The 115,343-nt window shown below is 61.4% G+C and carries 98 protein-coding genes (2 of these 98 running past the window's edge); 61 read left to right on the top strand and 37 right to left on the bottom strand.

Annotated features, from left to right (window positions below):
• The 18 genes from nuoF to dnaE form a co-directional block, all read left to right on the top strand.
• Positions 1 to 323, top strand: partial view of an NADH-quinone oxidoreductase subunit NuoF gene (gene nuoF / locus AUL36_RS10780; protein ID WP_058598265.1) — the 3' portion only. It extends 985 nt beyond the left edge of the window; 323 of the gene's 1,308 nt are visible here — the last part of the coding sequence; the start codon falls outside the window, past its left edge; it ends in the stop codon at positions 321 to 323.
• 69 nt (positions 324 to 392) lie between these two features.
• Positions 393 to 2,468 carry an NADH-quinone oxidoreductase subunit NuoG gene (gene nuoG, locus AUL36_RS10775; protein ID WP_062220386.1) on the top strand — a complete coding sequence of 692 codons (2,076 nt, stop codon included), beginning with the start codon at positions 393 to 395 and terminating at the stop codon, positions 2,466 to 2,468.
• A gap of 14 nt (positions 2,469 to 2,482) precedes the next feature.
• Positions 2,483 to 3,529 carry an NADH-quinone oxidoreductase subunit NuoH gene (gene nuoH / locus AUL36_RS10770; RefSeq protein ID WP_058633524.1) on the top strand — a complete coding sequence of 349 codons (1,047 nt, stop codon included), beginning with the start codon at positions 2,483 to 2,485 and terminating at the stop codon, positions 3,527 to 3,529.
• Between the two features lie 109 nt (positions 3,530 to 3,638).
• The gene (gene nuoI, locus AUL36_RS10765) at positions 3,639 to 4,130 is read left to right on the top strand and encodes an NADH-quinone oxidoreductase subunit NuoI (protein ID WP_058598268.1); all 492 of its coding nucleotides are present in this window, start codon (positions 3,639 to 3,641) and stop codon (positions 4,128 to 4,130) included.
• A gap of 109 nt (positions 4,131 to 4,239) precedes the next feature.
• Entirely contained in the window at positions 4,240 to 4,854 is a 615-nt protein-coding gene (locus tag AUL36_RS10760; RefSeq protein WP_058598269.1) for an NADH-quinone oxidoreductase subunit J, read from the top strand.
• A 23-nt stretch (positions 4,855 to 4,877) separates the two neighbouring features.
• Complete coding sequence (gene nuoK / locus AUL36_RS10755; protein ID WP_058598270.1) at positions 4,878 to 5,186, top strand: NADH-quinone oxidoreductase subunit NuoK; 309 nt, start codon at positions 4,878 to 4,880, stop codon at positions 5,184 to 5,186.
• Positions 5,187 to 5,194: 8 nt separating this feature from the next.
• Positions 5,195 to 7,171 carry an NADH-quinone oxidoreductase subunit L gene (gene nuoL, locus AUL36_RS10750; protein WP_062220385.1) on the top strand — a complete coding sequence of 659 codons (1,977 nt, stop codon included), beginning with the start codon at positions 5,195 to 5,197 and terminating at the stop codon, positions 7,169 to 7,171.
• Positions 7,171 to 8,679, top strand: a complete 1,509-nt coding sequence (locus tag AUL36_RS10745; RefSeq protein ID WP_062220383.1) for an NADH-quinone oxidoreductase subunit M — start codon at positions 7,171 to 7,173, stop codon at positions 8,677 to 8,679. Before nuoL ends, AUL36_RS10745 begins: the two co-directional genes overlap by 1 nt.
• Positions 8,680 to 8,700: 21 nt before the next feature.
• Positions 8,701 to 10,149, top strand: a complete 1,449-nt coding sequence (gene nuoN / locus AUL36_RS10740) for an NADH-quinone oxidoreductase subunit NuoN (RefSeq protein WP_062220381.1) — start codon at positions 8,701 to 8,703, stop codon at positions 10,147 to 10,149.
• Between the two features lie 3 nt (positions 10,150 to 10,152).
• A complete protein-coding gene (locus AUL36_RS10735) occupies positions 10,153 to 10,929 on the top strand; it encodes a biotin--[acetyl-CoA-carboxylase] ligase (protein WP_062220379.1) in 777 nt (258 codons plus the stop codon).
• A 117-nt stretch (positions 10,930 to 11,046) separates the two neighbouring features.
• Entirely contained in the window at positions 11,047 to 12,657 is a 1,611-nt protein-coding gene (locus tag AUL36_RS10730; protein WP_244497101.1) for a ribonuclease J, read from the top strand.
• A 37-nt stretch (positions 12,658 to 12,694) separates the two neighbouring features.
• The gene (locus AUL36_RS10725) at positions 12,695 to 12,961 is read left to right on the top strand and encodes a DUF1467 family protein (RefSeq protein ID WP_058598276.1); all 267 of its coding nucleotides are present in this window, start codon (positions 12,695 to 12,697) and stop codon (positions 12,959 to 12,961) included.
• Between the two features lie 445 nt (positions 12,962 to 13,406).
• Positions 13,407 to 14,729, top strand: a complete 1,323-nt coding sequence (gene proS / locus AUL36_RS10720) for a proline--tRNA ligase (protein WP_062220375.1) — start codon at positions 13,407 to 13,409, stop codon at positions 14,727 to 14,729.
• A gap of 55 nt (positions 14,730 to 14,784) precedes the next feature.
• Complete coding sequence (locus AUL36_RS10715; RefSeq protein WP_244493520.1) at positions 14,785 to 16,044, top strand: lipoprotein-releasing ABC transporter permease subunit; 1,260 nt, start codon at positions 14,785 to 14,787, stop codon at positions 16,042 to 16,044.
• A complete protein-coding gene (locus AUL36_RS10710; protein WP_058598279.1) occupies positions 16,041 to 16,730 on the top strand; it encodes an ABC transporter ATP-binding protein in 690 nt (229 codons plus the stop codon). The genes AUL36_RS10715 and AUL36_RS10710 overlap by 4 nt, the downstream gene beginning before the upstream one ends.
• Before the next feature lie 140 nt (positions 16,731 to 16,870).
• Positions 16,871 to 17,551 (top strand): gluconate 2-dehydrogenase subunit 3 family protein, encoded by a 681-nt coding sequence (locus tag AUL36_RS10705; protein ID WP_306302830.1) that lies wholly within the window; start codon positions 16,871 to 16,873, stop codon positions 17,549 to 17,551.
• Positions 17,548 to 19,101, top strand: a complete 1,554-nt coding sequence (locus tag AUL36_RS10700; RefSeq protein WP_062220371.1) for a GMC family oxidoreductase — start codon at positions 17,548 to 17,550, stop codon at positions 19,099 to 19,101. Before AUL36_RS10705 ends, AUL36_RS10700 begins: the two co-directional genes overlap by 4 nt.
• Positions 19,102 to 19,516: 415 nt before the next feature.
• Positions 19,517 to 22,987: a DNA polymerase III subunit alpha gene (gene dnaE, locus AUL36_RS10695; protein WP_062220427.1), complete on the top strand. Its 3,471-nt coding sequence runs from the start codon at positions 19,517 to 19,519 to the stop codon at positions 22,985 to 22,987.
• Positions 22,988 to 23,044: 57 nt separating this feature from the next.
• Here dnaE and AUL36_RS10690 read toward each other — a convergent pair whose 3' ends face one another.
• Together AUL36_RS10690 and AUL36_RS10685 are read right to left on the bottom strand one after the other, a co-directional pair.
• Positions 23,045 to 23,689: a hypothetical protein gene (locus AUL36_RS10690; protein ID WP_062220369.1), complete on the bottom strand. Its 645-nt coding sequence runs from the start codon at positions 23,687 to 23,689 to the stop codon at positions 23,045 to 23,047.
• On the bottom strand, positions 23,689 to 24,000 hold the full coding sequence (locus AUL36_RS10685) for a DUF3572 domain-containing protein (RefSeq protein ID WP_058598283.1): 312 nt from the start codon (positions 23,998 to 24,000) through the stop codon (positions 23,689 to 23,691). The genes AUL36_RS10690 and AUL36_RS10685 overlap by 1 nt, the downstream gene beginning before the upstream one ends.
• 118 nt (positions 24,001 to 24,118) lie before the next feature.
• On the opposite strand from AUL36_RS10685, the gene AUL36_RS10680 reads away from it, so the two are divergent.
• Together AUL36_RS10680 and AUL36_RS10675 are read left to right on the top strand one after the other, a co-directional pair.
• On the top strand, positions 24,119 to 24,490 hold the full coding sequence (locus tag AUL36_RS10680) for a response regulator (protein ID WP_058598284.1): 372 nt from the start codon (positions 24,119 to 24,121) through the stop codon (positions 24,488 to 24,490).
• 3 nt (positions 24,491 to 24,493) lie between these two features.
• Complete coding sequence (locus AUL36_RS10675) at positions 24,494 to 25,858, top strand: PleD family two-component system response regulator (RefSeq protein WP_062220367.1); 1,365 nt, start codon at positions 24,494 to 24,496, stop codon at positions 25,856 to 25,858.
• Between the two features lie 382 nt (positions 25,859 to 26,240).
• Here the strand turns inward: AUL36_RS10675 and rpmG are convergent, their stop codons facing one another.
• The 8 genes from rpmG to AUL36_RS10635 form a co-directional block, all read right to left on the bottom strand.
• Positions 26,241 to 26,408 carry a 50S ribosomal protein L33 gene (gene rpmG, locus AUL36_RS10670; RefSeq protein ID WP_019995293.1) on the bottom strand — a complete coding sequence of 56 codons (168 nt, stop codon included), beginning with the start codon at positions 26,406 to 26,408 and terminating at the stop codon, positions 26,241 to 26,243.
• Positions 26,409 to 26,619: 211 nt separating this feature from the next.
• Positions 26,620 to 27,063, bottom strand: a complete 444-nt coding sequence (locus tag AUL36_RS10665) for a DUF983 domain-containing protein (RefSeq protein WP_058598286.1) — start codon at positions 27,061 to 27,063, stop codon at positions 26,620 to 26,622.
• Positions 27,060 to 29,339 carry a ribonuclease R gene (gene rnr / locus AUL36_RS10660; protein ID WP_062220365.1) on the bottom strand — a complete coding sequence of 760 codons (2,280 nt, stop codon included), beginning with the start codon at positions 29,337 to 29,339 and terminating at the stop codon, positions 27,060 to 27,062. The genes AUL36_RS10665 and rnr overlap by 4 nt, the downstream gene beginning before the upstream one ends.
• Positions 29,340 to 29,347: 8 nt before the next feature.
• Entirely contained in the window at positions 29,348 to 32,083 is a 2,736-nt protein-coding gene (topA, locus tag AUL36_RS10655; RefSeq protein ID WP_062220363.1) for a type I DNA topoisomerase, read from the bottom strand.
• Positions 32,084 to 32,210: 127 nt separating this feature from the next.
• Complete coding sequence (dprA, locus tag AUL36_RS10650; protein WP_062220356.1) at positions 32,211 to 33,332, bottom strand: DNA-processing protein DprA; 1,122 nt, start codon at positions 33,330 to 33,332, stop codon at positions 32,211 to 32,213.
• Positions 33,332 to 33,937 carry a glycerol-3-phosphate 1-O-acyltransferase PlsY gene (plsY, locus tag AUL36_RS10645; RefSeq protein WP_062220354.1) on the bottom strand — a complete coding sequence of 202 codons (606 nt, stop codon included), beginning with the start codon at positions 33,935 to 33,937 and terminating at the stop codon, positions 33,332 to 33,334. Before plsY ends, dprA begins: the two co-directional genes overlap by 1 nt.
• Positions 33,938 to 33,945: 8 nt before the next feature.
• Entirely contained in the window at positions 33,946 to 35,262 is a 1,317-nt protein-coding gene (locus AUL36_RS10640; RefSeq protein WP_062220352.1) for a dihydroorotase, read from the bottom strand.
• Entirely contained in the window at positions 35,259 to 36,212 is a 954-nt protein-coding gene (locus tag AUL36_RS10635) for an aspartate carbamoyltransferase catalytic subunit (RefSeq protein WP_062220350.1), read from the bottom strand. Before AUL36_RS10635 ends, AUL36_RS10640 begins: the two co-directional genes overlap by 4 nt.
• 154 nt (positions 36,213 to 36,366) lie before the next feature.
• On the opposite strand from AUL36_RS10635, the gene AUL36_RS10630 reads away from it, so the two are divergent.
• Both AUL36_RS10630 and AUL36_RS10625 read left to right on the top strand, forming a co-directional pair.
• Complete coding sequence (locus tag AUL36_RS10630; protein WP_062220348.1) at positions 36,367 to 36,885, top strand: hypothetical protein; 519 nt, start codon at positions 36,367 to 36,369, stop codon at positions 36,883 to 36,885.
• Complete coding sequence (locus AUL36_RS10625) at positions 36,885 to 37,217, top strand: DUF6105 family protein (RefSeq protein ID WP_062220346.1); 333 nt, start codon at positions 36,885 to 36,887, stop codon at positions 37,215 to 37,217. The genes AUL36_RS10630 and AUL36_RS10625 overlap by 1 nt, the downstream gene beginning before the upstream one ends.
• Here the strand turns inward: AUL36_RS10625 and ruvX are convergent.
• A complete protein-coding gene (gene ruvX / locus AUL36_RS10620) occupies positions 37,154 to 37,648 on the bottom strand; it encodes a Holliday junction resolvase RuvX (RefSeq protein WP_062220344.1) in 495 nt (164 codons plus the stop codon). The genes AUL36_RS10625 and ruvX overlap by 64 nt on opposite strands.
• A gap of 97 nt (positions 37,649 to 37,745) precedes the next feature.
• On the opposite strand from ruvX, the gene AUL36_RS10615 reads away from it, so the two are divergent.
• The 7 genes from AUL36_RS10615 to AUL36_RS10585 all read left to right on the top strand — a co-directional run bounded on the left by AUL36_RS10615 (position 37,746) and on the right by AUL36_RS10585 (position 43,265).
• Positions 37,746 to 38,447, top strand: a complete 702-nt coding sequence (locus AUL36_RS10615) for a metal-dependent hydrolase (RefSeq protein WP_062220342.1) — start codon at positions 37,746 to 37,748, stop codon at positions 38,445 to 38,447.
• Positions 38,448 to 38,545: 98 nt separating this feature from the next.
• The gene (gene gatC, locus AUL36_RS10610; protein WP_058598297.1) at positions 38,546 to 38,833 is read left to right on the top strand and encodes an Asp-tRNA(Asn)/Glu-tRNA(Gln) amidotransferase subunit GatC; all 288 of its coding nucleotides are present in this window, start codon (positions 38,546 to 38,548) and stop codon (positions 38,831 to 38,833) included.
• Between the two features lie 2 nt (positions 38,834 to 38,835).
• Entirely contained in the window at positions 38,836 to 39,315 is a 480-nt protein-coding gene (locus AUL36_RS10605) for a GNAT family N-acetyltransferase (RefSeq protein WP_062220340.1), read from the top strand.
• Positions 39,316 to 39,342: 27 nt separating this feature from the next.
• Positions 39,343 to 40,824, top strand: a complete 1,482-nt coding sequence (gatA, locus tag AUL36_RS10600; RefSeq protein WP_062220338.1) for an Asp-tRNA(Asn)/Glu-tRNA(Gln) amidotransferase subunit GatA — start codon at positions 39,343 to 39,345, stop codon at positions 40,822 to 40,824.
• 55 nt (positions 40,825 to 40,879) lie between these two features.
• On the top strand, positions 40,880 to 42,379 hold the full coding sequence (gatB, locus tag AUL36_RS10595) for an Asp-tRNA(Asn)/Glu-tRNA(Gln) amidotransferase subunit GatB (protein ID WP_062220336.1): 1,500 nt from the start codon (positions 40,880 to 40,882) through the stop codon (positions 42,377 to 42,379).
• A gap of 77 nt (positions 42,380 to 42,456) precedes the next feature.
• Positions 42,457 to 42,837 (top strand): NADH:ubiquinone oxidoreductase subunit NDUFA12, encoded by a 381-nt coding sequence (locus AUL36_RS10590; protein WP_244493523.1) that lies wholly within the window; start codon positions 42,457 to 42,459, stop codon positions 42,835 to 42,837.
• Positions 42,838 to 42,854: 17 nt separating this feature from the next.
• The gene (locus tag AUL36_RS10585) at positions 42,855 to 43,265 is read left to right on the top strand and encodes a DUF2155 domain-containing protein (RefSeq protein WP_062220424.1); all 411 of its coding nucleotides are present in this window, start codon (positions 42,855 to 42,857) and stop codon (positions 43,263 to 43,265) included.
• Here the strand turns inward: AUL36_RS10585 and aat are convergent.
• The 5 genes from aat to AUL36_RS10560 all read right to left on the bottom strand — a co-directional run bounded on the left by aat (position 43,205) and on the right by AUL36_RS10560 (position 48,173).
• Positions 43,205 to 43,876 carry a leucyl/phenylalanyl-tRNA--protein transferase gene (gene aat / locus AUL36_RS10580; protein WP_062220334.1) on the bottom strand — a complete coding sequence of 224 codons (672 nt, stop codon included), beginning with the start codon at positions 43,874 to 43,876 and terminating at the stop codon, positions 43,205 to 43,207. The two genes, AUL36_RS10585 and aat, sit on opposite strands and share 61 nt — an antisense overlap.
• Before the next feature lie 7 nt (positions 43,877 to 43,883).
• Positions 43,884 to 45,236 carry an acetyl-CoA carboxylase biotin carboxylase subunit gene (accC, locus tag AUL36_RS10575; protein WP_058598302.1) on the bottom strand — a complete coding sequence of 451 codons (1,353 nt, stop codon included), beginning with the start codon at positions 45,234 to 45,236 and terminating at the stop codon, positions 43,884 to 43,886.
• A gap of 52 nt (positions 45,237 to 45,288) precedes the next feature.
• Positions 45,289 to 45,768, bottom strand: a complete 480-nt coding sequence (gene accB, locus AUL36_RS10570; RefSeq protein ID WP_062220332.1) for an acetyl-CoA carboxylase biotin carboxyl carrier protein — start codon at positions 45,766 to 45,768, stop codon at positions 45,289 to 45,291.
• Between the two features lie 237 nt (positions 45,769 to 46,005).
• Entirely contained in the window at positions 46,006 to 46,830 is an 825-nt protein-coding gene (locus AUL36_RS10565; RefSeq protein WP_244497100.1) for a DsbA family protein, read from the bottom strand.
• Positions 46,782 to 48,173, bottom strand: coding sequence for a M48 family metalloprotease (locus AUL36_RS10560; protein ID WP_192843817.1), 1,392 nt, complete (start codon positions 48,171 to 48,173; stop codon positions 46,782 to 46,784). The genes AUL36_RS10565 and AUL36_RS10560 overlap by 49 nt, the downstream gene beginning before the upstream one ends.
• Before the next feature lie 102 nt (positions 48,174 to 48,275).
• On the opposite strand from AUL36_RS10560, the gene AUL36_RS10555 reads away from it, so the two are divergent.
• Entirely contained in the window at positions 48,276 to 49,445 is a 1,170-nt protein-coding gene (locus AUL36_RS10555; RefSeq protein WP_062220327.1) for a pyridoxal phosphate-dependent aminotransferase, read from the top strand.
• Positions 49,446 to 49,504: 59 nt separating this feature from the next.
• Here AUL36_RS10555 and AUL36_RS10550 read toward each other — a convergent pair whose 3' ends face one another.
• Positions 49,505 to 52,360, bottom strand: a complete 2,856-nt coding sequence (locus tag AUL36_RS10550) for an Rne/Rng family ribonuclease (RefSeq protein WP_062220325.1) — start codon at positions 52,358 to 52,360, stop codon at positions 49,505 to 49,507.
• Positions 52,361 to 52,908: 548 nt separating this feature from the next.
• Here AUL36_RS10550 and AUL36_RS10545 point away from each other — a divergent pair.
• The 3 genes from AUL36_RS10545 to prfB all read left to right on the top strand — a co-directional run bounded on the left by AUL36_RS10545 (position 52,909) and on the right by prfB (position 57,562).
• Positions 52,909 to 54,090 carry an N-acetylmuramoyl-L-alanine amidase gene (locus tag AUL36_RS10545; RefSeq protein WP_062220323.1) on the top strand — a complete coding sequence of 394 codons (1,182 nt, stop codon included), beginning with the start codon at positions 52,909 to 52,911 and terminating at the stop codon, positions 54,088 to 54,090.
• A gap of 183 nt (positions 54,091 to 54,273) precedes the next feature.
• The gene (locus AUL36_RS10540) at positions 54,274 to 56,343 is read left to right on the top strand and encodes a penicillin-binding protein 1A (RefSeq protein WP_062220322.1); all 2,070 of its coding nucleotides are present in this window, start codon (positions 54,274 to 54,276) and stop codon (positions 56,341 to 56,343) included.
• Positions 56,344 to 56,433: 90 nt separating this feature from the next.
• A protein-coding gene (gene prfB, locus AUL36_RS10535; RefSeq protein WP_156418331.1) for a peptide chain release factor 2 occupies positions 56,434 to 57,562 on the top strand; the annotation gives its coding sequence in 2 pieces (ribosomal slippage) (positions 56,434 to 56,502 and positions 56,504 to 57,562; 1,128 coding nt in all).
• A gap of 92 nt (positions 57,563 to 57,654) precedes the next feature.
• On the opposite strand, the gene AUL36_RS10530 is transcribed toward prfB, so the two are convergent.
• From AUL36_RS10530 to AUL36_RS10520, 3 genes are all read right to left on the bottom strand, one after another.
• The gene (locus AUL36_RS10530) at positions 57,655 to 58,914 is read right to left on the bottom strand and encodes a M23 family metallopeptidase (RefSeq protein WP_062220318.1); all 1,260 of its coding nucleotides are present in this window, start codon (positions 58,912 to 58,914) and stop codon (positions 57,655 to 57,657) included.
• A gap of 88 nt (positions 58,915 to 59,002) precedes the next feature.
• Positions 59,003 to 59,821, bottom strand: coding sequence for a ferritin-like domain-containing protein (locus tag AUL36_RS10525; RefSeq protein WP_062220316.1), 819 nt, complete (start codon positions 59,819 to 59,821; stop codon positions 59,003 to 59,005).
• A complete protein-coding gene (locus AUL36_RS10520) occupies positions 59,818 to 60,300 on the bottom strand; it encodes a peroxiredoxin (RefSeq protein WP_062220422.1) in 483 nt (160 codons plus the stop codon). Before AUL36_RS10520 ends, AUL36_RS10525 begins: the two co-directional genes overlap by 4 nt.
• A 246-nt stretch (positions 60,301 to 60,546) precedes the next feature.
• On the opposite strand from AUL36_RS10520, the gene AUL36_RS10515 reads away from it, so the two are divergent.
• The gene (locus AUL36_RS10515; protein WP_062220314.1) at positions 60,547 to 63,906 is read left to right on the top strand and encodes a hypothetical protein; all 3,360 of its coding nucleotides are present in this window, start codon (positions 60,547 to 60,549) and stop codon (positions 63,904 to 63,906) included.
• Between the two features lie 55 nt (positions 63,907 to 63,961).
• On the opposite strand, the gene tyrS is transcribed toward AUL36_RS10515, so the two are convergent.
• Positions 63,962 to 65,212 (bottom strand): tyrosine--tRNA ligase, encoded by a 1,251-nt coding sequence (tyrS, locus tag AUL36_RS10510; RefSeq protein WP_062220311.1) that lies wholly within the window; start codon positions 65,210 to 65,212, stop codon positions 63,962 to 63,964.
• A gap of 52 nt (positions 65,213 to 65,264) precedes the next feature.
• A complete protein-coding gene (locus AUL36_RS10505; RefSeq protein ID WP_058598315.1) occupies positions 65,265 to 65,939 on the bottom strand; it encodes an alpha/beta hydrolase in 675 nt (224 codons plus the stop codon).
• 195 nt (positions 65,940 to 66,134) lie between these two features.
• Here AUL36_RS10505 and AUL36_RS10500 point away from each other — a divergent pair, with 195 nt between their 5' ends.
• The 7 genes from AUL36_RS10500 (at position 66,135) to sufA (ending at position 73,253) form a co-directional block, all read left to right on the top strand.
• Entirely contained in the window at positions 66,135 to 67,307 is a 1,173-nt protein-coding gene (locus AUL36_RS10500; protein ID WP_062220309.1) for a cysteine desulfurase family protein, read from the top strand.
• Positions 67,308 to 67,448: 141 nt separating this feature from the next.
• Complete coding sequence (gene sufB / locus AUL36_RS10495; protein WP_058635952.1) at positions 67,449 to 68,987, top strand: Fe-S cluster assembly protein SufB; 1,539 nt, start codon at positions 67,449 to 67,451, stop codon at positions 68,985 to 68,987.
• 75 nt (positions 68,988 to 69,062) lie between these two features.
• On the top strand, positions 69,063 to 69,818 hold the full coding sequence (gene sufC, locus AUL36_RS10490) for a Fe-S cluster assembly ATPase SufC (protein ID WP_062220307.1): 756 nt from the start codon (positions 69,063 to 69,065) through the stop codon (positions 69,816 to 69,818).
• Positions 69,818 to 71,065 carry a Fe-S cluster assembly protein SufD gene (gene sufD, locus AUL36_RS10485; RefSeq protein WP_062220306.1) on the top strand — a complete coding sequence of 416 codons (1,248 nt, stop codon included), beginning with the start codon at positions 69,818 to 69,820 and terminating at the stop codon, positions 71,063 to 71,065. The genes sufC and sufD overlap by 1 nt, the downstream gene beginning before the upstream one ends.
• 57 nt (positions 71,066 to 71,122) lie before the next feature.
• A complete protein-coding gene (locus AUL36_RS10480) occupies positions 71,123 to 72,376 on the top strand; it encodes a cysteine desulfurase (RefSeq protein ID WP_062220304.1) in 1,254 nt (417 codons plus the stop codon).
• An 11-nt stretch (positions 72,377 to 72,387) separates the two neighbouring features.
• The gene (locus AUL36_RS10475) at positions 72,388 to 72,813 is read left to right on the top strand and encodes an SUF system Fe-S cluster assembly protein (protein ID WP_082655763.1); all 426 of its coding nucleotides are present in this window, start codon (positions 72,388 to 72,390) and stop codon (positions 72,811 to 72,813) included.
• 68 nt (positions 72,814 to 72,881) lie between these two features.
• The gene (gene sufA / locus AUL36_RS10470; protein WP_062220302.1) at positions 72,882 to 73,253 is read left to right on the top strand and encodes a Fe-S cluster assembly scaffold SufA; all 372 of its coding nucleotides are present in this window, start codon (positions 72,882 to 72,884) and stop codon (positions 73,251 to 73,253) included.
• An 84-nt stretch (positions 73,254 to 73,337) separates the two neighbouring features.
• Here sufA and AUL36_RS10465 read toward each other — a convergent pair whose 3' ends face one another.
• A complete protein-coding gene (locus AUL36_RS10465) occupies positions 73,338 to 74,924 on the bottom strand; it encodes a DEAD/DEAH box helicase (protein WP_156418334.1) in 1,587 nt (528 codons plus the stop codon).
• On the opposite strand from AUL36_RS10465, the gene AUL36_RS24980 reads away from it, so the two are divergent.
• Positions 74,890 to 75,156, top strand: a complete 267-nt coding sequence (locus AUL36_RS24980) for an LAGLIDADG family homing endonuclease (protein ID WP_374700759.1) — start codon at positions 74,890 to 74,892, stop codon at positions 75,154 to 75,156. The two genes, AUL36_RS10465 and AUL36_RS24980, sit on opposite strands and share 35 nt — an antisense overlap.
• Here AUL36_RS24980 and AUL36_RS24450 read toward each other — a convergent pair.
• Together AUL36_RS24450 and parE are read right to left on the bottom strand one after the other, a co-directional pair.
• On the bottom strand, positions 75,110 to 75,652 hold the full coding sequence (locus AUL36_RS24450; RefSeq protein WP_210168851.1) for a hypothetical protein: 543 nt from the start codon (positions 75,650 to 75,652) through the stop codon (positions 75,110 to 75,112). The genes AUL36_RS24980 and AUL36_RS24450 overlap by 47 nt on opposite strands.
• Before the next feature lie 56 nt (positions 75,653 to 75,708).
• The gene (gene parE / locus AUL36_RS10455; protein WP_062220298.1) at positions 75,709 to 77,751 is read right to left on the bottom strand and encodes a DNA topoisomerase IV subunit B; all 2,043 of its coding nucleotides are present in this window, start codon (positions 77,749 to 77,751) and stop codon (positions 75,709 to 75,711) included.
• A 350-nt stretch (positions 77,752 to 78,101) separates the two neighbouring features.
• Here parE and AUL36_RS10450 point away from each other — a divergent pair, with 350 nt between their 5' ends.
• Complete coding sequence (locus tag AUL36_RS10450; protein WP_156418330.1) at positions 78,102 to 78,842, top strand: hypothetical protein; 741 nt, start codon at positions 78,102 to 78,104, stop codon at positions 78,840 to 78,842.
• Between the two features lie 142 nt (positions 78,843 to 78,984).
• Here AUL36_RS10450 and glnA read toward each other — a convergent pair whose 3' ends face one another.
• A complete protein-coding gene (glnA, locus tag AUL36_RS10445) occupies positions 78,985 to 80,394 on the bottom strand; it encodes a type I glutamate--ammonia ligase (RefSeq protein WP_058598326.1) in 1,410 nt (469 codons plus the stop codon).
• 55 nt (positions 80,395 to 80,449) lie between these two features.
• Complete coding sequence (locus tag AUL36_RS10440) at positions 80,450 to 80,788, bottom strand: P-II family nitrogen regulator (protein ID WP_058598327.1); 339 nt, start codon at positions 80,786 to 80,788, stop codon at positions 80,450 to 80,452.
• A 221-nt stretch (positions 80,789 to 81,009) separates the two neighbouring features.
• Here AUL36_RS10440 and AUL36_RS10435 point away from each other — a divergent pair, with 221 nt between their 5' ends.
• Positions 81,010 to 82,512, top strand: coding sequence for an NAD(P)H-hydrate dehydratase (locus AUL36_RS10435; protein WP_082655758.1), 1,503 nt, complete (start codon positions 81,010 to 81,012; stop codon positions 82,510 to 82,512).
• A gap of 1 nt (position 82,513) precedes the next feature.
• On the opposite strand, the gene uvrA is transcribed toward AUL36_RS10435, so the two are convergent.
• Complete coding sequence (uvrA, locus tag AUL36_RS10430; protein WP_062220294.1) at positions 82,514 to 85,390, bottom strand: excinuclease ABC subunit UvrA; 2,877 nt, start codon at positions 85,388 to 85,390, stop codon at positions 82,514 to 82,516.
• Positions 85,391 to 85,713: 323 nt separating this feature from the next.
• Between uvrA and ssb the strand changes: the two genes are divergently transcribed.
• Entirely contained in the window at positions 85,714 to 86,274 is a 561-nt protein-coding gene (ssb, locus tag AUL36_RS10425; protein ID WP_062220292.1) for a single-stranded DNA-binding protein, read from the top strand.
• A 58-nt stretch (positions 86,275 to 86,332) separates the two neighbouring features.
• On the opposite strand, the gene AUL36_RS10420 is transcribed toward ssb, so the two are convergent.
• On the bottom strand, positions 86,333 to 86,971 hold the full coding sequence (locus tag AUL36_RS10420) for a MarC family protein (RefSeq protein ID WP_062220290.1): 639 nt from the start codon (positions 86,969 to 86,971) through the stop codon (positions 86,333 to 86,335).
• A 319-nt stretch (positions 86,972 to 87,290) separates the two neighbouring features.
• On the opposite strand from AUL36_RS10420, the gene gyrA reads away from it, so the two are divergent.
• From gyrA to mazG, 14 genes are all read left to right on the top strand, one after another.
• Positions 87,291 to 90,056, top strand: a complete 2,766-nt coding sequence (gyrA, locus tag AUL36_RS10415; protein ID WP_062220288.1) for a DNA gyrase subunit A — start codon at positions 87,291 to 87,293, stop codon at positions 90,054 to 90,056.
• Between the two features lie 358 nt (positions 90,057 to 90,414).
• Positions 90,415 to 90,909, top strand: a complete 495-nt coding sequence (gene coaD / locus AUL36_RS10410) for a pantetheine-phosphate adenylyltransferase (RefSeq protein ID WP_062220286.1) — start codon at positions 90,415 to 90,417, stop codon at positions 90,907 to 90,909.
• A 19-nt stretch (positions 90,910 to 90,928) separates the two neighbouring features.
• Positions 90,929 to 91,471 carry a peptidylprolyl isomerase gene (locus AUL36_RS10405; RefSeq protein ID WP_058598333.1) on the top strand — a complete coding sequence of 181 codons (543 nt, stop codon included), beginning with the start codon at positions 90,929 to 90,931 and terminating at the stop codon, positions 91,469 to 91,471.
• Between the two features lie 100 nt (positions 91,472 to 91,571).
• On the top strand, positions 91,572 to 92,042 hold the full coding sequence (locus AUL36_RS10400) for a peptidylprolyl isomerase (protein ID WP_062220283.1): 471 nt from the start codon (positions 91,572 to 91,574) through the stop codon (positions 92,040 to 92,042).
• A gap of 12 nt (positions 92,043 to 92,054) precedes the next feature.
• A complete protein-coding gene (queA, locus tag AUL36_RS10395; RefSeq protein ID WP_062220281.1) occupies positions 92,055 to 93,137 on the top strand; it encodes a tRNA preQ1(34) S-adenosylmethionine ribosyltransferase-isomerase QueA in 1,083 nt (360 codons plus the stop codon).
• Positions 93,134 to 94,273: a tRNA guanosine(34) transglycosylase Tgt gene (gene tgt / locus AUL36_RS10390; RefSeq protein WP_062220279.1), complete on the top strand. Its 1,140-nt coding sequence runs from the start codon at positions 93,134 to 93,136 to the stop codon at positions 94,271 to 94,273. The genes queA and tgt overlap by 4 nt, the downstream gene beginning before the upstream one ends.
• A gap of 217 nt (positions 94,274 to 94,490) precedes the next feature.
• Positions 94,491 to 95,696 (top strand): septal ring lytic transglycosylase RlpA family protein, encoded by a 1,206-nt coding sequence (locus tag AUL36_RS24860; protein WP_082655762.1) that lies wholly within the window; start codon positions 94,491 to 94,493, stop codon positions 95,694 to 95,696.
• A gap of 43 nt (positions 95,697 to 95,739) precedes the next feature.
• Entirely contained in the window at positions 95,740 to 96,972 is a 1,233-nt protein-coding gene (locus AUL36_RS10380) for a D-alanyl-D-alanine carboxypeptidase family protein (RefSeq protein ID WP_244497099.1), read from the top strand.
• Complete coding sequence (gene tmk, locus AUL36_RS10375) at positions 96,972 to 97,664, top strand: dTMP kinase (RefSeq protein WP_156418333.1); 693 nt, start codon at positions 96,972 to 96,974, stop codon at positions 97,662 to 97,664. Before AUL36_RS10380 ends, tmk begins: the two co-directional genes overlap by 1 nt.
• Positions 97,664 to 98,713 (top strand): DNA polymerase III subunit delta', encoded by a 1,050-nt coding sequence (locus AUL36_RS10370; protein ID WP_062220270.1) that lies wholly within the window; start codon positions 97,664 to 97,666, stop codon positions 98,711 to 98,713. The genes tmk and AUL36_RS10370 overlap by 1 nt, the downstream gene beginning before the upstream one ends.
• Before the next feature lie 87 nt (positions 98,714 to 98,800).
• Positions 98,801 to 100,348 (top strand): methionine--tRNA ligase, encoded by a 1,548-nt coding sequence (gene metG, locus AUL36_RS10365; RefSeq protein WP_062220268.1) that lies wholly within the window; start codon positions 98,801 to 98,803, stop codon positions 100,346 to 100,348.
• The gene (locus tag AUL36_RS10360) at positions 100,348 to 101,145 is read left to right on the top strand and encodes a TatD family hydrolase (protein WP_062220266.1); all 798 of its coding nucleotides are present in this window, start codon (positions 100,348 to 100,350) and stop codon (positions 101,143 to 101,145) included. The genes metG and AUL36_RS10360 overlap by 1 nt, the downstream gene beginning before the upstream one ends.
• 8 nt (positions 101,146 to 101,153) lie before the next feature.
• The gene (locus AUL36_RS10355; RefSeq protein WP_062220264.1) at positions 101,154 to 101,963 is read left to right on the top strand and encodes an MBL fold metallo-hydrolase; all 810 of its coding nucleotides are present in this window, start codon (positions 101,154 to 101,156) and stop codon (positions 101,961 to 101,963) included.
• A gap of 171 nt (positions 101,964 to 102,134) precedes the next feature.
• Positions 102,135 to 102,998 carry a nucleoside triphosphate pyrophosphohydrolase gene (gene mazG, locus AUL36_RS10350; RefSeq protein WP_062220262.1) on the top strand — a complete coding sequence of 288 codons (864 nt, stop codon included), beginning with the start codon at positions 102,135 to 102,137 and terminating at the stop codon, positions 102,996 to 102,998.
• Between the two features lie 75 nt (positions 102,999 to 103,073).
• Here the strand turns inward: mazG and hflX are convergent, their stop codons facing one another.
• The 8 genes from hflX to AUL36_RS10310 form a co-directional block, all read right to left on the bottom strand.
• Positions 103,074 to 104,399: a GTPase HflX gene (hflX, locus tag AUL36_RS10345; protein ID WP_062220418.1), complete on the bottom strand. Its 1,326-nt coding sequence runs from the start codon at positions 104,397 to 104,399 to the stop codon at positions 103,074 to 103,076.
• A gap of 54 nt (positions 104,400 to 104,453) precedes the next feature.
• Positions 104,454 to 104,702: an RNA chaperone Hfq gene (hfq, locus tag AUL36_RS10340; protein ID WP_058598344.1), complete on the bottom strand. Its 249-nt coding sequence runs from the start codon at positions 104,700 to 104,702 to the stop codon at positions 104,454 to 104,456.
• A gap of 178 nt (positions 104,703 to 104,880) precedes the next feature.
• Positions 104,881 to 106,257: a Trk system potassium transporter TrkA gene (gene trkA, locus AUL36_RS10335; RefSeq protein WP_062220260.1), complete on the bottom strand. Its 1,377-nt coding sequence runs from the start codon at positions 106,255 to 106,257 to the stop codon at positions 104,881 to 104,883.
• A 19-nt stretch (positions 106,258 to 106,276) separates the two neighbouring features.
• Positions 106,277 to 107,638 (bottom strand): nitrogen assimilation response regulator NtrX, encoded by a 1,362-nt coding sequence (gene ntrX / locus AUL36_RS10330; RefSeq protein WP_058598346.1) that lies wholly within the window; start codon positions 107,636 to 107,638, stop codon positions 106,277 to 106,279.
• The gene (locus AUL36_RS10325; RefSeq protein WP_062220258.1) at positions 107,638 to 109,890 is read right to left on the bottom strand and encodes a sensor histidine kinase NtrY-like; all 2,253 of its coding nucleotides are present in this window, start codon (positions 109,888 to 109,890) and stop codon (positions 107,638 to 107,640) included. Before AUL36_RS10325 ends, ntrX begins: the two co-directional genes overlap by 1 nt.
• Positions 109,891 to 109,963: 73 nt before the next feature.
• Positions 109,964 to 111,412 carry a nitrogen regulation protein NR(I) gene (ntrC, locus tag AUL36_RS10320; RefSeq protein WP_058598348.1) on the bottom strand — a complete coding sequence of 483 codons (1,449 nt, stop codon included), beginning with the start codon at positions 111,410 to 111,412 and terminating at the stop codon, positions 109,964 to 109,966.
• Complete coding sequence (locus tag AUL36_RS10315; RefSeq protein WP_062220256.1) at positions 111,412 to 112,557, bottom strand: two-component system sensor histidine kinase NtrB; 1,146 nt, start codon at positions 112,555 to 112,557, stop codon at positions 111,412 to 111,414. Before AUL36_RS10315 ends, ntrC begins: the two co-directional genes overlap by 1 nt.
• Positions 112,558 to 112,559: 2 nt before the next feature.
• Positions 112,560 to 113,627, bottom strand: a complete 1,068-nt coding sequence (locus AUL36_RS10310) for a tRNA dihydrouridine synthase (protein ID WP_082655757.1) — start codon at positions 113,625 to 113,627, stop codon at positions 112,560 to 112,562.
• 151 nt (positions 113,628 to 113,778) lie between these two features.
• Between AUL36_RS10310 and AUL36_RS10305 the strand changes: the two genes are divergently transcribed.
• Both AUL36_RS10305 and AUL36_RS10300 read left to right on the top strand, forming a co-directional pair.
• Positions 113,779 to 114,981: a bifunctional 2-C-methyl-D-erythritol 4-phosphate cytidylyltransferase/2-C-methyl-D-erythritol 2,4-cyclodiphosphate synthase gene (locus AUL36_RS10305; RefSeq protein ID WP_062220254.1), complete on the top strand. Its 1,203-nt coding sequence runs from the start codon at positions 113,779 to 113,781 to the stop codon at positions 114,979 to 114,981.
• A protein-coding gene (locus tag AUL36_RS10300) for a CinA family protein (RefSeq protein WP_062220252.1) crosses the window boundary here: on the top strand, positions 114,978 to 115,343 show its 5' portion. 147 nt of this gene lie beyond the right edge of the window; the window shows 366 of its 513 coding nt (coding positions 1-366); the start codon lies at positions 114,978 to 114,980; its stop codon lies off the right edge, out of view. The genes AUL36_RS10305 and AUL36_RS10300 overlap by 4 nt, the downstream gene beginning before the upstream one ends.

The raw sequence follows: 115,343 nt of genomic DNA, 5'->3' as shown, positions 1-115,343 counted from the left end.
TTGTCCGCGCGATCGCTCGTCTTGCTTACTTCTACAAGCACGAGAGCTGCGGTCAGTGCACGCCCTGCCGCGAAGGTACGGGCTGGATGTGGCGCGTTATGGAGCGCATGGTGGTCGGCAACGCCCATAAGCGCGAAATCGATATGCTTCTCGACGTCACCAAGCAGGTCGAAGGTCATACGATTTGTGCGCTTGGCGATGCCGCGGCATGGCCGATTCAGGGGCTCGTTCGGCATTTCCGCCCTGAAATCGAGCGGCGGATCGACGAGTTTTCACGCAACGCCGATAAGGATCGGCCCGCAGTCCTGCAGGCTGCGGAATAATCGATCGACGCGAAGCGGGGCAGGGCGCCGGCAGAGCTGGGAACGGCCGCCGGAACTGAGAAAAGTCAGATGGCAAAGATCAAAGTCGACGGAAACGAGATCGAAGTCCCGGATCACTACACGCTGCTCCAGGCAGCGGAGGAGGCTGGCGCTGAGGTTCCCCGCTTCTGCTTCCACGAGCGACTGTCGGTCGCCGGCAATTGTCGGATGTGCCTCGTTGAGGTGAAGGGCGGCCCGCCGAAGCCGGCGGCGTCTTGCGCCATGGGCGTTCGTGATCTTCGTCCCGGACCTAATGGCGAGGCGCCCGAAATCTTCACCAACACGCCGATGGTGAAAAAGGCGCGTGAAGGGGTGATGGAGTTCCTCCTCATCAACCATCCGCTCGACTGCCCCATCTGCGATCAGGGCGGCGAATGCGATCTGCAAGACCAGGCCATGGCCTTCGGTGTGGATTCGTCCCGCTACACCGAAAACAAGCGCGCCGTCGAAGACAAATATATCGGCCCCCTCGTCAAGACGATTATGACGCGCTGCATCCACTGCACGCGCTGCGTTCGCTTCACGACGGAAGTGGCGGGCATCTCGGAGTTGGGCTTGATCGGGCGCGGTGAAGACGCCGAGATCACGACCTATCTCGAGCAGGCGATGACGTCCGAACTTCAGGGCAACGTGATCGATCTCTGCCCTGTCGGTGCGCTGACCTCTCGTCCCTACGCGTTCCAGGCCCGTCCTTGGGAACTGACCAAGACGGAAACCGTAGACGTCATGGACGCCGTCGGCTCGGCCATCCGCGTAGACACGCGGGGACGCGAAGTGATGCGTATTCTGCCGCGTACCAATGAGCTTGTGAACGAAGAATGGATCTCGGATAAGACACGCTTCGTTTGGGACGGTCTACGTACGCAGCGGCTTGATCGCCCCTACATTCGCAAGAATGGTCGTCTACAGCCGGCGAGCTGGTCGGAGGCATTCGACACGATCAAGGCTCGCTTGGCATCTGTCGACGGTTCCCGCATTGGGGCGATTGCCGGTGATCTGGCCAATGTCGAAGAGATGTGGGCGCTGAAGCGTCTGATGGGTCTCCTCGGATCGAACAATCTCGATTGCCGCCAGGATGGGTCCAAGATCGATCCGGCGGACGGGCGTTCTTCCTACCTCTTCAACACGACGATCGCGGGCATCGAAAACGCGGACGCGCTCCTGATCATTGGAGCCAATCCGCGGTTCGAAGCGCCTGTTCTGAACGCCCGCATCCGAAAGCGCTGGCGGCGCGGTGGTTTCCCGGTCGGCGTGATCGGCGAGCCGGTCGACTTACGCTATGCCGTAACGCATCTCGGGGCCGGCCCTCAGACGCTGGGCGAAATCGAGACCGTCAATCGGGACTTCTACGAGGCGCTCCGCAAGGCCGAGCGTCCCATGATCATACTGGGGCAGGGACCGCTTGCTGGGGCGAATGGCGCGGACGTTCTGAACTCGGTAGCGGCGCTGGCTCGCGAGATCGGAGCGGTAACCGAGGGCTGGAACGGCTTCAACATCCTCCACACCGCAGCCTCGCGCGTCGGTGGTTTGGACATCGGTTTCGTTCCGCGGGAGGGCGGCCTCGATGCCTCACGCATCGCTTCGGGCGGCGTCGAGGTCGTATTCAATCTTGGCGCGGACGAGATCGAAATCGCTCCTGGCGCTTTCGTGGTCTATATCGGAACGCATGGCGATCATGGCGCACACCGCGCGGACGTGATTCTACCGGGCGCGGCCTACACCGAGAAGGCCGGGACCTACGTCAATACGGAAGGCCGCGTGCAGTCTGGGAGCCGCGCTTCGTTCCCCCCGGGAGATGCCAAGGAAGATTGGGCCATCCTACGCGCCCTTTCGGCCGTGCTGAACAAGACGTTGCCGTTCGACTCGCTGGGTCAACTCCGTGCAGACCTTTTCGCTCAGGTTCCCCACCTGTCGATCGAAGAACTGTCGAACGTCGATGCGGCCGCCATTACGACACTGGCAGATCGGGCAGGGCCGCTCAGCGGAGACATTTTCCGTTCTCGGATTGGTGACTTCTATCTGACAAACCCCATCGCCCGAGCCTCGAAGGTGATGGCGGAGTGCTCTCGCCTCGCTCGCGGCGAGCAGCTTCAAGCGGCCGAGTAAGGAAGACGAGACACATGGACATCTTCACGTCCTATATCTGGCCGGCGCTGGTGATCCTGGGGCAGAGCCTTCTCTTCCTCGTGGTCCTACTGGTTCTGATCGCGTACATTCTGCTGGCTGACCGGAAGATTTGGGCGGCTGTCCAGATGCGGCGCGGCCCGAATGTGGTTGGGCCGTTCGGTCTGTTTCAATCCTTTGCCGACCTGCTCAAATTCGTTCTAAAGGAGCCGGTCATCCCGGCTTCGTCCGATAAGGTCGTCTTCCTCGTCGCCCCGCTTGTGGCGGTCACCTTGGCTCTCGCGACATTCGCCGTTGTTCCCGTTGCCGACGGTTGGGTCATCGCGAACATCAATCTCGGCATCCTTTACATCTTCGCCATCTCCTCGCTTGAGGTGTACGGCGTGATCATGGGCGGATGGGCTTCGAATTCGAAATACGCATTCCTCGGCGCACTCCGCTCGGCGGCGCAGATGGTTTCGTACGAAGTCTCGATCGGTTTCGTGATCGTCACGGTCTTGCTCTGCGTTGGTTCGCTGAACCTCACAGACATCGTGATCTCCCAGAACGATGGCTTGGGGACGATGTTGGGATTGCCGTCCAGCTTCCTGGACTGGCACTGGCTGTCGCTTTTCCCGATGTTCGTGATCTTTTTCATCTCGGCTCTGGCTGAAACCAACAGACCGCCGTTCGACCTTCCCGAGGCGGAGTCCGAACTCGTGGCCGGCTTCATGGTCGAGTATGGTTCGACCCCTTACATGATGTTCATGCTCGGCGAGTATGCTGCCATCACCCTGATGTGCTCGCTCATGACGATCCTGTTCCTTGGAGGATGGCTGCCGCCATTGGCCTTCGCGCCTTTCACTTGGGTTCCGGGCGTCATTTGGTTCCTGATCAAGGTCACATTCTGCTTCTTCCTGTTCGCGATGGTGAAGGCTTTCGTTCCCCGCTACCGCTACGATCAGTTGATGCGACTGGGCTGGAAGGTCTTCCTTCCGATCTCGCTGGCAATGGTGGTGATCGTCGCCTTCGTTCTTCAGTTGACCGGTTGGGCTCAGGCCTGATCTTGCGCGGGCGGCGTCGTAGCCGCCTCTCCATCATGCGCAAGGCCCGCACGGCGCAGGGGTGAGGGCCGGCCCCATTTCTCTCCGAATCCCGGAGGCAAGGTTTAAGATGAGCGCTCTGACGCAGACTATCCGATCGCTGTTCCTGCTGGAGTTCCTGGCGGCTTTCCGTCTTTCGATGCGCTATTTTTTCGCGCCGAAATCGACCGTCAACTATCCTTTCGAGAAGGGGCCTGTAAGTCCGCGCTTCCGCGGCGAGCATGCGCTGCGTCGGTATCCGAACGGGCAGGAACGCTGCATTGCCTGCAAACTCTGCGAGGCGATCTGCCCTGCGCAGGCCATCACAATCGAAGCCGGACCGCGCCGAAACGACGGAACACGTCGAACGGTTCGATATGACATCGATATGGTGAAGTGCATCTACTGCGGCTTCTGCCAGGAAGCCTGCCCCGTCGACGCGATCGTTGAAGGTCCGAATTTCGAGTTTTCGACCGAGACACGTGAAGAGCTCTACTACGACAAGGAAAAGCTGCTCGCGAACGGCGATCGCTGGGAACGCGAGATCGCTCGCAATATCGCTCTCGATGCGCCGTACCGTTAATCGTTAGAGGTTGTCGCCTGCGACATCCGGGGATCCAACCGAGGCGGCGAGGGACGTTTACGATCCTCGTGCGCCGTTGAACCGCACCTTTTTGGGGGAGCCCGCCACGATGGGCCTACAGTCGTTTTTCTTCTACCTCTTCGCCATTGTCAGCGTCGGTTCGGCGCTCATGGTCGTTGTTTCCCGAAATCCGGTTCACTCGGTCCTGTTTCTCATTCTCACCTTCGTGGCGTCCGCTGGTCTGTTCCTTCTGACCGGGGCGGAGTTTCTCGCGCTGATCCTGATTGTCGTTTATGTCGGCGCCGTCGCGATCCTCTTCCTGTTTGTCGTGATGATGCTGGACCTGGACTTCGGGCGAATGAAGCAGGGCGCGCTGAAATACGCGCCGATTGGTGCGATCATCGGGCTTGTTCTACTGGCGCAGTTGATCATCGCCGTCTCGGGCGGTTACTTCCAGCCCACGCCGAGCGCCGGAACGGTGCTTCCGACGCCTCCGCTCGAGACCATGTCGAACATCGAAGCCATCGGGCAGGTGCTCTACACGCGCTACGTCTTCTTCTTCCAGATGGCCGGTCTGGTTCTGTTTGTGGCCATGGTCGGTGCGATCGTCCTGACGCTGCGCCATAAGCCTGGCCTGAAGCGCCAATCCATCCCTCAGCAGGTCGCTCGCAATCCGGCGACGTCCATCGAGGTCGTCAAGGTCGAAACCGGTCGCGGTATCTGAGCGGGCTCCAAGGAATAGACATCATGGCCGTTGGTCTAGGACATTACCTTACGGTTGCCGCCATCCTTTTTGTGATCGGCGTCTTCGGCATCTTCATGAACCGGAAGAATATCATCACGATCCTCATGTCGGTCGAGCTGATCCTCCTTTCTGTGAATCTTAACCTCGTCGCGTTCTCAGGTTTCCTGAACGACCTCGCAGGCCAGATTTTCGCTTTGTTCATTCTGACCGTCGCAGCTGCTGAAGCGGCGATCGGTCTTGCAATTCTGGTCGTCTTCTTCCGCAACCGCGGCTCCATCGCGGTCGAAGACGTCAATACGATGAAAGGCTGAAGGCGAGGATGTATACCCTCATCGTTCTACTCCCGCTAATCGGCTTTCTGGTCGCGGGCCTCGCCGGCCCGACGATCGGGCATAAGGCGTCCGAGTACGCCACGACCGGCCTGCTTGTTCTGGCCGCAATCCTCTCCTGGATTGCGTTCATCTCGTTCGGATTCGGAAACGGCGAAACACTGCATGTCAACGTCCTGCACTGGATGCAGGCCGGTGCTCTGGATGTGTCTTGGGCTTTGCGCATCGATCGTCTGACTTTGGTCATGTTGGTCGTCGTGAACACGGTCTCGTCGCTCGTGCATATCTACTCGATCGGGTACATGCATCACGATGAATCCCGCTCGCGCTTCTTCGCCTATCTGTCGCTCTTTACCTTCGCCATGTTGACGCTGGTCACGGCCGACAACCTGGTTCAGATGTTCTTCGGATGGGAAGGGGTGGGTCTCGCTTCGTACTTGCTGATCGGCTTCTGGTACAAGAAGCCGTCCGCGAATGCCGCCGCTATGAAGGCGTTCGTCGTCAACCGCGTTGGCGATTTCGGCTTCCTGCTCGGCATTTTCGGTCTGTTCGTCGTGTTCGGCTCGGTCAGCTTCGAGACCATCTTCGCCGGCGCGCGACAGCTGGGCGAGAGTCTGGCCGGGGAGGCGGCAGGTAACGGAGAGGCCGTGCTGCACTTCGCCGGTTATTCGCTCAGTGCCGCCGGTGCGATGACCGCCATTTGTTTGCTTCTCTTCATGGGCGCTATGGGTAAGTCCGCCCAGATCGGCCTGCACACCTGGTTGCCCGATGCTATGGAAGGCCCGACCCCGGTCTCGGCTCTGATCCATGCGGCCACGATGGTGACGGCGGGCGTCTTCATGCTGGCACGTATGTCACCCGTTTTCGAACTCAGCCACTCCGCGCTGACCTTCGTTACGTTCATCGGCGCGACGACGGCCTTTTTCGCGGCGACGATCGGTCTTGTTCAGAACGACATCAAGCGCGTCATCGCCTATTCGACCTGTTCGCAGCTCGGCTACATGTTCGTAGCACTGGGTGTCGGCGCTTATGGCGCGGCCGTCTTTCATCTCTTTACCCACGCGTTCTTCAAGGCGCTCCTGTTCCTCGGTGCCGGTTCGGTGATCCATGCCGTGTCGGACGAGCAGGATATGCGCCGTATGGGTGGCCTGCGTCGTCACATTCCCATGACATACTGGATGATGATCGTCGGAACGCTCGCGCTGACGGGCTTCCCGTTCACGGCTGGCTACTATTCGAAGGACGCGATCATCGAGAGCGCGTTCGTGGGTGAGAACGCTTTCGCCATGTACGGTTACATCATGACCGTCATCGCGGCGCTGCTGACGAGCTTCTATTCCTGGCGTCTCATCTTCATGACGTTCCACGGCAAGCCTCGCGCATCGCATGAGGTCATGCACCATATCCATGAGTCGCCCCCGGTCATGCTCGTGCCGCTCTATGTCCTGGCGGCTGGGGCGCTGCTGGCGGGTATCGTTTTCTACCCGTTCTTCCTTGGGGAAGGATACGAAAGCTTCTGGCATACGGCGATCTTCACGGGACCAGAGAACCACGTGCTTCACGAAGCACACCACGTCTCCGCTCTGGTGGCCTACTCGCCGACCATCGCCATGGTGATCGGGTTCGTGCTGGCCTACATCATGTATATCCGCTCTCCGGAGAAGGCGGCGCAGCTCGCGGCCCGCAATCCGGGGCTCTACAAGTTCCTGCTCAACAAGTGGTATTTCGACGAGCTCTACGACTTCATCTTCGTTCAGAATGCAAAGCGCCTTGGGCGGTTCCTATGGAAGACCGGTGATACGAAGGTCATCGACGGTCTTGGCCCGAATGCCATTTCGGCCCGCGTCCTCGATGTGACCAGCCGCGTCGTCCAGATGCAGACGGGTTATCTTTATCACTACGCCTTCGCCATGTTGATCGGCGTCGCGGCGCTCGTCACCTTCATGATGTTCCGGGGAACCATCTGATGTCCGGTTGGCCGATCTTATCGACCGTCACGTTTCTCCCACTCGTCGGCGTTCTGATCATCCTCTTCACGCGCGACGACAGCGAGCTCGCGCGCCGAAACATCCGCAACGTCGCCCTCCTGGTGACGATCTTCAATTTCCTTCTCTCGCTTCTCATCTGGGTCGGCTTCGACAAGAGCAATGCCGGCTTCCAGATGGTGGAGCGCGTCGAGTGGCTGGAAGGCGGCATCTCCTATCATATGGGCGTGGACGGTATTTCCATGCTCTTCGTCATCCTGACGACCTTCCTGCTGCCGATCTGCATCCTGGCCAGCCGGGATTCCATCACCGTCCGGGTGAAGGAATATATGATGGCCTTTTTGGTACTGGAGACGCTGGTGATCGGCGTGTTCTGCGCGCTGGATATCGTTCTCTTCTACCTCTTCTTCGAAGGCTCCCTGATCCCGATGTTCCTCATCATCGGCGTCTGGGGGGGCAAGCGTCGCGTCTACGCGTCCTACAAGTTCTTCCTCTATACGTTCCTCGGCTCGGTCTTCATGCTCGTTGCCATCATGGCGATGTATTGGACGAGCGGTACGACCTCCATCCCTGAACTTCTCGCCTATCAATTCCCAGCCGGGATGCAGAACTGGCTCTGGTTCGCCTTCTTCGCGTCCTTCGCTGTCAAGATGCCGATGTGGCCTGTTCACACTTGGCTCCCCGACGCTCACGTCGAGGCGCCGACGGCGGGTTCGGTGATCCTGGCCGGCATCCTTCTGAAACTCGGCGGCTACGGATTCCTGCGCTTCTCGCTGCCGATGTTCCCGCTGGCGTCGGCGGAATTCGCTCCGCTCGTCTACACACTCTCCGTCGTCGCCATCATCTACACCTCGCTGGTGGCGCTCATGCAGGACGACATCAAGAAGCTGATTGCTTACTCATCCGTCGCTCACATGGGCTTCGTCACCATGGGCATCTTCGCCGCGAACGAACAGGGTGTGCAGGGCGCGATCTTCCAGATGCTATCGCACGGACTGATTTCCGGCGCTTTGTTCCTTTGCGTCGGCGTGGTTTACGACCGGATGCATACCCGCGAGATCTCGGCCTATGGTGGTCTGGTCAACCGGATGCCAGCCTATGCCGCGATGATGCTGCTCTTCACCATGGGCAATGTCGGTCTTCCGGGCACCAGCGGCTTCGTGGGCGAGTTCCTGACCTTGATGGGCGTGTTTCGCGTCAACTCCTGGGTCTCGATCTTCGCCGCGACGGGCGTCATCTTGTCCGCAGCCTATGCTTTGTGGCTCTACCGTCGCGTGATCCTCGGCAGCCTCGATAAGGAGAACCTGAAGGCGATCCTCGATCTGACGCCGCGAGAAAAGGTCCTGCTCTATCCGCTAGCTGTTCTGACGGTCTTCTTCGGCGTCTATCCGATGCCCGTCTTCAATGTGACCTCGGCGTCCGTCGAGCATCTCCTGGGCGGCTATACCGCTGCGCTGCAAGCTGCGGCCAGCGTCGCCTCCCTGCACTAACCGACCGGGGCTACACAAATCATGTTCTCCCAATTCGTGGCGCAAAGCCTCCCTATCGTCGGTCCTGAACTGATCCTGTCGGTCGGGGCGATGCTCCTTCTGATGATCGGCACGTTTCAAGGGGAGCGCAGCGGCGGTTTCGTCATGTCGCTGGCCGTCGGTCTGCTCGTCTTCGCGGCTGGCTGGCTCTGTTTCGTCACGCCGAACGGCGTGGCGTTCGGCGGGTCCATTATCCTCGATCCGTTCGCTCGCTTCATGAAGGTGCTGGTGCTGATCGCATCAGCTGCCGCTCTTCTCATGTCGAACGCCTTCGCAAAGCGGGAGCGCTTCGATAAGTTCGAGTTTCCCGTCCTGATCGTGCTTTGCACGGTCGGTATGCTGGTTATGGTCTCGGCCGGAGATCTGATCGCACTTTATATGGGCTTGGAGCTCCAGTCTCTGGCCATCTATGTCATTGCGGCGATTGCCCGTGACCACATCAAGTCGACGGAAGCCGGGCTGAAGTACTTCGTTCTCGGCGCGCTTTCGTCGGGCATGCTCCTGTACGGTGCCTCGCTCGTTTATGGCTTCACGGGGCAGATCGGCTTCCACGAAATCGCGATCGCCGTCGCGTCTCAAGAAACTCGCTCGACCGGTTTGCTGATTGGTCTGGTCTTCGTTCTGGCAGGCCTGGCATTCAAGATTTCGGCCGTGCCGTTCCATATGTGGACACCCGACGTGTACGAGGGCGCACCCACGCCGGTCACGGCTCTTCTGGCCGGCGCGCCGAAGGTCGCGGCAGTGGCCTTGCTGACCCGCCTCACGGTTCAAGGCTTCGGCCCGATGACGGCGGATTGGCAGCAGGTCATTATCTTCATTTCGATTGCTTCGATGCTGTTGGGCTCTTTCGCGGCGATCGGCCAGCGCAACATCAAGCGTCTGATGGCCTATTCCTCCATCGGCCACATGGGGTACGTTCTTGTCGGCCTTGCCGCAGGCAATGAGGCGGGCGTGCGCGGCGTTCTGATCTATATGGCGACTTATGTTGCTATGACGCTCGGTACGTTCGCTGTGATCCTGTCGATGCGTCGCCGCGACGAAATGATCGAAGACGTGTACGAGCTCGCCGGCTTGTCCCGCAGCAATCCGATCCTGGCTCTAGCCCTGACGACGCTGATGCTGTCGCTGGCAGGTCTGCCTCCGCTTCTCGGCTTCTGGGGCAAGTACTACGTCTTCGTCGCCGCTGTCGGCGCGGGACTGGTGCCCTTGGCAGTGATCGGCGTCGTCGCGTCGACGGTCGGCCTGTTCTACTACCTTCGCGTCGTGAAGGTCATGTGGTTCGACGAGCCTGTCGGTGGTTTCGAACCCATGGGTACCGAACTGAAGATCGTTCTGGGCGCCGCAACTCTGTTTGTCTTTCCGGCCTACATTTTCGTGGCAGGGCCAATGTTCGCTGCCGCCGCCAACGCGGCACGCGGCTTCTTTCTCTGATCGATGCGCCGAACCGGACCTTCGACGCGTCGCCATCTTGCTCTCGGGCAGGTCACTTCGACCAATACGATAGCCCTGGAGGCGGCGCGTTCAGGTGATCCGGGATCGCTTTGGATCACGGCTGAAAGTCAGTCGGCGGGACGAGGGCGGCGTGGCCGCCCTTGGTCGTCTCAGCAGGGCAATCTCTACGCGAGTCTCCTGTTGGTGGACCCCGCGCCCGTGCATGCGATGGGTCAAATTCCTCTCGTCATTGCGGTCGGTTTGCGGGATGGGCTGCTTAAACTGCCCGGTGCCGATCCCGCTGCGATCCGGATCAAATGGCCCAACGATCTTCTCATAGGTGGTGCCAAATGCGTTGGCATCCTGGTCGAGAGCGAGCGGACGCCTGACGGGCGTCAAGCCGTCGTCATTGGATTTGGCGTGAACGTCGCGTCCGCGCCCGAGGGTGGGCCGTATGCTGTGACGACGCTTTCCAAAGCCGGTATCGTCGCTGGCGTGCGTGATGTGTTCCTGTCCGTTGCTGCCGGAATCGAGGGCGCTCTGGACTTATGGCGCCAAGGCGCCCATTTTTCTGATATTCGCCTCCATTGGCTGTCGGGTGCGGCGGGGATCGGTGGTCCCTGTCGCGTCAATCTTCCCAATGAGACAATCGAAGGGCGTTTCGCCGATTTGGATTCCTCGGGTCGTCTGGTGCTGGATTTGCCGGACGGGACTCGACGCGAGGTGTCGGCTGGAGACGTCTTCTTACTGCCGCGCGACGATGCAGCGGCGGTGCTGTGAGTTTGCAGGTAACCCCTGCCTTTATGAAAGTCGGCGCCGCCTTGCGGCTTGTAGGAAAGTGATAGTGCATTGAACGAACTGGTATTCGTGCCGCTGGGCGGCATCGGCGAGATCGGTATGAATCTCGCCCTGTATGGCTATGGTCCCGCCGATAATCGCGAATGGATCGCGATCGATTGTGGCGTTTCCTTCGCCGGCCCTGAGATGCCGGGCGTCGATTTGATTCTGCCGGATACGACATTCCTGGAGTCCGAGCGCCACTCCCTAAAGGCGCTCATCATTACCCATGCGCACGAGGACCATTACGGGGCCGTTCTCGATCTCTGGCCACGTTTGAAGGCGCCGGTTTATGCAACGCCCTTCACGGCAGCGCTTCTCGCCGCAAAGCGTGAGGGCGAGCCGGGCGCACCCAAAGTTCCGGTCACCATTTTCAAGGCGGGGGATCGGTTCGATGTCGGTCCGTTCTCGATCGAAGCGATCAACGTGACGCATTCGATCCCCGAGCCCGTGGCCCTCGCGATCCGAACGCCGTTGGGTACGGTTCTGCATACGGGCGACTGGAAAATCGATCCGACACCCGGTTTGGGTCAGCCGACCGACGAGGCACGTCTGCGCGAAATCGGCGACGAGGGCGTGCTCGCGCTTGTCTGCGACTCGACCAATGCAATGCGCGAAGGCGAGTCGCCGAGCGAGAAGCAGGTCTCGGCGTCCTTGTCCGAGATCATTCAGGCGGCCAAGGGCCGCGTGGCTGTCACAACCTTCTCGTCCAACGTCGGCCGCATTCGCTCGATCGCGCAAGCGGCGGAAATCGCCGGTCGTCAGGTTCTGCTGATGGGCCGGTCCATGAAGCGCGTCGCCGATGTCGCGTCGGAACTTGGCTATCTCGAGTCGCTGGCACCCTTCGTGGGCGAGCAGGATTTCGGCTACATCCCGCGGGAAAAGGCTGTCATCGTTCTGACCGGTAGTCAGGGCGAGCCGAGGGCCGCTTTGTCGAAGCTCGCAAAGGACGAGCATCCCGCCGTCGCGCTGTCTCGTGACGACACGGTGATCTTTTCGTCGCGCAGCATTCCTGGGAACGAGAAGGCGATCAACGACATCAAGAACGCGTTGATCGAACGCGGGATCGTCGTGATCGAGGATCACGACAAGCTGGTTCACGTGTCGGGCCACCCGAGGCGTTCCGAGCTGCGCCGCATGTATGAATGGACGCGTCCGAAGATCGCCGTTCCCGCCCATGGCGAGCCAGCGCATCTCGTGGCACATGCCCAGCTCGCGAAGGATCTCGGCGTGCCCGATGTGGTTTCGCTGCGGAACGGGAAGATGGTGCGTCTTGCACCGGGGCCGGCCACCATTATCGATGAAGTGCCCGTCGGTCGGTTCTACAAGGACGGCTTCCTGATCGGCGGCACGAAGGAAATGGGCATCGACGAGCGCCGACGTCTGGCGTTCGCGGGACACGTTTCCGTTCTGGTCGAACTCAGCGCGAAGCTGGAACTGGACGTCGATCCCGAAATCGTTGCCATGGGCCTTCCCGAGCGCGATGAGAACGGCGACGAAATGGTCGAAATCCTGCTCGACGCCGCCGCTGGTGCGGTTGAGAGTATCCCTCGGGGCCGCCGCAAGGATGTCGAGCTCGTGCGCGAGGCCGTTCGTCGTGCTGTTCGCAGCGAGGCGCACGATGCATGGGGCAAGAAGCCGTCGGTGACGGTGTTCGTCGTCAAGGGCTGAGATTTTAAGCCCTAGAATACGTTGAGGAAGATATCAGATGAGCATCGTCACCTATGTTGCGATCTATTTCGTGATCTGGTGGACGGTGCTCTTCATCGTTCTGCCGATCGGCATGCGATCGCAAATCGACGATGGCGATATCGTTCTAGGCACGGCCCACAGCGCGCCGAGCCGGTTCAAGGTTGGGCAAGCGGCGCTCCGCACGACGCTTCTCGCCTTCGCGGTCTTCGCAGTCTTTTACCTCGTCACGGAGGTCTGGGGATACAGCATCGACATGATCCCCCATATCGTGCCGGGGACATAGGCGCGCTCTGACGGCTGGGCAATCAAAGCTGCCTGGCGGGAAAGCGCAGGCAAAAAAAATGCGAGGCCAAGCCCCGCATTTTAGATCACAAACCTGGACCTTGCATCGACCCTTGGGCCGAGGCTGCGCTTTAGCGCGCCGAAGGTCACGTCCTCCCAAACGCGGTCTGCGGAAGTATGCGTCGTTCGACGCTTTTTGATGGACCGAACTTAGACTCAAAATCGCGCTGCTGTCGAGTGCGAATGGCAGAAATGTGACGATTTCTTTCTCATCGCGCCTAGGACTTGAGCATGGCATGCCTCGAGCAAGCTTCGTGCTCGCCGGATACGATGCGATCCGGTTTGATGGACGGCCTGTCCTAGCTTCGCTTTGCATTCGGTGTTCGAGCCGTTAAGAAGCCGGGGTAGGGTATCCCGCCTCCTTTCTCGCCGAGCTTCGAGTTCTCATGCGTCTGTCTCGCTACTTTCTGCCGATCCTCAAGGAAACCCCGAAGGAAGCGGAGATCGTCTCGCACCGCCTCATGCTGCGCGCCGGAATGATCCGCCAGCAGGCGGCCGGGCTTTATTCCTGGCTGCCGCTCGGTAAGCGTGTTCTGGACAAGGTCTCACGTGTCATTCGCGAAGAGCAGGACCGCTCTGGCGCGATAGAGATGCTGATGCCGACGATTCAGTCGGCCGATCTCTGGCGCGAGAGCGGGCGGTACGACGATTACGGCAGGGAGATGCTGCGAATCGAGGACCGCCACGAGCGGGAGCTTTTGTTCGGTCCGACGAACGAAGAGATGATCACCGACATTTTCCGCTCCTATGTCCGCTCCTACAAGGACCTGCCGCTCAACCTCTACCATATTCAGTGGAAGTTCCGCGACGAGGTGCGTCCGCGCTTCGGCGTCATGCGCTCACGCGAATTTCTGATGAAGGACGCTTATTCGTTCGACATCGATTACGAGTCCTCGAAGACGGCCTATGACCGGATGTTCGTAGCCTATCTGCGCACCTTCGAGCGCATGGGTTTGAAGGCCATCCCCATGCGCGCCGATACAGGCCCGATCGGCGGCAAGCTCAGCCACGAATTTATTATCCTGGCCTCAACGGGCGAGAGCGAAGTGTTCTGCCATCGGGATTATCTCGATATGGCCGCGCCTGGTGAAGGCGTCGATTTCACCGATGCCGCTGCTCTCGCCGACATCGTGAACACTTGGACCACGCCGTACGCGGCGACTGAAGAGATGCACGACGAAGCCGCTTGGAACGCGGTTCCCGAGGGCGAGAGGGTCGCAGCCCGAGGCATCGAAGTCGGGCACATCTTCCATTTCGGTACGAAATATTCCGAGCCGATGAAAGCCTATGTCACTGGGCCTGATGGGAAGGACGTGCCCGTTTTCATGGGTTCCTACGGTATCGGCCCGAGCCGGTTGATCGCGGCCATCATCGAAGCGTCTCACGACGAGAACGGTATCATCTGGCCGAAGGGCGTTGCGCCCTTCGATGTCGGTCTCATCAATATGAAGCCGGGCGACGCCGAATGCGATGCGGTCTGCGAGCGTCTTTATGCCGAGCTGCAGGCAGCGGGGCAGGACGTCCTTTACGACGACCAGGACACGCGAGCGGGCGCGAAATTCGCAACGATGGACCTGATAGGCCTGCCAGTGCAGATCATTGTCGGGCCGCGCGGTGCCAAAGCCGGCGAGGTCGAATTGAAGCTGCGCGCCGGTGGCGAGCGCGAGACGCTGCCCGTTGGCGACGTCCTGCGTCGTCTCTCGGCTTGACCATCGGCACCCGATGACGGTCGGTCCCGCAGCCGGCATCGCTCCGGAGCCCTTCATGAAGACCAAGCCTTTCTCGCGCTTCGAATGGATGATCGCGGGCCGGTATCTCCGGTCACGTCGGCGAGACGCGGGTGTCTCCGTTATCGCCGGCTTCTCCTTCGTGGGCATCATGCTGGGCGTGGCGGCGCTGATCATCGTCATGTCGGTGATGAATGGATTTCGAGGGGAGTTGCTGACGCGCATTCTGGGCGTCAACGGGCATGTCATCATGCAGCCCATGGATCAGCCGCTGACCGACTATGACGAGGTGGCCAAGCGCATCGCAGCTGTGCCCGGCGTCGCCTTCACCATGCCCTTGGTGCAAGGACAGGTTCTGGCAACGGGCACAAACAATGCCAGCACCGGCGCTCTGGTGAAAGGCGTTCGAGGCGCCGATCTTCTGCGGCTGAAGCCCATCGCGTCGAATATCAAACTCGGGACAATCGAGAATTTCGACACCAGCCAAGGCGTCGCGATCGGAAGCCGTCTGGCGGACTCGCTCGGGCTGCGCCTCGGCGACTCCATCACGCTCGTTTCGCCTGAGGGTGACGTGACGCCGCTGGGTGTCACGCCACGCGTCAAAGCCTATCCGATCGTCGCGATCTTCGAGATTGGTCTGTCGGAGTATGATGCCGCTTATGTCTATATGCCGCTCAACGAAGCGCAGCTCTTCTTCAATTCGGAAAACCAAGCGCAGTCGATCGAGATTTTCGTGAACGACCCCGACAAGGTGTCGGCCATGCAGGCGCAGATCGAGCAGGCGGCCGGACGGCCGAATTACACCATCACATGGCAGCGTCAGAACGAGAGCTTCTTTTCGGCTCTGGAGGTCGAGCGCAATGTCATGTTCATCATCCTGACCCTGATCGTTCTGGTCGCCGCGCTGAACATCATCTCCGGTCTCTTCATGCTGGTGAAGGACAAAGGCCGGGACATCGCGATCATGCGAACCATGGGGGCGACGCGTGGATCAATCATGCGCGTGTTCCTGATCACGGGCGCCTCGATCGGGATTTCGGGAACGCTGGCGGGCTTCGTTCTGGGTACGGTTTTCTGCCTGAATATCGAAAATCTCCGTCAGTTCTTTTCGTGGGTCTCGGGCACGACCTTGTTCAATCCCGAATTCTACTTCCTCAGCCGGCTGCCGGCGGAGATCGACGCCCGTGAGGTCGCGACCGTCGTGCTCATGGCGGTCGGTTTGTCCTTTCTCGCGACGATCTTCCCCTCGTGGCAGGCATCGAAGCTCGATCCCGTCGAGGCATTGCGTTACGAATGATGGATCAGGCTTCTCTACGACTGGAGCGCGTCGAACGCCATTTCGCGCAAGGGGACGCTCGTCTCACGATCCTGGATCAGGCGGACCTCGCGATCATGCCGGGCGAGATGGTGGCGCTTGTCGCACCGTCGGGCTCGGGTAAGTCCACACTTCTGCACATTGCCGGCTTGCTGGAGCGGCCAGACGCTGGGGACGTGGTCGTCAACGGGCAATCCTGCGGCGCGCTCGACGACGCCGGGCGCACGACTATGCGGCGCTCCGCCATCGGGTTCGTCTATCAGTTCCACCATCTCCTGCCGGAATTCTCGGCCCTGGAGAACGTCATGCTGCCCCAGATGATCGGCGGTCTTCGCCGGGATCTGGCGGCGGATCGGGCACGGGAACTGCTCGATTATATGCGGCTAGGCCATCGCACCAAACATCGCCCATCCGAACTCTCGGGCGGCGAGCAGCAGCGTGTCGCGATCGCCCGAGCGGTCGCCAACAATCCCTTTGTGCTTCTGGCGGACGAGCCGACCGGTAATCTCGATCCGACCACGTCGAACTATGTGTTCGACGCCATGACCGCGCTGGTACGCCAGTCCGGCGTGGCAGCGCTGATCGCGACACACAATCACGATTTGGCTCGTCGAATGGACCGCGCCGTGACGCTGTCCGAAGGGAAGATTCGGGATCATCGTCTCTGAGACAACAGGATCGTCGCCCAGCGAGGGGCGGCGGCTCCTGCATCATGCGGCAACTTGCCGAGCGATCCGATGCAGCGTTTTCGCATCCACGTAGTTAGACGGCCACATTCGAACCGTTACAGCTGCGATAGGACCTGCCGTTGTCTCATGCGTCCCCAATCAAGACCTCGTCTCGATCTTTCCCTCTTTGTACGGATCTCGTCCCACCTGATCGCGTCAGCGATGCGCTGAAAGCCGAGCTGGCGCGGCGCGCTCTTCCCGACGATTCTGCGACAGCGCCTCGGTCGTTCGACCAACGACAGTTGGACACCTTGCGAGCGATGGTTTCTCGTATTCTTCCGGATGCGGAAGCCTACGGCATCGACCTCGCGCTGCGCCTCGACGCGATGATGGCAGATCAAGAGGGAAACGGCTGGCGCTACGAAGCTCTTCCGACCGATCCAGACGCCTATCGCGCCGGCCTCGACACGTTGAACGCCTTGGCCGAGGCAAAGACCGGGCAGGGGTTCGATCTTCTGCCGGAAGCAGCGAGAGACGAATTGCTGGAAACGATCGGCCAGGGCAATGCCGTCTCCCCGGTGCCGGCAGGATGCTTCGATGCCGAGCAGATGAAGCTCTGGTTCGAAGAAGTCCGATCTGATGCGGTTCGTCATTATGTCGCGCATCCCGCCATCATGGCGCGGATTGGCTATTCCGGCTTTGCGAATGGCGGCGGCACCGGATCGGCGTTCCAAGGCTTCGAGAACGTCGGCCTCGACGAACGCGAGGCTTGGGAGCCTGAGCGGGTCTCATCGTTCGACCAATCGGAGCGCGCACGATGAAGCTCGACCGAATGGCACGTTATGGGCTGAACGAGATTGTGGACGCTGTGGTCATCGGGACGGGTGCCGGTGGATCGCCCCTTCTGGCGCGGTTGGCCGCAGCGGGCCTGCGCGTCGTGGCGCTGGAAGCCGGATCGAACCGAGACCCCAGAGAATACGCGGCGGACGAGGCGATGTCGTCCGATCTCTATTGGATGGATGAGCGCGTCAGCGGTGGCTCAATGCCGGAAGCGTTTGGTGCCAACAATAGCGGTGTCGGTGTCGGCGGCTCGATGCTGCATTGGGGCGCCTTCGTGCCGCGCGCCGACGCGCGCGATCTGCGCTTGGCGAGCGAAACCGGGAAGGGCCGGGATTGGCCTTTGTCACTCCACGAGCTCACTCCCTACTATGCGGAAGTTGAGTCCTTTGTCGGCGTGTCGGGTCCGGCATCTTACCCGTGGGACTCGTCCCGTCGCTATGCGCTGCCGCCCGTTCTGCGGAACGCACCTGCGCAGGTTATGGCGAGAGGATGCGAGGCCGTTGGGGCGAAGGCGAGCGATGGTCCCGTCGCAGTCGTGTCACGTCGTTTCGAGCAACCGGATGCACCCGTGCGTGAGCCTTGCGTGAACTGCGGCTATTGCCATCAGGGCTGTCGCAATGGTGCCAAGACGTCGATGGACGTCACCTATCTTCCCCTTGCCGTCGCGCGCGGTGCGGAGATCCGGCCGGAGAGCTTCGCCGATCATTTCGAGTTCGACAGCCAAGGGCGGATCGCGGCGGTCGTCTATTGGCAGGCCGGCGCCATGATGCGTCAAAAATGCGCGCAGGTGTTTCTGTGCGCGGGGGCGATCGAGACGCCGCGCCTTCTCCTGCGGCAGGGGATCGCCAATTCGAGCGGTCAGGTGGGGCGCAATTACACGGCGCATGTCGCAACGCAGGTCTGGGGAACGTTCCCACACGAGATGCGGATGAACAAGGGCTACCCGTCCTCGTTGATCACCGAAGACATGCTGCGACCGGAAGGCGCCGATTTCGCCGGTGGCTATCTCGTTCAAAGCCTGGGCGTGGTGCTCCAGACATGGGCGGACCAGGTGGCTCGCGGGCGAGGTCTCTGGGGGCAGAAGCTCACCGACTATCTCGACCGCTACAACCACGTCGCCGGCATCGGCATCAATGGCGAATGCCTTCCGAGCGACGAGAACGTGATGACCCTATCGGACGAGCTGGATGGAAGAGGTATGCCCAAGCCGCTGATCCGCTTCGGGTACGGCGAGAATGAAAAGGCGCTCCGCGCCCACGCCGTCCGATTCATGACATCGGTCTGGGAAGCCGCTGGGGCGAGCGACGTCTGGGTGCTCGATCGCACCGCCCATACGATCGGAACCTGCCGGATGGGCGTTGATGCGGGAGATAGCGTGGTCGATCCCTACGGCCGCAGCTTCGATGTGCCCAATCTTTGGATTGCCGACAATTCGGTCTTCCCCTCGGCGCTCGCAGCAAATCCGGCGCTGACCATCATGGCGCTGAGCCTTCGGACGGCGGACCGCTTTCTCGGGCGTTTGAACGGCTGAAGAGCGTCCATCCCAACCGCAAGCCTTCAAAGCCCCGCCCTAAATGCGGGGCTTTGTCATTTCAGCAACCATAATCGGCCTGTTCCTATTTTGTTCTTGCGCATCGCAAGGGAATGGAACAAATTGGGAACAGAGATCAACGGAGGTTGTCATGCTGGTTCTCAGAGAAATCGCTTCGCTCACGGCCGTAGCCGCTTTCATCGCGAGCTTTGCCTTGATCCTTCATCTGATCTGATCCCACGCTTGCGGGAATGGTGAACAAGTCCGGATCGGGTCTGGACTTCGGCTCATGAATTGGAACACTGACGAATTCCTGGCTGCGGACTTCGGAACCGAATCGATCCTCGATCCGGATTGCGAGCTTCGGCCTGACGGGTCTCTCAACGAGGTCCCTGCGGAAATCGGGAATATCGTCATGGCCGAAGAGAAAGCGTGCGCAGCGACGCCCCTGCGTTTCATTCATCTTCGGGTACACAGTGCCTTTTCTCTGCTCGAAGGCGCGCTGCGCGTCGACCAGATCGTCAAATTCGCCAAGAGCGATGGAGCGCCGGCAATCGGGATTGCCGATACAGGCAATCTTTTCGGGGCGCTTGAGTTTTCGGAAAAAGCGGCGAAATCCGGCATCCAGCCGATCATCGGGTGTCAGATCGAGGTCGATTTCCGCGACGTCGAGGGCAATCCGCGCGATCGCTCCGGCTTCGGATCGACGGGGTCGATCGTTCTCATCGCGGCGACGGAGCGTGGCTACGAGAACGTCGTGGAGCTCGTGTCCCGCTCCTACCTGGAACATGATGGAAACACGCGTCCGCACGTTCTGGCGGAATGGTTGGCCGAGCATTCGGAAGGCGTGATCGCGCTGACCGGTGGTCCGCTCGGACCGATCGGAGCCGCCATCGCGTCGGGCCAAAGCGCCGTGGCGCGTGCTCGTCTGGAAATGCTGGCCTCCGCCTTTGGCGATCGGCTCTATGTCGAATTGCAGCGCCATGAGGGCCGTGCCCGGCGTACGGAGCCCGAAACCTGCGCGCTGGCCTACGAACTGAATCTCCCGCTTGTCGCGACCAACGAGCCGTTCTTCTTCTGCAATGAAGATTTCGATGCGCATGACGCGTTGATTGCCGTCGCTTCGAACCGGCTCGTCAGCCACGAGGATCGCCGGCGCCTGACGCGGGATCACTGCCTGAAATCACAGGAGCAGATGGCGTTGCTCTTCGCCGATCTGCCCGAGGCGATCGAGAACACGATCGAGATCGCGCGGCGCTGTTCGTATCGCGTGCGCACCCGCAAGCCCATCTTGCCCCGTTTCGCTGGCGCCGATGCCGATGCGAGCGAGGCCGAGCTTGCCGAAGCGGCGGAGCTGCGCGCCCAAGCCGAAGCCGGGCTCGAGGCGCGATTGGCAGCGCACGGTCCCGCACCGGGCCAGACCGTCGAGACCTATCGCGAGCGGCTTGAGTTCGAACTCTCGGTCATCGAGCGGATGAAGTTCCCCGGCTACTTCCTGATCGTGTCGGACTTCATCAAATGGGCGAAGGCGCAGGGCATCCCGGTCGGACCCGGCCGTGGTTCGGGCGCGGGTTCGCTCGTCGCCTATTCGCTGACCATCACCGATCTCGATCCTCTCCGTTTCGCGCTTCTGTTCGAGCGCTTCCTCAATCCCGACCGCGTCTCGATGCCCGATTTCGACATCGATTTCTGCCAGGATCGGCGCGAGGAGGTCATCCGCTACGTCCAGCAAAAATATGGGCGTGAGCAGGTGGCCCAGATCATCACCTTCGGTTCCATGCAGGCGCGCGCCGTGCTGCGCGACGTCGGGCGTGTTTTGGAGATGAGCTACGGCCACGTGGACAAGCTCTGCAAGCTCGTGCCTCAAAACCCGGCCAATCCGGTGACGCTCGCGCAGGCTCTGGAGGACGAACCGCGCCTTCAGGAAGAGCGGCGCAAGGAGGAGGTGGTGGACCGCCTTCTCAGCATCGCGCTGAAACTCGAAGGTCTCTACCGCCACGCCTCGACCCACGCCGCCGGTATCGTGATCGGCGACCGGCCCCTGTCGAAGCTCGTGCCAATGTATCGAGATCCCAGATCCGATATGCCGGTCACCCAGTTCAACATGAAATGGGTGGAGCAGGCCGGGCTCGTGAAGTTCGACTTCCTCGGCCTGAAGACGCTGACGACGCTGAAGACCGCTGTCGACCTGATCGCCCGGCGCGGTGAAAGGATCGATCTCGGCGCTGTTCCTCTGGAGGACAAGCCGACCTACGAACTCCTGACGCGCGGCGAGACGGTCGGCGTGTTCCAGGTGGAATCGGTCGGTATGCGCAAGGCGCTGATCGGCATGAAACCCGATCGGTTCGAGGATATCGTCGCCCTCGTCGCGCTCTATCGCCCCGGCCCGATGGAGAATATCCCGGTCTACAACGCCCGCAAGCACAAGGAGGAAGAGGTCGAGATCATCCACCCGAAGATCGAACCGATCCTTCGGGAAACGCAGGGCGTCATCATCTACCAGGAACAGGTGATGCAGATCGCGCAGGTTCTGTCCGGCTATACGCTGGGAGAGGCCGATCTGCTGCGCCGCGCCATGGGCAAGAAGATCCGCGCTGAAATGGATATTCAGCGCGTGCGCTTCGTGGATGGCTGCGTGAAGAACGGCATTCCCAAGGCGCAGGCCAATACGATCTTCGATCTTCTGGCGAAGTTCGCCGACTATGGCTTCAACAAGAGCCATGCGGCGGCCTATGCGCTGGTCTCCTATCATACGGCCTATCTGAAGGCGAACTACCCGGTCGAGTTCCTCGCCGCGTCGATGACGCTCGATATGGGCAATACGGACAAGCTCAACGACTTCCGACTCGACGCCAAGCGTCTGGGCATTCCCGTCGTGCCGCCTTCGGTGCAGCTTTCGCACCGGCCTTTCGAGGTGCGGGACGGGAGGATCATCTACGCGCTGGCGGCTATCAAGGGCGTCGGCGAGCAGGCGGTGGATCACATCGTCGAAAAGCGCGAGGAAGGCGGGACCTTCAAAAGCCTCGAGGATTTCTGCGCGCGGATCGATCCCAAGATCGTCAATAAGCGCACGCTCGAACATCTGATCGCGGCGGGCGCCCTGGACTGTTTCGGCATCGACCGTGCTCGCCTGTGCGGCAATCTCGAAAAGCTCTCCGCCTATGCCGCGCTGGCGCAGGCGGGGCGCACGTCCGGCCAGCACGACATGTTCGGCGGTGGTGGGGAACCCGAACCCCTGCGGCTGGACGAGGTGTCGGGATGGAGCACGGCTGAAAAGCTCCTGCGGGAGTTCCAGTCGATCGGCTTCTATCTCTCGGCTCACCCGCTGGACGAATACAAGGACGCCATGAAGCGCCTGAAGGTCCAGACCTACGCGGAAGTCGTCGCTGGCGTCCGCAAGGGGCAGACGGCAGGTCGCCTGGCCGGAACGGTGACATCGAGGCAGGAGCGCAAGACGCGCACCGGCGGCAAGATCGGCATCGTCCAACTCTCCGACCCGACCGGGCAATATGAGATCGTGCTCTTCACAGAAACGCTCATCACCTTCCGCGACAAGCTGGAGCCGGGCGCTTCGGTGATCGTCACGGTCTCGGCAGAAGATCGGCCGGAGGGCATCTCGCTGCGCGCGTCCGGCGTTCAGTCGCTGGAAGCCGAGGCGGAGAAGATGCAAAAAGCGCTGCGCATCTTCATGCGCGACGCCAAGCCGTTTTCGCTGTTTCAGAGTCAATTGCGCCAAGGCGGAGACAGCGACATCTCGCTGATCCTGATGCGTGACGATGGCGAGCGCGAGGTGGAGATCACCTTGCCAGGCAAGTTCCGCGTTTCGCCGCAGATGGCGAGTGTGATCAAGGCGGCGCCCGGCGTCCTCGACGTCGAGCTCGCGTAAGGCGTGAGCGCCGTTCCGAACCGTGACCAACGTGGTACTGGATCGGCCGGATAGAATTCAGCCTGCCAGAAGCTGCTGGATCAGCCCTGCGGCTTCTGACCAGTTGTCGGCTCTCACGGTTCCCTTCGGCATCGATGGCAGGTGAGCGCGGAACTCACGGTTCGCCATAAGATGGACGAGATGAATATCCGGGGCGCTGCGCCGGGCTCCCTCCAGGTTGGGCGGGAGATCATCCACAAACACGATCGGCCCCTTCCAGCGCTGGCGCATTTCGGCGAGAAGGCCACCTTTGGATCGCTCGGTGGCGATCATCGGATCGGTCAGCCCATGCTGGTCGAGGAGGGTACGGCGCTGCGCGTAATAGTGCGGCGTCATCGCCGTCAGGAACACAATGTCGGCGCTTTCGCGAAGCTCACTCAGCGCTTCGGCGACACCCTCCACCGGCCGCTGCCGCTCGACCTGCTCCGTGTAGAGAAGGTCGGTGATGCGATCGAGCTCATGACCGGAGACGGCCGCGCCCGTCGAAAGCGAGCGGACATTGCCGGTCAGCCGAAAGCTTTCGAAATGCAGTTGCGCGCCATGCTCGGCCAAGAGTTCGCAGAAGGGCGCGATGAAATGCAGCACGACCTCATCGACATCCAGGACGAGCAAGGCGTCATGGCGCTTGGGCAGCGCATTGATCGAAGGACCGATCGTTGTCATCAGGAATAGGACTCCGCGTAGGGAAGCGCCAGGACACGGCGCGCGGCCGAGATCCGAACGGCTGGTATGTCGAGATGGGCGGCGAGGTCCGTAACGAGTTTTTCGTCCGAAAGAACGAAATCCAGAACGCCCGCGAGAAACGCCGGCTCGCCCGCGGCTTGCCGAAGATTCTCGAGTTCGAGCCCGGTGAGGCGCAGAAACCGATTGAACAGAAGTCGATCGGTTGAGATGAATGTCAGGGCTTCGATCGCGAGACCGGCCGCCGTCTGTTCCAGATCGTCGCTTCCGCTGCGGTAGGTCTTGTTAATCATAACTGATTCCTTTCGCGGTCGAAGGACCGAATTGCCGAATTGTTAAATCAAATTACCCTAGCTTTGCCTATTGAAGGTCGGGAAACCGGACGAGTCACGTTCGGAAGAGGGTATTCGTATGACCAAGACCGTCATGATCGTCGAAGACAACGAGCTGAATATGAAGCTCTTTCGCGATCTGATCGAGGCTCACGGTTACCGCACGGTCCAAACCCGTTCGGGTTTGACGGCTGTCGATCTGGCGCGCGAGCATCGTCCAGATCTGATTCTGATGGATATCCAACTGCCTGAGGTCTCCGGGCTGGATGTCACGCGAGATTTGAAGGCCGATCCTGAACTGCGCTCGATTCCCGTTATTGCCGTCACGGCCTTCGCGATGAAGGGCGATGAAGAGCGCATTCGGAAGGGCGGTTGCGAAGCTTATATCTCCAAGCCCATCTCGGTTCTGAAATTCATCGAGACCATCAAGTCCTTCCTTGGCGATGCTTGACGCATGTCCGCCCGGATTCTGATCGTCGATGATATGCCCGTCAATTTGCGCCTGATGCAGGCGCAGTTGGCGGAAGAATATTACGACGTTCTCCTCGCGACGTCCGGGCAGGAGGCGCTGGATATATGCGGCCGCGAGATGATCGATCTCGTTCTGCTCGACGTGATGATGCCGGGCATGGATGGTTTCGAAGTTTGTCGGCGGCTTAAAAGCGATCCGCGCACCATGCATCTGCCTGTCGTGCTCGTGACGGCGCTGGACCAGCAGCAGGACCGTGTCCGGGGGCTGGAAGCGGGCGCCGATGATTTCCTGACCAAGCCGGTGCGTGGCCTGCCGCTGTTCTCCCGAATCCGAAGCCTCACCCGTCTCAAGATGTTGACGGACGAGCTGCGGATGCGCGCCGAGACGAGCACGAAGCTGACGGCGGCGCTCCAGCCCGCTCCCCCTCTCGATTCGGGGCTCAAGGGTCGGGTCTACGCCATCCTGGATGCGCCGGATCAGTCGCAGCGGCTGGCCCGCCTGATCGGCACCGAGCATAATTTGATCGCGATGAGCGAGCCGGACGCGGCGGTACAGCCCAAAGAAACGGTGGATCTTTTTATCATCGACCTGCGCTCGACCGGGTTCGACCCTCTGCGCCTGTGTTCGCGGCTGCGCTCTCAGGAAGCGACGCGGCAAATCCCCATTCTGTTGTTGGCCGCTCCGGAAGATGAGGCGCGGGTGGGGCGTGGTCTGGAACTCGGCGCCAATGACTACTGCCAGACGCCGCTCGACAAGAACGAGCTTCTGGCCCGTATCCGCACGCAGGTGCGTCGAAGGCGCTATGATGAAGGTCTGCGCCGCAGCCTTCAATCGACGCTCGAACTCGCGATCACCGACCCTTTGACGGGCTTGCACAACAGGCGCTTCTTCGACACCCATCTCAGGCCGTTGATCGATCAATCCCGCCAGAGCGGACGGCCGCTCTGCGTCATGATGCTCGACATTGACCACTTCAAACACATCAATGACGCGTTCGGCCACGATGCCGGTGACGAGGTGCTGCGGCAGTTCGCCCATCGCATCCTCGCCAATTCTCGCGGAAGCGACTTGGCGGCGCGGATGGGGGGCGAGGAGTTTGCCCTCCTCATGCCCGATCTTAGCGAGGATGAGGCGTTGCAGGCCGCCGACCGTCTGCGTGAGGTCATTGCGGCGAGCCCCTTTGGTGCGGGAGACAAGGAGCTTCACGTGACGGCAAGTTTTGGGCTGGCCATGTGGGCTGGGGAAGAGCCGCGCGAGTTTCTCAAGCGGGCTGATCTGGCCCTTTACCAAGCCAAGCGGGAAGGCCGCAATCGCGTGGTCCGGTCGACGCTTACAAGTATGGTCTAGCTTTAACCATTCCTGAATAGATCGGGATCAATTTTCAGCTTCTGGATTGATTCCCTGCCGATTCTCGGCAAGTCTACGAAGCAGGTCGATATCAATAGACAGGCGAAAGCCTGATCTCTGGTTCCCCCATGGAATGCTCAGGTCCGCCGCATCTCCTGGGTCCCGTGGGGCGGTCGGTCGGCAGCTGGTCATATGCGGTATCCTCGTGCCGCGATCGGCAGTCGGCCGACCACTTTCGATCCGCGCGCGCGTCCCATCCCCAACCCCTAATTCGAACGACTGCGACGCAAGTGTATCATGCGGTGTGTCGTCGTGCTGCAAGGCACAAACGAAAACGCCGCCCCGAAAGGGAGCGGCGCATCGTCAGTCTATGAGACAAATCTTACTTGATCTTGGTCTCGCGGAACTCGACATGCTTGCGAGCAACCGGATCGTACTTCGTCTTGACCATCTTGTCGGTCATCGTGCGGCTGTTCTTCGTCGTGACGTAGAAGAAGCCCGTGTCAGCCGTGCTGAGCAGCTTGATCTTGATCGTTGTAGCCTTGGCCATTGTGCGTCCATCCTGGCGTATCGTGGCCCTGCGTCTGACGGCGGGCCGGGCAGGCGTCGCACGGGGCATGCAGGACATGAGAGATTGTGTCTGGTCCATACCGCCGAAGCGGACAGAACCGAACGGAAGCGTGAAACCACGTTTCCTTATCGTCGCGGACACTACGCATGGGAGCGGCGAAGTCAAGATGCAGGCCTCGTGGGCCGAGCTTTCAGGCGTCGCTTTCCTCGGATCGGCCTCCGAAACCATGCATTCGCATGGCCCATTGCAGACCGATCGTCGCGCCTTTTAACGGACGCAGGAGCACCAGCGACAAAGCGATCGTTACGGGAATCCAGATCGCCAGATGCGCCCAGAGCGGCAGGTCGCTCACCTGTTCCACGCCCATGAAAAGGGCGACCACGAGGTGGCCGACGATGAAGATCGTGAGATACGGCGGCAGGTCGTCGGCGCGGTGATGATGGAACACCTCGCCGCAGGCCTCACACTTGTCCACGCTTTTCAGGAAGCCGTGGAAGAGCGGCCCGCGTCCGCAGCGAGGGCAGCGCATTAGGAAGCCACGCGCCATGGCTTGGAGCGTGTCCCGCGGCTCGCCCAGATCTGCGACAGCCTCAGCGAGATGAGGATCGTCCGCTGGATGGTCCGAAACGTTCATCGCTTTTTCCTCCCGCCCTTGCCGGCGACCTTGGGCTGGCGGCCGGGCCTGTGCAAGCGATGCGAACGCCGGGCGGCTTTATGGAAAGAGCCGGTCGTGGCCGGCAAGTCTCGGGCTTCGGACAGCATTTCGAAGCGCATGGAGCCTGCCAGGGGAATCGCCTCGATCAGTTTGACCTCGACCGTATCGCCCAGCCGGAAGCCGCGCTTGGTGCGCTCCCCGATCAGGGCATGTCCCACTTCGTCATAGTGGTAATAGTCGGTGCCGAGCGTCGAGATTGGAATGAAGCCGTCCGCACCGAAGGTCGGCAACTGGACGAAAAGCCCGGATTTCGTGACACCCTGAATCTTGCCCGTGAACTGGTCGCCCAGCCGCTCGGCCAGATGATGCGCGATCAGACGGTCGATCGTGTCGCGCTCGGCGGCCATGGCGCGGCGCTCGGCCTGGCTGATAGCTTCGGCCGTTTCCTCCAGATGCTCTTCGTCCTCCTTGGACAGGCCGCCGTCCCCGAGGCCCAAGGCTCTCACCAGAGCCCGGTGCACGATCAGATCGGCGTAGCGTCGGATCGGTGAGGTGAAGTGGGCGTAGCGCGCAAGATTAAGCCCGAAATGCCCGAGATTGTCCTGCGCGTACACGGCTTGGCTTTGTGAACGGAGGATCACCTCGTTCACGAGGCTCTCGTGCTCGGTCTCTTTCACGGAATGGAGAATGCCGTTGAAATGCGAGGGCCGCAGCGCGCCGGCCTTGGCCAAAGGCAGGTCCAGCGTCCGAAGGAAGTCCCGAAGCGTTTCCAGACGGGCGAGGGAGGGCGAGTCGTGCACGCGGTAGATCAACGCCTGTTTGCGTTGCTCCAGCACTTCGGCAGCCGCGACATTGGCCTGGATCATGAACTCTTCGATGAGCTTATGCGCATCGAGCCGCTCCGGCAGAATGACACGATCAACCCGCCCGGCCGGGTTCAGAAGGATTTTGCGCTCCGGCAGGTCGAGGTCGAGCGGGCCACGCTGGTCTCGAGCCCGCTTCAAAGCCACGTAGGCTGACCAGAGTGGGCGAAGAGCAGTCTCGACGATGGTGGGGTCGACGAGATCCGGCGCTCCATCGATCGCCCCTTGAGCATCCTGATAGGCGATCTTGGCATGACTTCGCATCATGATGCGGTGGAAGCGATGATCGCGCTTATGCCCGTCGCGATCGAAGATCATGCGAACGGCGAGGGCTGGTCGATCCACTCCGTCGCGCAGCGAGCAGAGATCGTTGGAGATTCGCTCCGGCAGCATCGGAACCACCCGGTCTGGAAAGTAGACCGAGTTGCCGCGCAGCTTGGCTTCGGCGTCGAGCTTGGAGCCGGGTCGGATATACCAGGAGACATCGGCGATCGCGACGGTCACGACGAAGCCGCCGGGATTGGACGGGTCGGTATCATCAGCCGCATGAACGGCGTCGTCGTGATCCTTCGCGTCCCGCGGATCGATGGTGATGAGCGGCAGCGCGCGCCAATCCTCCCGATCCTGCATACTGGCCGGTCCGGCCGCTTCGGCTTCCGCCAGCACGGATTTGGGAAACACGTGCGGGATCGAATGCGCGTGAAGTGCGATGGTAGAGATCGCCTTCTCCGTATGGAGGGAGCCGATGACCTCGGCAACGGAGCCGAGCGGCAGGCCCGATTTGACACGCGACGAGGGCTCGATCTCGACCAGATCGCCGTCCTTGGCGCCGCGCGTTTCTCCAGCCCCGATCAGATACTCGCTTTGGCGCCGCTCCACGGGCTCGACGCGGCCACCGCCGCCCGGCGCCGCGCGGAAGACGCCGAGCGCGCGAGCGGTCTTTCGCTCCAAGAGCCGAATGACATGAGCGAGCGGACCGTCCGGCGCCTCGAAGTCGAGCTGCGCGAGGACGCGATCCCCGACGCCCGCAATGGCGGCTTGGTCGCGCTTCTGACGAATGGCGAAGCGAGGGCGCGGGCCGAGATCGTTCTCGTCCCATCCGACGGGATCGGCCAAGAGACCGCCTTCATCGTCACGGTCTCGGATTTCCAGAACCGTCATGGACGGGAGGGCACCTGGCTGGGTGAACTGCTTGCGCGTTCCCGCCAGGAGACCTTCCGACTGAAGATCGGCGATGATGTCCTTCAAGGTCACCCGCGCCGCGCCCTTGACCCCGAAGGCCTTGGCGAGATCGCGTTTTGTCGCCCGTTGCGGATTGTCCGCGATGAAACGCAGAACGGCTTCCCGGCTCAGCGAGCGCTCGTCGGTGGTCGGGATCGCTCGCTTGGCCATGGAACTCCTTACGTCGCCTTCTTGGCTTTGATCAGTTCGGTCTTGGGCGCAGCGGCTCTCGGTGCCGCCGCCTCTTTATCTGCAGTCTTGGGCGCGGACTTGCGCGTGGTGGCGCGCTTGGGCTTCTCCGCGGCCTCGCCATCGGCGGCTGCGGCCTTCTTCGTGCTCGCCTTCTTCGGTGCGGCCTTTTTCGGCGCCTTGCCCGACTTTTCGGCGCGCTCGTTCAGAAGCTGAATCGCCTCCTCCAGCGTGACGGACGCGGGGTCCTTGGACTTCGGCAGGGTCGCGTTCACCTTGCCGACATTCACGTAAGGACCGAAGCGACCCTCGCGCACCGTGATCGTGCCCCCGAAATCGGGGTGCTCGCCCAGCGTCGCCAAGGCGGCCGGGGTCGAGCGGCTGCGTCCGCCCTTTTCCTTCTTTTCGGCGATCACCGTCACGGCGCGGTTGAGGCCGATCGTCAGAACGTCCTCGACGGTTTCCAGATTGGCATAGGCGCCATCGTGCTGGAGGAAGGGGCCGTAACGGCCAAGGCCGGCCAGGATCGGTTTGCCGGATTCGGGATGCAAGCCGACCTCACGCGGGAGCGAGAGGAGCTGGCGGGCCTTTTCGAAATCGATATCGGCGACCTGCCAGCCCTTGGGCAGCGAAGAGCGCTTGGCCTCCTTGCCGTCGCCGCGCTGGACATAGGGGCCGAAGCGCCCCGAGCGAAGCGTGACAGGTTCGCCGGAATCGGGATCGACGCCCAGATCCTTCGGCTCGTTCAGCCCGCCATCGCCCTCTGCTGCCTCGGCCGAAAGATTGGAGCCGAGCTGACGCGTGAAGCCGCACTCAGGATAATTCGAGCATCCGACGAAAGCCCCGAACTTGCCGAGCTTGAGGCTCAGCTTGCCGTTGCCGCAGCGCGGGCACGCGCGTGGGTCGGTCCCGTCGCCGCGATCCGGGAAGACGAGCGGCGCGAGTTCCTCGTTCAGCGCATCGAGAACATCGGTGACGCGGAGTTCCTTGGTCCCGTCTATCTGGGCCGAGAAATCCTTCCAGAACTCGCGCAGAACCTCCTTCCAGGACAACTCGCCGGAGGAAATACCGTCGAGCTTGCCTTCGAGATCGGCCGTAAAATCGTACTCGACATATTTCTCGAAGAAATTGTGCAGGAAGGCGGTGACGAGCCGCCCCTTGGAATCGGGCAGAAGCTTGCGCTTGTCCTGCACGATATATTGACGGTCCTGCAGCGTCTGAAGCGTTGCGGCATAGGTCGACGGGCGACCGATCCCGAGTTCTTCCATCCGCTTGATCAGCGACGCCTCCGAGAAACGCGGCGGGGGTTCGGTAAAGTGCTGGCTCGGGTCGATCGAGAGCTTCTTCAGCGGGTCCTGCGCCGTGATTTCCGGCAGGCGAGCGGAATCATCGTCATCCGATTCCTGCTCGGCTGGGGCCTTCGAGTCGTCGCGATGATCCTGATAGGCGCCGATGAAGCCTTCGAAGCGGATGACGGAGCCTGTGGCGCGCAGTTGCGCCTTCTGACCACCGTTCTCGGCCACGATCTCGGCCGTCGTGCGCTCGATCTCGGCGGAAGCCATCTGGCTGGCGATGGCGCGCTTCCAGATCAGGTCATAGAGCCTTGCCTGATCACGATCGAGAAAGCGCTCCATGTCCTTGGGATGGCGCATGAAGCTGGTGGGGCGGATCGCCTCGTGAGCTTCCTGCGCGTTCTTCGCCTTGGTGGAATAAGCACGCGGCTTCTCCGGCACGTAGCGCGCGCCGAAGGTCTCCGCAATCGCAGAGCGGGCAGCATCGATGGCTTCAGGCGCCATCTGCACGCCGTCGGTTCGCATATAGGTGATGAGACCGACCGTCTCGCCGCCGATGTCCATGCCCTCGTACAGGCGCTGCGCGATCTGCATCGTGCGGGACGCGCCGAAGCCGAGCTTGGCCGAAGCCGCCTGCTGGAGGCTCGACGTGGTAAAGGGGGGCGAAGGGTTGCGCCTGGTCGGCTTGGCCTCGACGCTCACCGCCCGGAACGAGGCACCGTTCAGCATGTCGCGAATAGCGAAGGCGCGCGCTTCGTTGTTGATCGAAAGGCGCTGGAGGCGCTCGCCCTCGAAGCCGGTCAGGCGGGCCTCGAAATCATCACCGCGCGGCGTCGCGAGCTTGGCGGCGATCTGCCAATATTCCTCGGAGTTGAAGCGCTCGATTTCACTTTCACGGTCGCAGACAAGACGTAGCGCCACGGACTGGACGCGGCCCGCCGAGCGCGCGCCGGGCAACTTGCGCCAGAGAACGGGCGACAGGTTGAAGCCGACGAGATAGTCGAGCGCGCGGCGCGCCAGATAGGCGTCCACCAGTGGCGCGTCGATCTCGCGCGGATTGGCCATCGCGTCGAGCACCGCCTTCTTGGTGATGGCGTTGAAGACGACGCGGCTGACGGGCTTGTCCTTCAGAACCTTCTTCTGGCGCAGAACTTCGAGCACATGCCAGGAAATCGCCTCTCCTTCGCGATCCGGGTCGGTCGCGAGAATCAAGGCGTCGGCGTTTTTCACGGCCTGGGCGATCTCGGTAAGGCGCTTCTGCGAAGGCTTGTCGACCTCCCAGTCCATGGAGAAGTCTTCGTCCGGGCGCACGGAGCCGTCTTTCGCCGGGAGATCCCGAACGTGCCCGAAGGAGGCCAGCACCGTGTAGTTGCTGCCCAGATATTTATTGATCGTCTTCGCTTTTGCAGGCGATTCGACGATGACCACTTCCATGTGCACGTCCCGGAAAGGGCGGCCGGCCGGTGCCGACGCGCCGTAATATCGCTTTGTTCACATGGACAGCCGAGCCGCGTGGGTCAACCCATCGGCTGCAACAGGCGAGCTTCGTGTCAGGCCGGTGTCAAGGAAGAAGCGAGATTCGCCCGCCCGAATGACGCTCCAGGCGCCCGGCGAGTTCGAGTTCCAGAAGCGTCATATGGACCGTCGACGGCGATACGGAGCTGTGAAGGATCAGGTCGTCGAGAGACACGGGAGCGACCCCGAGTGAGCGAAGGATGCGCGCCCGCTCGCCTGCATCCGCCTCGTGTGTATCGCCACTGTCATCGGGATGGAGAAGCGCTTGAACAGGTGAGGGGCGGCGGGCCATCGGCTCCAGAGCCTGCAGGATGTCCGCCGTCTCCGTGGCGAGTTGAGCGCCATCCTTCAGAAGCATGTTGGTGCCGGCCGAACGCGGTTCGAGCGGTGAGCCGGGGACGGCGAAGACAAGGCGGCCCAGCTCGCCGCCGAGACGCGCGCTGATCAGCGAGCCCGACCGCAGAGACGCTTCCACCACCAGAACAGCCAGGGAGAGGCCTACGACGATGCGATTGCGCCGGGGAAAGTCTACGGCGCGTGGCTCCCAGCCGAACGGCATTTCCGTCGCAAGACAACCGCCCTCATCCACGATCCGGCGCATCAGAGGCTTGTTCTGCGGCGGATAAGGGCGGTCGAGTCCGCCCGCGAAGATGCCGACCGTGCCGCTGGCCAGAGCCGCCTCATGGGCGACCGTATCGATGCCGCGCGCAAGGCCGGAGGTCACGACGTAGCCGGCCTCGCCAAGTTCCGAGGCGAACATGCGCGTGAGCCGCGCCCCGGCGGCGGAGGCGCTGCGCGACCCAACGATTGCGACGCCAGGTTGGGTGAGGCGAGCGGCATCGCCCATCACGGAGAGAAGTGGCGGCGAGCCTTCGGCGGCGCGCAGGGCCGGCGAGAAATCCGGCTCGTCGTGGCAGATCAGTCGCGCGCCGAAGCGGGCCAAGCGCGCAAGTTCCGCTTCGGCGGTACCCGGGTCGCAAAGCTGGATGCGGCGCTTGCCGCCCTTGGCCGCGAGGGCGGGGATCTCCGGGAGGGCGGCTTGCGCCGTGCCGAAGCGGCGCAGGAGCCCATGATAGGTCACGGGACCGATGTTTTCGCTGCGGATCAGACGCAGACGGGCGAGGCGCTCGCTATCGGAGATTCCTTCGCGCCCGCCTATGGGATTCATCAGCCTTTCGACCCGATCCGGCTTTCCGTGCCCGCGAGGAGCCGTCGGATATTCGGGATATGCTTGAGATAGACCAACACGGTCAGAACCGCCGTCAAAGCCGCCGCCATGCTGTTGCCGATGATGAGATAGATGACGGGCACCAGGAGCGTTGCGGTAAGTGCGGCGAGAGAGGAGTAGCGGAAGATCTTGGCCATGCCGAGCCAGGCGGCGGCAAAGACCAGAACGCCGATCGGCGCAAACCCCAAGAGAACGCCGATATAGGTCGCCACACCCTTGCCGCCCTTGAAGCCGAGCCAGACCGGAAAGAGATGGCCGAGAAAGGCCCCGAAGCCTGCGGCGGCAGCGGCAGGCGCGCCCCATTTCCAGGCCACCCAGATCGGCACCGTGGCCTTCAGAAGGTCGCCGAGCAGCGTCATCGCCGCGACCTTCTTGTTGCCCGTGCGCAGGACATTGGTCGCGCCGATATTGCCCGACCCTATAGAACGCAGATCACCCAAGCCGAAGAGCTTGGTGAGGATCAACCCGAAGGCGATCGTTCCGCAGAGATAGCCGAGGATCAGAAAGACGATGACCGCCGTCGGATCGCTATGGTCCCAGGTCATATCGATCCTCACACCGTTCCATCGGTTGCATCGAACACGGTTCGACCCGCGACGACCGTTCGCATTACTTCGCCCTGGAAGCGCGCATTCTCGAAGGCCGAATTTTTCGAGCGCGAACGGATTCGCGACTTGTCAAAAATAAAGGGAGCATCGAGATCCACCAAGGTGAAATCCGACGGCCGGCCGGGCATCAAGGTTCCGCGATCGAGCTTCAGAAGCGCGGCCGGTGCCGAGGTAAGGCATTCCACCACGCGCGAGAGCGACACGCGGCCCGAATGATAGAGGCGCAGGGCAGCCGGCAGCAGCGTCTCCAGACCGACCGATCCGGCCTCCGCTTCCGAGAAGGGGCGACGTTTCCCGTCGGCATCCTGCGGATCGTGGGAGGAGACGATGATGTCCAAGGCACCGTCCGCGATCCCTTCGATCATCGCCTGACGGTCGTCTTCGGAGCGCAGCGGCGGGGACAGGCGGAAGAAGGTTCGGTATTCGCCGATGTCGTTTTCGTTGAGCGACAGCGAATTGATCGAGACGCCCGCCGTCACAAGCGGGTTCTCGGCTTTGGCTCGGCGCAGAACGTCGAGGGACGGAGCGGTCGAGAGTTTGGCCGCGTGGTATCGGCAGCGCGTCAGGGCCGCCAGTCTCAAATCGCGCTCGAGCGGAATGATCTCCGCCTCGCGCGGAATGCCGGGAAGGCCGAGCCAGGAGGCGAGGAGGCCTTCGTTCATGACACCGGAGCCGGTCAGGTCGGCATCCTGCGTCTCGTGCATGAAGAGAGCGTCGAAATCTCGGATATAGGTCATGATCCGGCGGATCAGCGCGGGATCGTGCAGGGTCTTGCGCCCTTCGGTGAAGGCGGGAACACCGGCCTGCGTCAAGACACCGATCTCCGTCATCTCCTTGCCGAGCAGGCCCTTTGTCAGGGCGGCAGACGGGAAGACGTTCACGATGGCCGTTTCGCGCGCCGTGCGGCTGACAAATTGGGCCAGCGCCACGTCGTCGATCACCGGGTCGGTGTCGGGCATGGTGAGAATGGACGTGACGCCTCCGGCGGCCGCCGCACGCGAGACCGAGCGGATGGTCTCGCGGTGCTCGCCGCCGGGCTCGCCCATGAAGACGCGCGCGTCCACGACGCCCGGGATGAGGAGCAGGCCCTTGGCGTCGATGATTTCGGCGCCATCCGGGCGGCCTTGTTGACGCGCCGAAGCGCCGGCGGCACGGATGACGCCGTCTTCGGCGATCAGCGTGCCGATCTCGTCGATCCCTCGGGACGGGTCAAGAATTCGAGCGTTTTCGACAACCAGGGGAGGATGAGTGTCCGCCTTCATGCACGCATCTCCGCATGGTCTCCGACCAGCCATTCCATGACGGCCATGCGCACGGCCACGCCCATCTCGACTTGTTCCTCGATGACGCTCTGAGGCCCATCGGCAATATCGGACGCGATTTCGACGCCTCGATTCATCGGGCCGGGATGCATGACGAGCGCGTCCGGTTTGGCGCGCGCGAGTTTTTGGGCATCGAGGCCGAAGAAGCGGAAATATTCGCGGACCGAAGGCACGAAGGAGCCTTCCATCCGCTCGCGCTGAAGCCGCAGCATCATCACGACATCGGCCCCCTTCAATCCGTCTTCCATGTTTCGGAAGACCGTGACGCCCATCTGCTCGATTCCGGCCGGCAGCAGCGTCGAGGGCGCGACGACTCGGACATCCGCCCCGAGGGCATTCAGGAGAAGGATGTTGGAGCGGGCCACTCGGCTGTGCAGAACATCGCCGCAGATGGCGACGACCAGCCGCGCCACCCGGCCCTTGCGGCGTCGAATGGTGAGGGCGTCGAGAAGGGCCTGGGTCGGATGCTCGTGCGCGCCGTCGCCGGCATTCACCACCGAGCAGCCGACCTTCTGCGCGAGAAGCGCCACAGCCCCGGCCGCGTGATGCCGGACGACAAGAAGGTCCGGACGCATGGCGTTCAGCGTCATCGCTGTGTCGATGAGCGTTTCGCCCTTCTTCACCGACGAGTTGGCGACCGACATGTTCATCACGTCGGCGCCAAGCCGTTTGCCGGCCAACTCGAAGGATGCCTGCGTGCGGGTCGAGGCTTCGAAGAAGAGGTTGATCTGGGTCCGCCCTCGAAGGGCGGACTTCTTCTTGTCCCGGCCAAGGCTCACGGCGATCTCGCTCTCGGCGAGATCCATGAGCTGGTGAATATCGGGGAGCGACAACCCGGCAATGCCGAGAAGATGTCGACGGGCGAGCGGAGTGGGCGAGGGCGCTGACATGTCGAGATCCGCCTATAGGAGAAAGCCCTCGTCGCCACAAGGGAAAGCGGCTCGCAGGCGCGGCCGTTAACCCTAACAATGTCTTTCGTTTGCGTCCAACGAACGAGTGCGGGACTAACTTCGTTAAGAAAGCGCTAACGATAGGAGCCGCAGGATGACCAAGGTCGCTTCCAGTTTCGCATTGAGCCTGTGGCTGGGGTTCTACGCCGTCACCGGCTTATCCGAGCTCGCCCATCTGGCCGGCATCGACCATATCGGCTCCCAGGCGCTGGAGCCCGCGGCCGGCGGTACCGCGGCACAGTCCGCTTTCGTCGCCCTCGTGGCGTTGAGCGCGGCGGGCGTCATGGCCGCCACCTTGGCCTTCCTGCGCTCCAGCAACGTGCGTATTGCAAGGCGGGGCGAGGCGTTCGCCTTCGGTTCGATCGGTCTGGCGTCGGCGACCGTTGTGGCCGCCTATCTTTTCGGCGCACCCTTCTCCCATGTGTTCGATCGGGTGGACCTGGCCTTCTGGGCCCTCTTCCTCAGTGCCGTGGCCCTGGTGTTCGACCATGCCGTCGCGATCCGGGACGATGCGGATGACGATATGGCGTTCCGCAAGGCTCTCGCAGCCTTGGAGCGGCCATCGGATCATCGCTCGGCCATCGGCGGATCGCACGAGAAGGATCGCGGCTGATGCGCTGGCTTCTCAGCCTCTGGTTCACGCCGATCGCAATCCTTGTCACCTGGCTGGTGCTGGCCTCGCGCGATCTGAGCTTCGGCCTCTTTTTCCTGACTCGGGATTTCTACGATCTCGTTTTCTCGATCTACGCGCAGACGCTCGGGATTCCGGCCGAAGAGCTTCCGCCGCTGGTGGTTCGCGCGCTGATCGTCGATAGTGCGATCGTACTCGGCCTTTATGCTCTGCGTCATCGCAAGCGCATCCAAGCCCTCGTCATGCAGGCCTATTCGAAACTTTCGTCTTCGGCCCGCGCGGCCAGTGCGGAGAGCCTGTCGAGCGCACCCTGAAGAATGAACGACGCGGCGGCCGAGTCGATTCGCTCCGCCCGCTTCGCCCGCGACACATCCATCTCCAACATGCCGCGCTCTGCGGCGACCGTGGACAGACGCTCGTCCCAGAATGCGATGGGGCGGGCGTCGAGCTGTGTGTAGTTTCGCACGAAAGCGCGGGTCGATTGCGCACGCGGACCCTCGCTCCCATCCATGTTGAGGGGCAGGCCGATGATGACGCCGCCGCACTCGGCTTCGTCCAGAAGCTTGCGAAGGGCTGCGGCGTCGATCCCGAATTTGACGCGGCGGATGACGGGGCGGGGCGAGGCGAATCGCCAGCTGAGGTCGGAGACCGAAAGGCCGATGGTCTTGGTACCGAGATCCAGCCCGACCAAGGTCCGGCCTTCACCGACCAGCGTATTCAGCTCTTCGATGCCTACCAATGCCACCGGCTTCTCCTTGACCTGATACCGAGCGCGCTACCTAATCGCCCGCAAACACGATCCCTGGTCGAGCGGCATCGGCGAGGCGACGGAGACCCATAGCATGAAGATGACCTATTTCGGCCATTCGGCCTTTCGGATCGAAACCGGGGAGTCGGTGATTCTGATCGACCCGTTTCTGACCGGTAATCCGCACTTCAAAGGTGACGTCACTCACGCGACCGAAGGCGTGACGCATATCCTGCTCTCGCATGGTCATTCCGATCACGTGGGCGACACGATCGAGATTGCCAAGCGGACGGGAGCCAAAGTCGTCGGAACTTTCGAGCTGGTCCAGTGGCTGAAATCGAAGGGCGTCGAGCCGATCGAGCCGGCCAATACGGGCGGAACCGTGAAGTTCGGCGACTTCTCGGTGACGCTGACTCAGGCCTTCCATTCGTCAGCTTCGATCGAGGAAAACGGACGCATCACCTATCTTGGGATGCCGAACGGGTTGGTGCTTCACTTCGCCGATGGTCAAAGCGTCTATCATATGGGCGACACCGACATCTTCGGCGACATGGCCCTGATCGAAGAGTTGCACCATCCTCGGATCGGGCTGGTGCCGATCGGCGATCGTCTGACGATGGGCGCTGCGGTCGCAGCGCTCGCCTGCCGACGCTATTTCAACTTCGAGACGATTATCCCGCTGCATTGGGGAACGATGCCGATCCTCGACCCCAGCCCGGACGCGTTCATCGAAGCGATGGAGGATGAGGCGAGTCAGGTTCACTTGCCGGAGATCGGCGTTCCCTTCGACATCTGACGCCACTGTGATTTAACACCCCTGGGCCGGCCGACATTGCGTCGCGCCGGCCCTCCCGATATAGCGTTGGACGCAAGCTCTCCGCTTCAAGAGGTCCAATGTCTGTCGATACCGCCACCGTTCGCCGTGTCGCGCGCCTCGCGCGCATTGCCGTCAGCGACGAAGACGTCGCGACGATGGAGGGCGAGCTGAACGCCATTCTCGGCTTCGTTGAGCAGCTGCGCGAGGTGGATGTCACGGGCATCGCGCCGATGACCTCCGTCATCCCCATGCAGATGAAGAAGCGACAGGACGCGGTGACCGACGGTCGCAAGTCCGATGACATCGTAGCCAACGCGCCCGCGACCGAAGATCATTATTTCCTCGTTCCCAAAGTGGTCGAGTAGCCGTGTCTTTCGTTGAAATCCGCGAGGAGTCGCCGCTTCAGGATGATGTGCGCGCGCTGATCGCGGAACTCAACGAGGTGCTGCTGGCGCTGACCCCGCCTGAATTCTGCTTTCACATGACGGCCGACGAAATGGCCGAGAGGGCCACCACCGTTTGGATCGCACGTCGCGACGGCGAGGCCATCGGCTGCGGAGCGCTCAAGCGCCACGATGACCATCTGGCCGAAGTGAAGCGCATGTATGTGCGCCCTGCCGAACAGGGACATGGCATTGGCGGCGCTCTTCTGAATGAGATCGTCTCGCGTGCGGCCCAGGAGGGAAACGCTGTTTTGAAACTCGAAACCGGCGACCAACACCCCGCCGCTTGGAGAGTTTACGAGCGCGCGGGTTTCCAGCGTTGCGGTGCTTTCGCCGATTACCCGGAAAGCACTTATTCCGTTTTTTATGAGAAGCCGCTCACCGCGCGCCCTGACGCAGCCTGAGTCGCAGAACCGACCGAACAAGAGCTCATGACCGATCTCACCGCCCTTACGATCGCCGAAGCCCGAGACGCGCTGAAGGCCAAGCAGTTTTCCGCCGTCGAACTGACGGACGCTTATCTTTCTGCCATCGACGCCGCGAACGCGACGCTGAATGCCTATGTCGCGACAACGCCCGATCAGGCACGCGCGATGGCTGCGGCTGCCGACGAGCGGTTGGCCAAGGGCGAGGCGCGATCCCTCGAAGGTATCCCGCTCGGCGTGAAGGATCTGTTCGCCACCGAGGGCGTGCACACGCAGGCCTGTTCCCATATTCTGGATGGGTTCAAACCGCGCTACGAATCCACCGTCACGTCCAATCTCTGGGCGGACGGCGCGGTGATGCTTGGCAAGCTCAATATGGACGAGTTCGCCATGGGCTCCTCTAACGAGAGCAGCTATTACGGTCCCGTCATCAATCCCTGGCGCCGCAACGGCTCCGATCTCGCGCTCGTTCCAGGTGGATCGTCGGGTGGCTCGTCGGCAGCCGTAGCCGCGCGGCTTTGCGCTGGAGCAACTGCGACCGATACGGGCGGCTCCATCCGTCAGCCTGCCGCCTTCACTGCGACGGTCGGGATCAAGCCGACCTATGGCCGTTGCTCGCGCTGGGGCGTCGTCGCCTATGCGTCGTCGCTGGATCAGGCCGGGCCGGTGGCGCGCGACGTGCGCGATGCCGCGATCCTTCTGAAATCGATGGCGTCGGTCGATGCGAAGGACACGACATCGGTCGATCTTCCTGTGCCGGATTACGAGGCGGCGGTCGGTCGCTCGCTCAAGGGCCTGCGCATCGGTATTCCCAAGGAATACCGCGTCGACGGAATGCCCGCCGAAATCGAGGCGCTCTGGGCCCAAGGCATTGCCTGGGCCAAGGAGGCCGGCGCCGAGATCGTGGAAGTCTCGCTGCCGCATACGAAATATGCGCTGCCGGCTTATTACATCGTCGCCATGGCGGAGGCTTCGTCGAACCTCGCTCGATATGACGGCGTGCGTTACGGCCTCCGCGTGCCCGGCCGAGACATTGCCGATATGTACGAGCAGACTCGCGCGGCAGGTTTCGGCCGCGAGGTCAAGCGCCGCATCATGATCGGCACCTATGTTCTATCAGCCGGCTATTACGATGCCTATTATCTGCAGGCGCAGAAGGTTCGCACGCTCATCAAGCGGGATTTCGAACTGGCCTTCGAGGCAGGTGTCGATGCCCTGCTGACCCCTGCGACGCCGTCCGCAGCCTTTGCCATCAACGACCAGACGCTCGCGGCCGATCCGGTCGCCATGTATCTGAACGACGTCTTCACGGTAACCGTCAACCTGGCGGGCCTTCCGGCGATTTCCGTTCCCGCCGGCCTGTCGAGCGAGGGAACGCCGCTGGGACTCCAACTGATCGGCCGCCCCTTTGGCGAAGAAACGCTGTTCACCGCCGCGTTCGCCATCGAAAAGGCGGCCGGTCGTTTCGAGCCGAAGCGCTGGTGGTAAGCTCTCGCCGCCTCTCGTTCGCCTCTGCCGCTGATATTCTGATCCGAGTTCGCCCATGACCCTCGTCGATACCCGCACGCCCGATCCGCGAAAGTTCATCTCCGGCCTCACCGGAGACTGGGAAATCGTCATCGGCATGGAAGTCCATGCCCAGGTCCTGTCCGAGGCCAAGCTGTTTTCGGGCGCGAGCACCCAGTTCGGCTCCGAGCCCAACGACAACGTGTCGCTGGTCGACGCGGCGATGCCTGGGATGCTCCCGGTCATCAACGAGGAGTGCGTTCGCCAGGCCGTGCGTACAGGGCTCGGGCTGAAGGCGGCGATCAACAATCGCTCGGTCTTCGATCGCAAGAACTATTTCTACCCCGACCTGCCGCAGGGCTATCAGATCTCGCAGTTCAAGGATCCAATCGTCGGCGAGGGCAATGTCATCGTCTCGGTCGGGCCGGACTCCAAGGGCCAGTTCGAAGATATCGAAGTCGGCGTCGAGCGCCTGCATCTGGAACAGGATGCCGGCAAGTCGCTGCATGACCAGCATCCGACCATGTCCTTCGTGGACCTGAACCGCTCCGGCGTCGCGCTGATGGAGATCGTCTCCAAGCCGGACATGCGCTCGGCCGATGAGGCGAAGGCCTATCTGACCAAGCTGCGCACGATCCTGCGCTATCTCGGCACGTGCGACGGTAACATGGACGAAGGCTCAATGCGCGCCGACGTGAACGTGTCGGTTCGCCGGCCGGGCGGCGAATTCGGAACGCGCTGCGAAATCAAGAATGTGAACTCGATCCGTTTCGTGGGGCAGGCCATCGAGTCCGAAGCGCGTCGCCAGATCGCGCTGATCGAGGATGGCGGCACGGTCGATCAGGAAACACGGCTCTTCGACCCCGTGAAGGGCGAAACGCGGGCCATGCGCTCCAAGGAAGACGCGCATGACTATCGCTATTTCCCCGACCCGGACCTTCTGCCGCTCGAGTTCGACGATGCCTTTGTCGAAGCTTTGAAGGCGGAGCTGCCGGAGCTTCCCGATGACAAGCGACAGCGCTTGATGGACGTGGCGGGCCTGTCAGCCTACGACGCGTCGATCCTCGTTTCCGAAAAGGCGATCGCCGACTTCTTCGAAAAGACGGCGGCCGGTCGCGACGCGAAGCAGGCGGCCAACTGGGTTATCAACGATCTTCTGGGCGCGCTGAACAAGTCCGGCAAGACGATCGAGGACACGCCCGTTTCCGCCGAGCAACTCGGCGCCATTCTCGATCTCATCCGCGAGGAGGTCATCTCGGGCAAGATCGCCAAGGATCTCTTCGAAATCGTTTGGAACGAGGGCGGCGACCCGCGCGAGCTGGTGGAAAGCCGCGGCATGAAGCAGGTCACGGACACGGGAGCCATCGAGAAAGCCGTGGACGACATCATCGCCGCCAATCCGGACAAGGTGGCGCAGGCGCAGGCCAAGCCGACCCTCGCCGGCTGGTTCGTCGGGCAGGTGATGCGCGCCATGGGCGGCAAAGCCAATCCGCAGGCCGTCAACGATCTGGTCAAGGCCAAGCTCGGCCTGGAGTAAGCCCGGTTTGCGATGGACAATCCATTCGCACGCGATCATAACCCTTGCCGATGCGAGGAACGAGCCCGATGAGTAAAGTGAACCCTCTGCTCCTACAGATTTTCACCTGGTGGAACGGCCAGACGATCGGCACACGTTTCTATACGTGGCGCTTCGGCCAGCCGGTCGGCGAGGATGAACGGGGCAACCGCTTCTATCAGACGGCCGATGGCCAACGCCGCTGGGTGATCTACAAGGGAGCGGCTGAGCCGACGTCTATCGGGCCGGGTTGGCACGGTTGGATGCATCATCGCGTCGATACCCCGCCTTCCAAGGAAGATTACCGCGCGCATGGGTGGGAGCAGCCGCATCAGGAAAATCTGACAGGCACCGGCCGCGCCTATCGCCCCAAGGGCTCGCTTCTCAATACCGCCGAACGTCCGCGCGTGTCGGGCGATTACGATGCGTGGCAGCCCTGATTGGGCTGACGGACCTCATGACATCGCGCATTCTGGGCCGGCTCCTATCGGCCGGTCTCCTTACGTTGGCGCTGCTGCCCGCACCGGCATCGGCTGAACGCATCGCCAACAAAGTGGCGGTGTTTTCGGGCTTGGATAAGATCACCGGCCGTATCACGACCTTCGACGTCTATGTGAATGAGACGGTGCAGTTCGGCACGCTGCAGGTGACCCCGCGCGCCTGCTACACGCGCTCGCAGAACGAAGCGCCGAAAACCGACAGTTTCGTGGAAGTGGACGAGATCACGCTGGATCGACAGATCAGGCGGATCTTTTCCGGTTGGATGTTTGCGGACTCGCCCGGTCTCAACGCGGTCGAGCATCCTGTCTACGACGTCTGGCTCAAAGATTGCAAAACAGAGTCCAGCGTTCCAGCGCCGGCCGGATAGAAGGTCGCGTTGCGTTCCAGCGCTTCGTCCAACATGAGACGATAATCCGCGCGCGGAATTTCGGTGGCCCCGAAGCGCGAGAGATGCGCGGTGATGAATTGCGTGTCGAGCAGCGTATAGCCGCCGCGCTTCAGGCGATCCCAGAGATAGACAAGCGGGATTTTCGAGGCATCGGTACAGCGGGAGAACATACTCTCGCCGAAGAAGGCGCCGCCGAGGCTGACGCCGTAAAGCCCGCCCACCAGTTGGCCATCCATCCAGGCTTCGATGCAATGAGCATATCCCATTGCGTGTAGCGAGAGATAGAGGTCGCGAATCTGGGCGTTGATCCAGGTGTGCTCGCGGCCGGGCGCGGGCTCAGCGCATCCATCCAGAACAGCCGCAAAAGCCGTGTCGACCCGAACATCGAACGGCTGTCGTTTGATCGTCTTGATCAAGCTGCGCGGGACGTGGAACCCATCCAAAGGCAGGATGCCGCGCATGGTGGGATCGACCCAGTAGATCGAATCGTCGTCGGCATCTTCCGCCATGGGGAAGATGCCGGCCGCATAGGCTCTCAACAGGATTTCCGGCGTGAGCCGGAAATCATCGTCGCGCCGTCCGGAGGCCAAATCCGCCTCAAGCCGCCGGAGCGGATCGAGCGAGATACTGTTCCAACCAGTGAATGTCGTACTGGCCGGCTTGGATGTCCGGGTTCTCCACCAGATCCTGGAACAAGGGCAGGGTGGTCTTCACACCGTCGACGACGATCTCGTCCAAGGCACGCCGAAGACGCATCAGGCACTCATTGCGCGTGCGGCCATGAACGATCAGCTTGCCGATCAAGCTGTCGTAGAAGGGCGGGATCGAGTAGCCCTGATAGACACCCGAATCGACGCGAATGCCAAGGCCACCCGGCGCGTGATAATAGGTGATCTGCCCGGGCGATGGCGCGAAGGTTCGTGGGTCTTCCGCATTGATGCGGCATTCGATCGCGTGGCCGAGAAAGTTGATATCGGACTGCTGCACGGACAAGCCGAGGCCGGCCGCCACTCGAATCTGCTCATGCACGAGATCGAGACCGGTGATCGCCTCCGTCACGGGATGCTCGACCTGAAGGCGGGTGTTCATTTCGATGAAATAGAACTCGCCATTCTCGTAAAGGAACTCGATCGTGCCGGCACCTCGATAGCGCATTTCCGCCATGGCGTTGGCGCAGATCTCGCCGATCCGCTTGCGCTGGGCATCATCGAGAGCCGGAGAGCGCGCCTCTTCCCAGACCTTCTGATGCCGGCGCTGAAGCGAGCAGTCGCGCTCGCCCAAATGAATGGCTTTGCCCATTCCGTCGCCGAAAACCTGCACCTCGATATGGCGAGGCTTCTCCAGATATTTCTCGATGTAGACTGCGTCGTCACCGAAGGCCGCGCCCGCTTCGGAGCGGGCCGTGGCCAGAGCGACCGAGAGATCGGCCGCCGTCTTGGCCACCTTCATGCCGCGCCCACCGCCGCCAGCCGAGGCCTTGATGATGACGGGGAAGCCGATTTCCGTCGCGATCCGGGCTGCCTCGCCATCGTCCGTCACTGCGCCGGCCGAGCCGGGCACCACCGGAATGCCCAGCTTCTGGGCCGTCCGCTTGGCTTCGATCTTGTCGCCCATCACGCGGATATGGTCGGCCGTCGGGCCAATGAAGGTAATGTTGTGGGCGTCGAGAATATCGGCAAAGCGCGCGTTTTCCGACAGAAAGCCGTAACCTGGATGAACGGCGTCCGCCCCGGAGATTTCGCAGGCTGCAAGGATCTGCGGAATGTTCAGGTAGCTGTCGCGAGCGGGCGGGGGGCCGATGCAAACGCTTTCGTCCGCTAGGCGGACATGCATCGCGGCGTTGTCGGCGGTCGAGTGGACCGCGACGGTGGCGATGCCGAGCTCCTTGCAGGCGCGCAGAACGCGCAACGCGATCTCGCCACGGTTGGCGATCAGAACCTTGTTGAACATGACGGGCCTTTCATCGGTCGGCTGGGCACTGAGTGCGGGAGGCAGGATCGGCTCAGCCGATCACCACCAGCGCTTCGCCGTATTCGACGGGCTGTCCATTATCGACGCAGATGCGCTTGATCGTTCCCGAGCGCGGCGCCGGAATCTGATTCATCGTCTTCATGGCTTCGATGATCAGCAGCGTGTCCCCCTCGTTCACCGACTGGCCGATCTCGATGAAGGCTTTCGCGCCTGGTGCGGGCGAGAGATAGGCCGTACCAACCATGGGCGAGGGGACGGAGCCGACCTCGGGACCGGCGGAAGGCGCTGGTGTGCCAGGGGCGGCCGTAGGAGTGGCGGCCGGCATGGCAGGCGCGGCAACCGGCATCGGGATGCTCGCGGCGTAGCCGCCTTGGATATATTCTTTCTTGCGAGAGACCCGAATTCGAAGCTCACCCTGTTCGATTTCGATCTCCGTCAGATCGGTGTCGTTCAGAATGTCGGCGAGTTCGCGGACGAGAGACCGATCGACTTTCGTTTCCGGGTTCTGCATGGGGATCCTTCGAAATGAAATCATGGGAGGTCGCGGCGACGTCGCCGCGCAGCGGTTGCGGTGTCGATCCCGTCCAGAAAACGGCCCCGTGCTCTGGGGCTTTTCTGGTGGGGGATCGGTTCGTCTCGTTCGCATCCGCGCGCCACGTCCGGTCAGGCCGCGATCCTGTCTCCCACGGCGTATAGACCGGGGCAGGTTGCGGGAAAAGCTCCCTTTTTACGCCTTTGGCAAGGAATCTTAGCAGGACGCCTTCCCGCATTGGCGCACGTTGGCGATTTTCTGAGCCAAGGCGTCGGCTCCAACCGCGCCAGCGACCACTTCATCCCCGACGACGTAGCTGGGTGTTCCGTCGATGCCGAGGGCCATGGCCAAGGCACCGGCCTGTTGCAGTTCCGTCTGAATGCTGGAGCTCTGGAGAAGCGGCTTCAAAGCGGATGCCTCGACGCCGAAGTCTTTGGCCACTTGTAGGGCACGCGCCTCATCGACCTGTGCCTTGCTCGCCAGCAACTGGCGTTGGAACGCGCCATAGCTCTCAGGCTTCAGCGAACGAAACGCGAGGCTGACACGGCTCGCAGCCTCGGATGCAGGCCCGAGCACGGGAATTTCCTTCAGAACCACACGAAGCTTCTTGTCGCTATCGAGCAGCACTTCCATATCGCTGGCCGCGCGTTTGCAGTAGCCACAATTGTAGTCGAAGAACTCCACCAGCGTGACGTCGCTGTCCTTCGCGCCGAGCGCTGTGCCAGCGGGCGTGGATTCCAAGGCGGCTCGGGACGTTTCGATCGTTTGGCGGCGGCTATGGGTTTCCTCGGCCGTTCGTTTGGCCTCTAGAGCCTGCATCGATTCGATCAGGACTTCCGGGTGCGTCAGCAGATAGTTGCGCACGATCCCTTCGATGTCCTTGGTCTGGGCGTCATCGAACGCTTGGGCGGGGACCGCGCTCGCGACGAAAGTCAGCGCCAGAAGAAGAGAGCCGGCTCGGCGAATGCGAGTCGACGAGCGGCGTGGAGATGTCATGGACGCTTGACCTTTGTGACGAGGATATCTTGTGCCCTTCGCCATTGCGGCGAGTTCGGGCGGAATTTTTGCTGAGCGCGAGCGGCGAAGACCTTCGCGTCCTTGAAGTTGCCGGCCTCCCAGTAGCCCTCGGCGGTCGCGAGTTCTGCGTCCCCGATCTGGCCGAGCTTGCCATACGCCATGGCCAGGAAACGGTAGGCGGACGAGTTGCCGGGATCGGCTTCCAAGCCGCGCTGGATCTGGGCCACGGCGTCCTTCATCTTCTCGGGCCGGCCCCCGGTGACGATGGCTTGACCAATGGAGGCTTGAATGAGCCCGGACTTCGAAGGGTCGAGTTTGGCCGCCTTGCGGAAGGCAGCTTCGGCCTCGTTGGCGCGACCAGCGGTCATCAGAATCTCACCGCGAAATTCGTGAAACCAAGGATTATTCGGCTGCTTGACGATGAGAGCGTCGATCTTGTCGAGCGCCGCTTTCGGCGAGCCCGCCAGATGCGTTGCGATCGCGTCGCCGTAGAGGGCGGGAAGGGAGTGAAGCTGCCGTCCGAAGCTGCGACGCACCTGCGCGGCACCACCATTATAGGCGGCGATCTTGGCGCGGGCGAAATCGTGTCGCAACTGGAGGTCTGGCGAGTCTTTCTTGTCGAAGAAAGGGCTCTCGTGCGCGGCCGTCTGCAGGAAGCCGATCCGGTCCTGCGGAGCCGGATGCGAGGAAAGATAGGTGTCGCGCGAGATGCCCGCGAGCATGTTCTTGCGCATCAGCCCTTCGAAACTGTCGAGAAGACCTTTGGGAGACTGATTGGTCTTTTGGAGATAGGTGAGGGCGGAGCGGTCGGCTGTGGTTTCTTCGGTGCGCTGATAGGAGAACAATCCGCGCTGCGCGATGCCGCTTCCGCTTGTCATCAGGCCGCTGCCGAGGCCTGCGACAGCGCCCGAACCCGACGCCGCGCCCGCCGCCGCGACACCCGCACCGATCAGACCCGCGACAACGGCGATGGTCTGCGCGCGGGCAATCTGATCTCGCAGTCGCTCTTGATGGCCGCCCGCCAGATGGCCGACCTCGTGGGCAATCACGCCGATGGTCTCGTTGGGCGTTTCGGAATCGAGCAGCGTTCCCGTATTGATGAAGATACGGCGGCCCGCCACGAAGGCGTTGAAGTTGAGATCGTTGACGAGGACGATCTCGACCCGGCTCGGCGACAGCCCGGCAGCCTTCAGGATCGGCGACGCGTAGTCTCGAACGAGGCTTTCGATTTCCGCGTCGCGGACCACCGGCAGGCGACGCTGCCCGGCGGACTGAGCGAAGGATGGCGTAGCGGTCGGCATCACGCAGGAAAAGGCGAGCGCAACCGCGAGGCAGGCTGTCGACAATTGCCGGCGCCATTCTTTCATTGCGACCCTTCCCATGCTCCCCGACCGGCCCCTATGAACGGATTACAGACACCCTTTCCCTTGCCGGGAAAATAAGGCGCCTTGGCGATTGTGAGACCAGACATGTACACCAGCCGTCCCATCAAAGCATCCCGACGCTCCGAAATCGACCCGTTCCGGGCGATGGACGTTCTGGCGGAAGCGAACCGGATGACGGCAGCGGGCGTCAACGTCATTTCTCTTGCTGTCGGCCAGCCCTCCGCGCCCATACCGCCCCATGCGGCCGAAGCGGCGGAGGCGTTTCTTCGCGCCGGCCGCATCGGCTATACGGACGCTCTGGGCCGGATCGGACTGAGACGGCGCATCGCGCGCCATTACGCCGAGACCTACGGCGTCGACGTGCCGCCCGAACGAATCATGGTTACGACCGGTTCGTCGGCGGGCTTCAATCTCGCGTTCTTGACGGCCTTCGATGTCGGGGACCGTGTTGCCATCGCCAATCCGGGCTACCCCGCCTATCGCAATATCCTGAAAGCTCTTGGATTGGTGCCCGTGGAGATCCCGGTCGGCGCGGACGAGGATTACATCCTGACGGCGGAACGGCTGCTCGAAGCGCATCGCCGGGAACCGATTCATGGCGTCCTCATTGCCAGCCCTGCCAATCCGACAGGGACGGTCACCCCACGCAGCGAGTTGAAGGCGTTGCTTGAGCTCTGCGATGCGGAGGGGATCGCCTTCATCTCGGACGAGATTTACCACGGCCTGACCTATGGCGAGCGCGACACGTCCGCGCTGGAATTTTCCGACCGCGCCATCATCGTCAATTCGTTTTCGAAATATTACTGCATGACCGGCTGGCGCATCGGCTGGCTCGTCTTGCCCGCTTCGCTGGTGCGAGCCTCGGAGCGGATCGGACAAAGCCTCTATATCTCCGCGCCAGAACTCAGTCAGGTCGCGGCCGAAGCGGTATTCGAAACGCGCGATCAACTCGAAGAGATCAAGCAGACCTACATTCGCAACCGCGCGATCCTTGCGCAGCGTCTACCGTCGCTCGGATTTTCCGATATCGCTCCGATCGACGGCGCCTTCTACGCCTATGCGCGCCTTCCTGCTGGGATGGGGAGCGCGAGCGAGTTCTCGAGCCGCGTCCTCAAAAGCAGTCATGTCGCGCTGACGCCTGGGATCGACTTCGATCCGGTGGCGGGGGAGCATTTCGTGCGCTTGTCCTATGCCGGCTCCACATCCGAACTGGCGGAAGCGACCGAAAGGTTGGCGGGCTTTCTGAAGGCCTGAGAGGCGGCAAGACACTCGATGCAAAAAGGGCGGCTCGAGAGCCGCCCTTTTGGTTTCAATCAGAGGAAGCCGCGACGCGACCACCAGCCCGTGCGCTTGGGACGATCGTCCTGTTCGCTTTCTTGATCGACGCCGTTGGTCGTCAGTCGTGGACCGCGGGAGGCCTCTTCAGCCGAGTTGTCTTCGGCTTCGGTCGAGGGCGTGCTGTCCGACGGGAAGACCTCATCCAGAGGCGGGTTTCCGTCGATCAATGCGCCTGCTTCGGCTGTGGCTGCCATGACTTCGTTCTCATCCGGCACATCGCTGTTCCGGTCCGCCTCGAGTTCACCGAGCGGGCGAGCATCGAGATCGACTCCCGCCATGGCGTCGACGGCGTCCGTCATCTCCGGCTCGAACGAGCGTTCGGCCACGTCGCCAATCTCGACGGGAGCGGTCGCATCGACCTCCACCGGTTCCTCGGCAACATCGTCCGACACGACATCTGGCAAAGCTTCGTTCGAGCCAGCGCCTTCGGCGACATCCATGACCGGCGCGTCATTGGCCTCGTCCTCGCGGGTGCGACGGCCACCGCGCCGGCCACGGCGACGACGCTTGCGGCTCTTGCCATCTTCATCGTGACCTGCCGCCGCCTCGGACTCGGCATCCTCACCATCCACCTCTACGTCTGCTTCCGACGATGTGGTTTCGTCATCGGCGGCGATGTCCTCCTCGTCGGAGACGCTTTCGATATCGTTGTCCTGACCAGCGGCATCGGACTTGCGCCCGTTGCGACGACGGCGACGACGGCGACGCGAACCGTCGCGGCGATCGTCATCGGAGCCTTCCGTCTCGGTCGCGGCCTCCGTGTCGTCCATCACCTCGGCAACGATCTCGTCTTCCTCCGGCATGACCTCAATCAGATCATCCGGGGCGAGGCTGATTGGGCGAACCGGCTGGGGGCGCGGACGCTGAACCGCCTCGGCGCCGTGTTCGATCGCGATATGCTGATGGCCGTGACCTTCCACGGCTTCCAGCATGATGTGGAGCCCATAATGGGCCTCAAGTTCATCGATCGTGCGGCGCTTCTCGTTCAGAATGTAGAGCGCTGTCGCGGTCGGCACCCGGACGATGAGGTCGTGCGTCCCGTGCTTCTGGAGATGCTCTTCGACCGTGCGCAGGACATGCAGCGCCAGCGAGGACGCCGAACGAATAAAGCCGTTGCCGTTGCAGACGGGGCAGGTCTGCATGGTGGATTCGAGCACACTCGCGCGGATGCGCTGGCGGCTCATTTCCAGAAGGCCGAAATGCGAGATGCGGCCCACCTGGATGCGAGCGCGATCGTCCTTCAGGCAATCCTTCAGGCGCTTCTCGACGTTCCGGTTGTTGCGCTTCTCCTCCATGTCGATGAAGTCGATAACGATCAGACCTGCGAGATCGCGCAGGCGCAACTGGCGCGCGATCTCTTCGGAGGCCTCCAGATTGGTCTGGTAAGCGGTGTCCTCGATGGAGTGCTCGCGGGTCGAGCGGCCCGAGTTGACGTCGATCGACACCAGCGCTTCCGTCTGGTTGATGATGATGTAGCCGCCGGACTTCAGCGTCACGTTCGGCTGCACCATTTTGTCGAGCTGCGCTTCGATGCCTTGGCGCGCGAAGATCGGCGTCGGGTCCCGGTAGGGCTGCACGACCTTGGCCTGGCTTGGCATCAGCATCCGCATGAAGTCCTTGGCTTCGCGGTAGCCGGCTTCACCCGCCACAAGAACCTGATCGATGTCCTTGTTGTAGAGATCGCGAATCGAGCGCTTGATCAGGCTGCCTTCCTCGTAGACGAGGGTCGGCGCCATCGATTGAAGCGTCAGAGTGCGAACCGTCTCCCAGAGGCGCATCAGATATTCGTAGTCGCGCTTGACCTCGGCCTTGGTGCGATTGGCACCGGCCGTACGGAGGATGATGCCCATGCCGCGCGGCACGTCGAGATCGCGCACGACATCCTTCAGCCGCTTGCGATCCGCAGCGTTGGTGATCTTGCGCGAAATTCCGCCGCCTCGCGCCGTGTTCGGCATGAGAACCGAATAGCGGCCCGCCAGCGAGAGATAGGTCGTCAGCGCGGCGCCCTTGGAGCCGCGTTCCTCCTTGACCACCTGAACGAGCAGAATCTGGCGGCGACGGATAACTTCCTGAATCTTGTAGTTCTTGCGAGGAGCGCGGGTGCGAACCGGCACCTCTTCCATCGCGTCTTCGCTGCCGAGATCGTCGATCTGTTCCGCCTCGTCCTCGCCGGACGGCGCATCGTCGTCCGACCCACGCGTGCGACGGCGCGGCCGACGCCGGCGATTACCATCCTTCTGCGTTTCGTCAGAGGCTACAGGCTCTGCGGGCTGCTCGCCCGAATCCTCTTCGTCGGACGTGTCGGCGCTCTCGGATGCGGAGCTGTCCTCGCCATCCGTTTCGCCGTAATTGCCGACCTGGGCCGAGCCCACCTCGGAGATTTCCTCCTCGGTATCAGGGACGTCCTCGATGCCGGAGACGTTTTCCGAGACGCTGTCGTCACCCGCGTCAGCGGCTTTCGCCTCCATTTCACGCGAGCGGCGCGAGCGCGCGCGACTGTCTCGGGCGGATTTGCGTTCGGTTTCTTCTTCTTCCTCGGCCGCGCGGGCGAGTTCGTCCTCGATCAAGGCCTGACGATCCGCCACAGGGATCTGGTAGTAGTCGGGATGGATCTCGCTGAAGGCGAGGAAGCCATGCCGGTTTCCGCCATATTCGACAAAGGCGGCCTGCAGCGACGGCTCGACCCGTGTCACCTTCGCGAGATAGATATTGCCCTTGATCTGCTTCTTGTGTTCGGACTCGAAATCGAATTCTTCGATCCGGTTACCCTTGACGACGACGACCCGGGTTTCTTCCGGATGCGACGCATCGATCAACATCTTGTTTGCCATGAAATCTCAACTCCGAGACCCGGAGCCTGCCGAACGATCCGGCGGATAACGCCGGTTGAAAGATCGGAAAGGGCGGGCCGGCAGGTGCCGAGCGGTTTGCAAACAGCATGGTCCCGGTCAAAGGATGCTTCGCCTGCCCAATCTGGCGGCGGTCTATCCGGGATGAAAACACTGCTGACGACACGCGCTCGCGACCTGCAATAAATGGGTGGCCGTTTCATCGGCCGATGAAAGACATGCAGCCAACCTGACGGCCGTCCCGCATGATGGAAGTCCGTCGAGACTGTCTCGAACGGAGAAAATTTGTCGAAGGCTCGTCACGATCGATCGCTGGTTCGGTCGGGCCTCGCGTCTCGGCTCGGAGACGAGATCTCGTCTTTCCGATCGGTCGCGAAGCCGTTCCGCAATCGACGCGGTAGCCTCACTTCTGCTTTTATGGCGTGGGACGCGCCTAAACAAGTGCCAGGCCTCTCCAGAGGGCAGTTCCTACCCATGTTCGTCGCCTAGAACCGGCTCAACTTGCCGCCAGACCCCCGGTTGCCAACTGCATGTCTCAAACTCTTCGTTGCCTTGCGGTGCTTTTTCTTCTGTTCGTTACCGGTTTGCTGCCAGCGCAAGCGGCCGACCCCTCCGTCATTACGGCGATTCGACTGACGTCGGTGGATGAGGGCGACGACGTGGAGATCGAGTTGGACGGTGCGGCGCAGCCCGATCTTCTGACGCTCAAGTCGCCCTATCGATTGGCGCTGGATTTCGACGCCACGCTCTCGGCGGCCGCAGCGCCGATTACGAAAGGCGCGCATTGGGTGCGGGGGGTGAAGCAGGGGCTGGTCGCCGCCGATCGCTACCGATTGCTTCTCGAACTCAATAGTGCGGTCAAACCGAAGCTCACGTCTCGACAGGAGGATGGGCGAACGCTGATCCTCCTGACGCTGCGCAAAGGCCGGGAGGCGGATTTCGTGGTGCCGGCGAAAGCCCGCGAGGCGTCCGTCGCGGATCACGTTGAGCCGCGCCGGGCGTCCGATCCTTTCGTCATCGTCATCGATCCGGGCCATGGGGGAATCGATCGCGGGGCGACCGGCGAGAAGGGTACGGAAGAGAAGGCCGTCAATCTCGCGTTCGGTCTCGCCCTTCGCGACGCGCTCTCGGCTTATCCCAATATCAAAGTGCTGATGACGCGCGAGGACGACACGTTCATTCCCTTGAACGAGCGGGCGGCCATTGCCCGCCGGGCGAAGGCGGGCCTTTTCGTCTCGCTCCATGCCGACTCGATCCGTTACAAGGATCTGCGGGGGGCGACCGTTTATACCCTTTCGGAGAAGGCGTCGGACGGCTTGGCGCGCGAACTGGCAGATAGCGAAAACTCCGCCGATCGTTTTGCTGGCGCCGAATGGGACCAGGACGCTCCGGAAATCCATGACATCCTCGTGGACCTCGTTCGACAGGAGACCGAGGGCTTCTCGGAGCATTTCGCCCTCGGGCTGGTAGCGCAATTGAAGGACGGCGGCGTTCGCCTGATCAACAATCCCAAGCGGTCGGCCGGTTTTCGCGTTCTGCGAGCCCCCGATGTGCCGTCGGTCTTGGTCGAGATGGGATACCTTTCCAACGAACAGGAGGAGAAACTCCTGACCTCGCCCGACTGGCAGAAGAAGGTCGCGTCCATTTTGGCGCGGTCGATCGAGGCGTTTTCCCGGCATCGCTCGATCGTGGATCAACGCAGCGCGAATTGACGCGAGCGTTCCACGTGGCGCAATTGCCACAGCTAACACGCATTGGCGCCTCGCAACATCGGGGCGCCTCATTTATGAAGGAAGTCCAAACTCCCGGCCATGTCGCGCACTCGCGGGTTCGGGACCGCGCGACCCGGTCGCGTGCTGTTCGGGCGAATCCAGAATGCAGGCGATAGGGTCACGATGATCAAGCTGCTCGGCTATTTCTTCGGCATCGGGTCGGTGCTCGCGCTGATCGGGGCGGGTGGCGTCGGCGTCTATGTCGCCAAGATGAGCGAAGACCTGCCGGACTATCAGGTTCTGGAGAAATACGAGCCGCCAGTGATGACGCGCATCCACGCAGCCGCGTCCTTGTCCTATTTCGACAAGTCCGTGAACGAGCTGGAAATCCAAGAGGTCGCCTACCTCGCGGCTCTGCCCAAGGCGCCTGAAAACTACAATCCGTTCCGAAACCCGAACGAGGCGTTGGCGCGCCGCAATTGGGTTATCCAGCGCATGGCCGAGAACGGCTTCATCACGCAGGACGAAGCCAATAAGGCCATCGCGAAGCCGCTTGGGATCAAGACGCGCTCCAACAACGCCTACGTGCCATCGGCGGAATATTTCACCGAAGAGGTTCGGCGCGACATCATCTCGCGCTATGGCGTGAACGCCCTCTACGAAGGTGGTCTCTCGGTGCGGACCACGATCGATCCGCATATGCAGGTCGAGGCGCGCAAGGCGCTGCAACATGCCCTCGTCCAATACGACCAGGCCAAGGGGTTCCGGGGGCCGGTCAAAACCATCGAACTCGGCAATGACTGGGGCACACCGCTGGGTGAGATCGAAGGCCTGTCGGACGTTCCCGAATGGCAGCTCGCGGTGGTTCTGACCACGGATGCGAACTCGGTGAGCATCGGCCTCCAGCCTGACAAACTGCCCTCGGGCCGGCGCGGTCCGGAGCGCGAGATCGGCACGATCGCGCTATCGGACATGCGCTGGGCGCTCTCGATGGTCGAGGGCGGTCGGCGCGCCTCGGTGAAGACCGCCGATCGGGTGCTTCAACGCGGCGATGTCGTCTATGTCGAGAAGAAGGGCGATGGCAGCGAATACCGCCTGCGTCAGCCGCCTCGCGTACAGGGCGCGCTGGTTGCGATGGACCCGCATACGGGTCGCGTTCTCGCCATGGTCGGCGGATTCTCCTATGCCCAGTCCGAATTCAACCGTGCAACGCAAGCCTATCGCCAACCTGGCTCGTCGTTCAAGCCGATCGTCTATGCGGCCGCGCTCGACAATGGCTACACGCCGGCGTCCGTCATTCTCGATGCGCCGATCTCGATCCCGAACGGGACGGGCGGTTTCTGGGAGCCGAAGAATTATGGTGGCGAGTTCGCCGGTCCATCGACGCTTCGCACAGGCATCGAGAAAAGCCGCAATCTCATGACCGTTCGCCTCGCGCAGGACATGGGCATGAAACTCGTGGCCGAATATGCGGAGCGATTCGGCATCTACGACAAGATGATGCCCTATCTCCCGATGGCGCTCGGTTCCGGCGAAACGACAGTCATGCGCATGGTCTCGGCCTATTCGGTGATGGCGAATGGCGGGCGGTCCATCGAGCCCTCCCTGATCGACCGGGTGCAGGACCGCTATGGGCGCACCGTCTACAAGCATGACAACCGCAAGTGCGATCAGTGCAATGACGCGGCCTGGTCCGATCAGCCCGAACCCGAACTGATCGATGATCGCCAGCAGGTTCTCGATCCCATGACCGCCTATCAGATCACCTCGATGATGGAAGGCGTGGTCCAGCGCGGCACGGCGACCGTCGTCAAGGAACTGGGCGTGCCTGCGGCCGGTAAGACGGGGACGACCAATGACGAGAAGGATGCTTGGTTCGTTGGCTTCACCCCGAACCTCGTGACAGGCGTCTATCTCGGCTACGACAACCCTCAGCCCTTGGGCCATGGCGGAACCGGTGGCGGTTTCGCGGCGCCGGTCTTTGTCGACTTCATGAAGGATGCGATCGCCGGCAAGCCCGTCGCCGATTTCCGTATTCCCGAGGGAATGACGCAGGTTGCCGTCGACAGGCGGACCGGCATGGCGGCCGACCCCAATTCCAAGGATGCGATCATCGAGGCGTTCAAGCCCGGCACGGGCCCGTCCAACGTCTATCAGGTGATCGGCGAAGGGGGCGGCGGCTCGGTCGCCTCGCAGCCGCTGCCGGCCGAGGCGCAGCAGGCGATCGTGTCAGGCGCGGGCGGTCTGTTCTAAACCGCTTTTGTGTCAGCTTTACAGGGCGTGACGTGGTGCCTATGGTCCGCGTCATTCCAACCCTTTTCATTGTAAACGAGGGAGAGCGGCGTGCGAGCCGAGATCCAATCCATTGTCGACGAAATCCAGCAGGCCGTAAGCCTGCTGAGGAGGCATCTTTGACTGGGATCAGTCCCTTCGAGAACTCGATCGGCTGAACGCGGCCGCCGAAGACCCGTCCATCTGGAACGATCCGCAGGAGGCTCAGCGCCTCATGAAGGAGCGCCAGCGTCTGGACTCGGGCATCAACGGCATTCTCGCGATCGAACGCGGTCTTCGCGACAACGTCGAACTCATCGCCATGGGCGACGAGGAAGGTGACGAGTCAATCGTGACCGAGGCCGAGGCCGGTATTCGCGCGCTTCAGAAGGAAGTCGCCGAACGCCAGATCGAGACGCTTCTGTCCGGCGAAGTTGACGGCAACGACACCTATGTCGAAATCCATTCCGGCGCAGGTGGCACCGAAAGCCAGGACTGGGCCTCCATGCTCCTTCGCATGTATATGCGCTGGGGCGAGCGGGCGAAGCTGAAGGTCGAAGTGCTGGAACAGCATTCGGGAGAAGAAGCGGGCATCAAGTCCGCGACCATTCTTCTGAAGGGCCACAACGCCTATGGCCGCATGAAGGTTGAGTCCGGCGTGCATCGTCTCGTGCGCATCTCGCCGTACGACAGTCAGGCGCGGCGGCACACCTCCTTCGCTTCGGTCTGGGTTTATCCGGTCGTCGACGATTCGATCGAAATCGATGTCAGCGAAGCCGATGTTCGCATCGACACCTATCGCGCCTCGGGTGCGGGTGGTCAGCACGTCAATACGACCGACTCGGCGGTGCGTATCACACATCTGGCGACCGGGATCGTGGTGCAGTGTCAGAGCGAGCGCTCGCAGCACAAGAACCGCGCCACGGCCTGGAACATGCTTCGTGCCCGCCTCTACGAGGAGGAGCTGCGAAAGCAGGAAGAAAAGGCCAACGCCGCCGCCGCCTCCAAGACCGACATCGGCTGGGGGCACCAGATCCGGTCCTACGTTCTCCAGCCCTATCAGCTGGTGAAGGATCTGCGGACCGGCAGGGAAAGCACGGCACCGCAACAGGTGCTGGACGGCAGTCTGGATGACTTCATCGAAGCCGCGCTCGCGCAGCGTGTTTTCGGTGGTGACGTCGAAGTCGCCGACATCGACTAATATCACCTCGGGCGATGCGGTAACGCGTCGCTCATCTCTCTGAACCTCCGTTCGGCTGTGCCGGACGGAGGTTTTTTGCAAATTGCGATAACTCAGAGTTTGGCGAGCTTGCGTCCGACGCGAATATATCGCTCTGGATCGACCGGTGTTTCATCCGTCCGCACTTCGTAATGAAGATGCGAGCCCGTGCTTCGACCGGTGCTCCCGACGCGTCCGACGATCTGCCCGGCTTTGATCGCCGAACCACTGGCAACGTCGATTTCGGAGAGATGCGCGTAGCGCGTGCTGAACCCGTTGCCATGGTCGATTTCGACCATCATTCCATACCCGCCAGCCTCGCCGGCCGACACGACCTTGCCGCTCGCGGTGGCTCTGACCAGAGTGCCGGTCGGAGCTGCCAGATCAACGCCGCTGTGCAGCGCCGCGCGTCGAAAAAACGGATCGGACCTCACGCCGAAGGTCGATGTGACCCGTGCGCCGGGCAGCGGGTCGGCCAGGGGTACGCGGGCCGATTTGGTTTTCAGCCGGCCGTAGGTCTGCAAGGCCTGATCCAGAAGGTTGAGACTGTTCGAGAAAGACAGCTCGCCGTCGGCCGGAATGTAGGGGCCGCCGATGGCGGGTTTCGTCTCCTCGACCCGGATGCCCACCGACCCTAGAACCTCTGCCAGGTGATCGGCGCGGGACCGCGTTGTCCGGGCCAGTTCGGCGATCGTCGAGGTCTGCTCGTCGCTGACCATGTCTACCGATTTTCGAATCGTCGGCAGAACGAGGCCCGCGATCTCGCTGACATCCTCATGCCGCAGGGACAAAGCGCTAATGTCTTCGGGATGCCGTGTTGGGATGGTTGGGGATGAACTGTTTGGCGCGGTGGGAAGGGCCGATGGCTCTCGGCCGGCTGCCGATGCGTCATCCGACGCGGCATTGGGGCTCGCCTTCGTCAGGATGCCCATGTCCCGCGCTTTTTCGAGCAAGGGCTGAAGCTGCTCGAACCGTCCAGTCAGTTCCACCTGTTGGGTCAGAAGCGCTTTCACCTGCGCCGACACGGTTTCGCGAACCTTCGTCTGCCCAGTCTTCAGACGGTCGATCTCGGTGCGGAGTGTTGCCATGCGCTCTTCGTAAGCGTTCGTCATGCGCGTTTCGCGAGCGAGCAGGGCGCGAACGATATTGTCGTTAAAGAAGAAGAGGCCGCCGAACACGAGGCAGCCGATGAGGGCGCCAATGCCAAGGCCTGCAATCGATGCGGCTACCCAGGTGCGAACGGTCCAACGTTGACCGAGGCTGCCACGCGATATGATGATCGTCCGCGCGGCAGCTCCGCTGCCGAAAACGTTCCCTTGGCTTGAGGGTGCCATCCGCCTCGACTCCAAACCACACGGACCTCCGCCGTTCGGCGCGATTAGAGTTGATTAGGGTTAATGGAGCGTTGATACCTTGCTTCGCTCAGCTCGAAAGCGGCGAAAGCGAGCGATAGAAGGTCGGTGTCAGACCGGCTTCGGCCCGAGCGCGGTCATTGAAGGGCGGCTTCACCTCGCCGCGGAAACACTCCCGCACGATCTCCTGAAAGCGCCGGGCCGGGTCGATCCGGTGACGCGCGCATAGGAAGCGGAACCATTTCGCCCCGATCGCGACGTGCTTCTTCTCGTCATTGTAGATGATCTCGAGAATGGCTCCTGTTTGCGGATCGCCGACCTCCTTCAGCTTGGCCAGAAGGGAGGGCGTTACGTCCAAACCGCGTGCTTCGAGCACCAGCGGGACGATGGCGAGCCGAGAGGGCAGATCATGGGACGTGACTTCCACCGCCTGCCAGAGACCGTCATGGGCGGGCAGGGCGCCGTAGAACGATCCAAGATCGACGAGGCGTGCCGAAAGGAGGCCGAAATGCTTGGCCTCCTCCATCGCGACTGTCATCCAGCCATCGAAAAAGGATCGCGGAACCGGCTGGCCACAAAACCGAGCGACAATGTCCAGCGCCAGGTCGATGGCGTTCAGTTCGATATGGGCGAGGGCGTGAATCATGGCGATCCGACCCTCCAGCGTGTGGACCGAACGACGCGGCACGTCGCGCGGCGGCACGAGATCGGGCTTTAGAGGCCGGCCAGGCCGGGACGGAGAGGGCGGATCGGTCGGCGCGGAGAGGCCAAGCTTGCGGGCGAACCAGAACTCAGCCGTCACCGTCGTGAGTCTCGCCTTTTCAGACAGATCGACGGTCGAAAGTGCTTTGATCGCCGCAGCCCGAAGCGTGCCGGGAATGTCAGTCACGCCTGCGGGCTCTTGAGGCTCTGGGCGGCCTCTAGAACCTCGGCCGCATGGCCACCCGCCTTAACCTTTTGCCACACGCGTACAACGCGGCCATCGGCATCGATCAAGGCCGTGGTACGCTCGACACCCCAATATTTGCGGCCATACATGCTTTTCTCGGCCCAGACGCCGAAGGCCTGAAGCAGGTTCTTATCCTCATCGGCCACGAGGTGAACCTTCAAATCGTGCTTGTCGCGAAAGCGGCAATGTTTCTGCACACTATCGGGCGACACGCCGAAGACGGAAACGCCGAGAGCCTCGAACTGGTCGATCAGGGCCGTGAACTCGATCGCCTCGGTGGTGCAGCCAGATGTATCGTCCTTGGGATAGAAATAAAGAACGAAGGCTCGACCCTTGAGCGAAGCTTTGGTGACGATCGAGCCGTCACTTTCCGGGAGAGCGAAATCAGGACATTCTTGTCCAACATTCGGGATCGACACGGGAGCCTTCCTTTCGGCCAAATGGATCGGCATGACGAGCGCGGCGACGATAGAGTCCGCTAGCCATTCGTCGGCTATACCACCCGGCCGAGGTGATCGCAGCCCGGAGTCGGACGAAATCGCAGACCCACTTTGCCTAATCTCAGGCGTTCGAGACGTTAAGGACCGATGCTTCCCGACATCGCAAGCCGCCGCGACGCCCAATGGCCGATCTCACGCCCGTCTCCCGACGAGCAGGCCCGCTGAATGATGAGAATCGTTCGCCTGTTGGGCGGTCTCGTCAGCCTTGCGATCATTCTTCTTCTGGTCTTGGGTTCCGGCGTCTTCCTTCTGCTGGGAACGTCTACCGGCGAGGCGTTCGTCCAAGGGCAGACCAAGGCGGCTCTGTCCCGCCTTTTCGGCCCGGCCTACGAAGTGTCGTTGGGGGATCAGCGGTTCGAAGTTCGCAACGACGGTCTCCTCGCCCTCACATGGGACGACGTGTCTCTGCATCGAAAGGACCACCCCGACCTTAGTTCTGAAATCGGCCGCGTGTCCGTGGCGGTCCGACTTCTTCCCCTGGTGGGCGGTTCGCTGGAATTCGGCCGGCTGGAAATCGAAAGGGCGCGGATCGATCTGGCGGCATTCGGAGAGACATCCGCCGTCCGGTCCCCGAGTTCTCAGCCCGTTAGCCTGCCGCAAGCGGCTGAGAATGGAGCGGGGCGTTCGCCGATGTCTCGCGTGGCCGAACGCGCGATCCGAACGCTCGAGCGCCAACTTCAGGCGCTGCAGGCCTATCATTTCGATACGGTCGCTTTTGTCGACATCACGGTGGAAGGCTTTGCCGGCGCTTTTGCCGACATTCCCGACATCCATCTGGACCGCGCGGAACTCCACCGTGCGCTGGACGGATCGCTGTCCCTTTACTCGAAAGTGGATGTCGGAGCCGTTCCGGTTTCGATCGGGGGTGCTGCGAATTTCGATAGCGAGACGGGGCGGCTCGTGTCCTTCTCGCTGCGGTCCAGCGAAGTCGATCTGGGCTCCGTTCTTCCGCCGGCATCGCTGGATAACTTGACCGACGATCGACCTTTCGGCAGCGACGCGTCTGTCTCGCTGGAAGCGGGGATGCATCGGCAGAGTGAGACCGGCATGGCCGTTCTCGGCTTGGCTCTCCATGCAAGCGGTGGCCATCTACAACTAGGGCTCAACCGGACGACTCTGGAGCCCTCCAGCATACGGGTGGAATATCGGGAAGGCGAGGACCGCTTCCAAATCTTGCCAAGCCCCGTACGCTTCGAAGATGTCGCCTTCGATCTCGAAGGTGTTCTGGAACCCGTCGCGATGGCTGGCTCCGAGGCTGATAGGGAGCGGTTGAAGTTCCGGATCGGGAGCCGGCAAATTCTCTCCCGTGTCGGCCGGCCCGAGGGAGAGCCTCCCATGGATGGGACGTTCTGGATCGATGGTTCGATCGATCCGTCCGCTCAGTCGCTCGAACTGTCGCAACTCGAACTGGTAACGCCCAAAGGGCGGCTGACGGGCCATGCCATCTATCGCGGCCACGCGCCCTCGGATGTGACCTCCCTCATGGTCGAGGCAGATCAGCTTTCGGCAGGGTCGGTGAAGGCCTTCTGGCCCTTCATGATCTCCGGCAAGGCACGTCACTGGGTGCTAGCCCATGTCGGCGATGAAGGTGCCGTGCCGAGCGGTTCCATTCGGATCAATGTGCTGCGATCTCGGTTGGGCGAAGCCTTCAAGCCCACGCAGTCCCCCGCCGACAGCGAATTGCAGCTCGACCTCGATCTTCGCGACATGGACCTTTCGACAGCCGGTACGGTTCCACGCTTGATCGATGCCAGTGGTCGCTTGGAAACCAGAGGTGGCAAGACGACGGTTTTCGTGGACCGTGCCGGCATGATGGATCATCCCGATCTTGTTTTGGGGCCGGCTTCCGTCACCCTTCAGAAGCCTGCGAGCGGAAACCCGCGCGACCTCGCATTGGGAATCGATCTGAAGGCAGAGGGCCCGCTGCGCGACGCCCTGGATGTGGCGAACTCGGAGCCGATTCGGGCGCTGCGCTCGCTCGATCTGGATAGTGCGAAGATCAAGGGAAATGCGACGGTTCACGTCGAGGCGAGCCTGCGCTTCGGCGAGCATATCGCCGCCGATCGTCAGGTGGAAAGCTGGGCTGTCGAAGCCAATCTGGAAAAGGTTGATCCCGGCCAATCCATCCAGGGCCGCAGACTCACCAATCTGGACGGTTTGATCCATGTGATCCCGGGACAGGCGAGCGGCTCGCTCGATGCAGACATCGAAGGCATTCCGGCCGATATCAGCTTCATCCTCCCTTTCGGTGAGAGGCCCGTCGGCGAAAGACGGATCGACCTTTCCGCAACCGTGGGCGGCAAGAAACTGGTCGAACTCGTTCCCAGTCTGAAGGGTGTCGTTGGCGGCAGCACGAAGGCTTCCGTGACCCAAGGTGCCTCCGGCTTCGACGTCGAACTCGACCTACGCGACGCGACGCTCGATCTGCCCTTCATTGCCTGGAAAAAGGGGGCTGGCGTACCGGCGCGACTGTCCTTCGATCTCGATCAGGACGGCGGCAGCACGACGCTCAAAGACGTCGCGCTGAAGGGCGAGGGTTTTGCGGCAAGCGGTACGGTCCTTCTCACCAATGACGGGCTCTCGACTGCCAAGCTGACACATGTTGCGCTCAATCCGGGAGATGAGGTTGAGGTCGCGGTGACGCGCCACCGGAACGGCTATGGCGTGGAACTCAAGGGGTCGCAGTTCGATGCTCGGCCGATCCTGGCCGAATTGAAGGCAAGCGTCGGAAAGAAAGATCGCAAGCCCGGCGGCGGCACGTTCGACATCAATGCCGACATCGACCGATTGAACGGTTTCAACGGCCAGACCATTCAAGGGTTTGAGATGAACTATGCCAGCGCGGGCGGGAAACTTGCCGCGCTCAATCTCGGCGGAACGCTCAGTGGCGGCTCGCTGTCCGGCGATCTTTCGCCGCGCGGCGTTGTTCAGGCCATACGTCTTCGTAGCGGCGACCTTGGGGCGCTTCTCGCTTTTGCGGGTCTTTATCAGCATATGGAGGGGGGGCAAGCTTCGCTCGATCTCCTGGGAACGGCGGATACGTCTTATGTCGGCGCGCTGCAGGTCGCCAATTTCACCTTGGTGGATGAGCCACGTCTGTCGCGCATTGTCGGGTCCTCAGGCGGACAAAACGGGCAGACTCTGTCCCAGGCCGTCGGGCAAAATCTCCAGACGGAGCGTGCCTTCTTTGATCAAGCGTCAGCCAAGCTGAGCTATTCCGGCACCGCCTTGAAAGTGTCGGACGGCATCCTGCGAGGCCCCGTCTTCGGGTCCAGCTTCAACGGAACGCTCTATGACGGCAGAGGACAGATCGATGTTTCCGGCTCCTTCATGCCGGCCTACGGGATCAACCGGATGTTCGGTGCAATCCCCGTCCTCGGCCAGATTCTCGGCAATGGCAATGAAGGCGGGCTGATCGGCATCACCTATCGATTGGATGGGCCTTTCGCGTCTCCAACCCTCGTGGTGAATCCGATCTCCGTCATCGCGCCCGGCATCTTCCGGCAGATCTTCTCCTACAAATGAAAAAGGCGGCCCGAGGGACCGCCTTCCGGAAGAATTGTTCTTCGGTTCGTGCTGTTCAGTCCGCCACACGCACCAGCACATGGCGCTTCTTGCCCAGCGAGAGCTTGACGACGCCATCCTGAATTTCCGCCTCGCCCACGATCTTGCGGTCATCGGCTATGGCTTGGTCCGCAAGGCGGACGGCTCCACCCGACACATGCCGCCGAGCCTCGCCGTTCGACGCGGCCAAGCCGGCCTTGACAAGCAGGGAGAGGATGCCGATGCCGCTGGCAAGCTCATCCTTCGTGACTTCCACCGTCGGAAGATTATCCGCCAAAGCGCCGTCCTCGAAGGTCGTGCGCGCCGTCTCGGCGGCTTGGCTCGCCGCGTCGCGGCCATGCACAATCGCCGTGGCTTCCGTCGCCAGAATCTTCTTCGCCTCGTTGATCTCCGAGCCGCCGAGGTTGGCCAGACGAGCGATCTCGTCCAAGGCAAGGCGCGTGAAAATCTTCAGGAAGCGACCGACATCGGCATCTTCCGTGTTGCGCCAATATTGCCAGAAATCATAGGGGCTGAAGAGATCTCCGTTGAGCCAGACCGCGCCCGAGGCCGACTTGCCCATCTTTTCGCCGCTGGATTTGGTGAGAAGCGGCGTCGTCAGCGCGTAGAGCTGAGGGCCGCCCATACGGTGCGACAGGTCGACGCCGTTGATGATGTTGCCCCACTGGTCCGACCCGCCCATCTGCAGAACGGCACCATACTGGCGGTTCAACTCGGTGAAGTCGTAGCCCTGCATGATCATGTAATTGAATTCGAGGAAGCTGAGCGACTGCTCCCGGTCGAGCCGCAGCTTCACCGAATCGAAGGACAGCATGCGATTGACGGAGAAATGCCGGCCGACATCCCGCAGGAACTCGACGTAATTGAGCTTCAGGAGCCAATCGGCATTGTTGACCATGATGGCGGGGTTGGAGCCGTCATATCGGAGGATGTTGCCGAACACCCTCTGAATGCCGTCGATATTGGTTTGAATCTGGTCGGTCGTCAGCAGGCGGCGCTGGTCGTCGCGGAACGAGGGGTCGCCGACCATGGAGGTGCCGCCGCCCATCAGGCTGATCGCCTTATGCCCGGTCTCCTGCATCCAGTAGAGCATCGTGACGGTGATCAGGTTGCCGATATGGATCGACGTCGCCGTTGCATCGTAGCCAACATATCCGGTGATCGGCCCTTTCAGGGCAAGCGCGTCCAGACCCTCGGGATCGGAGATCTGATGGATGAAGCCGCGCTCGTCGAGGACGCGCAGAAAATCGGACTTGAACTTCGGCATGGTCTTTCTTTCCCATCGGGGTGGCGTCGGCCTGCCACCCACGAAAACGATCTTATTTCAGGCGCTTGGGTCGAATGTCGGAGAGTTCGCCAGCCAAACGGCGATCGAGATACTCCGTGCACTCGGCCATCAGCTCGGGCGTATGGTCGGTGAAGAAATGGTTCGCCCCCTCGATCGTCTTCTGTGTGATGAGGATGCCCTTCTGCGTCTTCAGCTTGTCGACGAGACCCTGCACATCCTTGGGCGGCGCGACCTTGTCCTTATCACCGTGGATGATGAGGCCCGAGGAGGGGCAAGGGGCTAGGAACGAGAAGTCGTAGGAATTGGGCTGGGGTGCGATGGACATGAAGCCCTCGATCTCCGGCCGGCGCATCAGCAGTTGCATTCCGATCCAGGAGCCGAAGGAATAGCCGGCCACCCAGCAATTCTTGGAATCGGGGTGGATGGCCTGGATCCAGTCGAGCGCGGCGGCTGCGTCCGACAGCTCGCCCGAGCCATGGTCGAACTCGCCCTGGCTGCGGCCGATGCCGCGGAAGTTGAAGCGCAGCGTGGTGAAGCCGCGTTCCACGAACATATAGAAAAGCTGGTAGACGATCTGATTGTTCATCGTCCCGCCGAAGCGGGGATGCGGATGAAGGACGAGCGCAATCGGCGCGTTCTTTTCCTTCGCCGCCTGATAGCGGCCTTCCAAACGTCCGGCAGGACCGTTGAAGATGACTTCGGGCATCTCTCGCAAACCTCAAGGAAGCGGCGCCGGAGAAGGCCGGCACCTTGACGGAGGATAGGCAGCCTCGTAGGTTCTAGGCTTAGAACGATTCAAAACTACACGCTTCCCTCAAGGGGGCTATGTAGTCTGCGGACCGGATCGAATACAACGATTTTCGCGTACCCCTTTCAGTTCCATCCATAACGAAGGTTTGGGATGACGGCTTTCGGGCGACGCATCTATCTGGATTACAACGCGAGTGCACCGCTTCTGCCGGAGGTTCGAGAGGCCCTGGTGGCTGCGCTCGACCTCGTGGGCAATCCGTCCTCCGTTCACTTCGAGGGACGCTCGGCGCGCGCGGCGCTGTCGCGTGCTCGTGGCCAGATCGCCGAGCTTGTAGGTTCATCGCCAGAAAATGTCGTCTTCACGAGCGGCGCCAGCGAAGCCGCCGCTACCTGTCTCACGCCGAATTGGCTGACGGCTGGTGAGGATGTGGTTTTGCCTCGTCTGGCTGTTCTCGACACCGATCATCCGTGCATCCGGGATGGGGGACGCTTTCCGGCGGCTACACTTATTCGCTTGCCGGTCACAGCGGACGGGGTCGTTGATCCTCAAGCCCTTGAAGACTGGGCCCGCCTTGGACCGGGCCTTCTGGCCATAACGCTCGCGAATAGCGAAACCGGTGTGATCCAGCCCCTCGGTCCGATCGCCGAAATTTGCCGCCGGTTCGCGATCCGTCTCGTGATCGATGCGGTACAGATGGTCGGGCGGCTGCCCATCTCGCATTGCTTGGAACATGCGGATGCGGTGATCCTGTCCGCTCATAAGATCGGCGGCCCCAAGGGAACCGGGGCCTTCGTGTTGCGCAATGACGGGTTTCGCCCGGCTCCTTTGATTCTTGGAGGCGCCCAGGAAAAGCGCCAGCGTGCAGGAACGGAGGCTCTCCCTCTTATCGTGGGTTTCGGCATGGCAGCCGAATTGGCGACGGTACGGGCGCAACGCCACGGAGAGCTTGCGGTTCTCAAGAGCTATCTCCGAGCGCGTTTGGCAACGTTCGATGCGAGCCTTCTCGTCAATCAGGGCGAATTGGCTTTGCCACAGACCTTGGCGCTGCATCACCCCAAGCTGCGGGCCGAGACTGTGCAGATCGCACTGGATCTCGAAGGCATCGCCGTATCGGCCGGCTCGGCCTGCTCCTCCGGCAAGATTGGCGCGAGCCACGTTCTGACCGCACTCCATCGAGCCGGCGTTCGCATCGATCCTGATGCAGGAGCGATTCGGGTCAGCTTCGGGCTCGAAACGTCCGAGCGCGACATCGAGACATTCGCCGCTGCCTACGAGCGGATTTGGCGACGAAGCGTGACTGGCGGCAACCCGAAAGCCGCCTGAAAACAAACGACGAATCTAATCTGGCTGGGCATCTTCAACTTTTTCCAGCGGATCACCATTTCAACGGTCGTGCGCAATCGATATATGCCGACCGAATAACCGACCACCGGACTTTGAATCCGGCGAGTATGGAGAACGAGCATGCCAGCAGTCCAGGAGACCATTGATCAGGTCCGCCGGATCGACGTCGACCAGTACAAGTACGGCTTCGAGACGCAGATCGAAATGGACGTCGCTCCCAAAGGTCTGACGGAAGATACGATCCGTTTGATCTCCGGCAAGAAGGGCGAGCCGGAGTGGATGCTGGAATGGCGGCTCCAAGCCTTCGAACGCTGGAAGACGATGGAAAGCCCGTCCTGGGCTCGCCTCGATTACCCCGAGATCGACTTTCAGGACATCCATTACTACGCCGCTCCCAAATCCATGTCGGGCCCGGCCTCGCTGGCCGAGGTCGATCCGGAGATCCTGCGGACCTATGAAAAGCTCGGCATCCCGCTGAAGGAACAGGAAATCCTGGCCGGTGTGCGCCGGGCCGACGAGCCGTCCGCGTTCGAAAGCGATGATGACTCCGGGGTGCCGCCGTCGGAGGGCAGTTATGGCGGGCGCGTCGCCGTCGACGCCGTCTTCGACTCCGTTTCGGTCGCCACGACCTTCAAGAAAGAGCTTCAGAAAGCCGGCGTGATCTTCATGCCGATCTCCGAGGCGATCCGCGAGCATCCCGATCTTGTGCGCAAATATCTCGGCACGGTCGTTCCGGTGTCGGACAATTTCTTCGCGACGATGAATTCGGCCGTCTTTACGGATGGCTCCTTCGTTTACATTCCGCCGGGTGTGCGCTGCCCGATGGAACTGTCCACCTATTTCCGCATCAACGAGCGTAACACGGGCCAGTTTGAGCGCACGCTGATCATCGCCGACGCCGGCTCCTACGTGTCCTATCTCGAAGGCTGCACAGCGCCGCAGCGCGACGAGAACCAGCTTCATGCGGCCGTTGTCGAACTCGTCGCGCTCGATGACGCGGAGATCAAATACTCGACTGTCCAGAACTGGTATCCAGGCGATAAGGACGGGAAGGGCGGCATCTACAATTTCGTGACCAAGCGTGGCGATTGCCGTGGCACGAACTCGCGCATTTCCTGGACGCAGGTCGAGACGGGATCGGCCATCACCTGGAAGTACCCGTCCTGCATCCTGCGAGGCGACAATTCGCGTGGCGAGTTCTATTCGATCGCGGTGTCGAACGGACGCCAGCAGATCGATTCCGGCACGAAGATGATCCACATCGGCAAGAACACGTCGAGCCGCATCATCTCCAAGGGCATCTCGGCCGGGCATTCCAACAACACCTATCGCGGTCAGGTCACGGCGATGAAGAAGGCGGCGAACGCACGCAACTTCACGCAATGCGACTCTCTTCTGATTGGTGAGGAGTGCGGCGCGCATACCGTGCCTTACATCGAGGCGAAGAATTCCTCGGCGCAGTTCGAGCATGAAGCGACCACGTCGAAGATTTCCGAGGATCAGCTGTTCTACTGCATGCAGCGCGGCATTCCCGAGGAGGAAGCTGTCGCGCTGATCGTGAATGGCTTCGTAAAGGACGTGATCCAGCAACTGCCCATGGAATTTGCCGTGGAAGCGCAGAAGCTGATCGGCATCTCGCTGGAAGGCAGCGTGGGCTGAGGCTCACGCGCAGGCGCTAACAATTCGAGACGCTGCGCGCTGCGCGGCTCCTTACCACCTATCAGAAGAACGACGATGCTGGAAATCAAGAACCTTCATGCTCGGGTCGCCGAGACCGGAACCGAAATCCTTCGCGGGCTCGACCTCACCGTCGAGTCGGGCGAAGTCGCTGCGATCATGGGACCGAACGGTTCGGGTAAATCGACGCTCTCCTACATCATCGCGGGCCGTGAGGACTACGAAGTTACCGAGGGCGATATCCTCTATAATAGCGAGTCGATCCTGGAGATGGATGCGGCCGAGCGTGCCGCATCCGGCGTGTTCCTTGCCTTCCAGTATCCGCTGGAAATCCCCGGTGTCGCCACCATGACCTTCCTCAAGACGGCGTTGAACTCCCAGCGCAAGGCGCGCGGCGAAGGCGAGTTGACGACGCCGGACTTCCTGCGCCGGGTGAAGGAGTCGGCCGCTGAATTGAAGATCGACATGGATATGCTCAAGCGTCCTTTGAATGTCGGCTTCTCCGGCGGCGAGAAGAAGCGGGCCGAAATCCTCCAGATGGCGCTCCTTCAACCGCATCTCTGCGTCCTCGACGAGACCGATTCCGGCCTCGATATCGACGCGCTGAAGATCGTGGCGGACGGCGTCAATGCGTTGCGCGGCGCGGATCGCTCCTTCCTCGTCATCACCCATTATCAGCGCCTGCTGGACTATATCGTGCCCGACAAGGTGCATGTTCTCTACAAGGGACGCATCATCAAGTCCGGTGACAAGAACCTTGCGCTTCAACTCGAGAACGAAGGTTATGCGCAGATCATCGGCGAGGCGGCCTGATGTCTCTCAGCAAGACGCAGCCGCGCACGGCGGCTGAACTCACTTTGATCGACCGGGCCGAAACGCGACTGTCCAACGAGACCTCGCGGGAAGCTCTGGAGGTTTTGCGCACGGAAGGTCTTCCGAGCCGCCGTGTGGAAGCTTGGCACTACACGGATCTGCGCGCTTTGCTCGGCCGCGTGAATGTTCAGGATGGAGAGCAGAAGCCTGCTCAGCCGTCCTACCTCACGCCTCTTCTGCCGCATTCGCTGGTCGTGGAACTCGATCGTCCCGCGGCCGGAAACGACGTGGCATCCGGGTTGAAGGTTTCCGAAGGCAAGCGCATTGCACCTTGGAACAAGACGGTCAACCATCTCGATCGCGGCATCGATACGATCCGTGTTCTGAACGAGGCGATGGAAGCCAAGGGCGTCGACATCGAGATCGCGTCGGGCCTCGTTCTGGCGACGCCTGTCGAACTGCGCCCTGAGTCGAACTCCACGGGTGGGCAGAGCTATGCCAACGTCGTGGCGGGTGCTGGGTCGTCCGCGACCTTCGTGGAGCGCGCGCCTCCCGCCTCGGCCGGTGCCGTGTCGACGGCGGTCTATACGCTCGATATCGGCGATGGCGCGGACGTTCTCTGGATCATCGTTCAGGAAAAGGGCAGCGACGAGAGCCATTTGGGCCAACTCAACGTCACGCTTCGGGCCGATGCCAAGCTGCGGCTGTTCGTTCTGAACGCGGGCGGCGCGGTTGTGCGTCAGGAAGTCCATGCGGTGACGGAAGGCGAGGGCGCCGACATCAAGATCCGCGGTGTGAACTTGCTGGATGAAGGCCAGCATATCGACGTGACGACCACCTTGAACCACAATGTCGCGCACACGACCTCGACGGAAATTTTCCGGAACGTGGTGTTGGGCGGTCATGGCGTGTTCCAAGGGATGATCCGTGTCGCCAAAGGCGCGCAGAAGACCGACGCCCGGTTGGCCTGCAACACGCTGCTTCTGTCCGACGATGGCGACTTTTCGGCCAAGCCGGAGTTGGAGATCTTCGCGGACGACGTGCAGTGCGGCCACGGCGCGACGGCGGGCGAGATCAATGCCGATCATCTCTTCTATCTCATGAGCCGAGGTATTCCCCAGGCCCGCGCCCGATCGCTTCTGGTAAAGGCTTTCGTCGGAGAAGTGGTGGAAGAGCTCGAAGACGAGACGATCGTCGAGGCGTTGGAAACGCGGATCGACGCTTGGCTCGATAGCAGGCATTCGTAATCAGACCTTCGCTCCGAGCGTTTCGGAGCGAACTTGTCTCAGGAAGGATCGGCAGCGATGAACGCCCCGTTCAACTCCCAGGACCTCGACCAGCGGCCCTACGACGTCGAAGCGATCAGACGCGACTTTCCTATCCTGTCACGGACCGTCTACGGCAAACCTCTTGTCTATCTCGACAACGGTGCGTCGGCTCAAAAACCGACTGCGATGCTCGAAGCCGTTCATCGCGCCTATAGCGAAGAGTACGCGAACGTGCATCGCGGCCTTCATTTTCTCTCGAACGCCGCAACGGAGGCGTTCGAAGCCTCGCGCGAGACCGTCCGTCATTTCCTGAACGCCTCGTCGGTCGATGAGATCATCTTCACGCGGTCGGCGACCGAAGCCATCAACCTCGTGTCCTACGGGTTCGAGCAGGAAATTGGCGAGGGCGATGAGATCGTCCTGACGATCATGGAGCATCACTCCAATCTCGTTCCGTGGCACTTCCTGCGAGAGCGTCGCGGCGCCAAGCTCGTGTTCGTACCGGTCGGCGACGACGGCTCCATCTCGATGGATGAGTTCGAGAAGGCGATCGGGCCGCGTACGAAGCTCGTCGCCATAACTCATATGTCGAACGTCCTGGGTACGGTGACGCCGGTCAAGGACGTCTGTGCACTGGCACAGGCACATGGCATCCCGGTTCTGGTGGATGGCAGCCAAGGTGCTGTGCATCTGAGCGTCGATGTTCAGGACATCGGCTGCGATTTTTATATCTTCACGGGTCATAAGGTCTACGGACCCACCGGCATCGGTGTTCTGTACGGTCGCCGCGAACGATTGGACGCCATGCGCCCGTTCAATGGCGGCGGCGAAATGATCATCGAGGTGACGGAGGACAGTGTCACCTACAACGCGCCTCCGCATCGCTTCGAAGCCGGCACACCGCCGATCGTCCAGGCGATCGGTCTGGCGGCATCCTTGAACTACATGATGTCGATCGGTCGAGATCGCATCAGCGCGCATGAGCACGACCTTCTCACCTACGCGACGGATCGGCTCAGCGCGATCAATTCGCTTCGAATTTACGGGAATGCGCCGGGCAAGGGCGGCATCATTTCCTTCGACCTCGAAGGCATTCACTCCCATGATGTGGCCATGCTCATCGACCGCGAGGGCGTGGCCGTTCGAGCGGGAACGCACTGCGCGCAACCGCTCCTCAAGCGGTTTGGTGCGACTTCGACATGCCGGGCCTCCTTCTCGCTCTATAATACGCGCGCCGAAGTCGATAGTCTGGCAGAAGCTCTAGAAAAGGCTCGGCGGTTTTTCGCCTGAGAAATCGGATGATGGAAAACAATCCTCAAACAGCGGCGGACGCTGGCGAGCAGGCGGTCCAGGACGACCGCGCGGAGGCTAATCGGAGCTTGGCCGATCCTGCCTCCACGTCATCAATCCCGGCCGACGAGTTGTCGCGTTTGACCGACGACATTATCTCTTCGCTCAAGACCGTCTACGACCCTGAGATCCCGGCCGACATCTACGAGTTGGGCCTGATCTACAAGATCGACATCGATGACGATCGCAATGTCGCGATCGACATGACCTTGACCGCTCCCGGATGCCCGGTTGCGGGGGAAATGCCGGGTTGGGTGGAAAACGCTGTTGGGAGCGTTGAAGGAATTCAGGCCGTGAAGGTCGAGTTGGTTTTCGATCCGCCTTGGACGCCGGAGCGCATGAGCGAAGAGGCGCAGGTGGCGGTCGGTTGGTACTGACGAAAGCCTGAAATGGCGAAGGGCGATACGACCCTTCGCCATCCAATGAGAACGAAAAGGAATCTCACATGGCGCGCTTTTCCATCATGACCCTGAGTCCCGCAGCCGCAGAACGGGTTCGCGCGCTCGTGAGTGCTTCATCCTCGCCGGCCGAGGGCATTCGTGTCGGGGTGAAGAAGGGCGGCTGTGCCGGTATGGAATACACGATCGCTTTGGCAGATGCCGCCAAGCCGGGCGAAGACGTGGTGGAACAGGACGGAGCGAAAGTCTTCGTGGCCCCCGAGGCCGTGCTCTTTTTGCTGGGCACACGCATGGACTACGAAGAAACAATTCTTCGTTCCGGCTTTGTGTTCAACAACCCCAATCAAACCTCGGCCTGCGGTTGCGGCGAGTCTGTCGAACTGAAGCCCGCCGACGCCGCCCGCCTTCAGTCCGCCTAGCTCTCATCGACTCGACATGAAAAAACGCAGCGCCTCTTTCGAAGCGCTGCGTTTTTTGTTCAATCGAAAGTTGCTCTCGCCCTTTTAGGCGCTTGCACTCGTCCGGATCAACATGAAGGCAGGAATATCGTCCCCGAAGCCGACTGGCGTAGGCTCGTCCGCGTTCGATGCGCGTCCTCCGCCACGACGATCGCTCCCTTGGGATGAACCAAATGTGCGACGGCTGCTATCGCGAGGCGTGCGGTCCCGGTCGCGGCGCGACGACAATCTTTCATCACCGATCACGTCCATATTGGTCTCCAAGCTCTCCAGTGAACGTTCGGCCGCCTTCTCGCTATCGAAGTCCGGTTGTTCGATCGAAGCTTCCGTCGTCTCAACGTCTCGCGTGGATCGGTTTCGGCCGCGACTACGACCGGATTTTGCCCGAGACTCGCCGGCACCGCGTCTGCTGCCGCGACGCTCCGAGCGCTCGCCGTCTTCGTCGCCAGCCGATGGTGCGGGCAGCGAAGCGATATCACCATCCAGCCATTCGATCGATTGCGCCGTCATGGAAAGGATCGCATCGAGATATTTCTGATCCGGCTTCGAAACCAGCGTGAAGGCCTTGCCGGATCGTCCGGCGCGGCCGGTCCGGCCGATTCGATGGACATAGTCTTCAGCATGGATGGGGACGTCGAAGTTGAAGACGTGGCTCACCATGGGAATGTCGAGACCTCGCGCCGCCACGTCCGAGGCGACGAGGAAGGTGATCTTTCCGTCGCGAAACGCCTGCAGCGTCATCATGCGCGATCTTTGATCCATATCGCCATGCAGGGCGCCAACGGAGAAGCCATGCTTCTCCATCGACCGGAACAACAAGGAGACATCGCGTTTCCGGTTGCAGAAGATGATGGCGTTGGTCAGCTCCTCGCCTTGGCTGCGGATGATCTGGCGCAACGCCTCGCGCTTGGCGTAATCTTCCTTTCGGGTCGCAACCAGACGCTGCTCGATCGTGTTCGCCGTCGACGCAGGCTTGGCTACTTCCACGCGAACCGGGTTCTGAAGGAACTGATCGGTCAAGCGCGTGATTTCCGGCGGCATGGTGGCCGAGAAGAACAGCGTTTGTCGGGTGAAGGGGATGAGCTTGCAGATGCGCTCAATGTCCGGGATGAAGCCCATGTCGAGCATACGATCGGCTTCGTCGATGACAAGGATCTCGACGCCGGTCATCAGCAATCGGCCACGTTCGAAATGGTCGAGAAGACGACCCGGCGTCGCGATCAGTACATCGACACCCCGTTCGAGTTTCTTGTTCTGATCCTCGAAGGACACGCCGCCGATCAAGAGAGCAACGCTCAAGCGCTGATTGGCGCCATATTTGACGAAGGATTCTTCGACTTGTGCTGCGAGTTCGCGTGTCGGCTCGACAATCACCGTGCGGGGCATTCGAGCGCGCGCACGGCCCTGTTCCAGCAGCGTGAGCATGGGCAGCACAAAAGACGCTGTCTTTCCGGTCCCGGTCTGCGCGATTCCCAGCACGTCGCGTCGAGCGAGCGCGTGAGGAATAGCCTCTGCCTGAATAGGAGTTGGCTGCGAGTAGCCTGCCGCCTCGACAGCGGAAAGAACTTTCGCGCTCAAGCCTAGTTCTGAGAAGTGCATGAGGTCGCTATGTCTTTCTCTTGGCGAGGACATAGCCGAGGCCAGATCCCCACGCATCGGTTCCTTGCGCCATAGGCGCGAGCGGCCAAGTTGTCAAGCGAAGGGCCGTTGTTGCTTGTGGACAGCGGATGGATCTACCTCAACCGGCGAACAGAACGGACCTCTCAGCTTGACGACCAATTCTCCACGGTTGCTGGAGCGTGCAGCTCGGCTCGTTCTCAGTTCGAGGCGGGGCCGAAGCGGTAGGGCGTATTGGGCGCGATGAACAGCTCATACGTATCGGTGACTTCTCCATCGAGCGGCAGGATGTCGAAGAACAGCGTCAGGTTGCTTTCCTGACCTTCAGCCGGCGGATCGGCGCGGTACCCGACGACGGCGCCTTTCACATCCGCGATCTCGGTGATCTCCACGGACGAGGACACTCGCGAGCCCTCGGCGGACTGTTCGATCTGCTGGACGAAAAACCGGTTGCCGCCGTCTTCCTTGGCAGGCTGGGTCATCACGGTCCTCCAGACCCCATGTCGTTCACCATCCGTCCAAGGACCGACGAGTTGCACGTCGCCGATCATGGGGTCGAGCGCAGAGATGGCAGCGAGAACCTTAATGTCGGGTCCGGCCTTGTTCTCGGTTGGGGCAGGGGCTTTTGCGTCCGGTTGACCGTCGCTTTTGGGCACCGTCGGCGCGCCCGCTGCGGGTGGGGTCGCTTCGGGGGACGCCGGAGCCTGAGCCCATGCGGCGCCGATCGTCGAAGCAAGAAGCAAGGCCAGGGCGACTGACGGGAGGAGGCTCTGTGTTCTACGCATCGTATCAGCCTTCTCTAGATATCGAGATCGTTTGCAAACGCGGCCCGCTCTTGAATGAATCGGAAGCGAGCCTCCGGCTTATTGCCCATCAGTGCATCGACGACGCCAGCCGTTCCCGCCTCGGGCGCCGGATCAGCTTCGACGCGCAGGAGCGTTCTGCGCTTGGGGTCCATCGTGGTTTCTTTCAACTGGGACGGCAGCATCTCGCCAAGGCCTTTGAATCGGCTGACTTCCACCTTGCCTTTGCCCTTGAACTCTTTCGAGACGATGCGCTCCCTGTCTCGGTCGTCGCGGGCGTAGATCGTTTTACCGCCCTGACTGAGCTTGTAGAGCGGCGGGACGGCGAGAAAAAGGTGCCCCTCTTGGATCAGCTCGGGCATCTCCTGGAAGAAGAAGGTGATCAGAAGAGACGCGATATGAGCACCATCGACGTCAGCGTCGGTCATGATGATAACGCGTTCATAGCGCAGATCCGCTTCGCGATACTTGGTGCGCGTTCCGCACCCCAACGCCTGGATCAGATCCGCCAGCTGCTGATTGGCGCCGAGCTTCTCCCGACCCGCCGACGCGACGTTCAGGATTTTTCCGCGCAGAGGCAGAACCGCCTGCCTTGCGCGGTCGCGCGCTTGCTTGGCGGAGCCACCGGCCGAGTCGCCCTCGACGATGAAGATCTCGGCGTTGGCCGCGCCCGACTGCGAACAGTCCGCCAGCTTGCCCGGCAGCCTGAGCTTGCGTGTCGCGGTCTTGCGACTGACTTCCTTTTCCTGCTTGCGCCGCAAACGTTCGTCGGCCCGTTCCACGACCCAATCGATCAACCGGGCCGCATCTTGTGGCGAGGATGCGAGCCAGATGTCGAATGAGTCTCGCAACGTGCTTTCGACGATGCGCTGAGCCTCGGCCGTGGCCAAGCGATCCTTGGTTTGCCCGACGAATTCCGGCTCGCGGATGAAGACCGAGAGCATGGCCGACGCTGTGATCATGACGTCGTCCGCTGTAATCGCGGCCGCGCGCTTGTTGCCGGACAGTTCGGCGAAGGCCTTCAGGCCGCGCAGCAGAACGTTGCGCAGGCCGGTCTCATGCGTACCGCCTTCAGGCGTCGGGATCGTGTTGCAATAGGATCGGACCGTTCCGTCCCCTGCAGTCCAGCACACCGCCCATTCTACGGCGCCGTGACCGGACGCCCGCTCGGTTCGTCCCGAGAATATCTGGTTGGTGATCCGCTGCTCGCCTTCCAGTGAGGCGTCGAGATAATCCTTGAGGCCGCCGGGGAAGTGAAAGACGGCCTTGGCCGGCGTCTTGCTACTCTCGCCGAGAAGAGAGGCGTCGCAGCTCCAGCGAATTTCGACGCCGCCGAAGAGATAGGCCTTTGAGCGCGCCATCCCGAACAGCCGCGCCGGATCGAAGCGCGCGCTCTCGCCGAAGATGGCAGGGTCTGGATGGAATCGAACCTTCGTTCCACGCCGATTCTGAACGTCGCCGATCTCCTGAAGGTCGGTCACGGCATGACCGCGAGAGTAGCTCTGGCGATAGAGCTTTCGATTGCGTGCGATCTCGACATCCAACACGTCGGACAAGGCGTTTACGACCGAGACGCCAACGCCATGAAGCCCGCCGGATGTTTCATACACTTTCGAGTCGAACTTCCCGCCCGCGTGAAGCGTCGTCATGATCACTTCCAGCGCCGATTTGTCCCGATACTTGGGATGGGGATCGACCGGGATGCCGCGGCCATTGTCGGCGACCGTGAGAAAGCCATCCGCGTCGAGCGAGACGTCGATCACGCTCGCATGGCCTGCGACCGCTTCGTCCATGGAATTGTCGATCACCTCGGCGAAGAGGTGATGCAAAGCCTTCTCGTCGGTGCCGCCGATATACATGCCCGGCCGCCGGCGGACCGGCTCCAGCCCCTCCAGAACCTCGATGTCTGCGGCCGTATAGTCCTGCGTAGGCTGCGGATGCGATACGGGCGCAACAGGTTCGGGCTTCGCGCTCCGCGACGAGACACGCCCCGCGGCGCTTGCCTTTGCGGCCGATCCGGCGAACAAATCCTCGCTCATGGGTGATCGGCCCCTCTCTGTGTCAGGGTTGAAGTCTCTGGCGGTAGCATCAAAGGGAGGTATCGATTTGTGCGATGTTCTTCAAGTGTTCTCACGCCTGGGTTCACAAGCGCCGACAGAGGGCTTTATGGACAAAAGTGCGTCGGTTGTCGAACGCTGACAGGAGACATGACGTGAAGGACCTTCGGCATACGCTTCGGAAGGGCTTGCAGTTATCGGCCATTCTCGCAGCAATCGCTTGTCCCGTGGGGGCAACCAAGGCCTTGGCCGCGCCGCTGATCGATATCTCACCGTTCAAGGACCCACTTTTCGACTACCCGCAGCCTAGCGGCGCCTCCAGGGACGGCACCGTGTTGGACGTTCCGTATTCGGAGGCGCGCGATATCGACCAAAGGGATGAGATCCCGGAGCGCCGTGTTCGATCGCCTTATGTCGAACTCCTGCCGAAAAATCTCTTCGCGGACGAGACCTTGCCAACGCCCGCAGGCCCGCTGCGCTGGATGCGCGTCGGCCAGATCAGCCGGGCCGAAGCGGTGGTTGTCTTCGTTCATGGCCGCAATGGTGATCGACGTCTTGGAATGAATGACTGGACCTTCGGCGGAAATTTCAACCGACTGAAAAACCTGATGGTTCGCGCGGGCGGCGCTTACGTCACGTTCGATGGCGGTGCGCTGGGCGAAGCCGACGCCGCGCGCGTTGCAGCTCTGATCCGACATATCCGCGCAACCGCGCCGGAGACGAGGATCGTTCTGGCTTGCGGTTCGATGGGGGGAGAATTGTGCTGGAACCTGATGGCGGACAAGACGCTCGCGCCTATGGTCGCGGGGCTGGTCTATCTCGGGTCGAACGGCGACGAAGCGCGGTTCGAACGGATGAGAAAGGCCTCTGGCGAACCGATCCCGCTTCTGCTCGCGCACGGAACGAGAGACAAAGTCTATCCCTGGGCGCGTCAAAAGATTTGGTTCGATCAGGTTCGTAAGCGCTATCCATCGTATCCGATCCGCATGGTGCTCTTCGATGATGGAAACCACGGAACGCCGATCCGTATGATCGACTGGCGCGACACGTTGAACTGGATTCTGAAGCGCTGACACCCTGCGCGCCGGCTGAGATAGGCGCGGCGAACGAGCGAGTTGTGCTGGATATCTCGAATTCTCAGACCGTCTCGTTTCAATCAGCCCAAACGAAAAAGGGCTCCGAAAGGAGCCCTTTTCCCTGTCTGATCGCGAAGGATCAGATCGAGTAGTACATGTCGAACTCAACCGGGTGCGGCGTCATTTCGAAACGCAGCACTTCGGTCATCTTCAGCTCGATGAAGGCATCGATCTGATCGTCATCGAACACGCCACCGGCCTTCAGGAAGTCGCGGTCGGCGTCGAGCGACTCGAGAGCTTCGCGCAGCGAACGGCACACCGTCGGGATCTGCTTCAGCTCTTCGGGCGGCAGGTCGTAAAGATCCTTGTCCATGGCGGCGCCCGGATGGATCTTGTTCTTGATGCCGTCGAGGCCGGCCATCAGCATTGCCGCGAAGGCGAGGTACGGATTGGCCGTCGGGTCGGGGAAGCGAACTTCCACGCGCTTGGCCTTCGGCGACTGGCCGATCGGAATACGACAGGAGGCCGAACGGTTGCGCGCGGAGTAGGCGAGCAGAACCGGCGCTTCGTAACCCGGAACCAGACGCTTGAACGAGTTGGTCGACGGGTTGGTGAAGGCGTTGATCGCCTTGGCATGCTTGATGATGCCGCCGATGTAGTACAGCGCGTTCTCGGAAAGACCTGCATACTCGTTGCCGGCGAAGGTCGGCTTGCCGCCCTTCCAGATCGACTGGTGCACGTGCATGCCCGAGCCGTTGTCGCCGAAGATCGGCTTCGGCATGAAGGTCGCCGTCTTGCCGTAGGCGTTCGCGACCTGGTGGGTCACGTACTTGTAGATCTGCATGTTGTCGGCGTTCTTCACGAGCGTGTCGAACTTGACGCCGAGCTCATGCTGAGCGGCCGCCACTTCGTGGTGGTGCTTTTCGACCTTCACGCCCATCTCGGCCATGACGGTCAGCATTTCGGAGCGCATATCCTGGCAGCTGTCGATCGGCGGAACCGGGAAGTAGCCGCCCTTCACGCGCGGACGGTGGCCCAGATTGCCCGTCTCGTATTCGCTGTCGTCGTTGGAGGGCAGTTCCGTCGAGTCGAGCTTGAAGCCCGTGTTGTACGGATCGGCCTTATAGCGAACGTCGTCGAAGATGAAGAACTCGGCTTCCGGCCCGAAATAGGCGGTGTCGCCGATGCCCGACTGCGCGAGATAGGCCTCTGCCTTCTTCGCGATCGAGCGCGGGTCGCGGTTATAGCTCTCGCCCGAAACCGGATCGAGAATGTCGCAGATGATGACCATCGTGGACTGCGCGAAGAACGGGTCCATATGCGCGGTCTCGGGGTCCGGCATGAGGATCATGTCGGACTCATTGATGGCCTTCCAGCCGCCGATCGAGGAGCCGTCGAACATCGTGCCTTCGGAGAAGATGTCCTCGTCGATCATCGTGACGTCCATCGTGACGTGCTGCAGCTTGCCGCGCGGGTCGGTGAAGCGCAGGTCGACGAACTTGACGTCGTTGTCCTTGATCTGCTTCAGAATGTCGTTGGCCGAAGTCATACCGGTCCTTCCTCAATGAACGACTGAACTCTGTGGTCGGAAAGCCGTGCGGCTTTCAGATGGCGTCCGTTCCAACTTCGCCGGTGCGGATGCGAACCGCTTCCTCGATGTTGGACACGAAAATCTTGCCGTCGCCGATGCGGCCGGTCTGGGCGGCCTTGCGGATCGCCTCCACGGCGGCCGCAACGGCGTCGTCCGCCAGGACGATTTCGATCTTCACCTTGGGGAGAAAATCCACGACATACTCGGCCCCACGATAGAGCTCCGTATGCCCCTTCTGGCGTCCGAAGCCCTTGGCCTCGATCACCGTGATACCTTGGAGGCCGACGTCCTGAAGGGCTTCCTTCACCTCATCCAGCTTGAACGGCTTGATGATCGCTTCGACCTTTTTCAACGTCTCACCCCTCCCGTAAGGCGCGTCCCTCATCGAGCGATGAGAGCGAACGCATCGGTTGAACTGGCAGTGTTACGCCACCCGACTCCACTGGACGGGAGCAACTCCTGCCTTATGCGTTCTCTAGCGAATAGGCCGAACCGACGCCACAGCAAAACAGGCTGAAAGTGTGGTCCTTCTAGGCAAGGGACTGTGAAATTTTTGTGCAGGATGCATAAATTATGATCAGACAATATGGCGATCCCGACCAGTGCCGCCTTTGGACGCCCGGAGAAATGCAACGAGCGGACCAGAATGCTCTTCGAGAGGGCATTTCATTGAGGTCTCTTATCGACGAAGCCGGTCGTGCCGTCGCAGTGGAAATCTCGTCCCGCTTCCCCCATGCGAAGCGAGTGGCTGTTCTAGTTGGGCCCGGCAACAACGGACGTGATGCATTGGCTGCGGCTCGGTATCTGCGCGAGGAGAAGCGGTCGGCGGACCTGTTCGGCACGGCCAACGGTCATGACGAGATCGCGCCGCTGCCGGCCTTCCATGGAGGCAGCTATGACCTCGTGTTGGATGGCCTATGGGGCGCCGGCCTGTCTCGTGACGTCGAGGGGGATGCGGAGGATGCCCTTCGCAAGGCCGAAGATTCCGGTCACCCTATCGTTTCGATCGATATCCCGAGCGGTGTCGATGGTGGAAACGGACAGATACGAGGCTATGCGCCGAAGGTCGATTTGACGGTCACGTTCGTGCGTCGAAAACCGGGTCACTGCTTACTACCGGGCAGAGACCACTGCGGCACGATCGTCGTCGCGCCGATCGGGCTCTCTGAAACTGCCATGAAAGAGGCGGCAGAGCCATTCGAGCCCGTTTTCGCGAACGAGCCATCTTTATGGCTTCACCATGCGGCCACGCCTCTAACGGCTCATCACAAATATGACCGTGGTCACGCCGTGGTCTTTTCGGGTGGGATGAGTCGGACGGGGGCGGCGCGTTTGGCGGCGCTGTCAGCCCTGCGAGGTGGTGCCGGCCTGGTCACGGTCTTTTCGCCCGCCTCGGCTCTTCTCGTGAATGCGCAGCATCTCACCGGGATCATGCTGAAACGATGCGAAGACAGCGATCTGGATGTGTTGCTGGAGGATAAGCGCCTGAATGCGTTTGTGCTCGGGCCGGGCTTCGGCATTGGCGATCGGGCAAAAACGATGGCACTGACCGTCCTGAAAGCAGGACGCCGTCTGGTTCTGGATGCTGATGGACTGACGTCCTTTCGCGATCATGCATCGCAGCTATTCGAGGCGGCACGGCAATGTTCGGATAGCGAGCCTCAACTCGTGCTGACGCCACATGATGGCGAGTTCGCGCGCTTATTTCCCGACCTTGCCGCCGACCTTCGCTTGTCGAAGGTCGATCGCGCCCGTCACGCGAGCAGGCGCTCCAACGCCATCGTCGTTCTTAAGGGAGCTGACACGGTGATCGCGGCGCCGGATGGGCGAGCTGCTATCAACGCGACCGGTACGCCTTGGCTCGCAACGGCCGGAACCGGCGATGTGCTCGCGGGCCTCGTGGCCGCGCAACTGGCGCAGAAGCGGCCGAGCTTTGAAGCGGCGTGTCTAGCCGTGTGGATGCATGGAAAGGCCGCCGAGCATTTCGGACCGGGGCTGATCTCGGAAGACCTGCCCCATTGCCTGCCGGCCGTCCACCGCGAAATCGTATCGCTCGCGATGGACAACGCTCACTGATCTACTCTGCCGCTTCGGCCTTGATCGTCGGCTTTCGATCCAAAAGCTCTTTGAGAAAGCGGCCCGTCCAGGAGCGATCAACCTTCACGATGTCTTCCGGCGTGCCGGTGGCGACGATCTCGCCGCCACCGCTGCCGCCTTCCGGGCCGATGTCGATCACCCAATCGGCGGTTTTGATGACCTCGAGATTATGTTCAATAATCACGACTGTGTTTCCCTGATCCACCAGTTCGTGGAGAACCTCCAGCAGCTTGGCGACATCGTGGAAATGCAGGCCGGTGGTCGGCTCGTCCATGATATAAAGAGTGCGCCCGGTGGCCTTGCGCGAGAGCTCCTTGGCAAGCTTGACGCGCTGCGCCTCGCCGCCGGACAAGGTCGTCGCCTGCTGCCCGACCTTGATATAGGAAAGGCCAACTTCCTTCAGCGTAGCCAGCTTGTCGCGAACCGCCGGTACGGCTGAAAAGAACTCGACGCCTTCCTCCACCGTCATGTCGAGAACGTCGGCGATCGACTTTCCCTTGAATGTCACGTCCAACGTTTCGCGGTTGTAGCGTTTGCCGTGGCAAACGTCGCAGGTCACATAGACATCGGGCAGGAAGTGCATCTCGATCTTGATGACGCCATCGCCTTGGCAGGCCTCACAGCGCCCACCCTTGACGTTGAAGGAAAAGCGTCCGGGCTGGTAACCCCGCGCCTTCGCTTCCGGTAAGCCGGCAAACCAATCGCGGATCGGTGTAAAGGCCCCGGTATAGGTCGCCGGATTGGAACGCGGCGTGCGACCGATCGGTGATTGGTCGATGTCGATGACCTTATCGAGAAGCTCCAGCCCGTCGATTCGATCATGGTCGGCGGGAACCTCCCGAGCGCCGGCAATCCGCCGTGCCGCCGCTTTGAAGAGCGTTTCGATCAGGAATGTCGACTTTCCGCCGCCCGACACGCCGGTGACACAGGTCATCACGCCCATCGGGACTTCTGCGGTGACGTTCTTGAGATTGTTGCCGCGCGCCCCCACCACTTTCAGCGCTTTCCCCTTCTGGGGTTTGCGACGCTTCGCAGGAACGGGGACACCGCGCTCGCCCGAAAGATATTGGCCTGTCAGAGAGGCCGGGTTGGCCATGACCTCTTCGGGGGTGCCCGAGGCGATGACCTGTCCGCCATGCACGCCGGCCGCCGGACCGATATCCACGACATAGTCGGCCAGCCGGATCGCGTCCTCGTCATGCTCGACGACGATCACTGTGTTGCCGATGTCGCGAAGATGCTTGAGCGTGCCGAGTAGCCGCTCATTGTCTCGCTGATGAAGGCCGATGGACGGCTCGTCCAAGACATAGAGCACGCCCGTCAGCCCGGAGCCGATCTGCGACGCCAAGCGGATGCGCTGCGATTCGCCCCCCGAGAGCGTGCCGGACGAGCGAGACAGGGTGAGATATTCGAGCCCGACATCGTTGAGAAAGCGCAGGCGCTCGCGAATCTCCTTGAGAATGCGGACCGCGATTTCGTTCTGCTTCTGCGTCAGATGTTGCGGTAGTTCTTCGAACCAGTCGCGCGCCAGCCGAATGGAAAGGTCCGTGACCTCGGCAATGTGCTGACCATGAATCTTGACCGCGAGAGCCTCGGGCTTCAGGCGCGCGCCGCCGCAAGCCGGGCAGGGCGTTGCGGACATGAAGCGTTCGATCTCTTCCCGCGACCAGGCGGAGTCTGTTTCCTTCCAGCGCCGTTCGAGATTGGGGATGATTCCTTCGAAGGTCTTGGTCGTGGAATAGGAGCGCAACCCGTCATTATAAAGAAACTCGATCTTGCGCGTGCCGGTGCCGTACAAAATGGCTTTGCGCGCCTCGGGCGACAGTGCGGACCAGCGGTCCGTCTGCTTGAAGCCGTACTCGCTGCCGAGCGCCTCCAATGTCTGGCCATAATAGGGTGACGTGGATTTCGCCCAAGGCGAGATGGCACCGTTCTTCAGGGTGCGCGTCTCGTCGGGAACGATCAGCTTGGGATCGATCTGCTGTTGTGCGCCCAAGCCGTCGCAGCGTGGGCACGCGCCGAACGGATTATTGAAAGAAAAGAGGCGAGGCTCGATTTCAGGAATGGTGAAGCCGGAGACGGGGCAGGCGAACTTCTCGGAAAACAGGAGCTGACGCGGCTTGCCGTTCTCGTCGACGCCATCGGCAAACTCCGCGACGGCCAAACCTTCGGCCAAAGACAGCGCGGTTTCTAGCGAATCCGCAAGGCGCGCCTTGATGTCGCCTCGCACGACGATGCGATCCACGACCACATCGATGTCGTGCTTGAACTTCTTATCGAGCGAAGGCGCGTCGGCGATATCGTGAAACTCGCCATCGATGCGGACGCGCTGAAACCCCTTCTTCTGAAGTTCCGCCAGCTCTTTCTTGAACTCGCCTTTCCGCCCTCGAACCATCGGCGCCAGGAGATAGAGGCGGGTGCCTTCCTCCAAAACCATGATGCGATCAACCATCTGGCTGACGGTTTGGCTTTCGATGGGGAGGCCGGTTGCGGGCGAATAGGGAACGCCGATGCGAGCGAACAAGAGGCGCAGATAGTCGTAGATTTCCGTGACCGTGCCGACAGTCGAGCGCGGGTTCTTCGACGTGGTCTTTTGCTCGATGGAAATGGCGGGAGACAACCCGTCGATCTGATCGACATCGGGCTTCTGCATCATCTCGAGGAACTGCCGCGCATAAGCCGACAGGCTTTCGACATAACGCCGCTGACCTTCGGCATAAATCGTATCGAAGGCGAGCGACGATTTTCCCGAACCGGACAGGCCGGTCATGACGATGAGCTTGTCACGGGGAATGTCGAGATCGACATTCTTGAGATTGTGCTCGCGCGCACCGCGAATGGAAATAACGTTCTTCATGAGGGTCGCTGCACTCTCTCGAATTTCAAGAGCCTGAATGAAAACCGGCCGGTTTGGTTCGCGTATGCGAGCGCCGGCTTTCCGTTCAAGCCTTCCGCCCATATCGGCATGGGTGGATCGAAATCAAAGTCCGTTGCCATGGCCTTGCAAGTCATGGCGCATGTTCGCAATTTGTTCTAGATAAGATCGCCGCATCCTGCAATCGCATTCGCGCGGGATGGACGATCGGCCATATGAGTTGGGGATCGAATGGTAGCGTGGTAGCCGCGATCGACCTCAGGCTCTAAGGTTAGAATAAACGTGCATCGTATCGGAGAAGAAGAATGGCGGGCAGCGTCAACAAGGTCATCCTCGTCGGAAATCTGGGCGCAGACCCGGAAATCCGTCGGCTGAACTCCGGCGATGCCGTTGCGAACCTTCGCATCGCGACCTCAGAAACATGGCGCGACAAGGCCAGTGGCGAGCGCAAGGAGCGGACCGAGTGGCACAGCGTCGTCATCTTCAACGATGGGCTGGTGAAGGTCGCCGAGCAGTATCTGAAGAAGGGTGCGAAGGTCTATATCGAGGGTCAGTTGCAGACCCGCGCCTGGGACGATCAACAGTCCGGGCAGAAGCGCTATACGACGGAAATCGTGCTGCAGCGATTCCGCGGTGAATTGCAGATGCTCGACGGACGTGGCGAGGGCGGCGGTGGCGGCTCCTTCGAGGGCGGCGGCGGTGGCGGATATGAGCGCGGCGGCTCCGGCGGTGGATATGATCGTGGGTCGGGCGGCCGGTCCGGCGGCGGCGGCGGTCGAGGCGGCAGTTCCGGCGGTTCAAGCGGTGGCTTTGGGGGGGGCGGCGGGCGTCCGTCCAACGATATGGACGACGAAATCCCGTTCTGATTCCCTTCGGACTTCACCCATTTCCTGTCGAAGCCTAACCGCTTCGACAGGACGGACTTCAACCAATGAGACCGCTTCCTCGAACGAGCGAAGCGATTCCATCGGCAACGAACTGAACGGCTAGGGCCGCCAGAAGAACGCCTAAAAGCCGCGTAACGACGGCGCGCCCAGTCTGACCCATAAAGCGATCGAGACGATTGGCGACCGACAAGGTGGCATAGGTGGCTGCGATGACCGTCGCGATCACCAAGAGAAGGCTGATTTGGCCAGTTGGTCCCGGCAGAGCGCCGGATAGTAGAATGACGGCAGAGATTGCGCCAGGCCCGGCCATCAAGGGGATGGCGAGAGGGACGGCCGCGATCTCGAAGACTTCATGCTCCGTCATGGCCGCTTCGGCATCCTTCTCCTTTCGTGTCTTGCGCTTCTCGAAAACGAGTTCGAACGCGATCCAGAACAGGAAGAGCCCGCCCGCGACGCGAAAAGCGCCGAGCGAAACGCCTAGGGTTTGAAGGACGGTCACGCCGGCAAAGGCGAAGATCGCTAGAATGGCGAAAGCGATCAGGCAGGCGCGCAGGGCCAGTCGCCGACGGTCGGCCATCGAAAGGCCCGGCGTCAACCCAAGGAAGAGCGGCGCCAGACCCAAAGGGTCGATGATGACGAACAGGGTCGCGAAGCCGTTCAGAAGCGTTTCGAGCATGGTGTCTCCCTGCGATGTTGGACACCCTCGTAGGAGCAGACGGCTACGGGAGGCAACCCGACCTCTCCCGATCCTGCGATCTGCGGGACATTCGATGGCTTCGCAATGCGGCGAGGCCAGAAGGATCGGATGCGTTCAGCGGCGCTTCGACCGGCCTATTCCGGGCGGTTTTCAGGTGAAGTCGGAGAGCTTTGTCTGGCGCTCCAGCTAAGTACCTGTTTTATCATAGATAAATCAGAATGGCGAATTTGCCAATTCGGGCGGCCTCGCGCTATAAGTCTTGTAGATAGAGTTTGGGATAGTGTCCTTGTCCGATAGCATGCAAGAGCAGCCGCCAGAGCGGCCGAACGGCATCGAGCCTGTTTCCATCGTCGAGGAAATGCAGCGATCTTATCTCGATTACGCCATGAGCGTGATCGTGAGCCGCGCGCTCCCGGACGTTCGAGATGGGTTGAAACCTGTCCACCGCCGCGTTCTCTTTGCGATGCACGAGATGGGGCTTGTTCACAACAAGTCTTATCGCAAGTCCGCCGGCGTCGTCGGCGAGGTGATGGGTAAGTTCCACCCGCATGGTGATGCGTCGATCTACGACGCATTGGTGCGGATGGCGCAGGACTTCTCTCTGCGCGCGCCCTTGATCGACGGGCAGGGCAATTTTGGCTCGATCGACGGCGATCCGCCCGCGGCGATGCGTTATACGGAATGCCGCCTGGAGCGCGTTTCGGACGCGATACTGGAAGATATCGACAAGGAAACCGTCGATTTCCAAGAGAACTACGATGGCCGCGAGATGGAGCCGGTCGTGCTTCCGGCTCGTGTTCCCAATCTTTTGCTGAACGGTTCGGGCGGCATCGCCGTCGGCATGGCCACCAACATTCCGCCGCACAATCTGGGCGAGCTGATCGACGGCTGCGTGGCGCTGATCGAGAACCCGGCGCTTCAACTCCACGAGTTGATGGAATTCATTCCCGGTCCCGATTTCCCGACCGGGGCGCTTGTCATCGGGCGGGCGGGCATTCTTTCGGCCTACTCGACCGGTCGCGGTTCGATCCTGATGCGCGGTAAGGTGCATGTGGAGCCGATGCGCGGCGACCGCGAGTCCATCGTCATCACCGAGATCCCGTATCAGGTGAACAAAGCGACGATGATCGAGAAGATGGCCGATCTGGTTCGCGACAAGCGAATCGAGGGCGTTTCGGACATCCGCGACGAAAGCGACCGAGAGGGCTATCGGGTCGTTGTGGAACTGAAGCGGGACGCGTCCTCGGATGTCGTTCTCAACCAGCTCTATCGCTTCACGCCGCTGCAGACGACGTTCGGCGCCAATATGGTGGCCCTGAATGGTGGAAAGCCGGAGCAGCTCAACCTTCTGGATATGCTCTCGGCCTTCGTCGCGTTCCGCGAAGAGGTCATTCAGCGTCGCACCAAGTATCTTCTCCGCAAGGCGCGCGAGCGCGCGCATGTCTTGGTCGGCTTGGCGATTGCGGTCGCCAATATCGATGAAATCATCAAGCTGATTCGCCATGCACCCGACCCTGCGACGGCGCGTGAGCAGTTGATGACCCGTGAGTGGGAGGCGAAGGACGTCGCACCGCTCATTCGCCTGATCGATGATCCGCGCCACCGTATCAGCGACGCCGGCACCTATCGCCTGTCGGAAACGCAGGCCCGGGCCATTCTCGATCTTCGCCTGCAGCGCCTGACCGCGCTCGGCCGGGACGAGATCGCGGACGAGCTGAATCAGATCGGCAGCGAAATCCGCGAGTATCTCGAAATTCTGTCGTCCCGTGTTCGAGTGCGCGAGATCATCAAGGAAGAACTCGCGGCGGTACGCGCCGAGTTCGCGACGCCTCGGCGCACCGAATTGCTGGAGGGGGCGGGCGACCTCGAAGATGAGGACCTGATTCCGCGCGAGGATATGGTCGTCACCGTCAGTCATGGCGGTTACATCAAACGCGTTCCCCTGGTGACCTATCGAGCCCAGCGTCGTGGCGGAAAAGGGCGCTCGGGCATGGCGCTGAAGGGGGATGAAGACTCGGTGACCCGAATCTTCGTGGCCAACACGCACACGCCGGTTCTGTTTTTCTCGTCGCGTGGCATCGTCTACAAAGAGAAGGTCTGGCGGCTACCGTTGGCCACGCCGCAGTCGCGCGGCAAGGCTCTCGTCAACATGCTTCCGCTCGAGAAGGGCGAACGCATCACGTCGATTCTGCCCCTGCCCAATGACGAGCAGACGGCGGCGGAACTGAACGTCATGTTCGCGACGACGAAGGGAACAGTTCGGCGAAACAAGCTCGCCGACTTCCTCCAAGTCAACCGCAACGGCAAGATCGCGATGAAGCTGGAAGAGGCGGAGGATGAAATCCTGGCTGTCGCGACCTGCTCCGAGAACGATGACGTACTTCTGACGGCCGCCAGCGGTCAGTGTATTCGCTTTTCGGTGCCGGAAGTGCGTGTCTTCGCCGGTCGAAACTCGATCGGCGTGCGGGGCATGAATCTCGCTGAAGGAGATCGTCTGATCTCCATGGCTATTTTGCGCCATGTCGACGCGACAGCGGCGGAACGGGCAGCCTATCTGCGCATGCGCCGCGCCGTGGAAGGCGAGATCGTTTCCAGCGACGGCGTGGTGGACGAGGAGGCCGTCGAGGAGGTGTCCCTGTCGTCCGAGAGATACGCTTTCCTCAGTGCATCCGAGGAATTCGTGCTGACTCTTAGCGAGTTCGGCTTCGGCAAGCGCTCATCATCTTACGAGTTCAGAACGAGCGGTCGTGGAGGTAAAGGGATTCGCGCAACGGACGTTTCGCGTCTCAGCGACATCGGCCATCTCGTCGCAGCCTTCCCGGTCGACACTGGAGATCAGATTTTGCTGATTTCGGATCGCGGGCAAATGATCCGTGTTCCCGTCGAGGGCATTCGTGTGGCTGGTCGCGCCACCAAAGGCGTGACCATCTTCAACACGGCTGAGAACGAGCGTGTTGTCTCGGTTGAGCGTATTCCAGATCAAGGCGGGGACGAGGACATGACCTCACCCGAAGTCGAGGACGGCGCGGCAGATACCACCGATCCAGAGGAAGGCGGCGCGTAAGCGCCGTTTTCTTTCCTACCGCGAGATCAACGCAGAATGCGACGCGACCGCGCGGCCACTTTTACCCGCGACTTGTCTGCCTCGTTATGAACAGCCACTGCTGTTGCGGTGACCAGGGAAGCAATCATCGCGAAAGAGAGTGCGAGAACCAGCATCTTCAAATCTCCGAATTCACTGCAAGAACGTAAGGATTTGTTTATTCGTTCCCAAGGGGTGGTGAGCTTTTATGTCTCACCGTTTCTCTTCAAGAGCGGTGCTGTCCTCATCCTGTGGTCGCAATGGTTGGGGAAGTGCGAAACGAGATTGCCGATCGGGAATTCGCCGCAGGGAGTTTGATGAAATGGTTAGCGGAGGGCGAATGCACCAGGTTGCTTTGTTCGCGGGATCGTTCGATCCGTTGACCAACGGTCATCTGGATGTGCTGACACAGGCGTCACGCCTGTTCGATCGGATCGTCGTTTCGATCGGAATTCATCCGGGAAAGGCGCCTTTGTTTTCGGCCGACGAGCGGGCGGCGCTGGTTCGCCGAGCCTTGGAAACCGAGCGTCTGGATGCCGAGATCGCCGTCAGCTTTTTTCAGGGTTTGACGGTGGACGAAGCGCATCGCCATGGCGCGACCGCCCTTCTTCGGGGCGTTCGCGATGGCGGTGACTTCGACTACGAGATGCAACTTGCCGGAATGAACGCCCGACTTGCGCCGGATGTCGGCACCATCTTCCTGCCCGCATCGATCGAAACGCGGCCCATAACGGCCACATTGGTTCGTCAGATCGCAAGTCTTGGAGGCGATGTTTCGGCTTTCGTTCCGCCTGTCGTCGCCGAGGCTTTACGTGAGAAATTCGTTCGGCACTGATGCCGACATGGAGTTTGGTATGAAGTTGTTTGCCTCGATCGGTCTGGCCGCGATGATGTTGGCCTCGTCGGCCCTGCCCAGTCTCGCGCAGGGCGCCGAGACGATGGTCATCACCACGGACAAGGGTGAAATCGACATCAAGCTCCGCCCCGATCTGGCTCCCAAGCATGTCGAGCAGATCAAGACCCTCGCCAACCAGGGCTTCTACAATGGCGTGGTCTTCCACCGTGTGATCGACGGCTTCATGGCCCAGACCGGCGACCCGACCGGCACTGGCATGGGCGGCTCCAAGCTTCCGGATTTGAAGGCGGAGTTTTCGAAGGAGCCCTTCAAGCGCGGTACGGTCGGGATGGCGCGGGCTCAGAACCCCAATAGCGCCAACTCGCAATTCTTCATCATGCTGGGCGACGGCGACTTCTTGAACGGCCAATACACCGTTGTCGGCGAGGTGACGAAGGGCATGGACGTCGTCGACAAGATCAAGAAGGGCGACGAGGCTCGCAACGGCCAGGTCTCGAACCCGGACAAGATGGAAACCGTGAAGGTCGTCGCGGCTCAGTGATCGTTCCGTCCCCTTGCCAGCGCGCAGGGGATCGGTCAAGGAAGCGTATTGAAATGGCCTGGCAGGTCCAGGCCATTCTTCGTTTGACCAGGAGGAAGGCATGACCTTCGAAAACCCGGAAGACACCCTCGTCCTCGAAACAACGAAAGGCCGCGTCGTGATCAAGCTCCGGCCTGATCTGGCGCCAGGGCACGTCGCACGCGTGAAGGAACTCGCGCGCGAGAAGTTCTACGACGACGTGGTCTTCCACCGTGTGATCGACGGATTCATGGCTCAGACGGGCGATCCCACGGGCACCGGCACGGGCGGCTCGTCCAAGCCGGACCTCAAGGCGGAATTCTCGGCCGAGCCGCACAAGCGCGGAACGGTTTCGGCTGCGCGTACGGCCAACCCGAACTCGGCCAACTCGCAGTTCTTCATCTGCTTCGAGCGCGCGCCTTGGCTGGATCGTCAGTATTCGGTCTGGGGTGAAGTGATCGAGGGCATGGAAACGGTCGACCAGATCAAGCGCGGCGAGCCGGTTCGTGATCCCGATTCGATCACGACCATGCGCGTTGCGGCCGACCTGTAAGGTTCGGTTCGAATGCGGGTCGATCTATTCGATTTCGACCTCCCGGAAGAGCGGATCGCCCTGCGACCCGCTCTTCCGCGCGAATCGGCGCGCCTCCTCCTTGTTCCCGAACAGGGTCCGCTGAGCGATAAGCGGGTCGGTGATCTGCCCGGTCTGCTTCGGGCAGGCGACGTTCTGGTGTTCAACGACACCAGGGTCATTCCCGCCCGCCTCAACGGCCTTCGTCGCCGGGACGGACTGCCCGAGGGACAGGGTGTCGCCGAGATCGAGGCCACCCTTCATCTTCGTCTCGATGGCGGGCGCTGGAAGGCATTTGTGCGTCCTGCCAAGCGCGTGGCCGTGGGGGATGTCATCCGCTTTCAGGGCGTTGGGCAGGTGATCCTGTCGGGAATGGTCGAAGAGCGAGGCGAGGGCGGCGAAGTTACCCTTGCGTTCGATCGATCGGGTCCAGATCTCGACGCGGCCATCGCCGAGATCGGTCACCTTCCGCTGCCGCCCTATATCGCATCCAAGCGGGGCGAGGACGAGCAGGACCGTACGGACTATCAAACGATCTATGCTCGCCATGACGGGGCCGTGGCCGCGCCGACAGCCGGCTTGCATTTCACGCCTCAACTTATGGAAGCGCTACGGGCGGCAGGCGCTCAGTTCGAGTATGTGACGCTTCATGTCGGGGCAGGGACGTTTCTCCCGGTAAAGGCCGATGATACGTCGGCGCATCGGATGCATCATGAATTCGGTTCGATCGACATCGCCACCGCCGAACGGCTGGCCTGTGCCAAAGCGGACGGTCGACGGGTTGTGGCTGTCGGTACGACTTCCCTTCGCGTTCTGGAGAGCGCGGCCCAAGGCGGCGTCATCGCGCCCTTCCACGCGACGACAGATATCTTCATTACGCCAGGCTATGCATTTCGCGCTGTCGATGCGCTTCTGACGAATTTTCATCTCCCGCGATCGACGCTTTTCATGCTCGTGTCCGCTTTCAGCGGATTGGATCGTATGCGCGATGCCTATCGCCACGCGATCGAGACGGGCTACCGCTTCTATTCCTATGGGGACGCCTGCCTTCTGGAGCGTTCCGAGGCTACCTCATGACCGTCACTGAATTTGGTTTTCGTCTTCTCGCCACGGACGGCAAAGCGCGTCGCGGCGAGATCAGCATGCCGCGCGGCACGATTCGTACCCCGGCCTTTATGCCCGTCGGCACCGCTGCGACGGTGAAGGCGATGTATCTCGATCAGGTCCGAGAGCTCGGCTCGGACATTATTCTCGGCAATACCTATCATCTCATGCTGAGACCGGGTGCGGAGCGCGTGGCTCGGCTGGGCGGTCTGCATGAATTCGCGCGCTGGCCCTATCCGATCCTGACCGACTCCGGCGGCTTCCAGATCATGTCGCTGGCTAGTCTTCGAAAGATGAGCGAGCAGGGCGTGACCTTCCGCTCGCATGTGGACGGTTCGGTCCACGAGCTTAGCCCCGAGCGGTCGATCGAGATCCAGGGGCTCCTCGACGCCGACATTCAGATGCAGCTTGACGAGTGCATCCGTCTACCGGCCGATCGCAATGAGATCGAGCGTGCGATGGAGCTCTCGCTGCGCTGGGCGGAGCGCTCGGCCGTCGCGTTCGGCACCCAATCCGGCAAGGCCATGTTCGGCATCGTGCAGGGCGGTGACCAGCCCGACCTTCGAATCCGCTCGGCCGAACGGCTCACGGCCATGAACCTCAAAGGCTATGCGGTTGGTGGGCTGGCGGTTGGCGAGCCGCAGTCGGTGATGTTGGAGACGCTGGACGAGACGCTTCCTTCCTTGCCTGTGGAGAAGCCTCGTTATCTCATGGGCGTCGGCACGCCGGACGATATTCTCCAATCGGTCGCCCGTGGCATCGACATGTTCGACTGCGTCATGCCGACGCGGGCCGGGCGTCATGGTCTCGCTTTCACGAAGGACGGGCGTGTCAATCTCAAGAACGCGCGTCATGCCGAAGACCCAAAGCCGTTGGACGAAACGTCGGATTGCCCGGCGACGCGAGATTATTCTCGCGCTTATCTGCACCACCTCGTGCGAGCTGACGAAGCTCTGGCGGGTATGCTCCTGACTTGGAACAATCTAGCTTATTATCAGCGCCTTATGGCCGAGATGCGTGAGGCGATCGAACTGGGCCGCTTCCAGGATTTCGCCGCGGAAACCACGGCGAGATGGGCTCGCGGCGAAGCCGCCCGAAAAGCGGCCTGACCTCTCAGCGATCGAAAATCCGGTTTTGCGTCAGCTCCGCGCTTCACGAAGAGTGGGGATAAGTGGCCCATGCCTGGGGAAAGACGCTACGATTTTCGCCTCGGTATTTTCGACAACTTGATCCTGCTCTTAAATTCTTCGTAAGTTTTTAGCGCGAGGGAATGAAGGACGACACTGGATGCGGCGCGGCGCATCCTTTCGGGGGACACGATATCTGATGGTCAAAGCCGAAGCCACGTCACGCGGCCGACAGGTCTTGTTCGTCTCGACGCTTTGCATTTTCGGCCTCGGCCTGTCCGGGTGCCAGTCGACGTCCTCTTCGACGCATTCCACGCAGGAGGAACTGGCGCCCGAGGACGACGCTCCGATCTTCAGTTCGAGCATCTTCGGTGTGAAAGCGAGCCCGCGCGTCACCCGGTCGAAAACCGTTCGCAAGGGTGGTGGGCGCGACCAGACGGGCAAGCCCTACATGGTGAAGGGCAAGTGGTATTACCCGAAGGAAGAGCCGGGCTATTCGAAGTCGGGAACGGCGTCCTGGTACGGCGCCAACTTCCATGGCCGTCTGACGGCCAATGGCGAAGTCTACGACATGTATCATTTGTCGGCGGCTCACCCGACCTTCCCGCTGCCGTCCTATGCCCGCGTCACGAACCGAAAGACCGGGGCGTCCGTCATGGTCCGCGTCAATGATCGCGGTCCTTATGTCCATGATCGCGTAATGGACGTGTCGTCGCGTGCCGCTCAACTGCTCGGCTTCCAGCATGATGGCGTTGCCGATGTGAAGGTCGAATATGTCGGGCGTGCGCCGCTCGAGGGTGACGATACGCCCTATCTCATGGCCTCCTACCATCCCGGAACCGTCAAGCCCGAGGACGCAGGTCTTTCGTCGGGCGTGATGGTGGCGTCGAAAACCGAAAGGTCGATCTGGCCGTCCTTCCTGACCGCGGCTTTCAGCCCTCAGAAAACCGAAGCGCCCGTTGTCGCGTCGACACGCAACTTGGCGCGCCCTGCCGTCCGCGTCACGCCCAAGGCTGGCGCTCGGGTTTCGACCCCTAAGCCGTCGTCGATCGAGGATCTGATCGACACCTACGATTCGAGCACGCCGCCGAGTGTTACACTGCCCAAGATCGCCTTGTCCTACGCCGCCGGCGCCGCTACGGGCTCACGGGCATTGGACGCGATTTCGCATATGACGTCAAAGGTCTCGGCTGCTAACCGTATCGAAATCGGCCGCGTCGATGATATTTCGCAGCTCTTGACGCTCGAGAATGCGGCAGCAGGATATGGCGAGATTGTCGAACAGAAAAGCGCCGAAGGATCGTCCTTCACGATGGTCATGGCCGAAGGGCAGAATGTCGAGATCGGTCTTCGCCGCTTGTGGAGCGCCGGCTTCGAGGATGCCTTCGCTCTGCGAGACGAGTGACATTAGTCGATCGGATCGTATCGACCGGGTATTGGTTCGGTGCATGAGCCAACTCGTGGCCGTTCGCAGGCGGGTTTCGGCATTGAGGCTTTCTCACTCATGCTTGCCGACGCGCTGGATGGGCATATCCCTCGCATTGAGCCTCTTCGGCGCGTCGGCTCAGGCGCAAACCCAGGACGCGCCGTTCTTCACGGAAACGGTGGCACGTGGCGCGCTGATCATGGATGTGGAAACGGGCGGTATTCTTCTGGAGAAGAACGCCGATGAGCCGTTTGCGCCCGCGTCCCTTGCCAAGCTCATGACAGCCGACGTCGCTTTGTCAGCCCTCGCGAGCGGTCGGATCAATCCCACTGACGCTTATTCTGTCAGCGATCATGCCTGGCGGACCGGAGGTGCACCGTCACGCACGGCCACCATGTTTGCCGCCGTGCGATCGAGCGTGCCGGTCGACGCGCTTGTCAAAGGTCTTGTTATCCAAAGCGCGAACGATGCCGCCATCATCCTGGCAGAGGGAATGGACGGCTCGGAGGCGGCCTTCGCTCAGCATATGAACCGTCGGGCCGCCGAATTGGGGCTTTCGAACTCGAACTTCGTCAATGCGACAGGTCTGCCGCAGGAGGGGCAAAAGACGACGGCCCGCGACATGGCGCTTTTAGCTCGAAACATTCAGATCAGCTATCCGGAGCCTTACAAGCTCTATGCGCAACCCGAATTCGAATGGAACCGCATCCTACAGCGCAACCGAAATCCGCTTCTACGCCTCAATATGGGTGCGACCGGTCTGGCGACGGGGTTTGCCGAAGACGAGGGATATTCCATCGTCGCGGCGACGGAGAAGGACGGTCGCAAAACGATCGTCGTCTTGTCGGGTTTAGAAAGTGATGCGGCCCGCACCAAGGAGGCGGCACGTCTTTTCGAATGGACGGCGACAAATTTCGAGCGTCGGTCTTTGTTTTCCGCCGGGCAGGTGCTGGGTCAGGCCCAGGTCTTCGGCGGAGCGACTGGGTATGTGAACGCCGTTCTGGAGAGCGGCGTCGATCTCTACGTGCCGAGAAAGCGCACCGATCTCGTGACGGCTCGAATCGTCTACGATGCCCCGCTCATAGCGCCGCTTGCGAAAGGGACCAGGATCGGCAGCCTGAAGATTTTCATTCAAGGGCGGCAGGTTCTGGAGCGGGGCGTATTCGTGGGCGGCGATGTTGCAGAGGGCGCCTTCAGCGCGCGGGCTGCCAGCGCCGTGAAGGAATTGGCGTTCGGTTGGGTCCGCAGACTATGATGGAGGCCTCCAACGCGATTGGCCGGCAACCGAGTTTCTTCGTGACATTCGAGGGCGGCGAAGGAAGCGGCAAGACGACCCAGATCTCCCGCTTGGCGGCCTATCTTCGATCCCAAGGCGAGTCCGTTTGCCAGACACGCGAACCGGGCGGAACGCCGGCCGCCGATGTCTTGCGCGACATCATTCTGTCGGGGAGAGTGAAGGAACTCGGTGTCGAGACCGAAGCTCTCCTATTCGCAGCGGCGCGTCGGGACCATATCGAAGGCGTCATCCTGCCCGCTCTGTCTCGCCATGAGGTAGTACTGTGCGATCGATTTCATGACTCCACGCGCGTTTACCAGGGCAGTAAGGCGGGACTGGAGCCATCGACACTCAGCGTGATCGAGGCTGCGACGCTGGACGGCGTTCTTCCCGACTTGACGGTGATTCTCGACATCCCCGCTGTGAAAGGCTTGGAAAGAGCTGCCTTGCGGCGTGGGCAGGAGAAGGCGGACCGGTTCGAGAGTGAGGGAATCGAACTCCACGAGCAAAGGCGCGCCGCGTTTCTCGCGATCGCCGCTCGCGAACCCCATCGCTGCATGGTGGTCGATGCGGCGCGTGATATGAACTCGATCGAAGCGGAAATCCGAGCCATCGTCCTGGAGCGCCTAGCTTGCAAGCGGCGCGACTCGACCACAGGCGGGCGAGCCTGATGTCGTTTGCTCCGGTTCCCGGCCATGACGACATTGCCGATGTGCCGACGCCCGCCGAGCGTATGACGCTTCTAGGCCGGCAATCCGAGTGGAAGGAACTGGAAGCCGCCTTGGCATCCGGCCGCATGCATCATGCCTGGTTGTTTCAAGGGCCGGAAGGGGTGGGAAAAGCGACCACGGCTCTCGCGTTCGCCCGCCGCCTGTTGGGCGGGCCGGAGGTCCTATCGGGTCGGTTCGAAGGTGAACCCGAGTTTCTCCCTAACCACCCGATCGTGCGGCAGATCGGGCAGGGTAGCCATCCCAATTTCCTCCATATCCGCCGACCCTCGAACGACAAAGGCGACGGCTTTCGCACCCAAATCACGGTGGATGAAATCCGTCGGCTCAACCATTTTTTTCGCAGCACGGCGGCCGATAGCTGGCGGATCGCTTTGGTCGACCCGGCGGACGACATGAACCGAAATGCCGCCAACGCGCTGCTCAAGATTTTGGAAGAACCACCGGAGCGGTCGATCTTTCTGATCATCAATCACGTGCCGGGGCGACTTCTGCCGACCATTCGTTCGCGAGCCAGAACCCTTCGCTTCTCGCCTTTGTCGGAAGATGCGGTTCTGCGAGGCCTCTCCGAGACGCTGACGGGCGAAGATGCCTCGTCGCTGGCAACCGCCGCACGGCTTTCCGGTGGCAGTCTTCGAACCGCCTTTCATCAAGTCTTATCGGGCGGCCTCGAGATCGCGGGCGAGATCGATCGGCTATACGGCGCGGCTCGACCCGATTGGCGCCATGTTCAGTCGCTTGCCGACGCGCTGACGCAGAAGGGGCGCGAAGAAGCGTGGGCTCTCGTGCGGAACGGCCTGTTCGACCGCATTGCGGCCGAAGCCCGACAGGCTCAGGAATCCGGCGACAACGGACGGGCCACGGCTCTGGCTGCCTTCTGGCAGAGCGAGTCCGCGCGCTGGCTGGAGGCGGCAGCCTTCAATTTGGATCGCAAGCAAATTTTGATCACGTTCGCTTCGAAATTGGCAGAGGTTCGCGTGCCGAACCGCTGAGGACGCATCACCGTTTTGTTGAGAGGTGGGGCGGGATGGGTTATTGCCCGTTGAGTTTGACCGATTCCAGCAGGCAAGACGATCGATATGGCTGAGACCTTTTATCTGACCACCGCGATCTCTTACCCGAACGGACGTCCGCATATCGGACATGCTTACGAGCTGATTGCAACGGACACGATCGCAAGGTTCAAGCGGCTCGACGGCTATGATGTTCTGTTTCTGACGGGGACGGACGAGCACGGTATCAAGATGCTCCAGACGGCCCGCAATCTGGGGATCGAACCGATCGAACTGGCCTCGCGCAATTCGGGCGAGTTTCAGGAGATGGGTCGCCGTGTCGGCAGCTCCAATGACGACTTCATTCGCACGACGGAAGCGCGTCATCGCAAGGCCAGTCAGGCGATCTGGAACCGCATGGTCGATGCGGGGGACATCTACAAGAGTTCCTATGCGGGTTGGTATTCCGTCCGCGACGAAGCCTATTACGCCGAAGACGAAACGCGTCTGACCGAGAGCGGCACGCGCATCGGACCTCAGGGAACGCCGGTCGAATGGGTGGAGGAAGAAAGCTATTTCTTCCGTTTGTCCGCTTTCGGGGATCGTCTGCTGGCGCATTACGACGCGCATCCAGATTTCATTGCTCCCGTGGAGCGGCGCAACGAGATCGTCTCTTTCGTGAAGTCAGGCCTGCGCGATCTCTCGATTTCGCGGACGACGTTCGATTGGGGCATTCCCGTGCCGGGCGACGAGCGGCATGTGATGTATGTGTGGGTCGATGCGCTCACCAACTATCTCACAGCGACCGGCTATCCGGACGAGGGAGAGCGGAGCCGCTTCTGGCCGGCCGACCTCCATGTGATCGGCAAGGATATCGTCCGCTTCCATGCGGTTTACTGGCCGGCCTTCCTGATGTCCGCAGGGATCGAACTGCCGAAGCGGATTTTCGTCCACGGCTTCCTGTTCAATCGCGGGGAGAAAATGTCGAAGTCGGTCGGAAACGTCATCGATCCGATCGCTCTGGTCGATGTCTATGGCCTCGACCCGTTCCGCTACTTCCTGCTGCGCGAGGTTCCATTCGGTCAGGACGGCAATTATTCGCACGAGGCGATTGTCGGGCGGATGAACTCCGAACTCGCCAACGATCTCGGAAATCTCGCTCAACGCTCGTTGTCGATGATTGCCAAGAATTGCGAGGGTAGGGTGCCCGAGCCTGGCTCGTTCACGGAAGCCGATCACGCCATCCTCAATCAAAGCGGTCAACTGCTTCAGCAATGCCGCGCGGCGGTGGATCGGCAGGAACTGCATACGATGCTGGCGACGATCGTCGCGACTGTTTCGGAAACCAACCGCTATTTCGCCGCGCAAGAGCCGTGGGTCCTGCGCAAGACCGATCCTGCCCGCATGGGAACCGTTCTTTATGTGACGGCCGAAGTGGTGCGTCGCGTCGCCATTCTTCTGCAGCCCGTGATGCCGGACTCCTGTTCCAAGCTTCTCGACCTTCTCGCGGTCGACGCGCAGGAGCGCGGTTTCGAAGTGCTGGATCACGGGACGACCTTGCAAGCTGGGCTGGCCTTGCCGGCCCCCGTCGGCGTTTTCCCTCGGTTCGTCGAGGCGGAAGCGGGCATGGCCTGATGTCGCTTCCCTTTCTGGTCGATAGTCACTGCCATCTGGATTTCCCCGAGTTCGAGCCCGAGCGTGATGACATCGTTGCGCGAGCTGGCGCGCAAGGGGTTGGGCTGATGGTGACGATCTCGACTTATATCTCCAAGCTTCCGTCAATCCTTGCCATCGCCGAGCGCTATTCCAATGTGTTCGCGTCCGTTGGCACACACCCGCTCAATGCGGGGAGCGAGCCCGATGTTCCGACGCAGGACATTGTTCGTCTGAGTCAGCATCCCAAGATCGTGGCCATAGGCGAGGCGGGTCTCGACTATTTCTACGATCGCGCGCCTCCTGAAGTTCAGAAGCGGGTTTTCATCCGACATATCGAAGCCGCACGCGAGACTGGTTTGCCGCTCGTGATCCACGCGCGAGACGCCGATGCCGATATGGAAACGATCCTTTCAGAGCAGAGCGCGATCGGAGCGTTTCCCTTCGTCCTCCATTGCTTCTCGTCCACGCGCCGTCTGGCGGAAGTCGGCGTGAACCTCGGAGGATATGTCTCGTTTTCCGGTATCCTGACTTTCAACAAGTCGGACGAAATTCGAGCCATTGCGGCAGATGTTCCGTTGGATCGCCTTTTGGTCGAGACGGATGCGCCATATCTCGCGCCCCCGCCGCACCGCGGTCAGCGCAATGAGCCGGCTTATGTCGCTCACACCGCCCGCAAACTGGCTGATGTGAGAGGCGTATCGGTGGACGACATGGCGAAGCAGACGACGGATAACTTCTTTCGCTTGTTCAGCCGCGCGCCGGACCTCCGGTCCTAGGAGGCCTCATGTCGGACCTCCTGCGCCTCACCATCCTGGGATGCGGCAGTTCGCCGGGGACACCGCGCATCACCGGGGATTGGGGCGCGTGCGATCCGAGCGAGCCGAGGAACCGGCGGACCCGTTGCGCAGCCATGATCGAGCGGATCGCTCCCAATGGGCGCACGGTCGTGGTGATCGATTGCGGCCCGGATTTTCGCGAGCAGATGCTCCGAGAAAAGGTCCAACGCCTCGACGCGGTGCTCGTCACGCATCCTCACGCCGACCATTTTCATGGTATCGACGATATACGAGGTTTTTTCCTCGATACGGGGCGCCCGATCGATCTTTACGCTGACGAGGCGACCTTCGTTCGGCTGAACGAAGCCTTTGGCTATTGCTTCCGAACCCCGGACGGGAGCGCTTATCCGCCCATCGTTCAGCATCGAACCATCACCGCACTGGAAGCTTTCTCGGTGGAAGGTCCCGGTGGCTCGATCGAATTTCTGCCGTTCGACCAGGAGCATGGTTCGATCACGTCGCTCGGGTTTCGGATCGGTCCGATATCCTATTGCAGCGATGTCAGCCATTTCCCCACGAGCGCCTGCCATGCGATCGAAGGCTCGACGCTGCTGGTGATCGACGCGTTGCAATACAAACGGCACCCCAGCCATCTATCGCTCGATCAAGCCCTGGAGTGGGTTCGGCGCCTTGAAGTCGATACGGCGCTGCTGACCCATATGCATACGCCGCTCGATTATCAGACGCTTGTGCGCAACCTGCCGTCGCATGTGAAGCCGGCTTACGACGGGATGCGGCTCGAATTCGCCTTGGATTGATGGGCCCTTGAAACCCATCCGTCCGAGCAGCGAGCAAGTCTTAAATGGTTCCATAATCCATATTATGAGAACATATCCATGGGCTATCAGCCCGGCTTGGTGCATGGTTGCCCTTGACCTGGAATGTGCTGGAGTTCACCACCCGATCCGAATGTGTCAAGGAGTTGGGGAATGCAGCCGTCACGCGACACGACGCGTCTCGTTGAGATCATGAAGGCTCTGAGGCATCCGGAAACCGGATGCCCCTGGGACATTGAGCAGAGCTTCGACTCGATTATTCCTTACACGATCGAAGAGACCTATGAGGTGGTCGATGCGATCGAGCGGCGCGATCCCGACGACTTGAAGGAAGAACTGGGCGACCTCCTGCTTCAGGTCATCTACTACAGCCAATTGGCGGATGAGGCTGGTCTCTTCTCCTACGAGGATGTGGTGGATGGGATCACCCGCAAGATGATCCGCCGGCATCCTCACGTCTTCGGCGATGCCTCGGCGCGCAACGCGCGCTCGGCCAAAGGGCAATGGGAGCGGATCAAGGCCGAGGAGAAGCAGGAGCGCGCCGAGGCTCGCATGCGCCGTCGCGACACCAGGGCCGACACAGAAGCCACATCACAGGATTGGTCGGGAACCGATGAGATCGGCGCCGGTCTTTTATCGAGTATCCCCGGCGCACTGCCATCACTGACCTTGGCGAGAAAGATCCAGGAAAAAGCTGCCACCGTCGGGTTCGACTGGACCACGCCGGAGCCGATCATCGCGAAGCTCCGCGAGGAGACGGCTGAGTTTGAAGCGGCAGCCAATCTGGAAGAGAAGCGCGACGAACTGGGCGATCTTCTGTTCACGCTCGTCAATCTGGGCCGACGCTATGACATCGATCCCGACGCAGCTCTGCGTGGTACGGTGTCGAAGTTCCGGTCGAGATTTCGAGCCATGGAACGGGCTGCGGCGAGCCGTAGGATGAGCCTTAGCGACATGTCGCTTGATGAACTGGAGGCGCATTGGGTGGCCGCGAAGGCTGAAACACACTCTTCGTAGCCATGTCGTAAGTGGAAGATTCGTCGGGATCGACCTTCCAAAACTCGATCCCGACGCTGAGAAAGCGCGATAGCTTCAGTCGATCCGAATGTTGGGATAGCGCGATCCCAATCGATGAAGGTCGGAACGGGCTTGCCGCGTCAGGTCAAGAACGAGATGAACGCCGCCGTCCTCCAAATCCTCGCGCTCGCGAACGATGGAGTTTTCGTAGACCCAGGGCAGCACATTCATGCTGTCCGAGGGAACGTCGAGTTCCAGCACTTCGGCCTTGCCGGCGATACGATGCTCGATCTCCGACAGGAGCTGCTCCACGCCCTCGCCCGACAGCGCCGACACCATATGGATCGACGGGCCTTGTGAATGCGACGTTGCTGTCTGCGTCAGGTGAACGCGACCCGACTCGTCCAGCCGGTCGATCTTGTTCCAGACTTCGATCACATGATCGGGGTCGTCGGTATCAACATCGAGATCCTTCAGGATCTTCTTGACGTCACCTGACTGGGCCAAACTGTCGGGGTCCGACATGTCGCGAATATGGAGGATGATGTCCGCTTCGATCACCTCTTCCAAGGTCGCTCGAAAGGCTGCCACGAGATGCGTCGGCAGGTCGGAAATGAAACCCACCGTGTCGGACATGATGACTTCCGTTCCATGCGGAAGCGTGATGCGACGAAGCGTCGGGTCCAATGTGGCGAAGAGCAAGTCCTTGGCTAGAACGTCTGCACCCGTGACCTTATTGAACAAGGTCGATTTGCCCGCATTCGTGTAGCCCACAAGTGCGATGACCGGATGCGGTGTCTTCTTGCGCTTGGCACGGTGCAGGGTCCGCGTTTTACGAACCTGCTCCAATTCCTTCTCGAGCTTCTTGATCTTGTCCTGAAGCTGCCGACGATCGGCCTCGATCTGGGTTTCGCCCGGACCACCAAGAAAGCCTGCGCCGCCGCGCTGACGCTCCAAGTGCGTCCAGCTTCGAACGAGCCGCCCACGCTGGTAGTTCAGATGGGCGAGTTCGACCTGAAGCCGCCCTTCCTTCGTGCGCGCGCGCCGGCCGAAAATTTCAAGGATTAGGCCCGTGCGGTCAAGAACCTTGGCATTTAGTTCCTTCTCGAGATTGCGCTGCTGAACCGGGGTCAACGGATGATCGACGATCACCAGACCGATCTCTTCGGCAGCGACGAGCCCCTTCAACTCCTCGACCTTGCCTGAACCGATCAAGGTCGCCGGCTGAGCCTTCGCGACGGGAATGATCCCGCGCGCGACGATCTCCAGATCGATGGCTGCCGCCAAACCTTCCGCTTCGATCAGACGATCCTCGTCCGACCGGCGGATGATGTCGGCGCCTTCCTCAGGCCTGCCCCGCTCCTTGAGCACGGGTACGAACACCCCTGCCCTGGTTGCCACCTGCTTGTGTTCGATCGGCGCCTTGGCGCCCGCCGCTTTGTCGAATTCAGTCAATCAGATCTTCCCGCCGTCTTCGTTGCCATCGTTCATGTTCACTGGCTGCGATGGCATGATCGTAGATATGGCGTGCTTATAGACAAGTTGCGAGTGCCCATCCCGCCGGAGAAGGACGCAGAAATTATCGAACGAGGTCACGACACCCGTGAGCTTGACGCCGTTCACGAGGAAGATGGTGAGAGAAATCTTTTGTTTGCGAACCGTATTGAGGAAAAGGTCCTGCAAGTTCGGGAGACGTTCTGCCATGAGGTTGATCGCTCTTCTTGGCTTGTCCGATGCTTTGGCGCACCGGAACGTGCTTGTTATCGTTTGACGAACGCGATTGCTGCTACGCGGTCAGTCACTGTCGAACATTCACCTGATTCGTTTCAAGCACATGACAGGACTCCGCGTCGGGAAAGCAGCTGTGAAACGAGATAGCCCACTAAAAAAACTCGAGGCTGACTCGGAAAAACTGCTCCACCTGTCGAACGGCGGTGGATTTGACGAAGATGACGACATGGTCCTTCGCCTGAATTCTCGTTTGGGCGTTCGGTCTGATGAAAATCCCGTTGCGCGACACCGCGCCGATACGCAGTCCATCGGGAAGTTGCAGTTCGTAGAGCGGTCGCCCGACCAGAGGTGAGGTATCGAGCGCTTCCACTTCGATCACCTCCGCCACGCCATTCTGGACGGAATGAACGGCACGAATACGCCCGCGACGCACATGCTGGAGAACGCGGGAAATGGTGACCGATTTCGGGTCGATGACGGCATCCACGCCGAAGCTGCGGGACAATTCGTGATAGGTGCGCCCGTTTAGAAGAACGAGGTTGGACTTGGCACCGAGACGCTTGGCGAGCGCGCTCGCCAAGATATTCACCTGATCGTCGTTGGTGAGGGCCACCATCAGGTCCGCATCGGAAATGTCGGCTTCCTGCAGGATGGCCGGATCGAGAGCGCTTCCGTGGAGGACCGTGACGCGTTTGAGTTCGTCGGCCAGTCGATGCGCGCGCATGGCGTCGGCTTCGATCACCCGCAGCCGTTTGGACGTCTTCTGGCGTTCCATGGCGCGCGTGAGCGCAAGCCCGACATTGCCCCCTCCCGCGATGACGATACGGCCGGCCTCCGGCTCTTCATGCCCGAACAACACGAGGGTTCTTGCCACATTCGCCTGTTCGACCACGACATAAGCGAGATCATTGGCATAGAGCTGGTCGGCCGAGTTCGGAATGAAGAGATCGCCGTCGCGAAAGATGCCGACCACGGTGGCGCCGAGATCGGGAAAGAGCGCCGAAAGCTGGCCGAGCGGCATGTTGAGGATTGGGCACTCCTCCCGGCATTCGATCGCGAGGAGCGCGACCGTGCCGCTGGCAAAGCGCACGGAATCGAGCGCGCCGGGAAGGGCGATGCGGCGCATCACCATCTCGGCGACTTCGATCTCCGGTGAGATGACGACGTCGATCGGCAGCTGGTCGGTCGCAAACAGCGTCTGCCAATGCGGCTGGAGGTAAGACTGGGATCGGATACGGGCGATCTTGAGCGGCACGTTGAAGATCGAATGCGCCACCTGGCAGGCGATCATGTTCACTTCGTCATGCAGCGTCACGGCGATCAGCATATCGGCTTCCGCCGCCCCGGCTTCGGCCAAGACGTCCGGGTAAGCGCCGTGCCCGACAATGCCGCGCGCGTCGATCCGCTCACGCAAAGCGTTCACCAGGGTGGGCGACGTGTCGATGACCGACACGTCGTTCTGCTCGGCGGCCAAGCGCTCGGCTATGCCGTATCCGACCTGCCCTGCCCCGCAAATAACGATCCGCACGGTGTGGATGACCCTTGGTTCAGATCCCGAGGGACTTCAGCTTGCGATGGAGAGCCGAGCGTTCCATGCCCACGAACTCCGCCGTGCGTGAGATATTGCCCCCGAAGCGATTGATCTGGGCGACGAGATATTCCTTCTCGAAGACTTCGCGGGCGTCGCGCAGAGGAAGCGCGAGGATGCGTCCATCCGACTGACTGGGGGTTCGCGGCAGCATGTCGCTGACCTCGCGCGGCAGCATATCGGCGGAGATATGATCCGAGTCGTCCTGGCGCGACAGGATCATCAGCCGTTCGATATTGTTGCGCAGCTGGCGGATATTGCCGGGCCAGTCGCTCGACTGGAGCACGGCCAGCGCCTCCGGGCTCAGAGCCTTCGGCTTGATGCCGGTCTGCTCACCGATCTGCTTCATGAAGGCTTCGATCAGCATCGGAATGTCGGCGCGCCGCTCCGCCAGCGGCGGTACCATGATCGGCACGACGGCGAGACGATGAAACAGGTCTTCGCGGAACGAACCTTCGGCGATCAACGACTCGAGGTTCTGGGCGGTCGATGAGATAATGCGCACATCGACCTTCACCTTCTTGGTGCCGCCGACGCGCTCGAATGTCTGGTCGGTCAGAACCCGCAGAATCTTGTTCTGCGTCTCGCGCGGCATATCGCCGATCTCGTCCAGGTAGAGAACGCCGTTATGCGCCTCCTCCAGCGCCCCGATCTTGCGCTCGACACCCGGCGGTGTGTCCGTGCCGAACAGCTCGATTTCCATCCGCTCGGGCGTGATCGCCGCCGCGTTCAGAACCACGAAGGGACCTTTGGCCCGGCTGCTGGCAGCGTGAATGGCGCGCGCCACCATCTCCTTGCCGGAACCGGAGGACCCCAGAATCATGACGCGGCTGTTGGTCGGGGCGACGCGGTCGATGGTCTGACGCAACTGGTTCATGGGTTGCGACTTGCCGATCAGTTCCGCCGAGTCGGACGAGCGACGCCGCAGCTCCAGAATTTCCCGCTTCAGCTTCGACGTTTCGAGCGCCCGTTCAGCCACGAGAACCAGACGGTCTGCTTTGAACGGCTTTTCGATATAGTCGTAGGCGCCCCGACGAATAGCGGACACGGCGGTTTCAATATTGCCATGGCCCGAAATCATCACGACCGGAATCTCGGGATGCTGAGCTTTGATCGCATCCAGCATGTCGAGCCCGTCGAGCCGGCTGCCCTGAAGCCAGATATCGAGGAAGATGAGACGCGGGGCACGGTCGGCGATGGCTTGGAGCGCCATGTCGGAATTGCTAGCCGTGCGCGTCTCGTGCCCTTCGTCTTCCAGAATACCGGCGACGAGTTCGCGGATATCGGCTTCGTCATCAACGACCAGGATGTCCGATGCCATCAGTGTTCACCATTCGTCTGATTGGATGGGAGGCCAGATCGCGTGTCCTGGCCATTGTTTGGTGTATGGGAGGAAGCCGGAAGGCGGATGCGAACCAAGGCGCCCTGCCGGTCGTCCGGCAGGTCATCCAGCTCGATCGTACCGCCGTGCTCCTCGATGATCTTTCGAACGATCGCGAGGCCGAGGCCGGTGCCCTTTTCTCGCGTCGTCATATAGGGCTCCAAAAGCCGTTCTCGATTCTCTTGCGGGAAACCTTTCCCGTTGTCCTCGATCTCGATCACATGCATCTCGCCGCCCGGCGTTGCGCGAATTTCGATCCGGCCTCGATGGTTCTCCAGAGTCTCCATGGCTTCGACCGCATTCTTCACGAGATTGCCGAAGGCCTGCGAGAGAAGGCGCACATCGAAGGAACCTAGGAGCGGCTGATCGCCAAAACGGTTCTCGAAGACGATCCCGTGCTCGCCCATTTCACGCATGAACACGGCTTCGCGCAACGCCTCGCGCAGATCCTTGTCCTCCAGCTTGGGCTTGGGCATCCGAGCGAAGGTCGAGAATTCATCCACCATGCGCCCGATATCGGACACCTGACGGATGATCGTGTCGATGCAACGATCGAACACTTCGCGATCGCCTTCGATCGTCTTTCCGTAGCGCCGTCGAATGCGCTCGGCCGAGAGCTGAATCGGCGTCAGCGGGTTCTTGATCTCGTGCGCGATCCGGCGCGCCACATCGGCCCAAGCCGACGAGCGCTGAGCATCCACGAGATCGGTGATGTCATCCAGGGTCACGACGCTGCGCTGACTTCCCTCGCCGCTCTCCTCCGACGTAACGCGGATGGTCAGGACACGCTCGCGATCCTTGGCGCGAAGCGTCACCTGCTCTTGGTGCTCGCGATGGCGCGAATGCTTGGCCGCTTCGTAGACCGCATGGATCATCGGAAAGCGAGCCGCCAGAGACGTCCCGACCGCCTCGGCCGAAGACGTAGCGAGGATGCGCTCGGCGGACGGGTTCAACATGCTGATCGATCCATCCGCGTCCACCCCCAGAACGCCGGCCGTGACGCCGGACAGAACGGCTTCCGTGAACCGACGGCGCTCGTCGATCACATCCTTGGCGCTGAGCAGTTCGCTCCGCTGGCTTCGAAGCTGGCGGATCATATTGTTGAACGTGTTCGACAGCGAGCCGACATCGCCGTCCGAGGTTCGAACCGGCACCGAAACCTCGAGATTGCCTTCGCTGACCTCGTCCGCCGCGCCGATCAACAATCGGATCGGGCGCACGAGGCGATCCGCGACGCCGATGCCGGTCCAAATGGCCGATAACAAGACGATCAGCGTGATGCCGAGATACAGCAGCGCGAAGGCGATCTGCAGGTTGAAGCGATTTTTCTCCAGGCCGGAATATTCGGCGGTGCGCTCTTCCATGAGACGCAGAGCGGCGATCACGTCCGGGTCCACCACGCGAACCGTATAAAGGAAGACGTCCCCGAAGCCGCGCAGCCGCGTCACCGCGCCAACGAGGTTCGTGACGCCAGGAGGAATGAAAACGAGGCTGCCTTGCGCCGCCTGTTCCAGCGCGTCGGTCGGTGGCACCGGCAGCGGCCGCTCGACGGGAATGTCGGCTCTCAGGAACGGCGTTCCGTCGGCATGGAGAAGCTGAGCGCCGAGAAGCGAGCGCCCTCGTGCCTGCTCGGTCATGAGATCGGCAAATCCCCTGCGATCGAGATCGAAGAGTTGTCGCTGAGCGCCGAGATCATAGGCCATCGAGAGCGTCGAGCCCTGCAGATTGCGGGCGTTCTCGTTGACATAGGCTCGCGCCACGCTGGTGGAGGACTCAACGATGGTGCGGGTTCGAATCTCGAACCAGCGGTCGAGACCGAGATCCAACGTAATGCCCGCGACGATCGCAACGAGCAGCGCAGGGATCGCCGCGACGATCGAAAACAGGATGACGATGCGCACATGGAGGCGCGAGGCGGCTTTTCCTGTGCGCCGGGCCCGCGTCATGCGCAGGACCTCCCGCCCGATCAACCCGCACAGAAGCAGCACGAAGAGGCCGTTCACGAGCGAGGCGATACGGACCACCGTGTCCGTCGGCGCGATCGATGTCAGCCCCATCAGGACAACGAACGAGATCGCGCCGGTGATCAGCGCGCCGGCTACGGCCAGGATGCCGGGGATCAGCATGAAGCGCCGACGCTCGCCCAGCGCCGGCAACTCCACGTCATTGGGGATCGGATATGCCGCCATCATGCCACCACCTTAAACGGAAGTGACGGAGTTGCAACATATTGTGGCCGAAATGCAACGAAATTTCGATGGAATTTTAACGAATGGATCGAACGATCGAGATGTCGAGGTCGCGGATCTTCTTCCGCAGCGTGTTTCGATTGACGCCGAGGAGGTCCGCCGCCTTGACCTGATTGCCCCTTGTCGCAGCGAGCGCGGCCGCAATCAAGGGATACTCGACCTCCCGCAAGATCCGCCCGTGAAGCCCTGGCGGCGGGAGATCGTTGCCATAGGATGAGAAATAGTCGGCCAAGTATTTTTCGACCGACGCCGACAGGTCGATGGGTTTGCTGGCATCCGCGTCGCCGCCGAGCGACTTGGCGTGATCGTTCGAAAGCTCATGCTCGATCAGTTCGGCCGTGATTTCGTCCTGCGGATAAAGCGCGCAAAGACGGCGGACGAGGTTTTCCAGCTCGCGCACATTGCCCGGCCAGGAATAGCGCCGCATCACATCGAGCGCGCCGGAGGTCAGCGTCTTTCGAGCCAGCCCTTCCTTCTGCACCATGGCAAAGAAATGGTTGGCCAGATCGCTGAGATCCTCGATCCGCTCGCGCAGCGGCGGTAGGCGAAGCGGAACCACATTGAGGCGATAGAACAGATCTTCGCGAAACAGGCCGCGTTGGATGAGCTGCCTCAAATCCTTGTTGGTAGCGGCGACGATCCGAACATCGGTCGCGATCGGCGTGCGCCCGCCCACCACGGTATATTCGCCCTGTTGGAGGACGCGCAGAAGCCGCGTCTGCGCCTCCATCGGCATGTCGCCAATTTCGTCCAGAAACAGCGTGCCGCCTTCCGCCTGCTCGAAGCGGCCGCTGGTGCGGGTCTGGGCGCCGGTGAACGCGCCCTTCTCGTGGCCGAAGAGCTCGGACTCGATGAGGTCGCGCGGGATGGCCGCCATGTTGATGGCGACAAACGGGCCTTTCCGGCGGCGTCCGTAGTCGTGAAGCGCGCGCGCCACCAGCTCCTTGCCGGTGCCGGATTCGCCCGTGATCGTCACAGTCAGATCCGTCTGCATCATGCGAGCGAGCGCACGGTAGATTTCCTGCATGGCGGGCGAGCGGCCGACGAGCGGGATGGTTTCGCCATTGTCGTCCGGGTTCGCCATTCGGGCCGGGTTCTTCGGCTCAGCCAAGGCACGTCGAACGATCGAGATCAGTTCCGTCAGATCGAAGGGTTTGGGAATGTAATCGTAGGCCCCCTTCTCCGAGGCCTTGATGGCGGTCATGAACGTGTTCTGCGCACTCATGACGATGACTGGCAGGTCCGGCCGCGTGTTCTTCATCTTCGGAAGAGCATCGAAGACGCTACCGTCCGGCATGAGAACGTCGGTGATCACGAGATCGCCGTCGCCGGCGCTGACCCAGCGCCAGAGGGTCGCGATGTTCGAGGTGACGCGGACCTCGAACCCGGCACGCATCAAGGCTTGAGAGATCACGGTTCGGATTGCGGCATCGTCATCCGCAACGAGAATTTGCGAGGTGGCCATTATCGCGTCCGTCTTCCCGTGGTCCGGTTTGATGAGCTGTCAGTGATGTTCGAGTCGATCCAGGCAGGCATCAAAATTCGAAAGCTCGTATGCCCCGTATGGGATTCGCATTCGATAACGCCGCCATGATCGCCGACGATCTTGGCCACCAGTGCGAGCCCGAGGCCCGTTCCGCTTGGTTTGGTCGTCACGAACGGATCGAAAATATGCTCGCGAATATCGTCGGGCACGCCGACGCCATTGTCTTCCACGATGAATTCCAGCGGCAGGGTCACCCGCGACTTCGTGCCCGGCACCGAGAGACGCACGCCTGGCCGGAACGCGGTGGACAGCTTGATCTCGCCCCCTTCTCGGCCCGCCACCGCTTCGCTGGCATTTTTCAGTAGGTTGATGAAAACCTGAATCAGCTGGTCGCGATTGGCGTAAACCGGAGGCAGCGACGGATCGTAGGTCTCTTGGATGCGAATGCCGCGTGCGAACCCGCTTTTGGCCAGCGTTTTGACGTGTTCCAACACCGAATGGATGTTGACCGCCGACCGCTCGATCGGCCTTTGATCCGAGAAGACCTCCATCCGATCCACAAGTTTGACGATCCGGTCGCTTTCTTCTTGGATCAGACGCGTCAGAACGCGATCGTCATCATTGGCGGAGGATTCGAGAAGCTGCGCTGCTCCCTTGATGCCTGACAAGGGATTGCGAATCTCGTGCGCCAGCATGGCCGCAAGCCCCGTCACGGTCCGCGCGGCCGAGCGATGTGTCAGTTGTCTGTCCATCTTGTCGGCGATCGATCGCAGTTGGATCATCACCACGACATGCCCTGGCTTCTCGCCAAGGCTCGAAACATAGACATCCACCAGCCGCTCGCCGCCCAGGCGAGGCGAGGAAACGTCCACACGGTATTCGCTGATGCGGGAATCGTGCTCGCGGACCTGATCGATCAATCCGAAAATCGGGCTGTCGTGCGGGATGAAGTGTCCGAGATCGCGCTTGGCCAGACTCGCCGAACTGGCCGAGAAGAACTGTTCGGCGTCTGAATTGACGAAGACGAATTCATTCGTCGGTCCCAGCACGAACACAGGATGCGGCAGGGCGTTCAGAATGCCCATCTCGTTGGAGGAGAACGACGCACTCGCGTTGGTGGTCATGGTCACGCCGCTTTCCGCAGGGTACGAAGATCAGGATCGGCATCGCCGATCGTGAGGCCGGCCAATAAATGTTGCAGTCCGCTCAGCACACGAGAGGGTTCGGTCTCGCGCAGTAGTAGGGCCTTTTGCGTATCGAAGGTTCCGATGCGATCCAGATACCAGCCCAGATGCTTTCGGGCATGGCGTAGCCCCGCCGCCGAGCCGTAATGCGAAAGCATCGCTTCGTAGTGGCTGCAGATAAGATCAGCCAAGCCATGGCTCGCCAAGTCGGCCGGCGCACAACCAGCTAGATAGGCGGGGAACCACGGGCGTCCGCAGACACCGCGTCCGATCATGACGGCATCCGCTCCGCTCTGCGCCAGCATGATGGGATGATCCCTACGGCTGACGAGATCGCCATTAGCGATGACGGGAATCGTCACAGCCTCTTTCACCTCGGCAATAGCGGACCAGTCGGCTCGGCCCTCGTAGAACTGATCCCGCGTCCGCCCATGAACCGTTACCCACGCAACACCCGCCATTTGAGCGCGCATGGCGAGTTCCGGCGCGTTCAGAGATTGCCGATCCCATCCCAGACGCATCTTCAGACTGACCGGCACCCGCCCTGCCCCTTCCAACGTCGCCTCGATCAGGCGAAGAGCATGGTCGAGATCGCGCATCAGGGCCGAGCCTGACGCACCGCCGACCACCTTTTTGGCCGGACATCCCATATTGATGTCGATCAGTTCGGCACCCTCTGCGGCTGCAAGTTGTGCAGCCAGACGCATGGCATTGGCCTCACGCCCCGCCAGTTGGATGGCATGGCACCCTTCACCATCCGGGGCCATGCGCAGACGGCTATCTTCGTGCCCTTTGATCAGTTCCCCGCTCGCGATCATTTCGGAGAAGGCCAGCTTCAACCCGAACGATCGAACGAGACGGCGGAACGGCATGTCCGTGATGCCGGACAAAGGCGCTAGAACGACACGCGTGAACGCATCCGCCCCGCCGGAAAGGCGCGCGAGGAGGTGAGAATGAGCGGTATCGCTGTCATAAGCGGCAGCCGCAACGTTTGGCGCGTTTTCCATCATTGTTTCTGTACCATATCCGGGCATGCTTAAAAGACAAGCACACCTACGTTGACATGCACATATAATGTTGCGCTGCACGTATGCGCGGAGCGCACCCCCCTTGCAACTTGTCCTTCTTGCGATAATCCCCTTACGAGGTAGGGGGTCTTTGATGGATCAGAGCAAGACGGCCGTGGTGATCGTGGCCGCTGGCAGGGGTGAGCGAGCCGGACAGTCGGCCGAGGGCCCCAAGCAATATCGGCGGATCGGCGGCCGGCCGGTCCTGCAATGGACCGTGGAAGCCTTCCTACGATTCCCGATGTTCCAGCACATCGTGGTTCTGATCCACCCGGACGATGTGGATCGGGCTCGGGATTGCCTTGCGTCTTACGGGGATCGGGTCCGTCTCGTAGAAGGCAGCGTCACACGCCAAGCCTCCGTGTTGAAGGGCTTGGAAGCTCTACGCGAGGCAGCGCCGCACGTCGCTCTGATACATGATGGGGTGCGCCCTTTCGTATCCGAGCGCGTGATCGCCTCCGTTCTGGATGCCGTCACGGAACGAGGCGGGGCGATCCCCTCGGTTCCGGTCACTGATACGATCAAGCGGATGGGCGATCGCGGCCTGATTGCCAACACGGTCGATCGGCGCGAGCTTTTCGCCGCGCAGACGCCGCAGGGCTTTCCCTTCGGCCTGATCCTGGGCGCGCATGAGGCGGCGGTTCAGCAGACGGCTCTTTCCTTCACCGACGATGCCTCGCTGTTCGAATGGCTGGGCCATCCCGTGGCGCTGGTGCCCGGCGAGATCGGAAATGTGAAACTGACCCTGGCGGGAGACATCGTCGCGGCCGACAACAAGCTTAAAGGAACTTCCGGCATGATCGATGTCCGCACCGGCAATGGCTACGACGTGCATCAACTCGTCGAAGGCGATCACGTCATCCTCTGCGGCGTCCGTATTCCGCACGATCAGTCGCTTCTGGGACATTCCGATGCGGATGTCGGTTTGCATGCCTTGACGGATGCGCTGCTTGCGACCTGCGGAGCGGGCGACATCGGCACCCATTTCCCGCCGAGCGATCCCCAATGGAAAGGCGTTGCTTCGACGCTGTTCCTCCAGCGCGCGGTCGAGATCGTCCGCGCCAAGGGCGGCCGTGTCTGCAACGTCGATATCACCTTGATCGCGGAAGCCCCAAAGGTCGGTCCGCATCGCGCCGCCATGGTCGCCTGCATTTCGGAGGTCACCGGATTGGATAATGAGCGCGTTTCGATCAAGGCAACGACGAACGAGATGCTGGGCTTCATCGGCCGGCGCGAAGGCATCGCGGCGATCGCGACAGCCAGCGTCGTTTACGGCGAGGCAGAGGAACGGTCATGATCGACGACGCCGTTCGCCACCGCGCCGTTGCCGTCATCGAACTGGCCAGAGCCCGGTCATGGACTGTGACTGCAGCCGAGTCATGCACCGGCGGCCTCGTGGCGTCGGCTCTCACGTCGATCCCGGGATCGTCTGAAGCTTTCGGCTGGGGGTTCGTCACCTATTCCAATCTCGCGAAGCAAAAGCTTCTTGGCGTATCGGCGCTGGATCTCGAACGCTATGGCGCGGTGTCGGAGGTGGTGGCTCGGACGATGGCCGAAGGCGCGCTGTCTGCCTCAAGCGCTGATCTGGCCGTCGCCATCACAGGGATTGCGGGGCCAGGCGGTGGCTCTCCGAACAAACCCGTTGGGCTTGTGCATTTC

Source organism: Aureimonas sp. D3 (genome assembly GCF_001463805.1).
GTDB classification, from domain to species: Bacteria; Pseudomonadota; Alphaproteobacteria; order Rhizobiales; family Rhizobiaceae; genus Aureimonas; species Aureimonas ureilytica_A.
The sequence above is the reverse complement of the archived record's forward strand: the minus strand, read 5'-3'. Positions and strand labels throughout refer to the sequence as shown.

What these genes read in the sequence shown, in the direction of transcription:
- nuoG (WP_062220386.1), top strand. Translation starts at nt 393, where the DNA reads ATGGCAAAGATCAAAGTCGACGGAAACGAGATCGAAGTCCCGGATCAC.
- nuoH (WP_058633524.1), top strand. Translation starts at nt 2,483, where the DNA reads ATGGACATCTTCACGTCCTATATCTGGCCGGCGCTGGTGATCCTGGGG.
- nuoI (WP_058598268.1), top strand. Translation starts at nt 3,639, where the DNA reads ATGAGCGCTCTGACGCAGACTATCCGATCGCTGTTCCTGCTGGAGTTC.
- AUL36_RS10760 (WP_058598269.1), top strand. Translation starts at nt 4,240, where the DNA reads ATGGGCCTACAGTCGTTTTTCTTCTACCTCTTCGCCATTGTCAGCGTC.
- nuoK (WP_058598270.1), top strand. Translation starts at nt 4,878, where the DNA reads ATGGCCGTTGGTCTAGGACATTACCTTACGGTTGCCGCCATCCTTTTT.
- nuoL (WP_062220385.1), top strand. Translation starts at nt 5,195, where the DNA reads ATGTATACCCTCATCGTTCTACTCCCGCTAATCGGCTTTCTGGTCGCG.
- AUL36_RS10745 (WP_062220383.1), top strand. Translation starts at nt 7,171, where the DNA reads ATGTCCGGTTGGCCGATCTTATCGACCGTCACGTTTCTCCCACTCGTC.
- nuoN (WP_062220381.1), top strand. Translation starts at nt 8,701, where the DNA reads ATGTTCTCCCAATTCGTGGCGCAAAGCCTCCCTATCGTCGGTCCTGAA.
- AUL36_RS10735 (WP_062220379.1), top strand. Translation starts at nt 10,153, where the DNA reads ATGCGCCGAACCGGACCTTCGACGCGTCGCCATCTTGCTCTCGGGCAG.
- AUL36_RS10730 (WP_244497101.1), top strand. Translation starts at nt 11,047, where the DNA reads ATGAATCTCGCCCTGTATGGCTATGGTCCCGCCGATAATCGCGAATGG.
- AUL36_RS10725 (WP_058598276.1), top strand. Translation starts at nt 12,695, where the DNA reads ATGAGCATCGTCACCTATGTTGCGATCTATTTCGTGATCTGGTGGACG.
- proS (WP_062220375.1), top strand. Translation starts at nt 13,407, where the DNA reads ATGCGTCTGTCTCGCTACTTTCTGCCGATCCTCAAGGAAACCCCGAAG.
- AUL36_RS10715 (WP_244493520.1), top strand. Translation starts at nt 14,785, where the DNA reads ATGAAGACCAAGCCTTTCTCGCGCTTCGAATGGATGATCGCGGGCCGG.
- AUL36_RS10710 (WP_058598279.1), top strand. Translation starts at nt 16,041, where the DNA reads ATGATGGATCAGGCTTCTCTACGACTGGAGCGCGTCGAACGCCATTTC.
- AUL36_RS10700 (WP_062220371.1), top strand. Translation starts at nt 17,548, where the DNA reads ATGAAGCTCGACCGAATGGCACGTTATGGGCTGAACGAGATTGTGGAC.
- dnaE (WP_062220427.1), top strand. Translation starts at nt 19,517, where the DNA reads ATGGCCGAAGAGAAAGCGTGCGCAGCGACGCCCCTGCGTTTCATTCAT.
- AUL36_RS10690 (WP_062220369.1), bottom strand. Translation starts at nt 23,689, where the DNA reads ATGACAACGATCGGTCCTTCGATCAATGCGCTGCCCAAGCGCCATGAC.
- AUL36_RS10685 (WP_058598283.1), bottom strand. Translation starts at nt 24,000, where the DNA reads ATGATTAACAAGACCTACCGCAGCGGAAGCGACGATCTGGAACAGACG.
- AUL36_RS10680 (WP_058598284.1), top strand. Translation starts at nt 24,119, where the DNA reads ATGACCAAGACCGTCATGATCGTCGAAGACAACGAGCTGAATATGAAG.
- AUL36_RS10675 (WP_062220367.1), top strand. Translation starts at nt 24,494, where the DNA reads ATGTCCGCCCGGATTCTGATCGTCGATGATATGCCCGTCAATTTGCGC.
- rpmG (WP_019995293.1), bottom strand. Translation starts at nt 26,408, where the DNA reads ATGGCCAAGGCTACAACGATCAAGATCAAGCTGCTCAGCACGGCTGAC.
- AUL36_RS10665 (WP_058598286.1), bottom strand. Translation starts at nt 27,063, where the DNA reads ATGAACGTTTCGGACCATCCAGCGGACGATCCTCATCTCGCTGAGGCT.
- rnr (WP_062220365.1), bottom strand. Translation starts at nt 29,339, where the DNA reads ATGGCCAAGCGAGCGATCCCGACCACCGACGAGCGCTCGCTGAGCCGG.
- topA (WP_062220363.1), bottom strand. Translation starts at nt 32,083, where the DNA reads ATGGAAGTGGTCATCGTCGAATCGCCTGCAAAAGCGAAGACGATCAAT.
- dprA (WP_062220356.1), bottom strand. Translation starts at nt 33,332, where the DNA reads ATGAATCCCATAGGCGGGCGCGAAGGAATCTCCGATAGCGAGCGCCTC.
- plsY (WP_062220354.1), bottom strand. Translation starts at nt 33,937, where the DNA reads ATGACCTGGGACCATAGCGATCCGACGGCGGTCATCGTCTTTCTGATC.
- AUL36_RS10640 (WP_062220352.1), bottom strand. Translation starts at nt 35,262, where the DNA reads ATGAAGGCGGACACTCATCCTCCCCTGGTTGTCGAAAACGCTCGAATT.
- AUL36_RS10635 (WP_062220350.1), bottom strand. Translation starts at nt 36,212, where the DNA reads ATGTCAGCGCCCTCGCCCACTCCGCTCGCCCGTCGACATCTTCTCGGC.
- AUL36_RS10630 (WP_062220348.1), top strand. Translation starts at nt 36,367, where the DNA reads ATGACCAAGGTCGCTTCCAGTTTCGCATTGAGCCTGTGGCTGGGGTTC.
- AUL36_RS10625 (WP_062220346.1), top strand. Translation starts at nt 36,885, where the DNA reads ATGCGCTGGCTTCTCAGCCTCTGGTTCACGCCGATCGCAATCCTTGTC.
- AUL36_RS10615 (WP_062220342.1), top strand. Translation starts at nt 37,746, where the DNA reads ATGAAGATGACCTATTTCGGCCATTCGGCCTTTCGGATCGAAACCGGG.
- gatC (WP_058598297.1), top strand. Translation starts at nt 38,546, where the DNA reads ATGTCTGTCGATACCGCCACCGTTCGCCGTGTCGCGCGCCTCGCGCGC.
- gatA (WP_062220338.1), top strand. Translation starts at nt 39,343, where the DNA reads ATGACCGATCTCACCGCCCTTACGATCGCCGAAGCCCGAGACGCGCTG.
- gatB (WP_062220336.1), top strand. Translation starts at nt 40,880, where the DNA reads ATGACCCTCGTCGATACCCGCACGCCCGATCCGCGAAAGTTCATCTCC.
- AUL36_RS10585 (WP_062220424.1), top strand. Translation starts at nt 42,855, where the DNA reads ATGACATCGCGCATTCTGGGCCGGCTCCTATCGGCCGGTCTCCTTACG.
- accC (WP_058598302.1), bottom strand. Translation starts at nt 45,236, where the DNA reads ATGTTCAACAAGGTTCTGATCGCCAACCGTGGCGAGATCGCGTTGCGC.
- accB (WP_062220332.1), bottom strand. Translation starts at nt 45,768, where the DNA reads ATGCAGAACCCGGAAACGAAAGTCGATCGGTCTCTCGTCCGCGAACTC.
- AUL36_RS10565 (WP_244497100.1), bottom strand. Translation starts at nt 46,830, where the DNA reads ATGGCGAAGGGCACAAGATATCCTCGTCACAAAGGTCAAGCGTCCATG.
- AUL36_RS10560 (WP_192843817.1), bottom strand. Translation starts at nt 48,173, where the DNA reads ATGAAAGAATGGCGCCGGCAATTGTCGACAGCCTGCCTCGCGGTTGCG.
- AUL36_RS10555 (WP_062220327.1), top strand. Translation starts at nt 48,276, where the DNA reads ATGTACACCAGCCGTCCCATCAAAGCATCCCGACGCTCCGAAATCGAC.
- AUL36_RS10550 (WP_062220325.1), bottom strand. Translation starts at nt 52,360, where the DNA reads ATGGCAAACAAGATGTTGATCGATGCGTCGCATCCGGAAGAAACCCGG.
- AUL36_RS10545 (WP_062220323.1), top strand. Translation starts at nt 52,909, where the DNA reads ATGTCTCAAACTCTTCGTTGCCTTGCGGTGCTTTTTCTTCTGTTCGTT.
- AUL36_RS10540 (WP_062220322.1), top strand. Translation starts at nt 54,274, where the DNA reads ATGATCAAGCTGCTCGGCTATTTCTTCGGCATCGGGTCGGTGCTCGCG.
- AUL36_RS10530 (WP_062220318.1), bottom strand. Translation starts at nt 58,914, where the DNA reads ATGGCACCCTCAAGCCAAGGGAACGTTTTCGGCAGCGGAGCTGCCGCG.
- AUL36_RS10515 (WP_062220314.1), top strand. Translation starts at nt 60,547, where the DNA reads ATGATGAGAATCGTTCGCCTGTTGGGCGGTCTCGTCAGCCTTGCGATC.
- tyrS (WP_062220311.1), bottom strand. Translation starts at nt 65,212, where the DNA reads ATGCCGAAGTTCAAGTCCGATTTTCTGCGCGTCCTCGACGAGCGCGGC.
- AUL36_RS10505 (WP_058598315.1), bottom strand. Translation starts at nt 65,939, where the DNA reads ATGCCCGAAGTCATCTTCAACGGTCCTGCCGGACGTTTGGAAGGCCGC.
- AUL36_RS10500 (WP_062220309.1), top strand. Translation starts at nt 66,135, where the DNA reads ATGACGGCTTTCGGGCGACGCATCTATCTGGATTACAACGCGAGTGCA.
- sufB (WP_058635952.1), top strand. Translation starts at nt 67,449, where the DNA reads ATGCCAGCAGTCCAGGAGACCATTGATCAGGTCCGCCGGATCGACGTC.
- sufC (WP_062220307.1), top strand. Translation starts at nt 69,063, where the DNA reads ATGCTGGAAATCAAGAACCTTCATGCTCGGGTCGCCGAGACCGGAACC.
- sufD (WP_062220306.1), top strand. Translation starts at nt 69,818, where the DNA reads ATGTCTCTCAGCAAGACGCAGCCGCGCACGGCGGCTGAACTCACTTTG.
- AUL36_RS10480 (WP_062220304.1), top strand. Translation starts at nt 71,123, where the DNA reads ATGAACGCCCCGTTCAACTCCCAGGACCTCGACCAGCGGCCCTACGAC.
- AUL36_RS10475 (WP_082655763.1), top strand. Translation starts at nt 72,388, where the DNA reads ATGGAAAACAATCCTCAAACAGCGGCGGACGCTGGCGAGCAGGCGGTC.
- sufA (WP_062220302.1), top strand. Translation starts at nt 72,882, where the DNA reads ATGGCGCGCTTTTCCATCATGACCCTGAGTCCCGCAGCCGCAGAACGG.
- AUL36_RS24980 (WP_374700759.1), top strand. Translation starts at nt 74,890, where the DNA reads ATGAGGTCGCTATGTCTTTCTCTTGGCGAGGACATAGCCGAGGCCAGA.
- AUL36_RS10465 (WP_156418334.1), bottom strand. Translation starts at nt 74,924, where the DNA reads ATGTCCTCGCCAAGAGAAAGACATAGCGACCTCATGCACTTCTCAGAA.
- parE (WP_062220298.1), bottom strand. Translation starts at nt 77,751, where the DNA reads ATGAGCGAGGATTTGTTCGCCGGATCGGCCGCAAAGGCAAGCGCCGCG.
- glnA (WP_058598326.1), bottom strand. Translation starts at nt 80,394, where the DNA reads ATGACTTCGGCCAACGACATTCTGAAGCAGATCAAGGACAACGACGTC.
- AUL36_RS10435 (WP_082655758.1), top strand. Translation starts at nt 81,010, where the DNA reads ATGATCAGACAATATGGCGATCCCGACCAGTGCCGCCTTTGGACGCCC.
- uvrA (WP_062220294.1), bottom strand. Translation starts at nt 85,390, where the DNA reads ATGAAGAACGTTATTTCCATTCGCGGTGCGCGCGAGCACAATCTCAAG.
- ssb (WP_062220292.1), top strand. Translation starts at nt 85,714, where the DNA reads ATGGCGGGCAGCGTCAACAAGGTCATCCTCGTCGGAAATCTGGGCGCA.
- AUL36_RS10420 (WP_062220290.1), bottom strand. Translation starts at nt 86,971, where the DNA reads ATGCTCGAAACGCTTCTGAACGGCTTCGCGACCCTGTTCGTCATCATC.
- gyrA (WP_062220288.1), top strand. Translation starts at nt 87,291, where the DNA reads ATGCAAGAGCAGCCGCCAGAGCGGCCGAACGGCATCGAGCCTGTTTCC.
- coaD (WP_062220286.1), top strand. Translation starts at nt 90,415, where the DNA reads ATGCACCAGGTTGCTTTGTTCGCGGGATCGTTCGATCCGTTGACCAAC.
- AUL36_RS10405 (WP_058598333.1), top strand. Translation starts at nt 90,929, where the DNA reads ATGAAGTTGTTTGCCTCGATCGGTCTGGCCGCGATGATGTTGGCCTCG.
- AUL36_RS10400 (WP_062220283.1), top strand. Translation starts at nt 91,572, where the DNA reads ATGACCTTCGAAAACCCGGAAGACACCCTCGTCCTCGAAACAACGAAA.
- queA (WP_062220281.1), top strand. Translation starts at nt 92,055, where the DNA reads ATGCGGGTCGATCTATTCGATTTCGACCTCCCGGAAGAGCGGATCGCC.
- tgt (WP_062220279.1), top strand. Translation starts at nt 93,134, where the DNA reads ATGACCGTCACTGAATTTGGTTTTCGTCTTCTCGCCACGGACGGCAAA.
- AUL36_RS24860 (WP_082655762.1), top strand. Translation starts at nt 94,491, where the DNA reads ATGGTCAAAGCCGAAGCCACGTCACGCGGCCGACAGGTCTTGTTCGTC.
- AUL36_RS10380 (WP_244497099.1), top strand. Translation starts at nt 95,740, where the DNA reads ATGAGCCAACTCGTGGCCGTTCGCAGGCGGGTTTCGGCATTGAGGCTT.
- tmk (WP_156418333.1), top strand. Translation starts at nt 96,972, where the DNA reads ATGGAGGCCTCCAACGCGATTGGCCGGCAACCGAGTTTCTTCGTGACA.
- AUL36_RS10370 (WP_062220270.1), top strand. Translation starts at nt 97,664, where the DNA reads ATGTCGTTTGCTCCGGTTCCCGGCCATGACGACATTGCCGATGTGCCG.
- metG (WP_062220268.1), top strand. Translation starts at nt 98,801, where the DNA reads ATGGCTGAGACCTTTTATCTGACCACCGCGATCTCTTACCCGAACGGA.
- AUL36_RS10360 (WP_062220266.1), top strand. Translation starts at nt 100,348, where the DNA reads ATGTCGCTTCCCTTTCTGGTCGATAGTCACTGCCATCTGGATTTCCCC.
- AUL36_RS10355 (WP_062220264.1), top strand. Translation starts at nt 101,154, where the DNA reads ATGTCGGACCTCCTGCGCCTCACCATCCTGGGATGCGGCAGTTCGCCG.
- mazG (WP_062220262.1), top strand. Translation starts at nt 102,135, where the DNA reads ATGCAGCCGTCACGCGACACGACGCGTCTCGTTGAGATCATGAAGGCT.
- hfq (WP_058598344.1), bottom strand. Translation starts at nt 104,702, where the DNA reads ATGGCAGAACGTCTCCCGAACTTGCAGGACCTTTTCCTCAATACGGTT.
- ntrX (WP_058598346.1), bottom strand. Translation starts at nt 107,638, where the DNA reads ATGGCATCGGACATCCTGGTCGTTGATGACGAAGCCGATATCCGCGAA.
- AUL36_RS10325 (WP_062220258.1), bottom strand. Translation starts at nt 109,890, where the DNA reads ATGATGGCGGCATATCCGATCCCCAATGACGTGGAGTTGCCGGCGCTG.
- ntrC (WP_058598348.1), bottom strand. Translation starts at nt 111,412, where the DNA reads ATGGCCACCTCGCAAATTCTCGTTGCGGATGACGATGCCGCAATCCGA.
- AUL36_RS10315 (WP_062220256.1), bottom strand. Translation starts at nt 112,557, where the DNA reads ATGACCACCAACGCGAGTGCGTCGTTCTCCTCCAACGAGATGGGCATT.
- AUL36_RS10310 (WP_082655757.1), bottom strand. Translation starts at nt 113,627, where the DNA reads ATGATGGAAAACGCGCCAAACGTTGCGGCTGCCGCTTATGACAGCGAT.
- AUL36_RS10305 (WP_062220254.1), top strand. Translation starts at nt 113,779, where the DNA reads ATGGATCAGAGCAAGACGGCCGTGGTGATCGTGGCCGCTGGCAGGGGT.